We start from the raw sequence: 92,554 nt of genomic DNA, 5'->3' as shown, positions 1-92,554 counted from the left end.
GTTCAATGAATTTGATTTTGATTTTGATTTTGAATTTGATTTTGAAAAAAAGGATGAAGATAGCCTCCTTTTCACACTTAAAAAAAATGTCGTTAATTGTATCAAACAATCAACCTGTAGCCTTAAATTGTTGAGTGAGCTTAATGATATAGTAGAAGAATATCGGCATGTCGCATGCCAAGTCATTTTTCAAGTAATGGCTGATTTACATTTAAATCGTGATGAAGCTATGACCTGTTGGCAAGAAGTCAAACTACATGCCTTATGGCTAAACAAGCAAGTTGGCCGGCCATTACCTTTAATTGCCATTATCTGTGACTATTTATCTACGCACATGAGCCAATTAATCCGCAATCCAAAACTTACCAGCCATGAACACTTTGATAGTCTAGTCAATCACTCTACCATTGATAGCCTGACAGGCTTGTTTAACCGAAACTGCTTTAATGACACCCTCACACATTTGCTTGCGTTAACGCAAAGGGAAGATTCTGAGTTGTCTTTAGTTTTTTTAGATTTGGATGACTTTAAATTTATTAATGACACCTACGGACATCAAGTGGGCGATTTGGTCTTGCATAAGTTCGGAAAATTATTATCGAATTCAATACGACAAAGCGATATTGCACTGCGCTATGGTGGCGAAGAATTTGTTATTCTTATGCCAAACACTGGCTATAAAGATGCGTTGATGCTGAGTAATCGAATTCGCTCGAAAGTTAGGGAAAAGGTCTTTCTAGAAAATGGTTCCAAACTTCACATTTCCATCAGTGGCGGACTAGCCGTTTATCCCACACATGCAAAAACGTCCGACGAACTTATTTATTCTGCCGATAGTGCTTTATATCGAGCCAAAGGTGCGGGTAAAAATAATATTAAAGTGTTTAAAAATGAAAATCGCCATTATTTACGGGTGCCATTAGTGAAAAAAATAAAGGTGAAAGAAATAAACTTTGATGGTGCTACCATTCAAGAGGCAACGTCTCAGAATATTTCTTTTGGTGGGGTGTCATTTGAAACGTCACAACATTATTGTGTGAATAATTCGATTCAAATAGCGATTAAATTTAATGGCGAAAATCCTACCTTAATGTTTGGTACGGTGGTGAGGGTTGATGAAATATCTGAAAAGAGTTTTACCATTGCTGTCTCGTTTTCATTTGGCGATATAGAAAAAATGGCTAAAAGAAAAATTGCTAAAATAATAGCACAACACGAAAAGAGTAATCGTTCGAGATAATACCTAAATCATTTCAAATGACCCCTTACATTCAATTCAAATACCCCCTCTATAACGACACAAATAATAGAAGCAACTTGGGCTAGGTTGCTTTTGGTTAATCGTTACAAATTCCATTCCAATTAATAACATAAATTAACAATTCTAACCTTGTCTGACAATTATCAGTTCGGATATTTATCTCGTCAAATATACTAATAATTCATACGAGTGTCAGGTGAAGTTAGCTTATTTATTATGCTCACAGATAACTTATTTACTCGTAAGCTTTTAGCGTTAAGGAGTTATTATGCAACATATTTTAGTTTGCCTCGATTTTTCTGAATTATCTAAACAGGTAATACCATTCGCGGTGACTTTAGCACGCGGTTTTGGTGCTAGAATTACCATTTTGCATGTGCTTGAAAAATCTGATTTAGACTCCAACTCACCTATGGATTGCTTTGAGTGGGAAATGCAAAAGCATGAAGCTACACGTTACCTTAATACCATTCAATCTGAGATCAGAAATTGGGATATTTTAGTGTCTGCAGAGATGATAGAAGGCCAACCTGCAGAACAGATACACCATTGGATAAATACACACAATGTTGACCTTACGGTACTTTGCAGTCATGGAACTAACGGACAAACACAGTGGCCGTTAGCAAGTACCGCTCAAAAATTAATTTCAGGAACCTCCAGCGCTATATTGCTCATACCGGCCAAATCACTGGCGACACACAAAAGGTATGACAATAATTCGACGCTTTGTTTTCGTAAATTATTAGTGCCTTTAGATGGTTCGAGTTGGGCTGAGAGTGCACTCGCCTATGCTGTTAATATCGCTAATTATCAGCACTGTGAAATGGTCCTTGCGCACGTGATTCCAGAATCGGGCATTACGCAAATGGAGCCGCTAAATTCAGAGGGCTTAGCTCTTGCTGAAAATATAAGAGAGTACAACTGGAACGTTGCCTCCCATTATCTCGATAAAATAGAATCACGTTTAAAATCAACGACAGACATTCCTGTTAAAACATCATTAATTAATAATCATGGTGTTGCAGATGAATTAATTAATATTGTTGATGCTCAAGCAATTGATATGGTGATTATGTCAGCCCATGGAAGTTCCAACCACCAAGGCCAATATTGTGGCAAAACAGCCCTCGATTTTCTAGAAAATTGCCACGTGCCCGTTATGCTTTTACGTGGAAATATATCGCAGAGAAAAGCAGTTGATAAACTCGATTATTCGCTACTAGAATCGTCGTCTCGCTTGCCCTTACAGGCGGCTTTATGACTTATGAATTCGGAAAGTTAAATACGGGTTTTGTTGAAATAAAAGCGCAAGAGTTGGCATTAAGTCACGTACTGTCTTCGAAAAAACCGAAGCCAATTCCATTGCTTATTGCATTGCCTAAAATACCTAACTGGATAGAAAATGCTAAAAAGTCGTTTAATACTGCTGATATAAATACGGCAAAAGTAGCGGAATGGATATTTGATAATAGTTATGTGTTAGAGCGATCCCTCCAAAAAATAAAAATTGATATGCCTGAGGATTACTACAAGCTTTTACCCAGCACACAAAGTAGTAAAGGTCATGACCATTTACCGAGGGCTTATCATATAGCCAGTGGTTTACTCGCCGCTGGCGGTATACAAATAGCTATGCCGATATTGGTTAATTTTATTCAGGCATATCAAAAAGAATCACCTCTTGATATCGCTGAATTATGGGCATTACCTACGTTATTGCGCTTAGCGTGTATTGAGCTGGTTATGGCCAGTGTAGTGCGTATTGTCCCCGAACTTAACTTACCTTATAAACCCAGTAAGGCAGGGCAATCAACAGCCACTGCTATTGATGATATTGATTGTTTAGGGCGCGCATTACATTGTTTATCAGTAATTGAAACGATTCCATGGCGTACTTTTTTTGAACAAGTGAGTGTCGTCGAAAAGGAGTTGCGTAATGATCCCGCTGGTGTTTATGCTCACTTAGATTTTGAAAGTCGAGATAGATATTGTAAAAAAATTGAAAAATTAGCGCGTGCTACGTCTTACAGTGAAGAAGATATAGCGCGTTGTACACTCGAACTGGCAGACGAAACTGAACCAAATAATGAACGAGAGAGCCATGTAGGTTTCTGGTTGGTAGATGATGGACAAGCTGTTTTAGAAGAAAAAGTCAATTATCACCTTTCATTGAAGCAACGCGGTAAACGGTTACTACAAAAACACGCTATTGGTTTGTACTTATCGCTATTAGTATCATTTATCGGCGTAACTGAATTTTTTGCCTGCTATTATTTATACATTAACTACGCCAATATAGCGCAGTTAGTGATTGGCTCGTTGTTAGCACTTATTCCTGCCTCTATGTTGGCAGTGTCTACATTACATTGGACTTTAACCAGTTTAATACCACCACGCATTCTTAATAAACTCGATTTTGATAAAAAAATCAATCCAGATTTTCCTACGGCGATTGTCATACCGACCTTGCTAGGCAGTATTGAGGAAATTGACTCACTGCTTATACGCATTGAACGACATTATTTATCAAATACCGATCCCGCGCTACATTTTGTGTTGCTTACCGATTACTTAGATGCCGCCCAAGAAACTGAACCAACTGATAACCAATTTTTAGGACATGTTCGTCAAGGTATAATAGGGCTTAATGACAAGTACCGTGCTGATGGAAAAGCTCCTTTTCACCTGTTACACAGAGAGAGAAAATATAACGCGAGTGAACGTTGTTGGATGGGATGGGAACGCAAGCGGGGAAAACTTGACGAATTTAATCACTTCTTACGTGATAAAAAATCTTCCGCGTTTAGTCTTAGTGAAGGTGATAGTTCAGCCCTGGGGGCCATTCGCTTTGTTATTACCCTTGATAGCGATACGCAGTTAAGCCGAGGTATGGCGGCGCGTTTAATTGGTACGCTAGCTCACCCGTTAAATCGTGCTGTTTTTGATGATAAAACTGACAAGATAATTGCTGGATATAGCATCATTCAGCCGCGTATTGAAATAGCACCGTCGCGTGCAGAGAGTACATGGTTTTCACGATTAGCATCGGGTGACCGTGTTATAGATATATACAGCCAAGCGGTGTCTAATGTTTATCAAGACCTCTTTGGCTGTGGTATTTTTGTTGGCAAAGGTATTTATGATGTATCCGCATTTACACGGTGTTTACAGGGGTGTGTGCCAGAAAATACGGTGTTAAGTCATGACTTATTTGAAGGCATTAAAAGTCGTGTCGCGCTAGCCTCAGATATTGTACTTTATGAGGACTTTCCTAATCACTATTTAGCCTTTACACGTCGCTTACATCGTTGGATACGCGGTGATTGGCAGCTTCTTCCTTGGTTGAAACGGCGGGTTAGGCTAAGTGATAATAGTTATTGCCGAAATGACATTGATTTAATTGAGCGCTGGAAAATTTTTGATAATTTACGACGAAGTGTATTAGCCCCAGCTTTGCTTTTGTGGCTAATGGTAGGTTGGATTTGGTTACCAGGTAACCCTTTAGTGTGGACGGCGTTAGCGCTTATTGCGCCTGTGGGTCACCAAATAGGTCATTTCATTATCGGCATTACTCGACATTTTCATTGGAATGACTTTGAAAATTTAGGCCCAAAAATATTATCAAATACAGGTCGTTGGCTTATGTTGATTGTTTTTCTGCCACACGAAGCCATTGTTGCCCTTGATGCGGTAATTAGAACACTCTTTAGAATAACAATCTCTCAACAAAATTTACTGCAATGGCTAAGTGCAGCGCATACAGATAAACATTTAAAAAATAAAGATTCTTCATGGTATTACTGGCGAGAAATGGCTCCGGGAATTTTATTAACTTTCTTGTTCGCGATTATTATTTTTTACACAAATGTAGCCGCATTACCTATTGCGGCTCCTTTTTTAATACTTTGGTTGCTATCACCAGAAATTGCCCGGTTAATCAGCCAGCCAATACCTAAAACAGTCGAGCAATTAGATGAGCATGATGTTGTTTTTCTAAGGCGTCTATCTCGACGTACTTGGTTATTCTTTGAAACATTTGTTGGGCCTGCAGACCATTGGTTACCGCCTGATAACTACCAAGAAGACCCCCATGGTATTATTTCTCACCGAACCTCACCCACCAATATTGGCATGATGTTTCTATCAAATCTCACGGCTTGGGACTTTGGTTATATTGGGCCAACTGAACTTGTTTCACGCGTACTTGCGAGTCTTGATTCACTATCAAAATTGGAGCACTACCGAGGGCATATTTTTAACTGGTACGATACCCAGACCCTAGAAGTACTGTTACCACGTTATGTATCAACGGTTGATAGTGGCAATTTGGCTGCGGCATTATTAACGCTTAATGAGGGATGTAAAACTATACAAAACAGCCCGATATTTTCTCCTACACGTTGGGATGGTTTAATGGACACCATCGCACTTATTGAAGAAGCAGTAGCTAAACTCGATTGTGATAACAAAGAAGAATTTACAACACTGTGTGAGCATGCGGCCCAGATTCGTAATAAAGCGGCAACTGCGCGCGATAATAACGAGATTTGGTGGTTAACCATACAAGAGTTCTGTGAATATGACTTTATTGAATTTGATCGCCATTTGGTAAATATCTTGGCGAAAAAATCATCTGCCCATGGGGTCACTGTTTTACGAAATATTCGTGTATGGGTAGGACGAGCACATGCACATTTACGTGATATGCAACGAGATTTGGATAGATTATTTCCATGGTTAACCATGTTAACTTGTCCTAGCACCTCAGAGCATGAAGCCGATGCGCTGAAGTATCATGATGGCCTAATGATGTTACGCCGTATATTACGGCCAACACTGCCACTGGCCGAAATATCACCCGCGTGTGTCATGGCTAAAAAAATCATCCTAAATTTACGTGAAGAAAAACCGCATTTATGGAACGAAAATCCAGACAATGCCATTTCTGTATGGTTGACGACCCTCGATAATTCTCTCAATACTTCGATGCAAAATGCCTCAAAACTGCAAAAAAATCTGCGCACTATATCAAAAAAATGTCTTGCTGAAGTTGCCGGAATGGATTTTCGTTTGTTGTATGATGAATATACACAACTCTTTCATATAGGTTTCAATGACAGTGCTGGCGTGATGGATCCCCATCACTATGATTTATTGGCGTCAGAAGCTAGGCTAGCCAGTATTGTTGCTATGGGTAAGGGCGATATACCCACCAAACATTGGTTCGCATTGGGTCGTTCGATTACCAAAGTCTCGGGTCAAAATGTATTGATATCTTGGGGGGGGACGATGTTTGAGTACCTAATGCCTCGCTTATTAATATGTAGTGCAGAAGGAACCTTACTTGCCCAAAGTGAACAGGTTGCCGTAGATGAACAAATTAGAAGTGGTGAAAAACGTTCAACACCTTGGGGAATATCTGAATCAGGTTATTCGACGGTAGATATTCAACATAACTATCAATATCGTGCGTTTGGTGTACCGAGTTTAGGGTTCAAGCGTGGCCTAGAACTCGATACCGTTATCGCGCCTTATGCTACTGCGTTAGCACTGGCTATTTATCCTCAGCGAGCTACTGATAATCTAAAACGACTTAGCGAACTGGGCATGTTAAATCTTTATGGTATGTATGAAGCAATAGATTATACCCCAAATCGTCTACCTCTAAATCGTGAATTTACTATTGTTCGTTCACATATGGCGCATCACCAAGGCATGATATTTGTTGCGTTAGCTAATGTGTTGTTTAAAGAGCCACATGTAACGCGTTTTCAACGCAGTACTATTGTGCAAACGGTTGATCTGTTGTTGCATGAACAACTGGCGTTAGATAGTTCACTTGAATTTCCAACAGATGCTATCACCAAAGCGGAAGAAGCAATTGATTCTGAGGTACATAATCTACCTCATCTACCCACGTGGAAACCGGCATTGTGTGGTGCTTTTCCCGAAGTTCACGTACTGGGTAATGGTCGCCTCAATACGTTGATCACCGACTCTGGCGCGGGTGGACTTAACTGGCGACATAATGCGTTAACCCGTTGGTTGCCAGACACTACCCTTGAAAGCCAGGGCGTTTGGATATATCTGCGTGATGAAGACAGTGGTGAAATGTGGTCTGTTGGTCGGCTACCGATGAATAAAACCAATAAAAAGTACGATGTGGTTTTTCACTCACATATGGTTGAATTTCATCGACAAGATCATGGTATATCATTACGTATGGACTTAACCTTGTCGGCGAATGATGATGTTGAAATTCGCCGTATAACGTTAATTAATGATACCCAAGAGGTACGTCGTCTTACCATAACAACGTATGCTGAAGTTGTGCTTACAGCACCCAGCGCTGATCAACGCCATCCGGCGTTTAGTAAGTTGTTTATTCATAGTGAACTCGCTAAAAGCATGAATGCGCTTGTATTTGAACGTCGTTCACGCGAGCCGAATGAAAAGCCTCCTGCGCTTATGCATCGCTTTTTGTGTGATAGCGATGCCGTAAAATTAACCAGTTTTGAAACAGACCGTGCGCACTTTATGGGTCGTAACGGCAGTTCACAAAATCCTCAAGGACTTCGTGATGGCTTGTCAGAATCTCTGGGTTGGACCTTAGACCCGATTATGTCTTTGCAAGCAACTGTAGAGCTGTCTGCATTTGCCACAGAAAAACTCGCTTTTGTTACTATTGCGAGTAGCTCGCGTCGGTCTTTGTTTGAGATAGCCCACTGTTATGAAGTGTTATCCTCTATTGATTTAGTGTTTCACGATGCGCTGTTCAAAGCCAGTTTAGGCATGAAAAACTGTGAATATGCGGTACCTTACTTACCCCAACTGCAAAACCTTTTATCCGTACTCATGCAATCAAATGCAGCGCTTCGGGTAGAAAAAAGTGTCATCAAAAAAAATAAACTGAATCAGTCTGCACTGTGGGCTTTTGGCATTTCAGGTGATTTTCCTATTTTACTGTTCCGTTTACATGATGAAACTAACGTTGCTTTGCTTCGGGTGCTCATGTGTGCTCATCAGCAATGGCACATAAAGGGCCTAGAAATTGATTTTGTTATTATTCATGAGGGAAGTAGCGGCTATATTGACGAAATTAGCGACAAAGTTCAGGGGCTATTACAGGACATTGGCGCACAAACTCTACTTGGGCAACGCGGCGGGGTACATTTGCTTCACCTAGGTCAAATGTCGCTTGAACAAGGAGATTTACTCAGAGCGACCGCTCATGCCATTTTAAGTGACCATGATTCCTTAGATAAACAAATAATATCACGAGATAGCAAAGAAAATTGCTTGCCAACGTTCGTCGCCACAGCAGCACAAATAGGCTCAACAGTAAGTCTGCCAGTTGAACGTCGTACTGATCTCGTTTGTTTTAATGGTACCGGCGGCTTTAGCCCTAAAGGTGATGAATATGTTATTTATTTAGCGCCAGATCAAACCACGCCAGCACCATGGTCTAACGTACTCGCCAATGAAAATTTTGGTTGTTTAGTGTCTGAATCTGGTGGTGGTTACACTTGGGCTATTAATAGCGGTGAAAATAGACTCACCCATTGGGCAAACGACCCTGTTAAAGACCGCCCGAGCGAAGTGGTGTATATACGTGATGAAGAAACAGGCCAAGTTTGGACGGTTACGCCTGATCCCATTGGTACGGGTAACCTTTGCGAAATAACACACGGCGCAGGTTATAGTCAATGGCGCAGTAATTCACACCACTTAGAACAAGCGCTAACCGTAATGGTTGCCCATGAAGATCCCGTTAAAATAACGCGCTTAGCATTGAAAAATACCCAAGGTAAAGCGCGTCGTTTAACGGTTACCTATTATGCAGAATTAGTATTAGGTGCAGCGCGCTCGAGCAGTGCGCCTCATATTGTTACGGAATTTGATCCCAAAACAAATGCACTACTCGCGAGAAATGTATGGAATGCGGCTTTCTCTGAACGAATGACCTTTCTGTGTTCAGATAGACAAGTTCATGGTTTCACTGGTGACAGATCTGAGTTTTTGGGGAGAGAAGGTGGTTTTAGCACACCCGAAGCTTTAGAACGTTGGGGGCTTAGCGGCTCCGTGGGCGCTAAATTTGATCCCTGTGCCGCGTTACAAATACATGTTGATGTGCCTGCTAATGGGGCTGCAGAGGTATTGTTTTTATTTGGTCAAGGTGATGACCCAAAACATGCACAAGCGCTCATCGAAAAATGGCAGCAACCACAAACTCTCCCTGACAATTGGAAAAAAGTGCGCACACGCTGGTCACGTTTATTCCACTCACTGCAGGTTAAAACCCCAGAGCCTTCATTTAATTTAATGATGAATCAATGGTTACTCTATCAAACGTTAGTCTGTCGAATTTTTGCTCGCTGTGGATTGTATCAATCAAGTGGCGCTTATGGTTTTCGAGATCAACTACAAGATGTTATGGCATTGGTTTATGCAGAGCCAGCAATAGCGCGTAAACATATCATAGAAAGTGCCGCGCACCAGTTTGATTTAGGCGACGTGCTGCATTGGTGGCACCCGCCAATGGGCAGAGGTGTGCGAACCCATTTTTCAGATGATTTGCTATGGCTGCCTTATGTCACCGCTTATTATGTCGACGTTACCGGAGATAAAACTATTTTTGATGAACAAATACCTTTTTTAACGGGGGAGCCTTTGGGCCACCGAGAAGAAAATCGATACACCTTGTATGAGCCAACGTCAAAGGGCTATAGCTTATTTGAGCATTGTAAGCGTGCATTAAATCGCGGTATTAACTCGTCAGGTAAACATGGTTTGTTGTTGATGGGCGCTGGTGATTGGAATGACGGCATGGACCGTATCGGCGCGCGCGGACGAGGTGAGAGCATATGGTTATCTTGGTTTGCCATTGCGGTGATCGAATCCTTTACCGATATACATGAAATGTGGCCTGAAAAGCTGTCGGTGAATGTGTGGCGTGATCGCGCAAAAGAATTAGCGCAGGCCATTGAAAAATCAGGTTGGGATGGTAAATGGTATCGACGCGCTTATGACGATGAAGGTCAGCCGTGGGGCTCAGCAGGCTGTCAAGAATGCCGTATTGATTCCATCGCACAATCATGGGCTACCTTAAGCGGAGCAGGGGATCCAGAACGTGCTGCCCAGGCATTACAATCAGCACAAGATGAGCTCGTCGATGAAAAGAATAAGGTTGTGCTCTTATTAACGCCTCCCTTTGATGCGACCATGAGAGATCCGGGTTATATCAAAGCTTATCCTCCAGGCATAAGAGAAAATGGCGGACAATACACACATGCTGCTATATGGCTAGCGTGGGCGCTAACGCGTCAAGGTGACGGTGACGGTGCTATGCGTATTTTTCGGATGCTTAATCCGATTGAGCATTCGTTAAATCAAGAGGACATGAACACCTATAAAATAGAGCCTTACGTTATAGCGGCTGACATTGGTAGTGTCTCGCCACATGCCGGACGCGGTGGTTGGAGTTGGTATACGGGTTCATCGTCTTGGGCATATCGTTTAGGCGTTGAAGCTATTCTCGGTATTAACTTTAAAGCACAATACCTTGTTATGAATCCCTGTATTCCAAAATCATGGCTTGGCTATAACGCAACGTTAACGCGTGATAATGGTGTAATAGAATTATGTGTTGAAGATAATCAAGGAGTAGGGCACGGCGTGGCTGAAATCACCGTAAATGGTGAAAAAATTACTGGCAATAAAATACCATTACCGGTTAATGATGAAGTGCTTAATGTTGTCGTTAGATTAGGTATTACCCTTAATCGATAGCGTTATAGCTATCGCTTAAGGACTTAGAGATTGAGGTATAAGACTTTAAGGGTTTATTATTTGGATAAATTCTTAATCGTCTGATTTCAAAAGACAATATTCATTTAATAACTTGGTTTTATCGCCAAAATATCACAATTTACTTGGTCTAATATATTCTCCGCCGTTGTGCCGACAAAACCCGAATGTAGTCGTACCCCCATAATCAACAGATCAATATCTTTGTCTTTCGAAATATCAATAAGATGAGCAGAAGCTATTCCATGGACCAAATAGGTGTTTTTCTCATCTAAGCCATAATGCTCTATTAAATGGGAAAATTCACTTTCGTGATATTCTTGTTGCTGATCTTGATATAATTGATAATCTTCTGTAGAAAGATGAAAACCGAAAAGACCACTTCCCATTGATGGTCCTATTTCTTGACCAATCGGATCATAAGCATGGGTAACGTGAGCAACCGCGTTAAAAAATTCTGACATCATCGCGTTAGTATCAAGAATATCCTTATCTAAATTTGTGCGCTCGTCTTCAACTTTTTTTAAATCTACCGCAGCCATTACATTTTTATAGGCAGTAGTTGAGGGGGATTTTGTTAGTAACAAAGGTACGGGACAAGCTTTTAATAATTGCCAGTCGTTAGGTGTAAAAAGTAATCGCTCAAGCACAGGATGTGGATGAGTCGATTTAATGACTATATCAGCATGGCACTCTGTCACTTTCTTTAGAATTTCAGCATAAAGCGGTTTATGCCATCTAACTTCAGAGCTTACTGATATATTTTCTTGAGTAACTTGGGAAAGATAAGTATCAAGCCAGCGTTGTTTTGTTTTCAAATAATGGTGAATAATTTCTTCTTGCGGATGCTCTTTATTAAACCATTTAGGGGCAAGGCCACTCTGATGTACCACCAAAAATAGCTCTATGCTTGCATCAAATTTTTTTGCAAATTGAATAGCTCTACTCAAGGCAGGTTGTTCGTCAATGGTAGGATCCATAATGACAAGAATATGTTGTATTTTCATCGTAACGCCTCTTTCATTAATTAATTTTCCCCATTGTCGTCCATTGTCACCAATGTTCGTTTGGGTGCTCTTGCTTTGTGTATTAATAATAACATCGAGGGTAATTAAATTATTGAATATTGGGCTAATACTACTGTGTATTAGGGGTTTTCCTGACTTATGTCAGTTGTTGAAAAGTTTATTACGGTACTTCATTAAAATATACAACGAATCGTTGTACCCTTATTTGGGGATGACTCAATGAATAAACTGGCATTGATGCTGGACGCACGATACTGCATGATATTTAAGCCAATACCTAAGTCCGTTTTATTTCCATCTAGGTCAATACCGATACCATTATCGTAAATCACCAGCATCATTTGCTTTAAATGTGTTTTCAGTTTTAACGTGATCTCAGACGCTTTTGAGTGTTTTATTGCATTATTAATCGCTTCTTGTGCTATACGGTAAACTTGAGTAGCAGTGGTATTATCTGAAACTTTCAATATGTCTGAGAATTCAACTCGGCTTTTTATGTTGGCTTTATCAACCATTTTCATTAATTGAATTAATGCTTCTTGCAGCTTTTGTGGTGGGAATAAAACGGGTGATAAGCCATGGCTTACATGACGAGTTTCCCCTATGGCTAAGCTTAATTGCTCTATTATCTGCTCTAATGTTTTACGACTTTTATCATCGGTATTTTTTATATTTCGCTTTAAGTCACTGGCCAATAAGTTAATGCCTGTTAACCGTTGCCCCAAGTTGTCGTGCACGTCATGACCTATTTTTTCTTGTTCTAGGGTACTGATATCAACAATGGCTTTCTTTAACAAGGTTAATTCGCTTAAATCAGTAATAATACTAATAAATACTTCATCATTGGCCGTTGCCGTGGTTGTTAATCGAATAGGGAATTGACTACCATTTTTTCTAATCGCCTTTAATTTTTTTGGGGCTAGTGTTACTATTTTACGATCAATATTAAGGTCAGTATTTCGTCTCTCTTTTGTATTTTCAACAAATGCAATGGGCACTAATTTATCAATTTTTTTTCCTAAAATTTCAACTGCCTGATAACCAAACATATATTCTGCTGCTTGATTAAAATCTGTTATTACGCTCTTATCATCCATAACGACAATGGCTTCCGAGGCATATTTCATTATGCTAGTCAGCCGTATTTCACGGTCATGAAGTGCTTTAGTGCGTTCTTGCACGCATTGCTCTAGATGCATTTTTTTGTGGTAACTTTCTGTGACTTCAACAAAGGTGATAACAATGCCATTAATATGGTCATCGACTGTACGATAGGGTACTATTCGTCTTAAATAACAACGGCTTTTTTGTGCATCACCGAGTGACCAAACGTCTTTTTCAATCGGAGTCAGTTTATCGAGCACTTGGCGAGCATCAGTCAGAAGATCGTTATTAGTCACCTTAGCCGAAAAATCACTAATCGACCGGCCTATATCACTTTCGCGTAAGTTCAGTAATTCACCTATTGCGGGGTTAAATAACCTGATTTGTAATTTTCTATCAAGAAAAATCGTTGCAATATCAGTGCTAGATAATAAATTTTGGGTATCGTCACAACTTTTTTCTAACTCTTCTACTTTAAATTGTAATTCACTATTGACGGTGTTGAGCTCTTCGTTCATTGATTGCAATTCTTCTTTTGAGGTTTCAAGTTCCTCATTGGCTGATTGCAATTCTTCATTCATCGACATGACTTCTTCGTTAGATGCTTTAAGTTCTTCGTTAGAACTTTCAAGCTCTTCAACCGTACTGTGTAAGTCTTCGCGTGTTGCGTTTAGCTCATATTCTAGTTGTTCAATAATGCTTGAATCATTGCTCGATAAATTTAATGTTGTTGAAGGTATGACTTTATTACTAGCAGAGCCTTGCTTTTCTTCAAAGGTAATTAGCAGTAAATCACTGGGGAATTTAGGATCAAATACCGGCCGCACGGTTATTGTACAAGGTACATAATGGCCATTACGTTTAACTTTAGCGTCAAGGTCGACAATGGGTTGATTTTCTTTAAGTACATAATCGACAGCGGTTCGAATACGAGCACGCAAGCCTTCACGCAGTAATGTTATTATATCGTATGTTGGCGTGCCTTTAGGAAACTCTAAAAAGTTAACAGTCGGTCCTTGAAAATGTAATATTTCATAAACACGATTAATGAGCACCGCTGCGGGTGCATATTCTTCTAAGAGATCTCTGTTAACAAGTTCGGCAAATCGAGCTGGCGGTGTGGCATGATAATTCATTGTTTTATAATTATGTTTCGTTGTGAAATTTTGATGTGTATTACGCTCAATAGGAAAATTAATCGACACTTTATTGGTCGCTTTGACTGACTTAAATAACCGCCATTTTTTAGAGAGTGTTTCAAATTTATTTTTATTATTGCCTAATGACTCTGAAGGGCCAAGCATTAAAATCCCGTCGGGTTTCAATGCAAAGTGAAAGGTATTCAGTACATTGCTTTGTAATTCCGGTTGAAAATAAATGAAGAGGTTGCGACAACTAATGAAATCAAGACGTGAGAAAGGTGTATCACTGATCAGGTTTTGTGTCGCAAAAATAATCGTTTCACGCACAACCTTTTTAACTTGATATTCGTCTTTAGCCGTTAGTTCAAAAAAACGGGCTAAACGATCAGAGCCAATATCTTCAACATTACTTTTAGCGTAGCGACCTTCTCTTGCAACTTTTAATGATTGCTCATCAATATCACTGGCAAATATTTGAGCCGACACCGGTTTGTGAGCTTGCCCAAACGCTTCAAACACCAACATAGCGATGGTGTATACTTCTTCACCGGTAGCACAAGCTGGCACCCAGATACGTACAGGATGTTCTTCAGAGCATTGTAAAATAAGTTGAGGTAAAACCTCATCAGCAATAACTTGAAATGCCTCTTTGTCTCGAAAAAAAGCGGTTACTCCAATTAATAAATCTCTATTTAATGCGGCAGGTTCTTCAGGACTAGCCTTTAAAAAATCGTAATATTCTTCAAGAGTATTTGACTGATTAACGCACATACGTCGTTGAATACGTCGCAGTAGCATGTTTTTTCGGTAACCACTAAAATCATACTTAATGCGTGTACGTAAATAGGCCAAGATGCGGTACATACTTTTCAGTATATCTTCTGTAATGGTATCAGTTGTTGTTTCTAAATAAGGATGCGATGCATATTCAATCAACATCGCTGGCATATCCTCAGGTGAGACGATCATATCAACTAAACCGGTATCAATTGCATTTTGCGGCATTTGAGCGTGATGAGTGGTTAATGGGTCTTGCGCGATAATCATACCGCCGGCAATTTTTATATCCCTAAAGCTTAACGTACCATGACAACCAGTGCCTGATAATATTATCGCAACACTACGTTCACCTTGGTCTTTGGCTAGACTGGTTAAAAAGCGTTCAATAACAGTCCAGTCTTGGCGAGCAGATAAGATATCATTAAGCTGTAAATGTAGGTCTGAAATAGTGACTTCTTTACCTGGGGGTAAAATATAAACGTGATCCGCTTTGACCCGCATATTATCTTCAACTTCGAGTACTGGCATGTTGATTTTACTCGCCAGCAGGGGAGCCATTAAACTTTGATGATTGGGATCTAAATGAGGAAGCAATACAAAGGCCATGCCGGTATTTTTAGGCATTTTGGAAAAAAAAGCTCTAAAGGCATCAAGACCACCTGCGGATGCCCCTATGCCTATAATAAGCTTAGGTTTATTTTTATTATTATTTATACTATTTATTGACATTTAATACTCAATAGCTTTTTCTAAATCACCTTCGATAGTGGGATAAGTATAACCAGTTATTAATATTATTAATATAACAAGATATTGATGTATAAGTGTTATTTATTTTTTTCTAACGCCCACATTATGGCGGCTCTAACCAATTGTGTGCCAGAGGTTAATGACAATTTGTCTTTTATATGACGCCGATGTGTTTCAATTGTTTTAACACTCAGTTTTAAGTTATTGGCAATGTCTTTGGTTTTCATTCCTTTACTTATCGACTCAAAGACTTGTAATTCTCGGTCGGTAAGTTTTGTCAGGATATTATTCTTTTCATCGAGTAGATGATGTGACTGTAAATTTTTAGCAATTTCGGGCTTAACAAATATTTGATTTTTGATGACTTCTCTGATGCCAAGTAATAATTTTTGTGCTGAGTCTTGTTTGTTAATATAGCCTGAAGCGCCATTATTTATAGCACGTTCTGCATACAGTTCGTCATCATGCATTGATAAAGCAATTATCTGCATTTGTGGTTTCCAATAATGCAATTTTTTGATTAAATCAAGGCCATTACCGTCGGGCAATGAAATATCAACAATGGCGACATCGGGGTTTATTAAGGATCGCATTTTAAGTGCTTCGTCAACGTTGCTTGCTTCGCCGCATAATTTTAGGTCAACCTCGCCATCAATTAGCTGTCGTAAGCCTTGGCGAACCAATTCATGGTCATCAACAATAAATACTTTGCTGATACTAGGTTTGCTCATTAGCTACCTCCTTAACCTTAATGAAAATATTAATATCAATAAAGGTCATTACCAAACTCACCCAATGGTATTTTGACATGCTTTATTACTAAGCGTAATTGTACATACTACCAAAATAATAAAGTGGATAACCTGATACAGGTCAATAAACTGATAAATGTCAGTGAGCCTTTTAATGCTCCCGCCTAAAATAAATGATACGCCTACCCGTAAATAATTAAATAAGACGTTAGTAGTAAAGTGATATTTTTAATTAAACATTTTTAACTTTAAATTCAAGATGTTATGGAAGTGTCGTTCAAATTAATTAGATGTTGAAAGTCATTTGACAGGCAAAGGGTCATCGAAAGATAAAAGTACCTAGTTACCTTTCAAGCTTTGCACGAAAAAAAAAAGGAGTCACTATGTCAGACATAAAAGTTGATAACCATAACGGCAATGAACCTATCAATGTTACTCAACCCGATAAAGACTGGTTGTCTATTCCCAGTGAATTACCGGTATTGCCGATACGTAATACCGTACTTTTTCCTTATAACGTCATTTCTATTTCGGTTGGACAAAAAAGATCAATTAAACTTTTAGAAGATGTTTTTTCAAGTAACAAGTTATTAGCTATTGTTGCTTATAAGGATCCTAATACTGAAGAACCTGGCCCTGACGAACTTTATTCTATCGGGTGTATTGCTCAAGTTATTAGAACCACGCAAGGCGAAAACGGTCATATTAATGTTTTATTGCAAGGCTTGGAAAAGTGCTCTGTTGATCATTGGTCAAAAGACCAGCCCTATTTAAAAGCTGAAATAAATAAGCTGGAAGACATTGAACCGGAAGAAGGGGATTTTGAGGCTGAGGCTGTACGCATTAATTTACTGAAATCATTCACTCAGTTAATAACTATTCTTTCATACTTACCCGACAAGTTAGTTCATACACTGACACAAACTTCAAATTACCGCCAGCTAACCTATTTGATTAGTTCGAGTATGCGATTAAAAGTAAAAGATGCGCAAGAAATTCTCGAAGAGTCTGACGTGTTAGCCAACATGTTAAAATTGATTGATTTGGTTCAGCATGAAATGAACATTCTGGAGTTAGGTCAAAAAATACAAACAGAAGCCCATGGTGAGATGGACAAAGCACAAAGAGACTATGTGTTACGACATCAAATTAAAGCAATTCAACGAGAATTGGGTGAAGAAAATGGCCAAAGTATAAAAATAGAAGAATATAGAAAAAAAATTGAAGAGAGCGGTATGTCAACTGAAGCGAATAAACAAGCGTTACAAGAGTTGTCTCGTTTAGAGCGTATTCCCGAAACGTCTTCAGAGTCAGGAATAACAATGACCTATCTTGATTGGTTGGCCGCTTTGCCGTGGAATAAAATGACTGAAGATGTATTAGATATAGAAAAGGCAAAAAAAACGCTTGATCAAGACCATTATGGTTTAGATAAAATAAAAGTTAGAATTTTGGAATATTTGGCTGTGCGTCAACTTCGTCATCAACGAAGACCCGAACAAGACGACAACTTTGATGGTAGTGTTGATAAATCAGTAAAAATACGACAAGACCGAGAAGGTGTGATCTTATGTTTTGTTGGACCTCCAGGGATTGGAAAAACATCATTAGGTCATTCAATTGCTCATGCTCTGGGTCGTAAATTGATCACCATAAGTTTGGGGGGCATACGAGATGAGGCCGAAATTCGCGGTCACCGACGAACTTACATTGGCGCTATGCCGGGTAGATTCATCAAGGCATTACGTGATGTAGGCACTAAAAACCCCGTTATTTTATTAGATGAAGTAGACAAAGTTGGCGGGGATTCACGCGGAGATCCGTCAGCGGCATTATTAGAAGTATTGGATCCAGAGCAAAATAAGGCATTTCGTGATCACTATTTAGAAGTGCCCTTTGATTTTAGTCAACTGATGTTCATTGCCACGGCTAATCAACTTGATTCAATTCCTGGGCCTTTGCGTGACCGCTTGGAAGTGATCACTTTATCGGGTTATACCGATGATGAAAAATTTAATATTGCTCAGCGTTATTTACTACCAAGACAATTACGAGAAAACAGTTTGCGACCCGAAGAGTTAAAGATAAGCAAAAATGCTATGTTGCGAATTATTCGTGAATATACGCGAGAAGCAGGGGTAAGAAGCCTTGATCGTCGCTTAGGATCAATTTGCCGTAAGCTAGTAATAAAATTAGCAAAAAATGAGTCTGAATCACTGCATGTTAATTGTACTATGCTAGAAAAATTAATTGGTAAGCCAGCTTTCTCTTATGATATTGCACAACGTACAGAACGTTATGGTGTGGCAACGGGGCTTGCTGTAACGTCGGTGGGTGGAGAAATTTTGTTCATTGAAGCGAGTGCAATGCCGGGTAAAAAAGGCTTGAGTATCACCGGACAGCTTGGTGATGTAATGCGTGAATCAGCCGAAGCCGCATTAAGTTATGTGCGTTCACATGCCACGGCATTAGGTATAGAAAATAAGGTATTCGAAACAACCGATATTCATGTACACATTCCTGCGGGTGCGATTCCAAAAGATGGTCCTTCTGCGGGGGTTGCTTTAGTGACGGTGCTCGTTTCATTGTTAACGAAACGTCCTGTATGCAATGAAGTGGGGATGACCGGAGAAATTACCTTACGTGGTTTAGTTTTACCGGTTGGCGGTATTAAAGACAAAATATTAGCAGCACACCGTGCAGGCTTAACCACGGTGATTTTACCTAAATATAATGAAAAAGATTTAAGTGATTTACCGCAGTCTATACAGAATAAAATGACTTTTATTTTAGCTGAACATGTTGATACTGTGTTGAAAAATGCATTTGTAAGCCATTAATCATTCTGAATGTGTGACTAGGTTCAATGTATGAGGTTGGCACGAGTCACCCTAGTTATCGAGTAATATATGTTGAATAATAACGCTCAAAGAGATGAAAACGTTCAGCGAGTTATATTGATTGAAGGCTCTGTTAACTTTGTCGTTCTGCTAGCAAAGTTACTCGTAGGTTTGTCTACGGGGTCACTTGCGATTGTTGGCGATTCCATTCACTCTTTAACCGATGTCATCAATAATGTGGTCGCGTGGGTTATTTGTAGAGTATCAAGCTCACCTCCAGATCGTGAACATCCATACGGACACCGTAAGTTCGAAACTTTAGCTGTTTTCTGCCTTGCTTCTTTATTAGTTGTACTTTCATTTGAGCTCGGTATTCACGCGATCAATAAAGATGAAACAGAAATAGAAAATTCAACGTGGGGTTTAGGGATTATGTTTGCCGTATTAATCATAAATGTAGTATTGGCAACTTGGCAGCATAAATGTGCTAGAAAATTAAAATCGGATATATTACTTGCAGATGCAACACATACTTTTTCCGATGTATTAACAACTATTGTCGTTATCGCTGGATGGCAATTTTCTGCCATGGGTTATCTTTGGCTAGATAGCGTTTGCGCGCTAGGCGTTTCATTTTTAGTGCTTTATCTAGCCTTTGGTTTATTTAAAAGGGCTTTGCCAACGCTCGTGGATCAGTTTGCTTTAGATCCTGAACTATTATCCAACTCCGTTAAAGAGGTTCAGGGTGTGTGCAAAGTTAATCGAGTACGTTCTCGCTGGATCGGAAGAGAAAAGTCAGTTGATTTAGTCATTTCAGTTAATCCAGAGTTATCAACAATAGACTCGCACAATATAGCAACAAATGTGGAAACGCATATTGAGCAAAAATATGGTGTATATGATATTTCAATTCATGTTGAGCCGATGCTTAAAAACACATAATAAAGGTAGAAACATCATGTCAATAGCACCATTGGTTTACGCATTACACTGTTGTCATTTAAGGTGGTTACTGTAGGCGTAAAGACTGTTTTTATCTAACGTTAATCGACCATAACAACGGTGATGCCGAGATGTCCCTTATAGCCCTAGATAAATTATTGATGGAAATCGAAATAAAAGATTGCTGTTGTTACAAGGCTATTGACGTGGTTTTGCAAATTAACATGACGATGATTTTTTAGCGAGAGCCTCTGAAAATGTTAACGTATAATATTGAGTGACCGTACATTGGCGAGTTAGATGGGCTACTGCCAAAAAGATATCCGCTAAAGAGAGTGTTACTTTAGCGGATACTTTAGCCGATCTAAAAATCATCTTTTTTTGCTTAATCGACTTTTATTTCTATTTTCTTTTGAGCGGCTGCACCAATCTTAGGCACAATAACTTCCAATACCCCTTTATTGCAATGAGCTTCGATTTTTTTAGACTCACTAGAGGCATCAGGTAGGTTAATGCAACGATAAAAACTACCAAAGCTACGTTCAACACGACGATAATTTTGTTTGTTTTCTTCTATTTTTGATTCCCGTTTACCTTCAATGATCAAGTTTCCATTTTCCATGGTTACTTTAATATCTTTTGGGTCAACGCCTGGAATGTCAGCTTTAACGATATATCGGTTGTCTCGTTGTTCTATATCAGTGGCAGGGTGCCAATCTGTTGAAAGAAGGTCTGACTGTCGACTAAACATAGGTAAGTCACGGCCGAAAAATTGATTCATCTCGTCTGATAACTGAGAGAACATAGGAAGTTGTGGCATGGTGGATAATGGTTGATGTTTAAATAATGACATAATAATCTCCAAATTAATGTTAATTACGCAGTTATGGCTTATATCAAGAACTACGTAGAAAATAAATAACATAGAACCAATTACTTGGTTTAAATAGTCGTTTTTACCCTATGTTAAGCGCCGTTCAACGAAAATGTAAACACCGCTACTATCGAAATTGAGATTATCATTTAGGTTTATAATCTCCCTGATAAATGTCACTTGTTTGTTTTAAAATAACGCTATTACCAAGGGTGCGGTTGAGTTCAATGGTGGTGCAGATGCCCTTTGAACAAGGATAATACTTCATTGATATTGCTGCCGACTATCTAATTAAATTATCAGTGACTTGGAATTGCCAAACGTCCGTTATACCAAAGAGGTAGGTGTACTTAAACATAGTAAAAACAACATTTTGTATCAGTCTTCTTGAAGGGAAGGTTACTTACAATGTAGAGGATAAGTCCCCTCCCAACCGCACGACTAAATTATACATACAGAGACTGAAAGGCTGATTCGTGATGAATCAGCCTTTTTTTGTTTGGTTACTATTCATGGGTATCTATTGCTTGCTCGTTATTCCTGAGCAGGTCAGCTATTTAGGAATATGCTTTATAAGATTGAGCGATATCTTTATCTGGGTCATTGAATAAATACTATATTATGCTCATATTAACTAAATAGGATAAGTTATTGCTTCTGAACTTGTTTAAGGTCAATTCATCATCTAATAAATAAGAAAGCTGAGATGAAATTGCCTACAATGCTTATCTGTCTAGTGCTGAAATCAAAATTATACCCTTTATTGCAGAGATTTTTAGTCTGAAGCATGATCAGATTAATCGCTATAGGCAGTCTGTATAAAAATTGTATTCGTTTCATCTTGTTTTATCGAGTTGATTTAGTGGATTTATAACGAGGCTTAAATGCGCATAATCTATAGTGTTGTCATTGTCGCGGTTTGTGCGGCTTTATTGGTCGGCATCCCAAAATGGCTCGGGCCAGTTTTGCCTGCGTTAACAATTAAACCGATGCCACTTGAGTTGCGTATTGTCGCCAGTGGAGAGGTGCGTTATCAATCATTAGCACGCATTGGTAGCGAAATTACAGGTACGGTAAAAGATCGCTATGTACGAGAAGGTGATCAAGTTAATAAAGGTGATTTGCTCATAGAGCTCAACCCGGAAGGGTTACCATCGCGCTTGGCCCAACAGCAAACTTTACTGCAACAATTATACATAATCAGTAGGCCACAAGCTCAAGCTGCTTTAGTTGAGGCGAATCATAATTTACGTCAAGCCAGTCGTGAAGCAAGGCGCCGCGATGCACTAGCCCAGAAAAACCTGTTGTCTACCGAACAGGTTGAGCAAGCACAGCGCACGGAACTCAATGCAAAAACATCTTTAACTTATGCACAGCTAACGGCTGATTCCTTAGCAGCGAACAGCACTGAAGAACAGTTACTCCAGCAACGTGTTAATAGTGCAAAGGCTGATCTTGCTAAAACCCTTATTTATGCACCTTTTGCTGGGCGTATACAAACTCGTAATGTTGAGCCAGGAGATCTCGTACAACCGGGTAAGGTTCTGTTAGAAATTGCTCGTAGTGATGGTCAAAATCGTGAGGGTATTGCGAACGATGGTCTCGAGGTTGTTATCGCACTCGACGAGAAAAATTTTGCTCCCCTGCGATTAGGCCAACCGGTTCAGCTCATTGCTGATGCTTGGCCAGAGGTTTCGGTGGCAGGTATTGTCAGCTTTATCGCTCCAGCAGTTGATAGTGGACGTGGTACTATTGATGTACATATTAAAGTACTAGCTGCCCCCTCGAATAAGCAACATATTTTTCTTCAAGGCATGACCATTTCTGCGAATATTATCGCGGCAGAAAGAGAGCAAACTATAGTGTTACCTAATGATTACCTCTATAGTTCGAGTGGTAAGACACATGTTTTTCGCTGGACAAACGGCGCTGTTAACGAAGCTGAGGTGGTGCTGGGTTTACGTAATACAACTCACAGTGAAATCGTTTCAGGCTTGGCAGAAGGTGATGTTGTCGTTCAATCAGATAATCTGATTAATGGTCAGCGCGCTCGTGTAGATTTTGAACAGGTAAAACATGTCATTCGTTAACCGCATTTCCAGTTTACGTGATTCACTCTGGATTGAATGGCGCATTGCATTACGTTTTCTTGCTGATAACCCGCTTCAAACATTATTAATTAGTGTCGCAATTTCGGTAGGCGCAGCCGTTATAGTGTTTATCACGGCATTGATTATGGGGCTGCAAAGTAACATCATCGAAAAAACTTTAGGGACACAAGCGCATATTCGTATTGAAGCCACACAACAACATAATAATTTATCAGTAATCCCTGAGGGAAAGTATATATGGGTCTTAGAAAGTCCTCGGGCACAGCGCTTACAAACCATTAATAACTGGCAAGAAGTGCGCGATACACTCGACCAGTATGCTGTGTTTAACACTGTCTCTCCACTCATTTCAGGGCCAGCATTTGCGCAAAAAGGAACAGCGCGCTCCTCTGTAGCCTTAATGGGTATAGATCCCGAGCGCTATACCGGTATTATAAAACTCAAAGACTATCTTATCGAAGGGGACTTTAGTGTTGCAGCCAGTGATGTATTGATTGGTAGCCAATTGGCAGATGATTTAGGTCTGCGAACGGGTGATAAATTACGGTTAGATACCGGTGATAATCGCCAGTCAGTTATGGAGGTAGCCGGTGTTTTTGAATTGGGTGTGCGTGAACTCGACAGCCGATATGTTTATACCAGCCTAAAGCAAGCGCAAACTTTACTGAATTTACCCGGTGGTATTACGATTTTAGAGTTAAAAACTTCTGATGTATTCAGCGCTGAATATTGGGCGCAGCGCACTAAAAGGTTAACAGGTTTAAATGTTCAAAGCTGGATGGAAAGTAATGCACAGCTGCTTAATGCGCTGAAATCTCAAAGCATGACCACGCAGATGATCCGTGTCTTTGTTGCTTTATCAGTGATTTTTGGCATTGCCAGTGTGCTAGCCGTGAGTGTAGCGCAGCGTACACGTGAAATTGGTATTTTACGTGCTATGGGGAGTTCGCAGAAACAAATACTGAGGATCTTTCTATGGCAGGGCGGGGTTCTTGGTTTAGCGGGATCACTATTAGGAGTATTGGTTGGCTATACCTTGGTGCAAGTATTTAACTCTCTTGACGATCGCTTATTTGTAATTCGGTTAGAGCCTTCAATGTCATTATCAGCAATTTTTATTGCGACTGCTGCAGGGGTGATTGCTGCTATGGTACCGGCTAGGCGCGCTGCGAAATATGATCCTGCGGTGGCGATTCGTTATGTCTAAGTTGAACTCGTTTAAAAGCATAGCAGACCAACAAATTGTGTTGCAGTTACGCAACCTAAATAAGATTTTTAATACGGATACGCCGTTAGAAAATCATGTTTTACATGATATTTCGTTGCAAATCAGTCCTGGTGAACTAGTCGCTTTAGTGGGTACTTCTGGTTCTGGTAAAAGTACGCTACTCAATATAATGGGATTGCTCGATGTATCTTCATCGGGCGAACTCTGTATTCAAGGAAATTCAATCCAAGGTCTGTGTGAACAAAAGCGCACACAGTTACGCAGTGAATCGATTGGTTTTGTGTTTCAGTTTCACCATTTGATCAGTGCCTTCAGTGTGCTAGATAATGTGCTGATGCCTTTGATGTTACGTTATGGCAAGCCTTCTGCAGAACAGATTTCCTATGCAGAGTATTTATTAAACGAAGTTGGATTAGCTAACTTTAAGCATCAGAAAACTAACCGTTTATCGGGCGGACAACAGCAGCGTGTCGCTATTGCACGTGCTTTGGTCACACGTCCTGCGTTGATTTTGGCTGATGAACCAACGGGTAACCTAGATACTCAAACAGCGGATGAAGTTTTTAGTCTCTTTGAACGTTTTAATGTCGAGCATCAATGTGCGATTATCATTGTTACCCATGATCCACGTTTAAGTTCTCGATGTCCGCGGACGGTTTGTTTAACTGATGGACGCATTGTTTATGATGGTGTTTCAGTAGATTTTAAAATACCTTAACTCATAGAATAATTTTTAAAGGACAAATAACCGTTGATCATTTACTCCTTATTCGCTAATTTCACTCAATATTTTGTCTACTTAAGTTACTGTTAAAACGCTTGTTACCTACTGAGAAATTGATGTACCAAAAAGTATTACCATTATTTTTAGTTTTGTTTTCATTAAATATTGCTTACGCGAAAAGTGATGCTGGCATTGAAACTCAAATAAAAAATATTATCGATAATGAAAATCTTGTAGGATTATCTTGGGCAACCATTTCAAAGGATCATGTTGAGGTTGGTAGTACGGGCTATGCAAATATTTCAAAGCTAGAACTGATGAAGCCAGAACAAAAAATGCATGTTGGCTCTGTTACCAAATCGGTTTTGGCAATGGGTGTTCTTCATTTAATATTTGAAGGGAAGCTATCATTAGAAAGTAATGTAGAATCACTTTTGTCAACGTTGAATTTCGACAACGATTGGCATCTTCGTTCACCGATCAAGGTCAAAAATCTGCTCGATCATACTGCGGGATTAGACAACATCAGAATATGGCAGTTATTAAGTGTTAAGCCTTCACCAAATATACCATTAAAAGAAGCTTTTCCATCAGATAGCCATCATTTATTAAAGGTTAGGACGGAACCAGGAACGCAATATTCATATTCTAATATGGGGTATACCTTACTTGCGATGGTCATAGAAGCTGTCACCAATCAGCGATATGAAGCCTTTTTAGATAATAATTTCTTAGCCCCTCTAGGAATGCACGATAGTAGCTTTGCGTTCATCAGCCAAGAAGGTCAGTTTGCAGATCCTTTATTAGCGATGGGGTATCATGAAAATAATATTGCTCAAATCGCTGTGCCCGGTTATTTAAGACCCGCAGGACAATTCACCACAACCGCAGCTGACATGGCTAATTTCATTAAGTTCTTGCTGTATGAGGGCAAGGTGGACGGTAAAAGCTTTATAAACCCTGAACATATGAAACGGCTAACGACGCCTTTAAATACTAAAGCACACTTAGCCGGCCTGAGTATAGGGCATGGGTTAGCGTTTGCGAATAGAGATAGGCATAACGTGCTGGGGATGTGCCATCCAGGGACAACATTTGGATTTAGAGCTTATATTTGTCTTTTCCCTGATGAGAAAAAAGGATTTTTTTACGCGATTAACACGGATAACGAAACGGCTGACTATGAGAAATTTAATAAATTATTTATCAACACATTAAGCATAAGCACAGCGCCGATTCTAGAGCCTACTGGAAAAAAATCCGCGTTATCAAGCCTAAAAGGCATTTATCTGCTATCGCCAAATAATATGGCTGAATTTGAATTTATTGATATGCTTTTCAATTTTATTTGGTTAGAGCAATCAAATGAGCAGCTTCTAATGAAGTCATTACAAAGTGCTGATAAGCGGTTGATTCAAATTAACGAAAATTTATTTCGAGATGTTAACCGCAGGCAAGCTTCTCATGTTGTTTATGCTAATGATGAAAGTAGACTATTTATTAGTGATGGGCTTAAAACGTTTGAAAAAGTGTCGGGTATAACATTATTGCTGTATTGGGCAAGTTTACTCTTTGGTTTTATTGGGCTATTTTATCTCTTTATTGTAGGATTAATTAGAATTGTAAAACGCGATAAAGATGGCTTAGGACGCATTAAATGGGTGTTTATAAATCTGTTACTCTTTAGCTTACCCATATACCTCTATATTAATCAATCCTTTCTAAAATTTGGTGATATTACAGCAGCAAGTATTTGTTTGGCTTTTTTATCAGGATGTCTGCCAATAGCACTTTTATTATCTTTATGGATTTCTTTAAGAAGAAAAATGCAAAGTAAGTTAATAAAGGCAGATATTGCATTGCTCATAATGTCTTTACAATTTTGTTTGGTTTTATTTGCTTGGGGCTACATTCCCACTATGTTTTGGCAATAGATTGTAGCGTTTTAATTAGAAAATCAATGTGAATATGTAAATTAGGCTTTGTTTCGCTTTACAATTTAGCCAACTATTATGTAGACCTGAGTGTTGTCTTATCTTGCTGATGAACGTTGACGTTTTAATTCAATTAGTAGCTATCATTCTTACTTTTGTCTTACGGATTGTTTAAGACTCTACTGTTGAACTATCTAACCTTAAATGTTTGATCAGCGACTTTAACGCTAAAAGATTAAGTAAAGTGCCAAATGCCTTTGAATCGAAAAGCCCTTTTATATCTAGAGACTTCAGTCGATATAGTGTTTAATTGGTTTTAAATACATGGCGATACAACAAACCACTTAAAAAGGAATATTTATGGTTAAGGTCATAACACCGCTTATCTTGCTAATATTATTAGCTTTCAATGCCAATGCTAGCGATATTAAGATAGGTGAGAAAAAAACATTACAATCTAATACGTTAAAGGAAAAAAGAGCGTATTGGGTTTCACTTCCAACATCATATAATAATAATGACTATACAAAATATCCGGTACTTTATTTACTCGATGGCGATATGCATAGTTTTTTCCAAATATTTTCTGGCATGGTCAATCAAATGAGCGTGGACGCTAGCCCAACGATACCCGAAATGATTGTTGTAGGTATTGTGAGCTCAAATAGAGTGAGAGACAGCTCGCCAACGAATTCATTGACACAATACGGTGGTAAAAAAAATCAAAGCCTAGAGGTTACTGGAGGTGCAGATAAGTTTATTCATTTTATTAAAGAAGAGCTTATTCCAACGATTGATCTTCATTACAGAACATCAGATTACAGGGTGCTTACGGGATATTCATTTACGGGGCTACCAGTCATTCAAAGTTTGTTTACTTCACCAGATACTTTTAATGCTTATATCGCAATAGATCCTAGTCTGTGGTGGGATAATCAGTTTATGCTTAAGCAGTTAACCGCGTTTTATCAAAGCCCTGCGGTAGATAAACGTCGATTGTTTGTTGCTACCACAAACAGAGTTACAGAGGTTTACCCTAAAGAGAACTATGTAAAAGCATTCATTGAAACGTTAAATAAAAGGCCAAAACAGGGGCTTGATTTTGATTCAGTTACCTTTGGTGCAGATGAAAATCACCATACAATGCCAATTTTAAGTTTTTATAAGGGCTTACGTTCTATTTTTGACGGTTATATGATTGATGATCACACAAGGTTTCGGCCTGCATCTGAGCTTAAATTGCACTTTGAAAAAATATCGAAGAAGTTAGGGGCTAACTTTTTACTTTATGAGAGCATTATTAATTGGTTTGGTTACGACCGACTTTATAATACTCAATTTGGTATTGATGTTGATAGAGCCATCGAGTTTTTTCTATTGAATACGCAATATTATCCATTATCAGCCAATGCATGGGATAGCTTAGGAGAGGCATATTTAGTCAAGGGTGAAAAAGAGCGGGCATTGAGCTCATATAAAAAATCACTTGAGTTAAATCCAAACAATAACAATGCTAACGAAAAAATTAAATTATTAAATAGTGATTAATAAGAATAATAAATAGTGGGCTAGCCGTTGTTGCAGGTACTTTAGTTCATTATTAACATCCTTTTAGTGGTTCGTTATGTTTAAAAAAGTACATTTAATGACTTCAATTGTTATTTATTGGATCTAAGGTATTAAGGGCGTTCTATGAAATCCTAAATTTTAGTCGTAACAGTTACGCTCTATCACTCATATTAATACATAAGGCTTACAGCGCTGTAGGCTTTCTTTATGATCCATAAGACATCATTGGAGATAAACCATGATTGAAATGCCTTTTGACAATTATATGTCCTACACCATAGGAATACTGGTGTTTTTTGTTGGTGTGTATTTAACCAAGAAAATTAAATTTCTAAGAGAATTTAATATTCCAGAACCCGTAACAGGTGGTTTGCTTGCTGCTTTGCTAATTTATGCGGTGTTTTTTTTCACAGGGAGTGAAATTGCTTTTGATTTATCAACGAGAGACAGACTCTTAGTTTACTTTTTCACGGCCATTGGGCTCAATGCAAGGTTTACTGATCTAGTTCAGGGCGGGAAGCCGTTATTCATTTTGCTATTTTTAACCCTGTCTTTCATTGTTATCCAAAACATAATTGGTATCTCAAGTGCCATTTTTCTTAATTTACCATCATCTATTGGAGTGCTAGCGGGCTCGGTATCCTTAATAGGTGGGCATGGCACTGCCATTGCTTGGGCACCAGACGTTGTTGAACGAGGTATATCAAATTCGCTTGAAATAGGGGTTGCAGCAGCGACTCTGGGTCTTGTTATTGCCAGTTTAGTTGGTGGTCCAATTGCTAAATATTTATTAGCAAAATACCAACTTTCCGGTGAATTAATTACACAACCTTCAGTGGGTATTGAATACGAAAAAACGGATACAGAATCTTTTAGTCATCTAAGTTTTATGTCAGTTTTGTTGGTGATTCATATTTGTATTATTATTGGTTTTTTTGCCAACAATGTTATCGCTGAGATGGGCTTAAAATTACCACTATTTGTGACTTGTTTACTAACAGGTATTCTACTGTCTAATACTGTTCCTTATGCATTGCCTAAATTACATTGGCCAGCCAGAACTCGTTCACTAGCCATCGTATCTGACTTTTCTTTGAGCCTGTTTTTAACGATGTCACTGATGAGTATGCAGCTTTGGACCATTGCTGATTTAGCCGGTCCACTCTTTATTATTTTAGGTCTACAAACACTAGGCGCTGTGTTATTTATTATTTATATTTTATTCCCTTTAATGGGGAAGAATTATCAAGCGGCAGTTTTAAGTGCTGGCTTTGGCGGCTTTGCTCTGGGAGCAACGCCAACCGCTATTGCAAATATGACTGCGGTAACTAAATCAAATGGCCCTGCGCCAACGGCATTTATTATATTGCCTTTGGTTGGCGCTTTTTTTGTAGATATTTCTAATGCATTTATCATCAAGATAGCATTAAGTTTTTAAGTAGCATTGGCGGTAAGCTAGCGAACTGAAAGTGTTATGTGGCCTCAGTTTTCGCTATTACAAAGGTATGAATATGGAATTTACGTTAATTTTTATTAAGTTATTTATGTTGTCACTTTATTTAGTTGGCCCTTTACTGATGTTTTTGACTTTATGGATAATTATTCTGGGACAAATTGTAACGAGAATAGAAAAGTGGAATAAATTTAATGGTCTATACTGGTCTCTAATCACTGCTACAACAGTCGGTTATGGTGACATAAATCCAACAAAAAAATTATCTAAAGTTATTTCAATTATAATTGCCTTTATTGGTTTGGTATTAACTGGGATCATTATTGCTGTCGCGCTTAAAGCGGCTTCATTATCGCTGGAACGTCATGCTGATCAACAAGTTATTGAGCGAATTAAAGCGGTATCTAACCGTTAAATTATAATATCACTGTTGAAAATTTCTCTATTGTTAGCCTTATTTAAAGGAAGACCAGAATGCAAAGAACGATACTATTGGCATTAATGTTGCCACTTGCAACAGCCTCCTTAATCGCTAAAGCAGATAAAGCATTGTGTGTCATGAACTTTTTTGCAACAGGCAACGCGGGTATGACACTGGCCGAGATCAGAGCCGCTTGTTTGGGTGATGTTGTTAAGCAACAAAAAGATATTGAACAAACTGAGTTACAGACGAGAACAGGCAGTATCACCGATAGAATAAAACGTGAAAAAACAACTGAGTTTGAGCCATATGTGCTTACCCCTCATAAAATGAATTATGTGCTGCCAGCCATTACAACCAACCGAGTAAATAAAGAAGCCTATAGAATATTTGAAGGCTATGAAGAAAATTTGGAAAATGTTGAGTCTAAATTTCAGCTTAGTCTAAAAGTGCCTTTAAATCATGAACGTATTTTTATAGAAGGTGATGGACTTTACGCCGCTTTTACCCTTAAGGCTTGGTGGCAAATTTATGCAAGTGGAATATCTAAGCCCTTTAGAGAAACCAATTATCAACCTGAAATTTTTTATCTTGCGCCACTCAATTGGCATCCTTTTGGTGGCAACACCGGTTTCATCGTTGGCGTAGAGCACCAATCTAATGGTCGTGCTCAAGGTCTATCACGTAGCTGGAATCGTGCTTATACTCATTTTCTTTTTGAAAAAGAAAGTTTTGCATTATCATTAAAACCTTGGATAAGATTATCTGAAGAGAAAAAAGGCTTTGACGGTGATCCTGATGGAGATGATAATCCTGACATTGCAGACTATATGGGTAATGTTGAGTTAGGGATGGTTTATAAATGGAATGGTCTAGAATTCAACTTTAAAGGGCGACAAAATTTCAGTACGCATTATGGCGCTGCTGAATTTGGTTTTACTTTCCCGTTGTGGGGTAAACTAAAAGGGTATGCCACTGTATTCAATGGTTATGGTGAAAGTCTTATCGATTATAACTATAGTCAAACAAGGGTTGGTATTGGAATTTCATTAAGCGATATCTTGTAACGAGCTGTCTTTTAACGTGTTTAAGATAACCTTTATTCACTTTGTATAGAAATAAGTAAACACGCGTTTGCTAATAGCAAACGCGTGTTTTTAATGATTGATGTGCACTCTTAAATAACAGAAAGTTCCACAGCAATATTGCCGCGCGTAGCATTTGAGTACGGACATACTTTATGCGCTTTATCTACCATTGTTTGTGCTTGTGCTTTATCCATATCACCTAATGATATCGCTAACTTAACCGCGATACCAAAACCGCCTTCAATAGCACCAATAGATACTTCTGAATTTATATAAGTCTCGCTAGGTAAGCTGCGTTTTTCTTCACCAGCAACAAATTTAAGTGCGCCAATGAAGCAAGCCGCATAGCCTGCCGCAAATAGTTGCTCAGGATTTGTGCCTTGACCGTCATCACCACCTAAACCTTTAGGGGTCGAGAGTGTAAGGTCTAAACGGCCATCGTCAGATTTTGCTTTACCTTCACGACCACCGGTTGCAGTTGCTTTTGCTGTGTAAGCAATGTTTTGTAATTCGTTCATCATTAACTCCAAGTAATAATCATTTAGTTTGTGTGCAAAATAATAGACTAAACAAATACTGATTGCAAATGCTTTGTATGCAAATTAATATATAACATTAAGGAGTAACTTATGCCATTTGAACAATTAAAACTCAAAAACCAGCTGTGTCATCGTTTATATATGGCATCCAATAGTCTTATTCGTGCCTATCGTGAGCCACTAAAGGCGCTAAATATTACTTATCCACAATATGTCGTTATGATGGCATTGTGGGAAGAAGATAAAATAACGATTTCTGCGCTTTTAGAGAGAACGATGATTGACGGCGGGGCAATGACACAAATTTTAAAGAAAATGACGGATAAATGCTTACTAAACATTATTAAAGATGACGACGATAAACGAAAGCGCCTGGTTGAGTTAACAACACAAGGGCAAGTATTAAAAGCAAAGGCGGCAAATATTCCTCATAGTATTCGTTGTGAGTTTAATAGTATCGATAGCATACAAGCCAATCAGCTTATGCAATTACTCGACTTAGTTGTAAATGATCTAACCGATAAAACATAAAACCTTAGGGATACTTACGGTAGTGTGTGGTAGGTAGAATTGGCTCTTCGTATTAAAAAATAAAGACCTTTTTGTGCTTAAGTTTATTTTCCTAGCGCTGAATGACACTTTTAAATCATTAAAATTATTAGTTAATTTAAAAACTCAACTATAATTTATTTTCATAAGTTGTCATTAGAATTTCGCTATATAACTATAAAAGGTCTTTAAGATGCCATTTTGTCGAAGTGAGCTAATGAAATATAGTAGCCTATGCCTTTTTTTATTAATTTCACCACCATTATTCGCCCTTGAAAAAGTTTCATTACAGCTGAAATGGATGCATCAATTTCAATTTGCAGGTTACTACATAGCGAAAGAAAAAGGTTTTTATGCGGATGAAGGATTTGATGTTGAAATAAGAGAACGAGACCTTAAATCATCTCCCTTTGACGATGTTGACAGTGGTAAAGCTGACTATGGTATTGCTGACTCTAGTGTTGTTCTATACAGACTTAAAGGTAAACCTGTTGTTATTGCGTCAACCGTTTTTCAAGAAAGCCCATTAGTTTTTATGTCGTTAAAAAGTAAAAATATTACCAGTATTTATGATTTAGCCGACAAACGTATCATGTTTAGACGAAGTCTTGATGATGCTGGCTTAATGGCAATGATGACACTTATTGGAATCAACAGTGATGACTATATTCATATTCCTCACAATTTTGACGATATGGCGCTGATTAAAGATGATGTTGATGTAATGTCAGCTTATAAAACAAATCAAGTCCTAAATTATAAAGATATGGGGATTGCGACTAATATTCTTGATCCGAGTAGTTATGGTATAGATTTTTATGGTGATTTAATTTTTACCCATGAGTCAACGGTTAAAAATAAACCAGAAAGAGTCAAAGCTTTTGTAAGGGCAAGTTTAAAAGGGTGGGAGTATGCATTAGACCACCCCGAGGAGTCTGTTGATTTAATTATTGAAAAATATAATAAAAAAGCAGTTAGAAAGTATCTTTTACTCGAAGCAGAAGCGACCAAAAACGTGATTAAATTGAATTACGTCCCCTTAGGCACTATGCACGAGCAACGCTTTAAACGCATTGCTGATATTTATAAGAACTTAGCGTTAGTGTCAAACTCCAGCTCACTCGATGGCTTAACATTAAACAGTTATGAAAATTCAGGCCGCCGTTTCACGACTCAAACGCTTTTTGTTATGTTGGGCAGCGTTATAATATTAATATTCATTCTTATTGTTGTGATCGTTTTTAATTATAAGCTCAATAAATTAGTCAAAGATAAAACAAAAACACTTTTATCAAATAATATTGAATTGGCCAATAATATTGAGCAAATTAATGAAAAAAATAGCCAATTAGAAGTCGCTAAATTAGAAGCTGATAACGCTAATAAAGTGAAGTCATTATTTTTAGCCAATATGAGTCATGAAATTAGAACTCCAATGAATGGTATATATGGCAGCTTACAACTCTTAAATAAAAAAACAGAAGAGGAAGAGGATAAAGTGCTTATTGACCAAGCGCTATTTTCTACAAAATGCCTACTGACTATTATTAACGATATTCTTGATATTTCTAAAATGGAAGAAGGAAAATTAGAATTTGATGTGATCCCATTTGATTTAATTGAGTTAACTAAGTGTGTTATTACTGATTTGTCACAAAACAGTGAATTACAAGCAACAACAATTAGTTTGAACACGGGTAATACCTCTCAAAATTGGTTTGGTGATCCTATACGTATACGACAGATTTTACTGAATATTTTGTCTAATTCCGTAAAGTTTACTAAAAATGGCACGATAGATGTTCTTATTGAAAACAGGGAAGATAACTTGCTCTCTATTGAGGTTAAAGACTCTGGTATCGGTATGAATAAATCACAGCTCAGTAAATTATTTCAACGTTTTGAACAAGCAGATAAATCTACCACCCGTAAATATGGTGGCACCGGTTTAGGTATGGCTATAACTCATGCACTTATTGACTTGATGAAAGGTACGATTAATGTGTCAAGTGTTGAAGGAGAGGGAACCTGTTTTAGGTTTTGTTTACCGCTAGTTAAAGCTCAGACCAAAGATTTTACTCAGATTCATGAGACAACGTCACGGCAATTAACCCCCGACCTTGCTGACTATACGATAATGATTGTTGAAGATAATAAAATCAATCAAATGATTATAAAAAAAATGCTGAGTGATACTAACGCTAATCTGCTGGTCGTAGAAAATGGTTTGATGGCGGTTAATACCTTTAAAGAAACAAAAATTGATTTAATTTTAATGGATGTTCAAATGCCGGTGATGGATGGAGTAACGGCTTGTAAAATAATTAAACAGCTTGCTAAGTGCCCACCTATTATAGCGTTAACGGCGAATGTTATGGCACAAGACATCACCTATTATTTACACGCCGGCTTTGATGCTCATTTAGGGAAACCATTAGAGCTAGCTCATTTATATCAAACGTTAAGCCAACAATTGCTGACCAAATCGTAACACTGGTTGAGGTTGCGAGATTGCCACAAGGTTATTTTATTCATCGATAACAAATAACACCTACATTAACTAACACCATAATGATAAAGGGGGATCCATCGTGATCGCCTTTATAATATCAGTACGTGAAATAATACCGACTACTTTGCCGTTAGACTCTAAGATCGGAGTTGTATGTAAACGATTATTTATTTGCAGTAACGCAATACGCCTGATGTCGGTTACAGGTTCTGCGGTATAAATTTTTGATTGCTCATTTAGGAATAAATTAGCGACACTTTTTGTTTTAAGACTTTTGCCTATAGCTGACCCATGCTTTAAAAGATATTCATAAAGCTGTTGCCTAGACAAACTGCCAACCAGTTGCTGTTGAGTATTAACAATTGGAAATTCTTGATACGCTAGCCGTGTAAACTTATTGATCACCTCTGTTAGTAAATCATTGGCTGATATGACTTCAACAGGTGAAGTCATAATTTGATAAGCATGACAAATTAATGCTTTTTCATCAGGTTTACCAATTGTGTCATTATAAGCCTCAATCGCTTTAGGTGGGGGAGAATATCCTTTTTTATGTAAATACGAAAACTCATCAAGTTCTTGAAAGCTTCTTGTTTGTTCTGAACTTTTTGATTTTTTAACATGATAAAGCTCTTCAAGAGGGCCCGAAAAGCTTCTTCCATTAGGTGTGTATATTGCAAACATTATTATCTCCCTTTTAAGAATAAATAGATAAATAAAGTTAAATATAAACGCCGATAGATATTATTGACTGACTGTCATGATAGAAGATGAACATGACGGTTGAAAATAAAATTTAACAACGTTTGTTTATTGAAGATAATATAAATAATATCAATTCACCATTAATTCTATTCGCTCTAACTCAACACGGGTAGACAATTCAATGTCATTTTTTGGTGACCAAGATGGATAGTTTTTTTGTTGACGCTTAACTTTTTTCAAAAAACTCAACCTTGCTCTTGATAAGGCGATATTGACCGCCGACATAACGGAGCTTTGACTATCGCTAACAACAATATCAGGCATACCTTTACTATAAATAACAACTCGGCAGTGTTTATCCTTTCCTCCTTTGGGTCCGTTAATATCATCAATGGTGACTTTTATCACTTGTACACGGTCATCAAACTTATTGAACATTCGCCGTGTTTTTTGTTTTATCTGTAACAAATTTTCTGTTGAAAGCTCTATTTTTAGATCCGTAATTGTTAATTCCATATTTACCTCGTTTAATTAAGAATAATAATTTGTATTAATATTGATGACCTTCTTAATTTATAACTAACTATCTAACCCAATAAAAGTCGATTGTAATTACTTTGTTATCAATTTAAAGTTGACAAGTATTTTGAGGTGCGTATAGATCATATGTCTGATAATAAAATTTAAGAGGCATTATGGCTAAACTCAATTATCATCATTTACAATATTTTTATGCAATAGCTACACATGGCAGTATCGCTAAGGCAGCAATAGTTATGCATATAACGCCACAAACCCTTAGTGCGCAGTTAAGTTTATTAGAAGCACAATTAGGTTATAACTTGTTTGATCGCAAAGGTAAGCGTTTAGTGCTCAATGACATGGGGCATATTACGTTTAGCTACGCACAAGAAATATTTAGTTTAGGAGATGAATTAGTACATTCTTTGAAAAATCATTCTACTGACTTTTCTTTTCGTTTCTCAATTGGCGTTACTGATGTTATTCCAAAGGTGTTTTCATTTAATTTATTAAAAACAGTCTACGCGATGGACAATTCGATAAAATTAGTCTGTAAAGAAACAAGTTTAGACGTGTTGTTAGGTGAACTTGCAGTGAATAAATTAGATGCAGTTTTAAGTGATACTTCATTACCCACTGGTTCATCATTAAAAGCCTACAGCCACTTAGTGGGTAAATGTGGTATGAGTTTTTTTGCGCATAAAGACTTGGCTCAAGTATTGGCTATTAATTTTCCTCAATCGCTTAATAATCAACCTTTCTTTACGGCAGGTGAAGGCTCTAATCAGCACCTTAGTGTGCTTTCTTGGTTTAATGAACTCAATATATCACCTAAAATAATAGGTGAGTTTGATGATTCGGTGTTAACTAAATATTTTGGTCAAGCAGGTTATGGTGTTTTTTGCGCACCTACGATGATTGAAAATCATGTGATAGCGCAGTTTGATGTTGAAATCATTGGTAGAACCACTGAAATTACGGAACATTATTATTTAATATCACCTGAGCGAAAAGTAAAACATCCCGCGGTTCAACATTTGCTTACACAAGGGAAAAAGCTGTTTAATAAGGCAATAGCTTAGCCTTTGATGAATAACATAAAAACCATTGTGGTTTAATTTAGCTGTATAAAATATCATTTTTGATCATTTCTTTTTGCAGCAATGAGCGGCCATTGGTTTCAATGTGATTGAGAAACTCAGTGGCAATTAAGGTTTGGCGTTTTGATTTAGACCAAACAAAAAACCAATGAGCATTAATGGGTAATTCTTTTATCGGTAAACGCACCAAGCCACTTTGTCCACCATACATTAAGGTGTGTGCTGATAATATCGATATACCTAGCTTTGACATAACCAAATGTTTAATCGCTTCATTACTTTCAATGGTCATTTTAACGTTCAGTTTTACGTTATGTTGTTTTAAAAAGGCTTCAATGGCATAACGCGTACCCGAGCCTTGCTCTCGCATTAAAAAAGGCTCCTTACATAAATCCTCTAAGGTTAAGTTTTTCTTTTTAGCAATAGGGTGATCTTCATGTGCTATTGCCACTAGCGGGTTTACCAGAAATTCAATAGATTGTGTTTCGATATCGGATGGTGGATGACTAAACACATAGAAGTCGTCAACACCTTGCTTCAATCGTTCAATGGTTTGCGCTCTATTGCCAATATTTAGCTGTATATCAATATCAGGGTATCTTTCTAAAAAAGGACCTAATAAATGCGGAATAAAATATTTAGAGGTGGTAACAACAGCCAATCGTAATGTGCCCGACTTAAAATCTTTAATATTTCCTATCGCCATATCAAGGCGCGCAAAACTATCAAGCACTTCTACCGCTGTTTTAATCAACTCTAATCCAATATCGGTAAATAATATCTTTCTGTTTGAATAATTATACAGCGGTGAACCCATTGCTTGTGCTAGCTTTTTCATTTGTATTGATACGGTGGGTTGCGTTAAAAAAAGTGCTTTCGCCGCTGCTTTAATACTGCCTTTATCGTGAACAGCCAATAATATTTCAAGTTGTCTGATGGTGCCAATATGTGCATGAAGTCTGGATCTCATCTTCTTACCTTAAAAATAGATGTTTATCTATTTATGATATAGGTAATATCAATTTTTATCTATCTATGTTTTTTGTCATAATAAGTCATTAAACCATTAAGAGCTGTTTACAGTTAATTTAATACCGTACTCACACAATAAATAATAAGGTAATTTACAATGAATAAGATGAAAGTCGCGATTATTATGGGTTCTCAGTCTGATTGGCCAGTCATGAAAAATGCGGTTACCGTGCTTGAAGCCTTAGGTATTGAATATAAAGCCATGGTTGTTTCAGCACATCGTACACCAGAGCGTTTGTATGAATTTGCTGAAAATGCAGAAAAAGACTACAGCGTGATTATTGCTGGTGCCGGTGGTGCAGCGCATTTGCCGGGGATGGCGGCAGCGTTAACTTGGTTACCTGTTATTGGTGTGCCGGTAATGAGCAAAGCACTCAAAGGTATGGACAGTTTATTATCTATTGTACAAATGCCTAAAGGTGTTGCGGTTGCTACACAGGGCATTGGAGAGGCAGGGGCTTTTAATGCGGGGTTAATGGCCTCACAGATCCTTGCAACGAGTAATGTTGAGCTGCAAGGCAAGTTAAAAGCATGGCGAGCAAAACAAAGTGAAAGCGTTTCGTGGGAGGTTGAATAATGCGCATAGCCATTGTTGGTTGTGGTCAACTTTCTCGTATGTTGGCACTCGCTGGCCTTCCTTTAGGTATAAAGTTCAGCTTTATTAATGATACTGGCGAGCAAACAACTGACTGTGTTGACGGTTTAGGTCGCGTTGTTTTCTTACCTGAAAATTGGCAGAAAGAGCAAAATATTCATAAGCTCTATAATCTCTTGGGAAAGCCTGATTGCATTACGGTTGAAAAAGAGCAGGTTGATGTAAAGCTATTAGAAGCCTTGCAACCATATTGTGATATTTTACCTAACCCAAAAGCGATTATTGCCTGCCAGCATAGATATCGTGAAAAACAATTGTTAGAAAAATTAGCTATTCCTACTGCTGCTTTTGTATATTCGGTTTCCGCTAAAGTAGCATTGAATACCTTACAACTGCCTGTGGTGGTTAAATCTTGCAGTGATGGTTACGATGGTAAAAATCAGTGGGTTTTAAAAACCTTAGCTGACGTTGAACACTTTGATCGTTTACACATTCAAGACTATATTATTGAAGCATGGATGACGTTTGAACGAGAAGTTTCATTGGTCTCAGTTCGGGCCAAAAATGGCGATATTAAACATTATTCTTTAACCGATAATATTAATGAAAACGGCATTTTGAAACAATCAATCGCGCCAGCTATAGATCCAGACAATGCCTTAACAGTTAAAGCGCAAGGCTATATGGAAAGCTTACTTAACGAAGTCGACTATGTTGGTGTGATGGCGATGGAATGTTTTGTTATCAACGGCGACTTAGTGATCAATGAATTAGCCCCTCGAGTTCACAACAGTGGACATTGGACACAAACAGGAAGTGTTACTTGCCAGTTTGAAAATCATGTTAGAGCAATTGCTGGCCTAGCACTAGGCAGCACAGAGTTGCTGGGCACTTCGGGTATGATTAACCTTATTGGTAATAAACAACCGCCATTTGAGGCACTTTCAGCGTTCTCAACATTACATTGGTACAATAAATCTATTAAACCCGAACGCAAACTCGGTCATGTTAACTTTTTTGAAAAAGACCGAGCAAGTCTCGTTACAAAAATGGATGATTTCAAGCAAGCAGTGAATGATCAGTAATGGTCGTAGCAATATAAGGGCTTTCTGGGTTTGTTCGTAATATGAAACATTCATTGGCGTGCACTATTTTTTAGGAAGAATTTTAATGTTGTTTGGACATCGTTTTAAAGATATGAACCTCAAAGGCGATCTGTTTGGTGGGGTAACCACCGCAGTTATCTCTTTACCCTTAGCGCTTGCTTTTGGTGTGGCATCAGGTGCTGGCGCTGAAGCGGGGCTGTGGGGCGCAATAATGGTTGGCTTTTTTGCCGCTTTATTTGGCGGTTCTTCTAGCCTTATCTCAGAGCCTACCGGTCCGATGACCGTTATTATGACGGCCGTATTAACCAGCATGATGGCTAAGTATCCAGAAACGGGCTTGGCTATTTCATTTACTATTGTGATGATGGCTGGCGCTTTTCAAATCTTGCTGGGTACACTCAAGCTAGGTAAATACATTACGTTAATGCCCTACAGCGTTATTTCTGGCTTTATGTCGGGCATTGGTGTGATTTTAATTATCATGCAGTTGTCCCCGCTGCTTGGACAAGCAAGTCCTGCGGGTGGCGTAACGGGCACTTTATTGTCATTACCTACTCTTTTATCTAACATTAAATTTAGTGAGTTATTTTTAGCTTTACTCACCTTGGGCATTTTGTTTTTCTTACCTAAAACGTACCGCAAGTATGTGCCGGCGCAACTTGTTGCCTTGGTGGCAGTAACCCTTATCTCGATGTTGTTATTTAACAACGAAGATATTCGCCGAATTGGTGAAATACCGGCAGGTTTACCGTCTTTAGTTATTCCGCATTTTAATACTGAAATTTTTACGACCATGGTGATTGATGCCTTGGTGTTGGGCACACTCGGCTGTATTGATACTTTACTGACGGCTGTGATTGGTGATTCATTAACACGTAAAGAGCACGACCCCGACAAAGAATTGCGTGGTCAAGGTATCGCTAATATGATTTCAGGCTTGTTTGGCGCTTTACCGGGTGCTGGCGCAACGATGGGTACGGTGACTAATATTCAAGTAGGAGCTCGCTCACCCTTGTCGGGTATTATTCGTGCTTTGGTACTTGCACTTGTCGTATTAGTGGCCGCAGGCTTAACAGAACCCATCCCCATGGCTGTGTTGGCCGGTATCGCAGTTTATGTAGGTTTTAACATTCTCGATTGGAGTTTTATTCAACGCGCTCATAAAGTCAGTATTCAAGGTATGGCGATAATGTATGGAGTTATGTTACTCACTGTTTTTGTTGACTTAATTGTTGCTGTTGGTCTAGGTGTATTTATCTCTAACATTATTGTTATTGAACGATTGAGTCGAGAGCAAGCACGCCAAGTTAAAGCGATAAGCGATAGTGATGGCGACGACGTGCCTCTGAACAGTCGTGAACGAAAACTCCTTGAAAAAGCCAATGGCAAAGTGTTGTTTTTCTATCTGTCTGGGCCGATGATATTTAGTGTATCCAAAGCAATATCTCGCCAGCATACGCGGGTTGCTGAATACGATGTCATGATCCTTGATTTAACCGATGTGCCAATGATTGATGAAACGGTTGGTCTTGCACTTGAAAACGCGGTAAAAGATGCGCTTGACGCACAGTGTGAAGTGTTTTTATTGTGCCCCAATGAGCAAACACGCCAACAGCTCGAAAAATGTAATGTTTTAGATTTAGTGTCTAATAACAATATTTACTCCTTTCGTGACGAAGCATTGCAAGCGGCGTTAACTCGCGTAGAAAGTCATCAATCTCAATAACTGATCTTCATCGCTGATACGGGAATGCGCATTTCTAGCATGTTGATGGCGCTTGAAGTCATTACAAAAAACGTAAATATCAGCTAACAGGTACAATTAATGTGTTAGCAAAACGGATGTAAGATAAATTTAACAAAAATAATGCAGGAGATAGAGTTTCCTGAATAAAATAAACATATACTGACCACCAGGTCATAAATAAACAATAAATTTTTAGGGATCAACAACATGTACATGATAGTTAAGCACGCCCATCTCACCATAATTATGCTTACGTTTATCTTTTTCATTATTAACTTTGTGTTGATGATGAAAGGGTCTGAGAAGGTTAATAATAAACTGCTAAAGATTGGGCCACATATTTTATACACGCTATTTGTTGTCACTTTTATTTACATGATTAGCGTAAATCCACTCAACTTATATCCATTTGTTAATGGTTGGGCATCGTCTAAATTAGCAGGCTTTGTTATCTATATACTTTCTATTACTTTGGCGCTTAAGTGGGCAAAATCAACATTGTGGCGTATTGTTGGCTTAATCAGTGCTGTGTTTTGGCTCGCGATGAGCGCAAGACTTGGTTTTGCAGATCACCTGAAATCAAAAGGTGCTAGCGAAGATATTAATGCTTATATTGATTTTGGGCAGGCTATGTTGACGACCCTCTGCTAATTTTGTCCATGTCGATTGTAGACGTTTAATTTGATAGACCAACATTGGCATTAAAAGCTAAGTGTTGGTTTTATTGATGTAATGAACTTACCTTGCTTACGCTGTACAACAATAAAATTAATAACAGGAAAAATAATGAAACACGAGGAACTACCAGAAAATCACGCAGACCCGCTGCTAAAGTTATTGCATCGTTCTATTCGATTTGCAATAAGAATACTGGCCTTATTGATGGTATTAGTGATCTATTGGAGTATTGCTGATGTTGTTTATGTTTTATATTTAAAATTGTCTACACCGCCATACTTTCTCTTAAATATTGAAGACATTCTTCAAACGTTTGGCGCTTTTATGGTGGTATTGATCGCGGTTGAAATTTTTATCAATATTCGGTTATATCTTGGTTCTAATGTTATCCCTGTTGAATTAGTGGTTGCTACGGCACTGATGGCAGTTGCTCGTAAAATTATTGTATTAGATCTCAAGTTTGTTTCTGCTGAGCAGATAGTAGGTCTTGCGTTGGTTACTATTGCTCTTGGAGTAACATATTGGTTAATAAAGAAGAAAAATAAAGATCCTGAAGAAATAATCAAAATAGAAAGATAAAACCAGCTCTTTTTTATGGGACTAATTAAACCAACACGTTTTGAACGTGTTGGTTTTTTTATTCGTAAAATACGAATTAAATACCATAAATATTCGAGTTTAATAATGATAACAAGCGTGATAAAAATCGAATACTACCCACGTAGACACATAGATAAATAAGATTTAAATCACGCTACTCAAATATCAACAGGTTTATTCTTTTATATCGGCCACTTTGTCTTGAGTTTTGAATTCAAAATCACTTGCATCATGGCGTTCATGTAATTGCTGATCTAACTCTCCCCAAGTACGATTGACCATTAATCCACGTTTAACGGCTGCTCGTTCGCCAATTTCTTCTGTCCACCTTACTAGGTTTACATAAGATTGAGTTTGTAAAAACTCAGCAGCCTCATAGACTTTATTTTGTACTAATGCCCCGTACCATGGCCATATAGCGATATCAGCAATGGTATATTGATCACCACAGATATATTTATTATTGGCTAAATGGCGGTCTAATACGTCGAGTTGTCGTTTGACTTCCATAGTAAATCGTTCTATCGGATATTCAAATTTCTCTGGTGCGTATGCGTAAAAGTGTCCAAAGCCACCGCCCAAATAAGGGCCACTTCCTACCTGCCAAAATAGCCACGATAAACATTGAGATTTGAGGAAAGGTTCTTTAGGTAAAAAAGCATCAAATTTCTCTGCTAGATAGAGCAGTATCGCGCCAGACTCGAAAATAGGGAGTTTATTATCGCCACTGTTATCAACTAAAGCAGGTATCTTAGAGTTTGGATTTATCGCGACAAATCCTGAACTAAATTGATCTCCTTCCATAATATCGATTAAATGAGCGTCGTATTCAGCTTCTTTTATCTGTAATGCTAATAATTCTTCCAATAAAATAGTTATTTTAACGCCATTAGGTGTGGCCAATGAATATAATTGTAAAGGGTGCTTACCGACAGGCAGCTTTGCTTGATGAGTTTCCCCTGCGACAGGGCGATTAATGCTGGCGAACTTACCACCACTGTCTTTATTCCATTCCCATATTTTTGGCGGCACGTAGGTATATTTAGACATTTTATCTCCGTAATTATTATTTAGGCTCTAAGGTTATCATTAATTTATATTGATATTAGCAATAAATATAAAGTAAGCATTGCCGCTTAGTCTTTGTGAGTAGCGAGTAAGTTTAGTCATTAAAATATAAAAACAATCCTCTCACCGCATCTTAAAGATATATCGTTATCATCAATAATAATGATTTGAATTTCTAGCAGGCGTTTATCTTAAAATATTCTATAGTTATATACCTAACTATAGAATATCGTTTACAAAAGAGTTAACAATCATGGAGGTGTCTTTAACTTATTAACAGAATGAACTTCATCCATTTATTTTTATATATAAAATTGGTTAAGCCAAGTCAATGGCAATATTATATAAAAATTAAAAGTGTCCTTGCCTCTAAAAATAATAATGGATTATACAATCATGTCACGATACGCAAACTTATATAAATCTCCTCTATATCTTATTTCTATTATTGTGTTGTTATTTTTAATGGGCTCAACAATCATAGGTTGGAATAGCCATAATAAAGTTGAAAAAACGCTAAAAGCTCAAGCAATAGCTACGTTAAAAATAAGCGTACAAGCCAGCCATCACTTATTAAAAAACGTCTGGATAAAGTCTACTTTCGCCACAATAAAGTCTTGGTCAACGTTAACTACTATTACAAAGCAAATAAAACAGGTAGTTATTGAACAATCGACTGGAGATTTAATTTCGTTAGATAAAGCCACTCGTCAATTAACGTCGCTCTTAGACCGTTACCTTTTTACTAAAGGTAACGAGGGCTATTATATAATTTCACCCGAGTATAAAAATATTACCGCTAAATTAACTCATTTAGTTGGACAGAGGAATGTTATCGCTGATGAATACTCCTCAAAAATTGCTAAAGCTTTTAATGGTCAAATCGTTTTTATTCCTCCTGTTTTATCCGCAATACCTTTGCCCAATTCTGATGGTAAATTACAGGAAAAATATCTAACCGCTTTTATTGTGGCTCCAATATTTGATAAAAAAGAACAAGTTATTGCCGTTATTGCTATTCGTGTAAATCCATTTGGCAGTTTTTCTAATATCGCTCAGCAAGGTCAACAGTGGCAGTCAGGCAAAACCTATTTTTTTGATGCTAAAGCTCGTTTATTAACGGCAAGTCATTTTGAATCAGAACTTAAGCCGACGGGTTCGCTTACGAAAGGACAAGCTAGGGTATTGGCTAGATCTTTAACTCAGTCAGTTAAGTCAGAAAATAACGCAATATCTCAAACACCATTATATACCCAACCGATACAATCAGCATTGCAAGGAGAAGATGCTTACAGTGTGCATACGTATCTAGATTATCGGGGAGAGTCTGTCGTTGGTGTTTGGCTATGGGACAGTGTGTTAGGCGTGGGGATTGGCGCAGAGGTTGATGAGGCTGACGTACTTCAATCGCAACAAGAGATAGTCTCTGGCTTATTCTGGCAGTTATTACAGACAGCTTTAATGAGTATCTTTATATTAGTCATTGGGTTTTATTGGCAAAAGCGCAATGCGGCCGTTATCTTTGATTCAGAACAATATCTTTACTCGATGCTGAACAATGCCCCTGATGCAATAATATCTTTTAACTCAAAAGGAGAAGTTATACGATTTAATAAAGTGGCGGGTTTGTTGTTTTCTGTTGATAAAAAGTGGGCTGGCTCGATGTTTTTTGACGATTTTTTTATGTCACATGAAAAAAAATATCTACAAAAATGGATCCAACAAATAGCAAGTGATAGCACTACCTATGACAGTTTCAGAATTATGCAAGCTAGAGCTAAAGATGCACGAGAGTTTTCAGCCCGCGTGGCGATAAGTAGCCATAAAACGCAGCAAGAGAATATTTTTACAGCCATTGTTTCTGATTTAAGTACGATAAAACAATTGGAAGGTCGACTGTTGGTACTTGAAAGTGCGGTTGAGCAAAGTCACTCTGCTATCTTGATAACTGACCTCTTGGGGAAGATTGTTTACGTTAACAAAGCCTTTACTGAAACAACGGGTTATTCAAAAACCGAAGTTTTAGGCAGAAATGCAAAGATTTTAGATTCAGGGCATAAACCCGTCGAAAAATATCAGCAACTCTGGCAAAAAATTATCGATGGCAAGCATTGGAGTGGTCAGTTATACAACAAGAAAAAAGACGGGAGTTGCTATTGGGGTACCACTGATATTTCACCCATACGAGACCGGAATGGAAAAACAGACCACTTCTTAACGATAAACCAAGATATTAGTATACAAAAAAGTAATGAAGATAAGCTGTTGAAGCAACAATTATTTCTAAAAGAAGCGGAACATATTGCTCATTTAGGTTGTTGGGAAAAAGTGTTAAAAAACGATGCCATTCAGTGGTCTGATGGCATGTTTACATTGATGGGTATTGAGCGAACAACGCTACTGACATCAGAGCTTATTGTTAGCTTAATTCATCCAGATGACCGTTATCAATTTAGAATACATCAACTTAAAGCGTTAAATAAATTTGAGGTATATAGCTTTGAATGTCGAGTTATATTGGAAAACAAGCAATTAAGATACATCAAGACATCTACTGAAGTTACGCGTGATATTAATGGGGAACCCATTAGCTTGCTGGGTATAGTCAGAGATATAACCAGTATTAAGCAAAATGAAATAGAACGCGAAATACTCGATGCAGAGAAAGAACAGTCTCGCCAAGCGACTTTAAATGTACTGCTTGATGTCAAATATCAGCGTAATAGAACAGAAAAAACATTAGCTGACTTAAAAGAGTCTCAACATGAATTAGAACAGGCACGTTTAACGGCTGAAGCGGCAAGCGATTCTAAGTCACAGTTTTTAGCGACAATGAGTCATGAAATTAGAACACCGATGAATGGTGTAGTAGGAATGCTAGAGCTCCTTCAACAATCAGAACTTGATGAAGACCAATACCATTTAGCGAATGTTGCTAAAGACTCAGCATGGGCGTTATTACAAATCATTAATGATGTGTTAGATTTTTCAAAAATAGAAGCGGGAAAAATGACCTTAGAGTCGATACCGTTTACTTGGACAGAAATTATAGAAGGTGCAGCAGAGCTGCTTTCATCACAATTACAGAACAAAAAATTATTGCTGGTTTGCTCCTCTAACCACCATATGATCGATCCTATGTTGGGTGATCCCATCAGGTTAAGGCAAATTGTGCTTAATTTGTTAGGTAATGCGATTAAATTTACGCCTAGCAATAATGAACGTCAAAGCCTTATTGAGGTAAAACTTGATTACTTAGATAAAAGCCAAGACAAAAAATTGTTTCGTTTAACGGTCAAAGACAACGGCATCGGTATTAGTGAGGACCAACAAAAGCAATTATTTGATGCTTTTACTCAAGCTGATAATAGCATTCATCGTGAATTTGGTGGTACGGGACTAGGTTTATCTATTTGTTCAAAACTAGCCACTATGATGGGAGGAAAAATTAGCTGCCAGAGCACTATTGGTCTTGGAACAGAGTTTTATGTTGACTTACCCTTAATACCAGCTCAAAAAAGCCAAGCATCAATGTTAAGCGTTAAACTCTATAATTTGAATATATTGCTCGTTGCTCATGATGAATTAACCGATGATATCTTACAAAAAGGCCTAACAGCACTGGGTGCTCAATGTTATTTAGCCGCGAGCTCTTCAACAAAAATAGCGCAACTCATTGCCCATGAAAATTATGATCTTATCATTATTTCTGCAGAACAAGTTATTAGCCTTTGGCCAGCAGTTAAAGAGCAGTTACTGCCAAAAAGTGACGACGCTATCAACATGCTAGTACTTGAGCGTTGGCATAATTTTGATTTGCTACTTCCCCATGAAAATCTCACCATAATTGCGAGTAATCCATTTTTACCACAAAAAATTTACTGGTCTATTTCCCGTATTATGGGTAATAAAAACCCACTTATAAATGATCGAAAACTTGAGGTTAAAAACTTAACGATACCAAGTATTACAGAGGCACAAACCGATAATAAACTAATTTTAATTGTTGAAGATAATCTCTACAACCAACAGGTATTGGAACGCCAGCTAAATTTATTCGGCTATGCGGTTATTATTGCCAACCATGGGCAAGAAGCGCTTGATAAAATGAAAAAATATAATTTTTCGCTGATCATGACTGATTGTCAAATGCCGATAATGGACGGTTTTGAGTTTGCTAGAAAAGTACGAGAAAGCGAGTCAGAGGGGCTATTTCAGATCCCAATCATTGCAATTACCGCTAACGCTATGCGAGATGAAGCTGAGCACTGTATAAAATTGGGTATGAATGATTACGTAACTAAGCCATTAAAATTAAGCGATTTAAAGGCATTACTTGATAAATGGTTAACTGAGGTCGAATTAGATGATGAATTTGAAATAGATTCACCAGCCGAAATAACCGATCATGAAGCGAGTGAACTGGCAAATCAACCTGCTATTAATATAGCGGAATTAACAGCATGTGTTGGCGACGATAAGTCAGCACAGCAAAGTTTTTTAAAATTTTATCAAGAGCACAGTAAACCATTAATAGCTGAATTAGCAGAGAATATAGCGAATGAAGACTGGAAAAGTGTTGCTGACCTTGCGCACAAACTTAAGTCTTCTACTCGTGGTGCAGGAGCCATATTATTAGCCCATTATTGTGAAAAGTTAGAGCTACTTGCCATAGAAGGAAATACCCAAGAAATTTTAAAGATAAGTAATAAATTATATTCTGAATTTAATCGTGTATATGATGACATAGAATTAAATTTTTAGCTGACTAATTACTGATACGAACATCAAGTACTTGCTTAAAGAGAAAGTGGTCAAACTTGTTTATTATTTATTGTTATAAATAATAAACAAGAGAAGGAGTTGGTTGCTTGTTAAGCGTACTATTCACAAAAAAGCTTAAGTTTTAATTATTTTTTTTCAATTAAAGGAATATTATTATCCTTAAACAGCTTAAATATAACGTTTTGGGTTAAAGGTTTAATTAAATAGCCTTTAGCGCCTAATTCAATCGCTTTTTTGACTATTTGTTTATTCTTATTGCCCGTCAACATGATCAAAGGTGTATCAACATTTTTTCCATTGGTTTGTTTCATCTGTCCCAAAAGATACAAGCCATTAGTATCTGGTAGGCTAACATCGAGCAAAACAATATCGAAACGTATATTGTTAAGAGAAAGCAAAGCGGTTCTTCCTGTACTCGCGGTTTTGACCTCTAGTTTATATTTATGCAGTAAAGTATTCGTTAAATGTATGCTAATGGGATCATCTTCGACTAATAACACTTTAATAATAGTTGAGTTTTTATTTTCTTGTATCTTCTCTATCTCTTTCTCGGCATTCTCACTACTTGCATTGTAAAGTTTGTTAAAAGACGTTGGCGGGTTAACTGCTGAGCTTTCCTCTGTCTGGCTAACATCATTACTATTTTGAGCGTTATTTTCCACCGCACGGATTAATCCACTTAACAAATCTAATGCTTTATTTTGTAATTCTACCAATCTCGGTCGAATTTCGTCAGAACGTATTGACGCTAAAATATTTTTAACAACGTCAAGGTTAAGATCAACATTGTGATGGAGTTTAATTTGTTCTGTGGCTTTGTTAATAGAATTTTCAACGTCGGTAATACTCTCTTCAAAAGACAGCCTAAGTTTTTCTTTTAGCTCTAGGCCATGCAGTACCGTTTCTCTAATTTCTTTTGCGTAAGACTCTTTTTGATAAATATATTCTAATGCCGCACTCTTTTTCAGACCTACGCCGAGCTTAGCCAGTAAATTTGAACATACAACAATCACACGTTGTTTCTCATAAAGTGGGTTTGTAATTATATAATCATCAATAATGTCATTGTCATAAGCTTCATATGCTTCATTTTCTTCCCTGGCCGAAACAACAGAGACAATAAAGTGCTCACAAGTTTGCTTCACTAGTACAGATTTAAGGGAACTGTAATAGATCATTAAAGACCGTTGAAAAGTGGTTGTATCTATTAGAATTATTTTAGGTGTTTCATCTCGAAGCTGATTTTCGAGTTCAGATAAAGCGGTAACCACAAGTACTTTATCAAAGTGATCAATTAAGACTTTAATTAATAGCTCGCTATCGCTACGGTCAGCGGTATATAAAATAATGTTATGATGCTGCACTTGCACTACTCCTTAAGCTCACTAAACTCGACATTTTGCTTAGCAATTTTTAGTTACTTATTTTTATCGTATATAAGTTAGCATTTATAACTTCCCTGCTAAGATAAGTATAATCTAACATTGTTATCAATACTTTGGATATCTTTCATATGATGGAGTCGCTGAATATATGAAGATTAAATGTTTAATAATGGGGCAGAAAGGCTATAACGAAAATTTTTTTTCAGGGATAATGACAGCGGTTTGCGCCATTCATAGTGCTTAAGGATATCGTGGATTAGGCTTTGAACACATCATAAAAATGCTTACACTGTCATGGATTTGTGGGCAGAAATACCTACGATACTGCTTAGGTTATCGCTAACATCATAGTATCAATTAGCTGTTTGGCAATCGTCGCTCAGTATGCTCTCAACTTCAGTCGCTCTTTGCTCTAAGGCGGCATTGCCTAATTGAGTGATGGAATAAGGACTACTTTTAGCTTTACTCATTAATTAATCTGTAGTTGTAATCGTCACTTCAATATTTTTACTGTCGCCAGCAAACCACTTTTGCACATAAATAGACCCTAAAATAGGAGGCATGCCGTTTTCTGGTACTTCTTTATATCGAACACTGTTTTTATTATGTTTTTCAAATTCGAATTTTATGACTTTTTCTGACATCACTAGCCCAACCTTTATTTAATATTTTCCCTGTATTGTATAAGCGTCAGTCAATAAATCCTAGTATTGTGTTTTGCTTTTATTGCCGTTACTTTTCATAAATACTTTGTTTTGTACTGCACCAAGCTTATTATAGGAGTGCTAGCCATATTTCAGCAGATTGATGAAATAAACCTTACCTTTTTAAATTTCTTTAATAAGGCTCGACTTGGCGGTAACCTTACAGACATTAAATTATAAACAGTCATTGCTGGTGAGAAAAATACACTTGAATACCGAGCTGAAAATTGATTTTATTAATGATATTGAGAAGATAAATGCGGGTGATTGGCAGCATTTAAACGATTCATCTTGTCCCTTTCTTTCTTATGAGTTCTTTAAGGCGCTTGAAAAAAGCCAATCGGTAAGTACTGAACAAGGTTGGCAAGCCCACCACTTAGTCGTAACCACTGAAAATGAAGTAACGGCGATTATGCCGATGTACTTGAAAAGCCATTCGTGGGGGGAGTATGTTTTTGACTGGGACTGGGCAGATGCTTATAAACGAAATAATATTCATTATTACCCTAAATTAGTGGCTACCATTCCTTTTACACCGGTGAGTAGCGATAAATTACTCTCTTCACAGGTTGAAATAAAGGCATTATTTCAACCATTAATGGATCATTGTCAGCGAGAAAATATTAATAGCTGGCATATTTTGTACTCTAACGAAATAAAGGCGACTCTGCCTAAAGATGTTTACCAGCGTAATACCGTGCAATTTCATTGGTCTAATTACGGTTATAAAACATTTGATGATTTTCTGAATACCTTTACTTCGCGTAAAAGAAAGAACACTCGTAAAGAAAGGTTATCAATTCTCGACCAAGGTATTAAAATACGTCAGTTGAAAAATCATGAAATTACAGAAAAAGATCTCGACTTTTTTTATTTAACATACCAACTAACCTATTTAAAAAGAGGCCATCAACCTCACTTGAGCTCTTCGTTTTTTAAGCAAATATTGCTTAACATGCCGGATAATATTTTATTGGTTATTGCCAGTCATAACCAAGAAGATATCGCTTGTGCACTATTTTTTTATGATGATACGCATTTATATGGGCGTTATTGGGGCTGCACTCGACACTATAATAATTTACATTTTGAGCTTTGTTATTATCGGGGTATCGAATTTTGTATTCAGCATAACTTGAAGGTTTTTAATCCCGGAACACAAGGTGAACACAAAATTCAAAGAGGCTTTGAACCCATTTTAACGTACTCTTACCACTGGATAAAACATCCAGCTTTTAAAGAAGCGATTAAAGCATTTTGTCAACAAGAGCAAAAGCATATGCTAATGTATCAACAACAATGTCAGCAATTATTACCTTTTAAACAGGTGTTAAAAAAACATAATGAATAAGCCGTTTTCTCAAGCATGTGACAATAATAAATCACCCATTTTAAATATTTTAAAAAAAGTATTTTTAAACAATAAACATGTGCTAGAAATTGGTTCGGGCACTGGGCAACATGCTGTTTATTTTGGTCAGTATTTACCCCACTTAATATGGCAAACCAGTGATTTATTGATAAACCATCAAGGTATTAATACGTGGCTAGATGAAACACCCGCTACTAATGTACAAAGGCCTATTGTTGTTGACTTAAATCACGATTGGCCTGTGCCTAATAAAAATAAGCGCTTTGATAGCCTATATACCGCTAACACACTACATATAATCAGTTGGCCCTTAGTGATTAAATTTTTTGAGGGCCTTGCACAAAACCTAACGGCTAAAGCAAATGTCTGTATCTACGGGCCCTTTAACTATCAAGGCAGATTTTCTAGCGAAAGCAATGCTAATTTTGATCTTTGGCTTAAGGAAAGAGATATGAATAGTGGTATTCGCGATATAGAAGCCATTTTATTATTAGCAACTTCAGCGGGCCTTCATTTAGTTGACGACCATGTAATGCCAGCGAATAATCGTTTATTAGTTTTTTCAAAAAAATAAGATACGCGTCAAAAACTGATGTTGTCATATAAACAGCTAAACTTTGCATACGAGGTCTAATAGAAGAACCATGGACTTATTCCCCACCTTATTAGAACAACCGATTAACCTTTTACCTTACGATGGCGAGGTCAATTATTTTGGCGAAGTTATGCCATGGGTCGACTGTGATTATTATTTCAGCTGCTTGCTTAACCATATCGATTGGCAGTGTGACAAAGCGATAGTCTTTGGTAAACTTATCGAAACTAAAAGAAAGGTTGCTTGGTATGCTGAAAAAAGTTTTAGTTATACCTACTCAAACATCATGAGAACCGCTTTACCTTTTTCACCCGTGTTACTTTCCTTGAAAGCTCTTGTTGAACAACATACCGGTGAAACCTATAATTCTTGCCTGCTTAACCTTTATCACAACGGGGAAGAGGGTATGGCATGGCATAGTGATGGGGAAAAGAATTTAAAAGACTTAGGTGCCATTGCTTCGTTGAGTTTTGGTGTCGAAAGAAAATTCGCTTTTAAGCATAAACAATCAAAAAAAGTGATTGCATTACCCTTGAAAACAGGCAGTTTATTAGTGATGAAAGGGGTTACCCAACAGCATTGGTTGCATCGTTTACCACCGAGTAAGTTGATAAAAGACGCAAGAATAAATCTAACGTTCAGAACTATTGTTGATGATTAATGTCGTGTTTACACTTCAATTTTCGATAATAAGCTAAGTTATAGCAATATAGAGTAAGGTTGTTGATAAGGCGATAAAGTAGATTAGACGCTCCGTTTGATACAACTGATTATACAGCCTTAATGCAAGTTAATATTATGTCAGTGCTATGTTGATGTTAAGTGCTCTGAACGTTAATTCCCCTCACACCTTGCACTATGGATGTGAGGGTAAATTTATGTACTTGTTGTTATGTTAGCGATGTTAGTTATTTTCCAAGTGTAATATCGTTTTTATAATTTCATCAGGATGCTGAAATACCGCCATATGATCACTATTTGTTAGTGGAACATATTGACCTCCCGATGCTTTGCTGATGAATTGACTCCACTGTGACCCTTCTTGCTGCCATAACAATAAAGTATCAAGATACTCTGGTTCTGCATTTTTTATATCATGAGATTCAAAGTCAGTGTCAATTACCGTGATTGGAATTGATGTTGAAATTTTACTGCCTAATACCGAGGCTAAGTCGTCATGATAGTTCATGATTTCTTTCGCTCGAATAAGTTGTTTATCAATATCTGCTCTGCCTTGGCTGATTAAATCAAAATATGACCAATCCATCATATCCTTATAGTCTAAAGGGATGAGTTCGTTGATTGTTGAACGCTCATCGCTGAGTTTATCTAACGTTTTTTGTGTCCAATTACCTTGTTGAATATGTTCGATTAACGCATCCCCAGCTTTTCGATACCAAGAGACAGGCCAGTCTTGGTAAAGGGCGATAGAATGTGGTAATAAAATGTCGGGGTCAATCCAAACCATGCCTTTAAGATGGTCTGTGACTTGTAAGGTTTGAGAGTTCTGCCATACATGAGCTAATATATTTGCGCTGGCGAAACTAACCATAATGAACTCGTCTTCATTAAGTATGGCAAGTGTTTTATCTAATGCCGGTGCAAACGATGCATAAGAAGGTTGTTCAACTAAACTACTAAAGCCATTACCGTAACGTTCTATAACATGCACACGATTGGTTCTGGCAATTAAAGGCTGTAATAGCGAATACCATGCACTGTCACTATGATAATTTTTATTAAATCCTGACAGGAGAATAATAGCGGGTCCAGAATGTTCAAGCCCCATGCTTCGCACATTTACATCTTTGCTATGCTCTTTTTCTATCCGGTATAAACTAGTGTGTTTATCGAACTTTTTTTTACTCACTGAATCAAAAAAGTTAATCACTTGTTTGGTCGTATCAAAATGAGTAAATTCCCAACTATGGCCACCATCTTCAATAGCGACTAGTTGATTAATATGGGACTCATTTTTAAAGGTATACGTTGAAATATCGTTACTTTTTTCAAATGCTACATCAGCATCAATGTTGTTTTCTTTGGCGATTAAATGAATGGCCGATTCACTTGAAATCAGTCCAAAATTTGAATGTATTAATCCTTCAAATGGTAACGTGGTATCCTTTTTACCATGGACCATCAAGTAATTAGTGCTATGTTCAATTTGACATTGCAGAGAAAGATTATCTGACATAGGTGAAGCAACAGAGGCTATCGAATTAAAATTTAGTTTACTGTTACACATCAAGTTTTGTGTGAAAAGCCCGCCTTGAGAGAAACCTACTGCGTAAAGTTCATCGTCAATAATATTGAACTTCGTTTTTACATCAGCCACTACATCTTCAACAAAACGAAGGTCGTCAATGCCTAAACGGTGCGGTTTATTACAATGACAACCTTCATTCCACTCTTCTACTTTTGACTGCGGGTAAACGACAATATAATTGTCTGAAGCAAATTCAAATTTAGTCAAACTTCGCATGTTTTTTGCGCCCTGCATAGAGCCGTGAAACGCAAGTAACAGTTTATAAGATTTTTGTGGATCAAAGTTTTTATTGGGTGTGGCGATATAATAACTTCTATCGCTTAACGTTATTTTTGTTTTATCATTTAATTGCGAAGTTGTAATACTCGCAGTCGAATTTTTTTCGTTACTATTACAGCCTAAAAGTAGCCACATAATGACGACTGTTTTTAATGAAATATATAAATATAAACGCATTGTCTTTACTCTTTTTAGATAGGGGCTCTAGCAAATCATCTATTTATTTCAGCATAAACAGATCGAGCTTATGTTTTTAATATGTTTATGTTATCTTTTAAAATATAAAGTTATTTCAATATCATAGAGATTTTTATGGCTGTTCATATCGCCAATGTTATATTCGATGTAAAGCAGAGAATACTAAAAAATGGTACTCAAAGTCGAAATCTTGAACCAAAAGTTTTCAACTTATTAACAACGTTGTTAGCTGCTGACGGTCAAATTGTCACGCGTGATCAACTGATAGTAAAAGTATGGAACAATCGTATTGTTGGTGAAGGAGCTATTAATAGAACGGTGTCTCTATTACGTGGACACTTTTCGGCATTAACCGATGAAGCTGTTGTTGAAACAGTGCAAACTCAAGGTTATCGATTAATAGCCAAAGTGCTTGAAACTGAGCAAGAAACAACTGAAGTTGAAACAAAATCAGCCAAAAATGCCCCGGTAATAAAAGCAATGTTTAGCTTGAAATCGATCAGTTTTATGGTAATTGCCTTACTGGTGATAATTGCCTTACTGGTGAACATGGTATTTTTGAACGATTCATTTAAGCTGAACAGTTTTACTCATCAAAGTAACCTTTCGTTAGTCAGTGGGCCATTAATTGGTTTGAAAGGATGGGAGTATCAGCTTTCAACAACCGAATCTGGTGATAAAATATTATTTCATCATTTAGATGAAAACAACAAACAATCGGTGTATTTATACGACTCTAAAACACATACTAAACAGCTTGTGTTAATGAATGCCTTTGCGGCAATTAATGGCAATGGAAAAAATATTGTTTTTTCAACAACCATTGATAATCAGTGTTCAATGGCGGTTTATGATGTATTAACAAAGGAAAAGCACACATTATTTACCTGCGATGAGCCACCAACCTCATTAATTTGGGGACAAAATGATACCTTTTATTTTAATAAGCGTTTCAGTAAATCTCATCCATACCAAGTATTTAGTTATAATATAAAGACTAGCCGATTAAGACAAATAACAAATCCAAGCAGTAAAGATAATACCAAGGGTGATTTTCACTTCTCTTATAATAGTCAAAATAATCACTTAGCTATTATTCGTTATATTAATGAAAATAAATCCAAAATCATTATTAACGAAGCAGAATTTCAAGTGGCAGAATATACGGTAGATCTGCGGGTGAGTAACCTTGTTTGGCATCCAAATAAAAGTGCATTAATTATTGCAGATAATAATAATCTTTATGTTTTAAACGCTGACAGCCAATACCAGCCATTAAAACAACTAGCATTCAAAATTAACTCATTAGCGGTTATTCCAAGTATGAAAGCGCCTTCATTATTAGTGAGTAGTTCCAGTATTGTTAGTGAAATTGTGAAATATGACATTCACAATAATCGTGATGTCGTTTGGCAACAAAGTGCACGAGCAGAGCTACTGCCGCGCATGCAAGCTAATACAAAATTAGTGTTGTCAACGCGTTACAAGAGTCATCATTGGTGGAAAATAGAAGGCAGCGAAGCAACATTAATTGATGTGAAATTACCCTTTGATTTGCAGTTCGTTCGCTATGAACTGTCTGACGACGGGAAACGTGTATTATTTACTAAACATGGTGTCGTTTTTGAGTTAGATCTAGAAAAAGGTGTTTCTGAAACGGTATTTTCTGAGCCAAAAAGTAGTTATGTTGCCAACTATGATAAGCGTAATAAAGAAGACATTATCTATAGTAGCAACCATTCTGGACATTGGCAGTTATGGTTATACCAACGCGCTACGAATAAGCATAGTCAACTGACTTATTCTGGTGGATACAGTGGCAGAATTATTGGGCAGTATCTTTATTATTCTAAGTTTACTGTAGACGGTTTGTGGCGTAAAAAACTAACAGAGCCAACAGAATCGCTTGTAATTGAAGATTTTAATCGCATCAATTGGCTTAATTGGCAGGTTATTAATAACCAACTGTATTTTTACCGAAAAGCTACGGGGATTTGGCAGCATGATATTGAAACGGGTGAAGAACAATTATTGATGACAAAACCTCATGATTTTGTTCATCAATATGTAGTGTCGCCTGACCAATTAAATATTTTCTGGGTACGGCTAAAACCGATTGAAGGGGATATTTATCAATATGAATTTTAGATTTTTAGTGCGGTTATTACATACCTTTCATTGCTGTTGATAGATGTATTTGTAAAAGGGTAGCAAGTGATTAAAATTAACTGTGAGTCATTGGCTAAAATTGGTAGATAGCCTGCTGAATCGTCAATAATATCAATCGTTTCAACGTGATAACGCTGGTTTTGACCACTTTCGTCAGTCAATGAAATTATATCGTTGATAAATACCTCGTCGAGAAATGAAAAGTGACTATCTCGATGTCCGGCAACCACAAGAGGTTGCTTACTCATGGTTTGATTAAAAGGGGCAATGGCACCGGCTGAAAAAGCTAATGTGGTGGCATCTCCGCCGTTAAGCACGACAACACGTTTGTTTAAACGTTGAAATAAAAGTTCTGCAATTGGGTAAGTGTCAGCCCAAGGCCAAGGTTTAATTTTTTGCTTTAAATCAATGCTTTGATGCCAACTGTAACTAATTAATTGTTGAGATAGCCATCCTTTGGCGGGTAACCAACTGGCATGGAGACAAAGTAAGCTACCGATAACAAGCAGTGAGGTTTTAATGATGCTTTGCACGGCGAAACCTCCATTTGAAGCGTTTACTTGCGAGCCAGGTAAAGTCATAGAGGATGACCAATAATAATATCGAGAAGCCGAGCATAAATTGCAACTGCCAACCTATAGCTGTTTGCGGCATAGCAACCCGCAAACTCTCGTGGGCTTGGATCACACTGTATTTAGCTTTTTCAATAGCTGATAAGCTTTTTTTAGCGAGTAACAACGTAGTTTCGGGTTGTTTTTCTACGGCGATAAAACTGGTGTATGGAGAAATTATTTGATGATCTAGCGATGTATTGATAACGGCTGATTTTACCTTTTGGCTATTAGCTCCACTGACTAGACTATCGAGCAAACTCTCTATTTTTCTTCGAGCCCAAAGCGTTGAAGTACCTTTGAATGATTGCTGGCTATTAATAATTAATTGTTGGTACCAAGGCGCCGATGCTGTATTTCCCGATAATTGGATACTCGTAATAGGAAACTGGGATTTAAGTGCAACTTGCAATGGCTCACCGAAATACAAGTCAGGGATCTTCTTAGGATAAACTTCAACGTATTGATGAACTTGATTATCAAGTATTAATTCAATGTTCGTGATTGCTGGTCGACTTATTTTTTTCATGAACGCGCTCATTTTTACTTCAATTTCTTTGTTATTTTGTATAAATACATAACTCCCTCTACCAAACTGAGCCGCTTTCTTCATAAAATAGCCATTAGGTGCGCCACCAATGCCTACGGTATATAAACGAAAATTTCCTTGAGCGTTGCTCAGTAGCTGCATAAGCTCAAATTCGTTAGCGACAGCACCATCAGTCATAAAGACTATCTGGCGAATAGCTTTTGCTGATTGCATTGCATTTTTTTTCATTATTAAGGCGTTACTCAGTGGTCGATACATTTCAGTGCCGCCATCGGCCGTCAATTCGCTAATAAATTGCTGTGCGGTTGTGATGTTTTTTTCTGTAGCCATGGTAGTGAAGGGAAACAATAATTGAGTTTCGTCATCGAAAGCGATGATATTAAAGCTGTCTTTTTCGTTAAGTTGTAATATCGCTAGCTTTAAACTTGCTTTCGCTTGTTCAATCGAGGGACCTTGCATTGAACCTGAAGTATCAATGATAAAAATAATATCTCGTGCAATGACTTGTGCTTGGTCTAATTTTGGCGGAAATAATGTGAGTAAAGTATAATGTTCTCCTGAAATTTCTTGCGAAAAGCTGCTGACTTGAGCTTGAACGCTTGGCAATAACTGCCAGCTTAAAGTAAAGCTTTTATTAGACACCACGGGCGCTTTTTTTAACGTAATATAAAAACCATTTTGATCACTATTTAACGGGCGCATTGTTATTTGATGACTCGCACTGAAGATAGAGGTAATAGCAACGCCAGCAGTTAACTTAATAGTTATTGATGATTGACTGCGAGCTATTGGCGGATAATGTAGTGTTGAACTTGTCGTTGGGTTTTTCTTGGGACCATCAGTTATTTGATGGTATGAAAGTGGTTGATACCTTTTTGTTATAGCAAGAGGCAGGCGAAAATTGAATTTATTTTGATGATAAGATACGGGCATAATGAAAGTTAAAGTCACAACAACAGTTGATTGTGCAGGGATGTTTGCTATTTTATTCATAAATAAATTAGGACGATGTTGTTCAACTAAACTTGCTTTTTTACCTTTTGTTTTCGCTTTTTTATAGACAGCTCTTGCTGTTTCTTTTTCCATTATTTTACCCACTATCTCTTTATCACCAACGCTTATTAGTAATTTTTTTACCGCGGCACCTTCCGGTAAGGGAAATTGATAGGCCCCCTCTAAGGTAATCGCATGAGGGTTAATGAATGTTTGTTGCATTGTTACATGAGCCACCAAACCATTAATTTCAACGTCGGCCTTAATATCAACAGGAAACGTTGCGCGCATTGTTGGGTTAGGGTGTTCAAAATGCAGTTGAGGCCCCTCAATGAGCGAATTATCATTCGCTATCATTTTGTCCATATCCATATTATTACTTTGTGCGAATGGTATGAAAAATAGGGCGAAAAATCCGATAAGTAATAATATAAGTGATAATTTCAACCATTTATTACGACGCTTTTTACGCTGTTGTCGGTAATAATAGGAGTCTTGATAATCTACAAATTTTAGGCTTTTTTTAGAAGAGAACATGCTTTGCTCTTGTTTTTATGTGGTGTGGGTATTTAAACAAAGCATTGAGTGTTAGTGCGGGCAGTATAAGGGCGAAGTACTGACAAAATATGTTTAAAATATGGCATATAAGGTTTTTGTTGCACGTGAGCAACACCAAGCGTATAAATTGGCTAAGTACGGGGCGAAATTTAAGCGCTAATGATTACCTATCAATAAATATTGATAAAAAATTACAGAATTCTTACAATTTACTCACAATTTTTATATTGCCTAATTGACTGTTTAGTATTAATTTTACCGCTTAGCTAATGAAGAGTAGGAGTGGTTAATTAAGTGTTATCATATCCTCAACAATTTAGGGTTACTTGAAAGACTTTATGCTTAAAAATTTATCAATAAAAATTTGTCTTATGTTTTCAGTAGCAATGCTTGTTGGCTGCACATCTATAGGAATTAGTGACTTATTTTTTGGTTACAGTCAGCAAATGCAACCTTCTCGTTTAGCCCAGTTAAAAGGTGAGTTTGTTACAGCAGAAACATCGATTGTATCTGTTAATAAGAATCATAATAATTATGGCTTGAGTCAATTAGAGAAAGCACGCTTGCAGTTCCTTGCTAATAATTGGGTAGCGAGTCAAAAGAGTTTTGAAATAGCCTACCAGCAGGTTCAGGCACAAGAGCAAGCGGCAAAAATACAAATAAGTAATGGGCTTCAAAAGGTCAGTGCAGTGGTGACTAATGATAATGCTATTGGGTATGAAATTCCTTCATACGAACAAGGTATGCTGCATTCTTATCAAGCTTTGAATTATTTATATCAAGGGCGGTTAGAAGGCGCTTTAGTCGAAGTTCGGCGTGCTAATTTAGTTCAAGAAAGTGCGCTAAAAACAAACCAAGCCGAACTTTACAAAGCTCAAGAAGCTATGGCTGATAAAGGTCTTAACGCAAATGAATTAAACAAAAATTATCCATCAATGGCTGGCTTAATTGGAGAGGTTAAAAATAGTTTTCAAAATGCTTTTACTTTTTATCTCTCAGGTTTGCTGTACGAAGCAGGTAAACAGTCTAATGATGCGTATATTGATTACAAACGGGCAATAGAAATATATCCAAATAATACTTATTTGCAACAAGATGTACTGCGCTTGGCAAAAAAATTAGGCATGCATGAAGATTATACGCGCTTTGAACAGAAATTCGGACCGTACCAAGCGGTAAATCAAGAAAACTCAGGTCAAATAGTCGTTATTTTTGAACAAGGTATTGTCAGCGCAAAGCAGGAAGCCAGTTTGAATTTACCTGTTTTTAATACTCGCGCCGATTTTAAATTTTTTACTTTTGCTTTACCCGTATATCGGGGCAGTTTATCAACATTAATGCCACTGAATATTCGTCTTGATGAGAAAAGTTATTTATCACAAGAAATTGTTAGACTTCAGTCCTTAGCGAGTAAAGATTTGCAAGAAAAATTACCAGGATTAGTGACAAGACAAGCGATCCGTTTAGTTGCCAAAGAACAAATACGTCATAATTTGAGTAAGTCTGGAGGGGATGTAGGTAATATTTTAGCAAGCCTTTATAATATAGCATCGGAAAAAGCAGACACGCGAAGTTGGTCTAGCTTACCTGACAATGTACAAATAATGAGAATAAATAATATTGAGGCAGGGCATAAGACATTAGTAATTTCGTTTGCAGGTAAAAAAGAAGTGATTAATGTTGAGGTTACGAAGAATAAAACCACTTTAATTAATTTTACCGCAATAGGCGATTACACCGGTTATCAAACTATAAATATGTAAGGAAAAAAGTATGAAAAATTTCATTAGTCTTTCAGCGGTTATTATTATCAGTTCGCTTATTTTATTTGGCTGTGCAATGCCTATAACATCAGGGACAGGCACCAGTGAGATGACACAAGGTGATGACTTTTCAAAGCATTTAGAAGTACATAATCCTAAATTGGGGCAACAACTAACAATTTCCGATGTTAAGTCTAGAAAGACTAACGGCTTACTAGAGGTTAATGTAGAACTTAAAAGTACTTATAAAAAGTCACTGAAATTGCAATATCATTTTAATTGGTTTGATGTGCAAGGTTTTGTTGTAGAATCACGAAAAACACCGTGGAAGCCAGTTGAATTACATGGTTTTCAGTCGACAAGCCTAAAAGGACTCGCACCAAATGATCAAGTTGCTTCATTTACTGTCTATGTGAGAGAGGTTCCTGAAAAGGCATACCGATACTAAAAATTCAAAATTATTACGTTATTTATTAAGGAAGTAAAATGAAAAAATTAATTATTGCTACGACTGTTGGCTTAGCTATTACGATGGTTGCTGGTTGTGCACAAAAATCGGTTGTTCGCTATGGTGATGCTACGGCTGTTGAAACAACAGACATTAACTTTGGCTCTACCGATTTACAAAAAGTAGCAGGAGATATGACAGACTCTCTATTACTATCGCCTGTTGTTGGTACGTTAACGCAAAATAAACGACCAATAATGTTTGTTGAGCGTATTAAAAATAAAACGAGCGAGCACATCGATACAGAGTCAATAACTGATTCTATTTCAACTAAATTGTTACGTTCAGGGAAATTTCGTTTTGTTGATATGGGTCGGGTAGAAGCCGCTCGTGAACAAATCAAATTTCAACAAGACAGTGGTATGGTTGACACGAGCAAAGCCGTGCAGTTTGGTAAGCAAATAGGTGCTGAATATATGCTCTATGGCAATTTATCGAGCATTGTTAAATCTAACAAAGACAAATCTGATGTTTATTATAAATTCACTCTACGTTTAATGGATTTAGAGAGCGGACTTGTTGAATGGGCTGATGAAACTGAAATACGTAAAACTAAAGCGAAAGAATCGGTAGGTTGGTAACACCACCGTTAATCATTTAAGGAGGATATTATGAAAACAATTCTATTATCTTGTTTATGTCTATTGACTGTTTTATTAAGTTTACCAGCGAATGCTGATTATGACAGGAACAAAGCGGTTCCTGTTGAAAAAGTCTTGTTTGGGACCGTTCAATCAGTAAGAAATATTACTGAAGAAGAGCTCATAGAAGATAAAAATAAGGGGTGGAAAGTTTTTGGTGGCGCACTTGTTGGTGGCGCGATTGGAAATCAATTCGGTAGCGGCAGTGGACGAGACGTTGCAACAGTTCTTGGTGCCTTGTTAGGGGGGTCTATTAGTCATAATAAAAATCCTCAATATCAACGCAAGACCCTTCATTTAGTCGAATTAATGATAAAAACAGAGGAAGGTAAGTTGTTTATGGTTGTGCAATACTTAGACTCAAAAATGATTTTCCAACGTAACGATGCTATTCGACTTATCTATCTGGAAAACGGTTCGGTAAGACTTGATAAGCAAATGTAGAGAGTTTACAGACGAGTAGGGATTAACTTAATGCCTACTCGTTTGCTCTTTTAAATAATGACGACTTCGATATCTCGATCAATATATTGTTCAATATACAATTGTGCAATATCGGTATTGCCGAACAGCTCCCTGATTTTTCTATAAGCACAAAACTTTTGTTTTGCGAGTCGTGGATCTTTGCTTTTAATAAGAAATATCCATGTTTTGACCAGTGAAGGAGGGATTCTTCTCATATTATTACTCCATCAATAACATTTGACTAAGTATAGATAATAGAGGTAAAAAGGCTAAATTTTATTTTGTTATAATCAGAATATAAAATATTTATCGATTACTTTTAACGTGAAGATAAATTGTGCTTTAAGCTGAATTTAGTTATCAAACCGCTAGATATTATTATGTAGCGGCTATTTGGGCTTTAAGACTGTCCGTTAGTTTTAGTGCTGAATTCCTCGTTTATTATCTCGCCAGCTTTGTTGTAAACCGAAGGTTTTCATTGCTTGTTCAATATTAAATTTTTCAACCATTTCTACCACCTGCTCTGCGGTTTGGCGTTGCCATTGAATTTCGTCAAGGTTAGCAATACCTAAAATAGTTGCGCCCATAATGGCTGAGTTTATTTTCAACTGCTGCTGGTCTACTTTGTCAAAGGTGTCTGATTGTGCATGATAGTTTGAAGCATAATTAGCATTGGCTTGGTTAGCGACTAAATTTGCAATACCTTGCATCATAAAATCATAATTATCAGTACCAACAACTGGATCGATAACTTGGCTGAATGGACCTAATTCAGCAACTGGATGTAAGACACTGTCAACAGATGCTTTGATTTCTTCCCGACCATTAATAAAAAAGCCTGAAATAGCCCCCGTACCAATATCTATGGTGGCAGCTAAAACATGATTATCTAACTCATCTATGTGTGTTTGCGTATACCCCCACGAACCGTACATACCTTGTTCTTCACCATTAAAGAGTACAAAGCGAATGGTGCGTTTAGGTACAATACCCAGTTTTTTGATTTGACGTGCAAGGTCAATGACTAAACTCACATTTGCGCCATTATCTAATGCGCCGGTCCCTAAATCAAAAGAATCTATATGCGCTCCTATCAAGACTATTTGTTCTGGGAAGGTGTCACCTGTTATTTCAGCGACAACATTATTAGCTTGATAAGATTTTTCACCTAATATATTTATCTGCGCCGTTAACTTAAGTGATTCGCCTGAATTGATTAAACGCTGAGTACGTTGAGCACTTTCTCTTTCCATCACAACAATAGGTAACTTGTTATCAACCCCAGAGCTTGGTAAGTGTCTATATAATAGGTTTTTTGGCCGTGAAGACATATAAATAATACCTGTGGCCTCTACAGCTAACGCTCTTTCTTCAATCGTTACGGCATTGGTATACTCTTGAAAAAGGCCATTAATGCCAATTTTATCATCCAAGATGTCGGTTTCAATAAGGAGCCATTTGTCTTTGAGATAAAGGTCGGTATTTACTTTTTCAAAATCAGACTCTGTGCCTTTATTTAGGTTAACAATTATTGCCGTAAGGCCTCGATAATGTGTCTTTTTAGTGAACGGCATAGCAACTATGCGTGGTGAAAAATTTATTTGGCGATTAAAAACTTTAGCACTAATCGTTTTCTCTGACCAAGCTCTCGGCATTGTGAAGGGCTCTTTTTTTGCTGTTACACCGGCTTCATGAAATTTTTTCAACGCCCAGTTAACCGATTTTTTATTTGCCTGTGTGCCTGTTAAGCGGCCACCAATTTCATCAGTGAGTTGTTTTAAGTCACTAATAATCGGTGTAGGTGCTTTCAATGTGGTAATTAAGTTTTCAATGTCACTATTAAAAATCGACGTTGCGTAAGCCGCATTAATCAACAATGTAGGAATAAGCAGTAAAGGAATAATTTTTTTCATAGGATTTTCTTATAATTTTTACCTATACATAACGCTTGATGAATAATCAGTCAAGTTTGTTTTAGGTTTTACACGTATTTTCATATAAAGATTCAACTAATATGTCAGGAATTTGTTAGGTAGTACATGCATTTTTATCATTGACGTGACCACTTTTTTAGAGGGGGATTTATAGTAATAGTGACTTTAATCTATTGTTATATTGTGACTTTATTTGATAAGGCAGTTTTACATAATATGTACAGACTAAAACTAATAAAAGCGCTCGAAAGCGCTTTTATTAGTTTTTTGTTAAATGTTCATATTTTATGAAATCACTTGATGCCCAGCATTGAACATCTTTACGTTCGTTTAGCTGTGCTTTCATTATCATAACGATAACTTTCATTGGCTTGGTGTCTTCATCATCAGTTTGTCGAACTAATGACGTTGTAATTAATCTGTTTTACTTAAGACACCATGATATTTTTACTTAAATACCTAAATACCTAAATACCTAAATACCTAAATCTTATTGAGGAAACCTTTCTTAAAAAGTTATTTTATTGCATCGAAGTCGCACCTATCATGTTAGCGTATACCCGTATTAATCCCTTGGTTATAACTGCCTGTTAGGTTCAAACCAGAAAATGCAGCGTAACCATTGATCATTATATAATAAGTGCCACTACCATTACTGAGGCTACATGATTCGTTATTACCGCTAATATAGGGGCGACAATCATAGCTTGATGAAGTTGGTTTACTGGCATACTTTACAAACAGGTCTGCGTCACCACTGCCACCATTAATCGTAAATTTAATATTAGTAGCACCTGCAGGTACTTCCATGGTGTATTCCAAATTTTCATACCTTGCACCACTTAAATTTGTTTTGGGGATATTATTTTGTAACACATTAGTATTATCTGGTGGGATTGTTGATGTATCGTAACTTGGTAGTAGACTGACGTTACTGATTTGATTCCATGCTAATACCATTACGTGATAAGTGCCCGTTTCTATAGCTGTTATATCGCAGGTTTCATTACTCGTTGAACTCGTGCCCTTGCAATCGTAAATCGATGAAGTGGGCTCAGCGCCAAATCTAATATACAAATCAGCATCGCCACTGCCCCCAGTTGTCTGAAAATTTAATGACGAAGCGTCAGCAGGTACTTCAAAGGTGAACCTAGTTTGCTCTTTTGATGCGGCGTTAACCTTAACCGCAATGTTGTTCTCTAATGCTGAGTCATTTGGTGGTATAACAACGTCGCCGCTTTTAGCCAGTTCGCCAACAAAAGTAGCAGAAAGGCGTGCAAACTTTAATGCATGGGCTGAGTTAAAGCTACTGTCATTAGCGGTATGTATACTGCTGTTAATATCTGACATAGTAGATTCAAATGGCATCGAGGCAGGGTAGCCTTGGTTGTGCCACGAAGCATGATCTGAACAACCATAGCCACATTGGTCGAAGCCATAACTAATATCAGACAAATAGGTATCGATGAGCTGAGTCATAAAGGTATTTTGGGCACCATTTGTGTAATCGGTCATAAAAACAATGTCTTTATTAGCGGTACCTTTGTAGCCCACCATGTCAAATTGTGCGACACCGACAATATTCAATCCTTGGTTTTTATAGTCTTGAGCAATAGCTTTTGACCCTCTCAAACCGACTTCTTCAGCAGCATAACCGATAAACTTGATTGTGCGTTTTGGTTTAAAACCACTCGCTATAATTGCGCGTAAGGTCTCGGTAACCACAGCAATACCTGAGGCATTATCATCGGCTCCCGGTGCACGACTCGTACTTGGGTTAGACAAGTTTATCGAGTCTAAATGTCCACCTATGATGACGATTTCGTTGCTATTTGACGTGCCAGTGATTGTTGCAATAACAGAAGGTTGCTGAAAAGTATGATTGTACAACTCAACAGAAATATCACTACGTTGACTACTTATTGAAGCCCAATGGCTTTTTAACCAATTAGCCGACTGTACACCTGTTGAACTCGTATAATAACGATTATTGTAGTTGCTGAGGGTATTAACGGTAGCTGTTAAGTTTGATGAAGATAATTGATCTAATAAGGAATTTACGCCCGTCGGATTATCAATAGTGTAACTAGTCACTACTTGCGGAGCTAATGCGATGTTTGTTGTGTATTGTTGAGCGGCTTCTAGTGATTCATGAAATATATATCCGCCACAGCGTTTAAAGTTATCATGCATGAATTCGCTTAAGTTATTTAATTGAGCTTCATCAATACTGACAATATTAATAGCATGGTTATGTGTAAGTGTTGTTGGTGTTTCTGAAATATTAAGCACTGACTGTTTAGGTTGAATATTTGTCAGATTGAATTGTTTACTGTAACTCTTATTAATCATAGTTACCGCATCGTTGCCAATGGAAATCCAAACTTTTTTATCATTATCTAGCGGATTTATATTAAGATCTATATTGTTATTTTCAAGTGTCGAAGCGGTACTCATTCCACTGAGTAAACTAAGCACAAGTAGGTTATTAGCTATCTTGTTCATGCATTTCTCTTTTAATTGTTTATTATTTTTTTGAAAAATACCTTTTAGTACTCCATCTTGATTACCGTTACTTTTAGCGATTATCATAAAGCAGCAAAGCTGAATTTTAACGAAATAAAACTGTCGCGGTAAAAAAGGGAGTGGGCAAACATTGCTGAGTAAGCCTCTATAAGAAAAGGTATAGTTTGTTGGAAATAAAAAGAGGGGCTTCGCCCCTCAATATTTTTATATAAGCATTAATTCGCTTTGATATTTAATGTTATATTTGACGAGGCGTTGTATCCTCTAACATCAAAATACCATGCACCTGCAGCAGGGCTGGTAAAATTACATACTTCTTCATTACCATTTTTGTATGGACGACAATCGTAATTCGAGGTCGTTGACTGAGCACCTTCTCTTACGTAAAGATCTGCATCTCCTGTTCCACCAGAAATAGTGACTGTCAAGTTAGAATATCCACTGGCTAAGTTTTCAGTAAATCTTTCCCAAGCACCCGAATTAATTGCATTAATATTGTAAGTAATATCAATTGGGTCGCCTGGGTTAGTACCACCATCTTCAACAAAGCTACCAGTTAAAGAAGTACCACTGATCGCATTCCAAGCTTCAACCATGACATGATAGGTGCCAGTTTGTGCTGATGAAATATCACAGGTTTCATTACTTGACGAACTGGTACTTTTACAGTCATAAGTTGATAATGTAGGTTTAGAACCAAATTTAACATACAGGTCAGCATCACCGTTCGAGCCACTCGTAACAAAGTTCAAATCGGTTGCTCCAGCAGGTACTACTAAGGTATAAAAAAGTTGATCTTTTGCACTACCAGACAGCCCCGTTTCTGCAACACCATTGGTTAAAACACCATCAGTTGGTGGTACGCCACAGTTACTTGAACTTGCATCAGAATTAACGCCAACTGACGCTAACGCAGATTTTACATCCGCCGTGCTGTAGCCTAAATCACAAGCTGCATCGATTGCGCCGTCACCGGCAGAATCCCAATTAGTATTCGATGTCCAATAAAATTTGTTAGCATTAGTCATCACCTCAAATGCCTTGCGAGTATTCCATCCCGTTTTATTTGCTAACAAATAGAATGCTTTGTTAAAAACACCTGAGCTATGATGAACATCCATTCCTGACGAATAATCTGACTGATTACCTATAGATCGGCCATCGAGGGTTGGATCATCCATGTATCGCAAAGCACCGTTACCTTTAAATATCTGTTCACCTACTTTCCAATCATTCGTTCCTGTCATAAAGTATTCTGCTGCTTCACCTGCCATATCTGAAAAGGCTTCATTTAAGCCTCCAGATTTGCCCGAATAAACAAGCCCGGAATTTTGCTCGGTATAGCCATGAGACACCTCATGCGCAGAAACATCTAAGCTAACCAATGGATAAAAGGTATTTTGACCATCACCAAAAGTCATTGCTGTACCATCCCAAAAAGCATTTTCGTAATTATTTGAATAATGCACTCGCATCTGCAGTTGAAAAGTTAAGGGAGGCTCGCCAAACCAATCATTGTACATATTATAAATAACGTTACCGAAGTAATGAGCATCATTAAGCGGTGAATAAGCGCCGTTAATTTCTTTGGTGGTATTTTCTGGGCAAGTATAACTAAAGGCATTTGAACCACTAGTGCCATTATTCAAATTAATCGTTTTTACATTGCTATTAATCATCGTACAGGTAGAACCTGACTGGCTTACATCTAAGTAACCAAAGTCTGTACCGTATTGATACTTACCTGTTTTAGCATTACCGCCAGGGCCAGTGCCATCGGCAGTTTGTAAATTATCTAAATGCAGTAGTACCTCACCAGTATGGGCATCGATAATATAATAAGGTCGAGCAGGCGTTTCTCCATATTGAACAAAACTCACTTCATATACGAGTTTAGCGGTGTCGTTCTCGTCTTGCCAAATAGATAATGAAGAAGTTTCATTCAATGTCGTTACTGGGCTTGCTGAGAGAAAACCCCCAAAACTTATTCCTTTAGTGCGCAGTAAAGCCTCTTTAGCGGTAAAGGTCGGAGTTACATCCTTAATATCAGCATCTATATTGTTCAGTACAGAGCCATGTGCATGTTTAAAGCTACTATCACTTTTTTGAGAGATAACAGCGTCATCATTAATTACGGGTATTCCCTGGTAAAACTGTTGATAGCGGGTTGTACTATCACCATTATCTAAAGTGAAATTACCTTTAACTTGTAGTGTATTACTGTCAGATAACCCCAGAAGTTGCGCAGGAGCGTTATTTAAAAGACTTGATGTATTTTGAGATAATGCTGAAATAGTTGCATTATCTCCGTTTAATAGCTTTCTTTCAGCCGCGTCTACACTGAACGTGCTTATTAAAGTAATAGACAATGCACTTAAAATAAACGTTTTATTATTTTTCATTTTTATACCTTTTATTATTTTGTTTAACTGCATACAAGGGTATGCACCGTTAGAGGTAGATGTCTGTAGACCCTTAATAAACCAAGAGATGGCCGTCCAGTAGCCACATTCTTTTGGTATACAAACAACGTATTAATCGTAAAACCGCCTTCTATTATTCTCATTCTATAAAAGCATTGAATCAGTTCGATTCGTTTCTTTATTTTACGAAACACAATGTAACAAAATACAAGTAATTGTTACAATCGTGTTGCATAATTGTTAAAGTTAGGCGTTATTTTTGAGAATGCAAGTTTTATAAAAAGTATTAATTTTAGAATGAAGAAATAGACAGAGATGGTAATAATTAGTGAGGGTAGATATACAGTTCGACGTTTATTTGTAAAATCAATGATGAAAAACGCTTTCTTTAAGGAGAAAAAAGTGTTGTTAAAAGTTTACAAATACCTCAAAGGTAACAATTTTTTTTAACATCTTTAATACTAATTTTAAACATTTAGCCCTAGTGTAAGTTTGTTCAGTTTAACTTAAGTTACTTGTAGTTGAGGATATTACGACGTTGTACTTAGGTGATGAGTTTAAGGAATGAGCTGAATAATTATAAAAATAATATAATTAATTAAAGGATAATATAATGATAAAAACATCTCCAATAGCAAGAGCTATCCAATATGCATTACTTGCTGGTGTCTCTAGTTCCATGCTCTCAATGCCTGTTTATGCTGAGGAAGTCGGTGCAGAAAAAGAAGTTGAGCGAATTTCTGTTACGGGCTCTCGTCTTAAAAAAGCAGAGTTCTCAAACGCTTCACCTATTCATGTGATCACTGCTGAAGACGCAATGAAGGCGGGCGTTAGAACCGTTGCCGATTTATTACAAAATACTTCGATGGCAAATGGCCAACAATTCGATGGTTCATATAACTCTAATTCTGGTGGGTCTAATGCCTCAGAGGCTCCTCCAAGTGGAGGTGTGGGTTCCTCTAATGTTGGTTTACGTGGTTTAGGCCCCGAGCGTACCCTTATTCTTATTAATGGCAGACGGTTAGGTTCTTCAGGTGTCCGTGGCGCACCATCGCAACCAGATTTAAGTCTAATACCGGTAAATATGGTGCAGAGAATTGAAGTGATCACAGAAGGTGCTTCGTCTATTTACGGTGCTGATGCTGTTGCGGGTGTTATTAATATTATTCTTAAAGAAAGTTATGATGGCTTTGAAGTCTCTGCGAACATTTCTGACACGGAACATGGTGGTGGTGCGACAAAAGATTTCTCATTTATTACGGGTTTTGAAGGTGACAAATCAAAATTCACCCTTTCTGCGTCTTATTATGAGCGCGACCGTATCGCAGTAAAAGACCGAACGAGTTGTATCCGTAAAATATTTGAAGACGATACAGGAAAGAGAACTTCGGTTTGTTCAAGCCGCTTTTGGGATAATTCTATTTTAGATATCACCGGTTATAATGCTGATGATCCAAACGCGCCACCAATGACATATCCTCATCCATCTGGGATTGGTTTCTTTACCACACCTGGCTCTTCAGATATTGGTATTCCAGGTTTTAGTTCAGCTTTTGGCCTACCTATTCCTAATGATCCTAACGTTGATATTACGAGTTCAGATCAATTTAATCGTCGGATTTATTCTCCTGCTCACTCTGATGCCGTCGATCGTATGGAAGCTGATTTAATACAGCCTGTTACCCGTTTTACAGTTGCAGCCAACGGTAGTTATTCGCCTAACTTTTTTGGCGGAGATGAAGAAATATTTTATGAAGCTTATTATTTTCATCGTAACTTGACGAGCTTAGCCTCTACTGAACAAATTTATCCAACGATTGCTGCTAACATTCCACATGAAGATGCCAATGGTAATTTAGTGACCAATCCCGATGGCTCTTTAAATTTAGTTGATAACCCGTTAAATCCATTTCCAGACTATGATGTTTCTCACATCATGACTTTAGAAGATTTACCTCAAAAACGTGAAGTAGAATTAAATCACTTTCGCTTCGTCACCGGTTTTCGTGGTGACTTCACCAGTGATTGGCTAGCGAATAAAGGTTGGACATATGAAGTGTTTGCTTCATACGATCGTGGTGTTGGTGACCAAACACAACCGGTAATGAATGAAACTAATTTAGCACTTACTTTAGGAACCTTACGTTTAGATAATACCGGTAATCCTATTTGTGGCATCAGTGCTCCTGCAGGTATTGGTTTTATTACTGCGAATGAATGTGTACCCGTAGATTTTTTTGCTGAATCTATTTTTAATGGCGGTAGCTATGGTGGCGGTACTTTTGCGACTCAAGCTGAAAAAGATTTTTTAATTGGTACTCGTATTAACACCACAACGGTTGAACAATCGATGTTCTCGGGGTTTGTAACGGGTGACTTATTTGAATTTGAACGTGGTGGCGCTGCAACTGTTGCAATGGGCCTCGAATTTAGAAAAGATAGCATTGATTCAGCAGGCGATATGTTAGGTTCAACAGGATTAGTTGCTGCGGAAAATCCATTAACAGAAGGGGCAACCATAGGTTCTCGTGATGTGAGTGATGTGTTTGCAGAAATTTCATTACCTATTGCTGTTGATCAAAGCTGGGCAAATTTATTTGAAGTTGAAGCAGCACTTCGCTATACCGATGAATCCAACTTTGGTAGTGAATTAACGCAACGAGCGCGTGTAACTTATAAACCTTCTGAAGCGTTATTATTTAGTACCTCATATGGCACATCATTTCGTGCACCAAACTTACGAGAACAATTTCTTGCTAACCAGTTTGGTGGTGTAAGTGGTAGTGCTGATCCTTGTATGGTCTCAGAATCATTAACCACCAATAGCCAATATGATCCAGCTAAAGAAAACCGTTCACAAACTATTTTAGATAACTGTGATGCACAAGGAGCCGATTACACACAAATAGGCTTGAGCGGTGTACCTAGTATTCCAACCTCTTCAAGCGGTAATGCTCAAGACTTAAAGCCTGAAACATCAGAAAATATTACGGCAACATTTAAATGGACACCGGTATTTGAAGGTGATTATGAGTTTAATTTTGGTGTCACCTATTTTAGTTTAGTTGTTGAAGATACTATCCGTACGATTAGTGCGGCGACTATTTTAAAACGTTGTTTTGACTCTCCTAATATGGCAAGCCCGTTTTGTTCTCGTATTTCGCGCAACAGTGGCAATGCAGCAGTCATTAACTTCCCAAATTTAATTGATACTTCTTTTATTAACATTGGCGAGGAGACGTCAAAAGGTGTTGATGTTAACACCCGTTTTGTGACTAATTTTGGCCAGGTTAGAATGACATGGGACAACCAGTATACGTTACAAACAGAACGTGAAGTGACCATATTCAAAGGCGAATCATCAGAAGACTTGTTAGAAGACTTTGGTACGCCAGAGCATCGCTTGGTTTCATCTTTGAACTTTTCAATGGACGAATGGAACTGGATGATTATGGCAAACTACATGTCTGGCACGCATTCAGCTGATGATGTGAGTGATACGGCTAAATGTGATGAGTATATTAAAAATGAAGATTTGGCGGGTAAGCCACAAACCGTTCCGGTTTGTTCAGCAGATAGTGCTGTTTATATCAACACATCATTGACCTATAAAGGTGAAGACTTTTTAGTAACCGCAGGTATAAAAAACGTATTTGATAAAGCACCTGAATTAGTTGACTTAACTGCTGGGTCGAATCGTGGCAACATGGTTACTTCATCAGGATATGACTTATACGGACGTGGCTTTTTCTTAAATGCCTCATATCGTTTTTAGTGATTAATGTGTTAATCAAATAGCAGCAAGGGCAATACAAATGTGTTGCCCTTTTTATTAAGACAATATTTACTCTAGTGGCAGAGACCGATAGAGTATTTAATTCACCAGTGTCTATATTTATTATCACTGTGAGCATGGTTAACCAGACTATTTGAGACAAGATGAACTTGCTGACTTTGTATTAAAATTCTAAATTTTTATAATGAGTTAAGGTACACTACCCTTCATGATAATGTGATAGAAAGGTTAGCTGCTTGCAAAAAATTATTATTTTTGGCAATTCCGGATCAGGTAAGTCTACGCTTGCTAATAAATTAGCTATAGATAAGGGGTTAGCACACTTAGATCTTGATACATTAGCTTGGTTAGCAACATCACCGCCTAAAAGAAAAAGTCTTCTAGATTCAACTCTTGAGATTGATGCATTTACACAACAGCATGAAAGTTGGGTAATTGAAGGTTGTTACAGTGACTTACTTGAGCAGCTTACTATTAATCGAGAAGGTGGATTATTAAAGGATAAAAAGAAAGCATTAGCTAATGAAATTATATTCTTAGATTTACCGATAGAAACATGCATTATCCATGCTAAAAATCGCCCCTGGGAACCTCATAAATATCCGTCTAAGCAAGATCAAGACAATAATTTACCCATGCTCATTGATTGGATTAAGGCTTATGAGACCCGAACAGATACTTTTTCAAAGCTCGCTCATCAAAAGTTGTACAATCGTTTTATGGGCAAGAAAACGATTATCCATAAACCTGACTAATTATTCACTCATCAGTTTTACAAAACGTTAAGATAAATTTATGAAATTTCGCATTCTCCACACCTCAGATTGGCATTTAGGTCAAAATTTTTACGGTAAAAGTCGGGCAAATGAACACCAAAAATTCTTGAACTGGCTACTAGAACAAGTCAGCGAGCATGCTATTGATGCGGTGATTGTTGCTGGCGATATTTTTGATACCGGTACACCACCAAGTTATGCCCGAGAAATGTATTTTGATTTTATTGTTAATATGCACAAAAAAAAATGTCAGTTAATCATCCTTGCTGGCAATCACGATTCAGTCGCTATGCTTGGTGAATCTAAACAATTGTTATCGCATTTATCTTGTCAGGTTATTACCAGTGCTAGCGATATCCTTGATAAGCAAATTATTACGCTAAATAATAAAAAAGGTCAGGCTGGGGCAGTGCTGTGCGCCATTCCATTTATTCGCCCCCGCGACATAATGACCAGTAGTGCAGGACAATCAGTAAAGGAAAAGCAACAATCGTTGCAGCAAGCTATCAGTGAACATTACCAAAATTTATACCAGCAAGCGCAAGATCTTGCGCAGTTAAGTCATGACGTTAAATTACCTATTATTGCGACCGGACATCTTACGACCGTTGGTGTAACAAGTAGTGAGTCTGTTCGCGATATTTATATCGGCACACTTGAAGCTTTTCCCGCTAATGCTTTCCCTAACGCGGACTACATTGCACTTGGCCACATTCATCGTAACCAACGCGTAGCTAAATCAGAGCATATTCGCTACAGCGGCTCGCCCATAGCATTGAGCTTTGATGAAGCAACTCAAACTAAAAAAGTGTTAATTGCAGAGTTTGAACAAGGAAAACTTAGTCAGGTTATTGAGCAAGATATTCCCTGTTTTCAACCCTTGTTAATGGTAAAAAGTAAATTAGAGCACCTTACCCAAGATATCAATGAGTTAGTTGATACGCTAAATAATTCAGAAAAATTGTTAGAAAAAGATCAAAAGATTTGGCTTGATATTGAAATTAACAGTGCAGAATATTTACAAGACTTAACACCTCGTATTGAGGCACTGGTTAAAGAATTACCTGTTGAAGTCTTACTGGTGCGGCGCAGTAAAAAGTCGAGGCAATCAATGCCAGAGAGCCAAAAAAAAATCACCTTGAACGAATTGTCTTTAAGTGAGGTCTTTACCACGCGATTACTTCAAGAAAATTGGCAAACTGACCTCGAAGTAAATCAAAAGATTCGACTTGAAAAAATGTTTGCACAAACGTTAGAGCAAGTTCAAGAACAAAATACAGCCAGTGAAAATCACGTTGAAAAAACGCAAATTGCAGGTGAAACTAAGTGAGAATATTAAGTTTAAGATTTGAAAACATAAACTCACTCAAAGGAGCCTGGAAAATTGATTTTAGCCAAGCCCCTTTTGATAATAGCGGCTTATTTGCTATTACTGGGCCAACAGGTGCAGGGAAAACCACGATATTAGATGCTATTTGTTTAGCACTTTATCATCAAACGCCACGCTTAAATATTTCAGACAAACAAAATCAATTAATGACCCGTCATACGGCTAATTGCTTAGCTGAAGTTGAATTTGAAGTAAAAGGCAAAGCCTACCGAGCCTTTTGGAGTCAAAGACGCGCTAAAAATAGTGTTGAAGGAAATCTGCAAAAGCCAATTGCTGAACTTGCAGAAATATCTACATCCTTAGAAGGTGACGATCAAATATTAGCGACTAAAGTGTCACAAGTACGCTTAGAAATAGCGCGTTTAACAGGCTTAGATTTTTCGCGTTTTACTAAGTCGATGATGTTATCGCAAGGTGAGTTTGCTGCTTTTTTGAATGCGCCCAGTAATGAACGAGCAGAGTTATTAGAAGAATTAACGGGTACTGAGATATACGGACAAGTTTCACAGCAAGTTTATCAGAACCATAAAAATGCCAGTAACGATTTAAAAATATTGCAAGCGCAAAGCCAAGGAACGGTCGTTTTATCAGCAGAAGAAATAACGTCGCTTACGCTTGAACTTGAACATCTTACCCAGAATGAAAAACACTTAGCTTTAACCTGTGAACTGTGGCAAAAAGCGCAAAGTTGGCAACAAAAATCCCTTGAGAACCAAGAAAAAATTAACGCTATTCAAAGTAAACTGCAGCACGAAGCGCAAAAAGAAGTTGACGCGAAAGATGATTTAACAAAATTAGCGTTATCAAAACCTGCTGAAAAATTAAGGCCTATTTTTGAGCAACAAGAAAATAAAAAACAGAGACAAAAACAATTAATTATTAGCAATAATGAACTGCTTACTACCTGTAAAAATGTTGAAAAGGACACCATTATAGCGCAACAAGCTTTCGAAGCATTAACGACAGAACAGGGGGCTAAACAATTAGCTGATCAAGCACTTGAAAACTTGATTATTGATAAAGTGATCCCTCTTGATAACCAAATAGACTATCTATCTAAGCAAGAAAAAGAATTAGCTAATAAACTCATCGTGTTAATAGATGTTCAGCACTTATCAAAAAATAATTGCGAAAATCTTGTTAAAAATCAAGAACAACAGCAAAGGAAATTTACTGAAAACGAACAATTTATCAGTAATAATCAGCTGTTAAAAACCTTACCAGAAAAATTACCTTTATGGCAAAGCCAATATCAGCAATTAGCGCTTACAGAACATGAACTACAACAGCTTTTTGCTGACCAAGAAGGCTTACATTCACAACAGCAAGCACTTGAACATCAACAAGAGAGTCAGCAAAAATTATTGCACAATCATCAGCAACGTAATGATGAACTGCTTATACAAGTTGAGTACCATCAACAAGAAAAAATCAAAATTTTAGCGAATACGTCACTGATTAATGAACAAGTATTACATGACAGATTACAAGAACTTCAAGGACAAATAGCACCACAAATTACGGTAGTTGAAAATGCCCGTCGTTTTGCCCTTTTGGCTAATGAAGTGGTAAATATTCAAGCTGTTATCGCTGAGCAAAGCTTAAAATACAAGGACGTTTCAGAGCAGATCATTGCCTTGCGCTCACAATACCGAGATGTGCAGTTAACACGTGATGACGTGGTAAAAATTTTAGCGCAACAAAAAACTATTATGTCGTTAAGTCAGCATCGAAGTAACCTACAGCACGAGCAAGCGTGCCCATTGTGTGGTTCAGTTGAACATCCGGCTATTGATGAATATATAAAGTTAGACCGTGAAGAGTCTTCAGAGCACCAACAAAGGTTTGAGCAATTAACAGGACAATTACAACAACTCGAACACCAAGGCAAGGCGCAAGCAGAGACACAAGCACAGTTAAGGGCTGAGCTTGATGTCGCTCATAAAGTGCAACAGGAAAAAACAAAAGAGCAGCAAGGCTTATTAAGCCAATGGCCCTCAAAAGCACAGCCGCTTGGTTTAGATTGTTCGTTAGCTGATTTATCCTTTATCGAGGTTTTTATTGCAGAACGAGAGCAGTTGCTCGATAACCTGAACAAAACCAATGTAGCACTAAAACAAGCTGAGCAACGTTTTCAGCAATACCAGCAACAGCTAGCACACGTTGAAAAAGAGCAGTCAACGATACAAAATCAAGTTGTGCTCTTAGCGAATAATCTAGAAAACATTCAAAAAAGTTTACAACAATTAGCCACTCTTTTAGCAAAAAAAGAACAAAGTAAAGCTGAAACCTTTGCAGATTTTAAAGCAAGTATTACCTTGGTAGAGCAGCAAATCAACATTGAAAATACAAAGATTTCAGCGACGCCGCTCTTCAGTGATAACAATGGATCTTTGCCGAGTCAGGATGTTTTTTCTAGCTGGTTTATTGAAAAAAACAAACAAGTGAAACACTACCAGTTTACGGTTCAACAACAAGAGCAACATTTTCAGGGGTTAACTGACTTAAAACAGCAATGGGTGGTTGCGCAAATACACGATAAGCAACTCAATGAAGACTATGGCGATGTTAGTCAGGCGCAACAGCAATTTATTATTGAACTCAAGCAAGCGCAACAGCAACGCTTGAGTCTTTTTGAAAATAAAAGTACTAGTCAAGTGAGAGCCGACATCGCTTTAAAGCGAAAAGCCACCGAGGATAAACTTAAAGACTTACAACAAACTTTTCAGCAAAGCATGGAAACACATCAACATCAGCAAGGACTTTTAAAGAGTGCTGAGCAACAGTTAAACCATATTAATGAAGAAGTTGATTCACTGAGTTTAGCGTGGAAAAACGCGTTAACACAGAGTGATTTTGCTTTAGAGAGTGATTTTATCAACGCTTTACTGCCGGTTGAAAAGCAACAGAAAATTCAACTATTTTTAGATACTATCACGAAAGAAAAACAATATTTACAAACATTACTTGAACAATATCAGCAACAACTGGGTACGTTGGCACTTGAACAAGCATCGATAGAAGAAGCTGGCATTACTGAGGTGAATGCGCAGGCAATTGCAGAGCAACTGTCAGCATGTAAAGAACAGCTAAAACAAGAACAGATAAAAATTGGCCAGCTAGGTCAAACATTAAAACATGACGAAATTCAGCGTGAGCAGCAACGAGGCTTATTTGAAAAAATAATTGAGCTACAAAAAGAGGTTGATGATTTAGCCCACTTAAATGGGTTGATTGGCTCAGCCGATGGCGCTAAATTTAGAAAGTTTGCTCAAGGGTTAACACTGGCACATTTGGTGTATTTAGCGAATCAACAGCTTGAACGCTTACATGCTCGTTATCAGCTAAAGTGTCAGCAATCAGAAGCACTAACGCTTGAAGTACTTGATACATGGCAAGCAGACAGCATACGCGATACTAAAACACTCTCGGGAGGTGAAAGCTTCTTGGTGAGCTTGGCATTGGCGTTAGCATTGTCTGATCTAGTGAGTGCGAAAACCAGTATTGATTCTCTTTTCCTTGATGAAGGCTTTGGTACACTTGATAACGATACGCTTGAAGTCGCACTTGATGCCTTAGACAGCTTAAACGCCAGTGGCAAAATGATCGGTGTTATTAGCCATGTTGATACACTAAAAGAACGTATACCCGTGCAAATAAAAGTCAAAAAACGAAGTGGTCTAGGAGTAAGCGAGTTAGAGAGTCAGTTTACATTTTCTACAGAAAAAGCATAATGAATAGCGTAGGTTGTCAATTCACCTACGCTATTGTTGTTTAACGTCTTAAGAGCCGCCACCTAGAGGTGGGGCTGTTTTAGCGGGGATGCTTTTAACGGATTGAGATAACGTTCTTTCTAAGTTTTTTACTTGCAGCAATAATTGCTTATTTTGTTCACTCAGTTGGGTCACTCTGCTTGCCAGCGATATTTGTTGTTTATCTCGACGTTGCGAATTTGACTCTATTGCTGATAATTCTAAAGATAACGTTTTAATTTGCTCTGTCAATTTTTCTGAATTCTTTAATTGTTCTTTTACCGCGTCAATCGAATATTCTGTCGCTACTTGTTTGTCATTTATTTCTTCAATAGTGGCTAACGTTGAGGTAACTTGTTTCCGCTGAGCTAACGATATATCGGTGAGTGACTTACTGTCTCTTTGTAATGCTTTTATTTGAGACTGGTTCTTTCGCCATGCAGAAGCCCAAAGTTTATCCATTTCATCCCATAGCTTATCACTTGTCTTGCCCAGTGTTTCTAACCTGACTTTCATCTCTATTGTAGATTCGCCCATTTCTTCACCCGTAGCTGAGAGTTGGCGCTCTAAGCCCATAATACGTTGCTCAGCTGAAGCGATAATGGCATGAGTTTTAATATCTTGTTGATAAATCCAATAGGCAGCAACACCTAATAATAAGTAGATCAAAAATGTGGAAAATTTCGAGAACGTTGATAATGATGTTGATACATTTTTCTGAGGCTTTTCTACTTTAGGTTTAGCCAAAGTGTTATCTACAGAACTTGGAGGCACTGCAGAATAAGTTCGGGTATTTTTAAACGCTTCAACCTGATCTTTATCAGGGGTAATACTTGGCATGTTGTGATCAATTTGCTTAGTCAAAATATTTTCCTGTTTGTACAATTTTTATCATTATTATTTTATCGGTTATTCTACACAATTATTTTTTGATGTATTCAAATTAATATGATTATTTTGAGTTGATTTAGGAATCTTTGCCATCCATGGCACCATGACATATCGTTCATCCTGAACATAAAAAACCGATAAGTAGGCTTATCGGTTTTATCTTTATTTAACTATAACCGTTAGTAACTTTCGTTATGAACACTCAATACTGCACGGCCTGATGGGTCAGCATTATTTTGAAAGCTTTCGTCCCAAGCTAATGCTTCTTGTGTACTACAAGCGACTGATTTACCGCCAATAACACAATCGGCTGCCGAAGAAAGTGGAAACTTATCTTCAAAAATAGCACGGTAGAAATAAGCTTCTTTGCTATCTGGTGTATTCACTGGGAATTTAAAACTAGCTGTTTCAAGCTGTTGATCAGTAACTTGAGACTCTACATGCGCTTTTAAACCGTCAATCCATGAATAACCAACGCCATCAGAAAACTGCTCTTTTTGACGCCACAAAATCTCTTTCGGTAAATAACCTTCAAAAGACTCACGTAAGATAGCTTTTTCCATTTTACCATTGCCACACATTTTGTCTTCAGGGTTGATGCGCATAGCAACATCCATAAAGTTTTTGTCTAAAAATGGTACACGGGCCTCAATGCCCCAAGCTGACATTGATTTATTGGCACGTAAACAATCAAACTTGTGCAATCTGTCGAGCTTACGGTTAAGCTCTTCATGAAATTCTTGGGCGTTTGGTGCTTTATGGAAATATAAATAACCACCAAAAAGTTCATCAGCACCTTCACCAGACAGCACCATTTTTATACCCATAGCTTTAATTTTTCGCGCCATTAAATACATAGGCGTCGACGCTCGAATAGTGGTTACATCATAGGTTTCTAAGTGGTATATAACTTCTTGAAGGGCATCAATGCCTTCTTGTTCAGTGAAAACAACACTGTGATGAATAGTACCAATACTATCTGCTACTGTTTTCGCAGCAATTAAGTCAGGAGAGCCTTCAAGACCACAGGCAAATGAATGAACTTTTGGCCACCAAGCTTCAGCTAAATCGTTATCTTCAATACGACGAGCAGCAAATTTTTGTGTGATCGCTGAAATTAACGACGAATCTAAACCACCTGACAATAAAACACCGTAGGGCACATCTGTCATTAAGTGACTCTTAACCGACTCTTCTAATGCTTCACGAATTTTTGTTTTGCTGGTGGTATTATCTTTAATCGCAGAATATTTTTGCCAGTTACGTTTATAGTATTGTTGTAACTCACCAACACGGCTGTCTAAAATATGCCCGGGAGGAAACTCACTGACTGTTTTACAAATAGGCATTAACGCTTTCATTTCAGAGGCAACATAAAAGTTACCGACTTCATCGTAACCGGTGTAAAGCGGGATGATACCCATATGGTCGCGGGCAATTAAGTAAGAGTTGTCGGTTTCATTGTATAAACAAAAAGCAAACATCCCTTGTAATTTGTCAACAAAATCAACGCCAAACTCTTCATAGAGTGGCAAAATAACTTCACAATCCGAGCCCGTTTGAAATTGGTAATCAATGGTTAGATTTGATGCGAGGGTTTTATGGTTATAAATTTCACCGTTTACGGCGAGAATGTTTTTCTTATTTTCGTTATATAAGGGTTGAGCACCATGCTCAGTATCAACAATGGACAAGCGTTCATGCACTAAAATAGCATGTTCACTGCTATAGATGCCTGACCAATCAGGACCACGGTGACGTAATAAACGAGAAAATTCTAAAGCTTTTGGACGAAGTGCATCTGCACCTGTTTTTATATCTAATATACCAAAGATCGAACACATTGAAGCGCTACTCCTTTAAATTATTAACAAATTGTGGGGTGACCTATAAACTAAATAGCTCATAGACGAGAGCCACTGTGCCAGTTATAAAAAATTTATCAAGTGCTATTTGTTCTTAACTACTTATAAAAGGTTATATGTCTAATTTTTGAGCATAAAAAAACGCTAGTGAGTAAACTCAATAGCGTTTGGTATATATTGGGCTATCGGTTAAATATTATTGGTCACATCAACCGAAAGCTTTATCATTTGGCCAGGTTGTAAATACTTTTTACGGTTTAAGCTGTTCCAGCGTTCAATGTCACGAATCGAGACATTGAACTTATCAGCAATACGTGCAAAAGAATCGCCACGTCTTACCTTATATCTGATGTTACGCATAATCGCCTGATCTGCAGGTCGATACGATTTCTCGTTTGCGAGGTTCGACTTAGTTACCTTAGCTTTTTGCCATATAACAAGTTTTTGTCCCAGCTTTAAAACATCTCGTGGTGCCATGCCGTTCCATTTTGCAATACTGCGACTGCTCACATTATATGCTTGTCCAATATCCCACAAGGTATCACCAGATTTAACAATATGCGTTGTTTTCTCTCCACTACGTTGACGATTTTTGGTCGTTGCTAATCGTTGCTTTTGCGAAAATACATAACTATCAAGTGACTGTGTTGCAACAGGAATTAATAAGTGCTTACCGGCACGAATTTGTGTCCCTTTGATATTATTAATTTGTTTAATTAATTTGATATCGGTATTAAATTTATGAGCAATTTCTCCTAAATTATCACCATTTTTAATTTTATAGCGCTGCCATGCTAAGCGATCTTTTTTCGGTAGTTCGGCGAGTTTTTTCTCAAAATTAGCCACTTTATGATTGGGGATTAATAAACGATGTGGACCATCTGGATCAGTAGCCCAACGATTAAAACCAGGGTTTAATCGTTGTAACTCAGCCAATGACAAATCGGCTAATTTAGCCGCTTTTGCTAAATCAAGCTGTGACTCTATATTAATGTTAGTGATTTGACTCTTATTTTCAATTTCATAAAGCTTGATATTAAAGTCGTCTGGGCGACTTATAACGTCAGCTAGGGCAAGTAACTTTGGAACGTAGGCTCTGGTTTCTCGCGGTAAATCTAAAGACCAAAAGTCGGTGGGTAAATTTTTACGCGCATTTTTTTTCATCGCACGCTTTACTCGGCCTTCACCAGAATTATAAGCGGCAAGGGCTAACAACCAGTCGCCATCAAAAAATTTATTTAAATATTTTAAGTATTTAATCGCTCCTTGGGTTGATGCAATAACATCGCGGCGTCCGTCATACCACCAGTTTTGCTTCATATCAAAACGTTTGCCGGTGCCTGGGACAAACTGCCACATACCTGAAGCACGACCATGAGAGTAAGCAAAGGGGTCAAAAGCACTTTCAACAATAGGTAAAAGTGCTATTTCTAATGGAATGTCATTTTTTTCAAGCTCTTGAACAATATAAAAAATAAAAGGCTCTGAACGCTTAGCAACACGGTCAAGATATTCAGGATGCTTTACAAACCAGTTGCGCTGAGATATTACCCGTTTGTCTTCTGGAATATCGAAGGTAAACTTAGTGCGAATACGTTGCCAAATATCATCAGAAACGTAAATGTCATCGACTATTTCAGGATCGGTTAATGTGAATTCAACATCAGCGACAGGATGAATAATATCAATAGTTTCATCTGTTAATATTGCTTGATTAATTTCAGCCGTACTGGCTATTTGCTGTTCTTGTATATTTGTTGCATTGACTCCGTTATTACTTTGTAGGGAGGTCGCTTGACAACCCACTAATATAATCGCGGCTGAAATAGAGAGTGAAAGCGGTAAAGCTTTTGAAAAACAATGCTTTTTAGAAAGTAATTCTTTTGATTTTTTTAAAAAATAGTTCATGTATTTACTGGATTATTATACTTGAGGTTAGTTTCACTTATTTAGCTGCCTTATTCAAGGGTGACATCAATGAAAGGCTTGAAAATAATGCGTTAAAATTCATTTTTCCACTGCCTAATAATGGTGAAAGTTTCTAATGTATCTGTTGGTTTTTTGCCACTGAAGTCAAAGGCACTATTGATAATTTCTTGGTGGTGACAACGTAAAAAAGGATTGACTTTTTTCTCAAGTAAAATAGAGGTAGGTATGGTTGAAATATTATTTTCTCTGCGTGTTACCACTTGGTTATAGTAGTGAACCAGTTCGGCATTTTGAGGTTCTACAGTAAGGGCGAATGTTAAATTGGCTAAGGTGTATTCATGAGCGCAATAAACATGTGTTCTATCAGGTAAGTCGGTTAAGCGTGTTAAAGCACTCAACATTTGTTGTGGTGACCCTTCAAATATTCGCCCACAGCCTCCAGAAAATAAGGTGTCGCCACAAAAAACAACATCACTTGTATAGTAACCAATATGATCTAGCGTATGTCCCGCAAGATCAATTATCTCAAACGACAATTCAAGGGCGGTAATCTCAATAACTTGTTTGCCTTTTACCCGTATATCAACATGTGCTATTTTTTTATTTTCAGGCGCATAAACGGTTAATGGCCAACCTTTATTTAGGCAATAATCTTTTAGTTCAGCGACACCACCGGTATGATCAGCATGATGATGGGTAATTAAAATAGCGCAAAGCTGTAAATTATTCTCTTCTAAAAAAGTAATACAGGGTTTAGCATCGCCGGGATCAACCAGTGCAACGGGCTTTAGCATGTTTTCATTGACAGGCTTTACATCGGGTGAAGTTATTGCCCAAAAATAATTGTCAGTAAAAGCGGGAATGGCTGTAACCAAAATTGGCTTTAGTGTTTGACTTTGCACGTTAAATCGTCCTCAATAAAGGTAAAGTAAATAGTATACCTGTAAATGAACCGAAAAGGCGTATGTAAAACTTATGAAACCAGCTTTGGGTTATCGCCAACCTCATTATCCTAAATCTTGGCAAGCTTTACCTAACGGTGAGGTCATTGTTAAAGCAATAGATCAGGTATTGGCGCCATGGTGGCCAAAATTTTTTGGTTATCATTTATTAAAAATTGGTGCGCTTAGTGGATATATTGACAGTTCAGGCTGTAGTATCAAGCATCAAATGAATTTGGTAGAACGAAAACGAGCGGGGGATATTATTGCTGATGTCGATGACTTACCGTTTTTAGAACACAGCATCGATGTATGCTTGTTAAGCCATGCATTAGAGTTTTCACTTGACCCCCATCATGTTGTGAGAGAAGCAAACCGTGTTTTAATCCCTAATGGCTATCTTGTGATCACCGGTTTTAATCCGTTTAGTTTAGCTGGTCTAAATAAATTTATCCCCTATCGTAAGCATAACACCCCGTGGAATGAACGTTTTTTTTCTGCTATGCGCGTAAAAGATTGGCTGCATTTAATGGGCTATGAAATATTAGTTGATGAAAAAGTAATACATTCTTCTTTATCGGGTAAGTTAAGCCAAGGTAAAATTATTCAAGTTTGGCAAAAGCTTGCCAGTGAATTTTTACCCAATTTGGGTTCTGTTTACGTGTTAGTGGCTAAAAAGCGGGTTCATCCATTAACACCTATCAAGCCTAAATGGGCAATAAGACCAAAGTTCAAACAGGTAGAAGTACCGAGTATGAACTCTTCACATAAAATTAAATAACAGTTAAGCCCTTAAAAAGAGAGTGCGGAAATGATCCATCGTAATGATTTAGAAAGGCATCTTAATGCCTTGCTAAAACCTGAACAAATTAAAGACTTTTGTCCTAATGGTTTGCAAATTCAAGGCAGTGATGAAATCCATAAAATAGTAACAGGTGTAACGGCAACACAAGCGTTAATAGAGCAAGCCATTGAAGAGAAAGCGGATGCTCTAGTCGTACATCATGGATTTTTTTGGAAAAATGAATCCTATGTTATTCGTGGGATGAAGTATCAACGGATAAAAGCATTAATCGCTAATAATATTAGCTTGTTCGCTTATCATTTACCGTTAGATATTCATCCTGAGTTAGGCAATAACGCGCAACTTGCCCAATTATTTGAAATAAATAATGTGCAGCCGTTAGAACAGGGCAATCCGTTAAGTGTCGCTGTGCGTGGTGAGTTTTCTCATCACATTTCTGGTGATGAACTTAGTACGCGTATTTCTGAGCAACTCGCGAGAAACTGTCTACATATTGCGCCGCCATCAGATAAAAAAATAAAGACAGTTGCTTGGTGTAGTGGTGGTGGTCAAAACTATATTGAACTTGCCGCAGAGCAAGGTATAGACGCTTTTATTAGTGGCGAAGTTTCAGAGCAAACAACACATGTTGCGAGAGAAATGGATATTCATTTCTTTGCTGCAGGTCATCATGCTACTGAGCGTTACGGCGCAAAAGCATTGGCCAAACATCTTGAAAAAGAATTATCAATTTCCACTGTTTTTATAGATATTGATAACCCTGCTTAATCAATATGGTCAGTTATGTGAGTGACAAAGAGACACATAACTGACCATGATTATTAGCACCTTGGTCGTTATCTCAAATACATTCCTCGTTATACTGAACTTATTTCAAGATCTCGCACTAATAATGCAAAGACCGGATATTGAAATGAGTTTATTATAACGGCAATAGCATCAATTATTCGCTCTTTAACCATTGAACCGCGCGACCCAAGCTTTCATACCAAGCATGAGTTGTTTGTTCTAGGTGCATAGGTTTTGGTAAATAATCTGGCCAATATTTTTCATCATCCATACCTTTTGTCCATTTTCCTGCTGGTGCGGCGATTGGATAGATACCTTGTTGTTGAAAGTATTTTATAGCGCGCGGCATATGGTCAGAATTAGTCACTAAGACAACATTCTTTCCACTGACCCTAGGGGCCATTAATTGTGCTTCTTCCTCGGTATCTTGTGGAAAACCTTCGACAATTATTTTTTTCTCTGCCACCCCTAATAGCATTGCTGCTTGTTTAACCTTTTCAGCATTACTCGTCTCGTCATAAGCGGCATAGCCAGAAGTAATTAATTGAGCTTCAGGGTGAATACGCGAAATACGTATAGCCTCTACAAGGCGTTGTAATGAACAAATGCCTAATTCACTGGTCGCTGGTAATTGAGCATCTGTGGTGTGCGCACACCCTAATATAATAATGTAATCTACTGGCACGCTTGAACGGGTAAAAGCACGGTGGTTTTCTTCAATGGGGGCCATTAATAAATTAGCAAACGGACGAAATGATCCCAAGGTTAACAAAAGCGTTGCGAATATTAGGCAGTAAAAACTGAGTTTCTTTTTATAATGATAAAAAATAATTGCCAGCAAGAGTAATATAATGACCATACTTAATGGCATGATTAACGCGCTGACAATCTTTTTGAGTAAAAATATATCCATAGTTATTATTCTTAGTTCATTGTATATTTTCAAGGTTGTTCAAGATTATAATCATCATTAATATTACTTAAAACATAAAGTTGAATTTAAATGCCACATTGCCATGAATTTGCAGTATTTTCAGTGATTAAAGCAAATCAAAAGCGAGTTATTGAACTTAGTCAACGACTGTTCGAAGAAATGAATAGCGAGAGAAATATTCTGGTATCACATAATATTTTTGTTAAAACGGATAATGATGAAGAAATATCTTGGCAGTTGGTTTGGCTAAATGAAGAAGCGGTTACAGAAAACGCGCAAAAATGGCCTACATTTCCTAGTAGTAGTGAATTAGAGTCATTGGTGGGAAAGAAACTTTACTATGGGTATTTTTTGGCTATTTAATTTATCGCTTAACGGTGCTCGATTAAAGGTAATTATTTAAAGGGGCGTGAGGCGAAGCAACCTATGCTCCACCTCATTTTTTTTTATAGTAAACTTGTTAACATATCAGCATTGTATTCAACTAAATTTTTATTTTCTCGGACTCTAGCGACATAGTCAGGGTTCGCAATAAAAGGGCGCCCAATAGCAATAAGGTCAAATTTGTTCGCAGCAATTGCGCTACTTGCAGATTCAGGCGAATAACTTCCTACGCCGACTAATGTCTTACTGTAGTGAGCGCGAATATAACTTGACGCTTGACCATCTAAATAATCAAACTTCATTGAATCATCAAAGATACCCAAATGTAAAAAAGCAAGGTTACGCTGCTCAAGTTCCTTGAGGAAATAATCAAAGACTTGGCGGTCTCTTGCATCTTCAGACATGAAAAAATAGGCACCTGGACTTATTCTTAACGCGGTTCTATCTTCGCCGATACTGGCAATAACGGCGTCAACAACTGCTAGTGGAAAACGTGACATGTTTTCAGGTGTCATGCCATATTCATCAGTGCGTCGGTTGCTGTCATAATGAAGGAATTGGTCAATTAAATAGCCATTTGCACCATGAATTTCGACACCGTCAAAACCGGCTTCAATGGCATTTTTTGCGGCTTGAGTGTAATCAGCGATTAATTGCTCGATATCTTGATGAGTAACCGCTTTGGGTACTTGGTAGTTCAAGTCACGCATTCTCGGTACCGTACCTTCAACACCGACCGCCGAAGGAGCTAAAACATCACTAGATCCATTGTTGTTGTCTTTGAAAAAATGAGGATGGGCAACACGGCCCGTATGCCAAAGTTGGGCAAATATTTTACCGCCTTTATCATGAACCGTCTTGGTGACAAATTTCCACGCATTAATTTGCTCTTGCGTAAACAATCCCGGTGTATTTGGGTTACCTTGACCATCAGGGCGAATGATTGTTGCCTCAGAAATTATCAAACCAGCTTCCGCTCTACGACCATAATATTCAGCCATTGCTACCGTGGGTACTAGGTTGTCATCAGCCATACAACGGGTTAATGGCGCCATTAAAATACGGTTATTTAAAGTGATTGTGTTATTTAATGAATAAGGTTGAAATAAATTACTGGTCATTGGTTTCTCTTTTTAATGTGTTTTTTCTTTCTTGAATATGCGTTCAAGATAGCGCTATTTGAACGATCATTCAAGTATTATTTTGAATGATTGTTCAAAATTAAGTATCATGTCGATATGTTAAATAAAGATGTTAAATTTTAATCATGAGAAACGCTGAGTTTGACCGAGAAAAAGTACTGAGATCTTCGATGAGCTTATTCATGGAAAAAGGTTATAGCAGAACCAGTATGCCCGACTTGAAAAAAGTGACAGGTTTACACCCAGGCTCAATTTATTGTGCATTTGAAAATAAACGCGGCTTACTTTTAGCGGCGATCGCGCAATATAAAGCCGATCGTAATGTGGAGTTCTCACATTTTTTCTTAACCGATGATACGATTCTGTCACAGTTAAAAAAATACTTAGACCATATGGTCAGTGAGTGTGTGAGCGGAGATCCAGCTAAAGGCTGTTTATTTATCAAAACACTTTACGATTCAACAGAAGAAGATAAAGAAGTACAAGCGGTCATTGCTGAAAATGTATCTCAATGGCAACAAGCGTTGGCAGATAAATTCAAGCAAGCACAATCAGCTAAAGAATTATCGATAGATAAAAATAGCGAACATTTAGCCCGTTTTTTAGTCATGGGCATATATGGACTACGTACTTTTGCTCAGTCCAATCCTGATCAAGACACTTTGCAAGCCTTAGCAGAACAATTATTTAACAGCATTCGTTATTAACCTGTCGTTAACTGTAAAGCCGTTATAATGTAAATATTATTGAAAATTTTTCATGGAGTCTCGTATGCGTTTATTTTTATTAGCTTTTTCTGTTATCACTGTACTTTCAGGTTGTGATAAAGAAGAACAACCTTTCAAAGAAGTTATTCGTCCTATTGCTTGGCAAGAAGTTCAGCAGTCTTCTTTTGACCAAGTACGCCGTTTATCTGGGACTATTTACCCGGTAGAAGAAGCTAATCTAAGTTTTGAAGTGGGTGGCAAAATTCAATGGATAAAAGTAAAACTTGGCGATGAAGTCAAACGCGGCGATGCACTTGCTCGCCTAGACCAGCGAAACTTTAATCTGAGTCGTCAATCTGCAGAGGCGAACTTACAAAAAAGTTATGCCGCATTGTCTGAAGCTGAAAATGAATATAAACGCTATGCTGAATTATCATCGAAAGGTTTAGTGTCAAAGTCAGGTTTTGATAATGCCAAAGCGGCTTTTGAATCAGCGACCAGCGCGGTAAATATTAGTAAGACACAGCTTGATATTGCTAAAAAAGACTTAAGCGATTCAATATTAACGGCACCTTACAACGGTAAAATAACGAAACGTCTCAGCGAGCCATCAATGCAAATTTCTCCTGGCCAAGCTATCTTTCAAATTGAAGGTGATGATGGTTTAGAAGTGCAAGTAATGGTGCCTGAAACTTTGATTAGAGATTTATCTAAAGGTAATGAAATTGATATCCATTATCCCGCTTTCCCTACCTTAAATAGTAAGGGCACTATCGCTGAAATTAGTTCTCGCGCAGCAACAGCGAATGCTTTTCCGGTGACGATCCTCATTAATACTGAACTTAAAAATTTACGAGCAGGTATGACGGCAGAAGTTGATTTTACCTTTCAAGGTATTGGTCGTACCGGTTATCAGGGTAAAGCTTTCCGTCTACCTATATCAGCGCTAGCAGCAGATGAAGGGCAAAAATCGTATGTTTTTGTTTATAACGTTGAACAGCAAAAATTGCATAAACGTATGGTACAAACCGAAAGTATTTTAAATAATGAAGTATTGGTTTCTGCAGGTTTAGCTTCAGGAGAAATTATTGCTATTGCCGGTGTTTCTTTTCTGCGTGATGGTCAATCAGTTCAGTTGCTTGATAAACATGTAAAGCGTTT

The 92,554-nt window shown here is 37.6% G+C and carries 64 protein-coding genes (1 of these 64 running past the window's edge); 39 read left to right on the top strand and 25 right to left on the bottom strand.

The features are described 5' to 3' along the window. From H4J39_RS08530 to H4J39_RS08520, 3 genes are all read left to right on the top strand, one after another. On the top strand, nucleotides 1–1,240 hold a 1,240-nt coding region (locus tag H4J39_RS08530; RefSeq protein WP_182227384.1), incomplete at its 5' end, for a diguanylate cyclase. Between the two features lie 289 nt (nucleotides 1,241–1,529). Beyond that, complete coding sequence (locus tag H4J39_RS08525; RefSeq protein ID WP_182227382.1) at nucleotides 1,530–2,525, top strand: universal stress protein; 996 nt, start codon at nucleotides 1,530–1,532, stop codon at nucleotides 2,523–2,525. Beyond that, on the top strand, nucleotides 2,522–11,053 hold the full coding sequence (locus tag H4J39_RS08520; RefSeq protein WP_182227380.1) for a GH36-type glycosyl hydrolase domain-containing protein: 8,532 nt from the start codon (nucleotides 2,522–2,524) through the stop codon (nucleotides 11,051–11,053). The genes H4J39_RS08525 and H4J39_RS08520 overlap by 4 nt, the downstream gene beginning before the upstream one ends. A 104-nt stretch (nucleotides 11,054–11,157) precedes the next feature. Here the strand turns inward: H4J39_RS08520 and H4J39_RS08515 are convergent, their stop codons facing one another. The 3 genes from H4J39_RS08515 to H4J39_RS08505 form a co-directional block, all read right to left on the bottom strand. Beyond that, nucleotides 11,158–12,078, bottom strand: a complete 921-nt coding sequence (locus tag H4J39_RS08515) for a universal stress protein (RefSeq protein ID WP_182227378.1) — start codon at nucleotides 12,076–12,078, stop codon at nucleotides 11,158–11,160. A 194-nt stretch (nucleotides 12,079–12,272) separates the two neighbouring features. Further along, entirely contained in the window at nucleotides 12,273–15,854 is a 3,582-nt protein-coding gene (locus H4J39_RS08510) for a CheR family methyltransferase (protein WP_182227376.1), read from the bottom strand. Nucleotides 15,855–15,952: 98 nt separating this feature from the next. Beyond that, nucleotides 15,953–16,606, bottom strand: coding sequence for a response regulator transcription factor (locus tag H4J39_RS08505; RefSeq protein WP_182227374.1), 654 nt, complete (start codon nucleotides 16,604–16,606; stop codon nucleotides 15,953–15,955). Between the two features lie 404 nt (nucleotides 16,607–17,010). Between H4J39_RS08505 and lon the strand changes: the two genes are divergently transcribed. Continuing rightward, nucleotides 17,011–19,467 (top strand): endopeptidase La, encoded by a 2,457-nt coding sequence (lon, locus tag H4J39_RS08500; RefSeq protein ID WP_182227372.1) that lies wholly within the window; start codon nucleotides 17,011–17,013, stop codon nucleotides 19,465–19,467. Between the two features lie 69 nt (nucleotides 19,468–19,536). Further along, entirely contained in the window at nucleotides 19,537–20,409 is an 873-nt protein-coding gene (locus H4J39_RS08495; RefSeq protein ID WP_182227370.1) for a cation diffusion facilitator family transporter, read from the top strand. Nucleotides 20,410–20,628: 219 nt separating this feature from the next. Here the strand turns inward: H4J39_RS08495 and H4J39_RS08490 are convergent, their stop codons facing one another. Both H4J39_RS08490 and H4J39_RS08485 read right to left on the bottom strand, forming a co-directional pair. After that, nucleotides 20,629–20,784, bottom strand: coding sequence for a hypothetical protein (locus H4J39_RS08490; RefSeq protein ID WP_182227368.1), 156 nt, complete (start codon nucleotides 20,782–20,784; stop codon nucleotides 20,629–20,631). Between the two features lie 10 nt (nucleotides 20,785–20,794). Beyond that, complete coding sequence (locus H4J39_RS08485) at nucleotides 20,795–21,262, bottom strand: Hsp20/alpha crystallin family protein (protein WP_182227366.1); 468 nt, start codon at nucleotides 21,260–21,262, stop codon at nucleotides 20,795–20,797. A gap of 905 nt (nucleotides 21,263–22,167) precedes the next feature. Between H4J39_RS08485 and H4J39_RS08480 the strand changes: the two genes are divergently transcribed. The 8 genes from H4J39_RS08480 to H4J39_RS08445 all read left to right on the top strand — a co-directional run bounded on the left by H4J39_RS08480 (nucleotide 22,168) and on the right by H4J39_RS08445 (nucleotide 31,790). Next, nucleotides 22,168–23,373: an efflux RND transporter periplasmic adaptor subunit gene (locus H4J39_RS08480; protein ID WP_182227364.1), complete on the top strand. Its 1,206-nt coding sequence runs from the start codon at nucleotides 22,168–22,170 to the stop codon at nucleotides 23,371–23,373. After that, complete coding sequence (locus tag H4J39_RS08475) at nucleotides 23,360–24,601, top strand: ABC transporter permease (protein WP_182227362.1); 1,242 nt, start codon at nucleotides 23,360–23,362, stop codon at nucleotides 24,599–24,601. Before H4J39_RS08480 ends, H4J39_RS08475 begins: the two co-directional genes overlap by 14 nt. Beyond that, entirely contained in the window at nucleotides 24,594–25,340 is a 747-nt protein-coding gene (locus H4J39_RS08470) for an ABC transporter ATP-binding protein (protein WP_182227360.1), read from the top strand. The genes H4J39_RS08475 and H4J39_RS08470 overlap by 8 nt, the downstream gene beginning before the upstream one ends. A 122-nt stretch (nucleotides 25,341–25,462) precedes the next feature. Continuing rightward, on the top strand, nucleotides 25,463–27,280 hold the full coding sequence (locus H4J39_RS08465; protein ID WP_182227359.1) for a serine hydrolase: 1,818 nt from the start codon (nucleotides 25,463–25,465) through the stop codon (nucleotides 27,278–27,280). Nucleotides 27,281–27,640: 360 nt separating this feature from the next. Continuing rightward, a complete protein-coding gene (locus H4J39_RS08460) occupies nucleotides 27,641–28,828 on the top strand; it encodes an alpha/beta hydrolase-fold protein (RefSeq protein ID WP_182227357.1) in 1,188 nt (395 codons plus the stop codon). A gap of 259 nt (nucleotides 28,829–29,087) precedes the next feature. Next, nucleotides 29,088–30,287, top strand: coding sequence for a sodium/glutamate symporter (gene gltS / locus H4J39_RS08455; RefSeq protein ID WP_182227355.1), 1,200 nt, complete (start codon nucleotides 29,088–29,090; stop codon nucleotides 30,285–30,287). Between the two features lie 73 nt (nucleotides 30,288–30,360). Next, the gene (locus H4J39_RS08450; RefSeq protein WP_182227353.1) at nucleotides 30,361–30,717 is read left to right on the top strand and encodes a potassium channel family protein; all 357 of its coding nucleotides are present in this window, start codon (nucleotides 30,361–30,363) and stop codon (nucleotides 30,715–30,717) included. Nucleotides 30,718–30,776: 59 nt separating this feature from the next. Next, nucleotides 30,777–31,790 carry a phospholipase A gene (locus H4J39_RS08445; protein ID WP_259368795.1) on the top strand — a complete coding sequence of 338 codons (1,014 nt, stop codon included), beginning with the start codon at nucleotides 30,777–30,779 and terminating at the stop codon, nucleotides 31,788–31,790. A 110-nt stretch (nucleotides 31,791–31,900) separates the two neighbouring features. Here H4J39_RS08445 and H4J39_RS08440 read toward each other — a convergent pair whose 3' ends face one another. Further along, nucleotides 31,901–32,329 (bottom strand): organic hydroperoxide resistance protein, encoded by a 429-nt coding sequence (locus tag H4J39_RS08440; protein ID WP_182227351.1) that lies wholly within the window; start codon nucleotides 32,327–32,329, stop codon nucleotides 31,901–31,903. A 111-nt stretch (nucleotides 32,330–32,440) separates the two neighbouring features. Between H4J39_RS08440 and H4J39_RS08435 the strand changes: the two genes are divergently transcribed. Together H4J39_RS08435 and H4J39_RS08430 are read left to right on the top strand one after the other, a co-directional pair. After that, on the top strand, nucleotides 32,441–32,881 hold the full coding sequence (locus tag H4J39_RS08435; protein ID WP_182227349.1) for a MarR family winged helix-turn-helix transcriptional regulator: 441 nt from the start codon (nucleotides 32,441–32,443) through the stop codon (nucleotides 32,879–32,881). Nucleotides 32,882–33,116: 235 nt separating this feature from the next. Next, nucleotides 33,117–35,390 (top strand): ABC transporter substrate-binding protein, encoded by a 2,274-nt coding sequence (locus H4J39_RS08430; protein ID WP_182227347.1) that lies wholly within the window; start codon nucleotides 33,117–33,119, stop codon nucleotides 35,388–35,390. A 69-nt stretch (nucleotides 35,391–35,459) separates the two neighbouring features. On the opposite strand, the gene H4J39_RS08425 is transcribed toward H4J39_RS08430, so the two are convergent. Beyond that, on the bottom strand, nucleotides 35,460–36,095 hold the full coding sequence (locus tag H4J39_RS08425) for an HPP family protein (RefSeq protein ID WP_182227345.1): 636 nt from the start codon (nucleotides 36,093–36,095) through the stop codon (nucleotides 35,460–35,462). Nucleotides 36,096–36,245: 150 nt separating this feature from the next. Continuing rightward, the gene (locus H4J39_RS08420) at nucleotides 36,246–36,632 is read right to left on the bottom strand and encodes a hypothetical protein (RefSeq protein ID WP_182227344.1); all 387 of its coding nucleotides are present in this window, start codon (nucleotides 36,630–36,632) and stop codon (nucleotides 36,246–36,248) included. A gap of 179 nt (nucleotides 36,633–36,811) precedes the next feature. Between H4J39_RS08420 and nhaR the strand changes: the two genes are divergently transcribed. Beyond that, the gene (gene nhaR / locus H4J39_RS08415; RefSeq protein WP_182227342.1) at nucleotides 36,812–37,720 is read left to right on the top strand and encodes a transcriptional activator NhaR; all 909 of its coding nucleotides are present in this window, start codon (nucleotides 36,812–36,814) and stop codon (nucleotides 37,718–37,720) included. 37 nt (nucleotides 37,721–37,757) lie between these two features. On the opposite strand, the gene H4J39_RS08410 is transcribed toward nhaR, so the two are convergent. Next, nucleotides 37,758–38,708 carry a LysR family transcriptional regulator gene (locus tag H4J39_RS08410; RefSeq protein WP_182227340.1) on the bottom strand — a complete coding sequence of 317 codons (951 nt, stop codon included), beginning with the start codon at nucleotides 38,706–38,708 and terminating at the stop codon, nucleotides 37,758–37,760. A gap of 159 nt (nucleotides 38,709–38,867) precedes the next feature. Between H4J39_RS08410 and purE the strand changes: the two genes are divergently transcribed. The 5 genes from purE to H4J39_RS08385 all read left to right on the top strand — a co-directional run bounded on the left by purE (nucleotide 38,868) and on the right by H4J39_RS08385 (nucleotide 43,475). Next, nucleotides 38,868–39,347 (top strand): 5-(carboxyamino)imidazole ribonucleotide mutase, encoded by a 480-nt coding sequence (purE, locus tag H4J39_RS08405; protein WP_182181261.1) that lies wholly within the window; start codon nucleotides 38,868–38,870, stop codon nucleotides 39,345–39,347. Then, on the top strand, nucleotides 39,347–40,450 hold the full coding sequence (locus H4J39_RS08400) for a 5-(carboxyamino)imidazole ribonucleotide synthase (protein WP_182227338.1): 1,104 nt from the start codon (nucleotides 39,347–39,349) through the stop codon (nucleotides 40,448–40,450). The genes purE and H4J39_RS08400 overlap by 1 nt, the downstream gene beginning before the upstream one ends. A gap of 85 nt (nucleotides 40,451–40,535) precedes the next feature. After that, entirely contained in the window at nucleotides 40,536–42,197 is a 1,662-nt protein-coding gene (locus H4J39_RS08395; protein ID WP_220462162.1) for a SulP family inorganic anion transporter, read from the top strand. Nucleotides 42,198–42,425: 228 nt separating this feature from the next. Next, on the top strand, nucleotides 42,426–42,869 hold the full coding sequence (locus H4J39_RS08390; protein WP_182227336.1) for a SirB2 family protein: 444 nt from the start codon (nucleotides 42,426–42,428) through the stop codon (nucleotides 42,867–42,869). 132 nt (nucleotides 42,870–43,001) lie between these two features. Further along, nucleotides 43,002–43,475 carry a phosphate-starvation-inducible PsiE family protein gene (locus H4J39_RS08385; protein WP_310649732.1) on the top strand — a complete coding sequence of 158 codons (474 nt, stop codon included), beginning with the start codon at nucleotides 43,002–43,004 and terminating at the stop codon, nucleotides 43,473–43,475. A 195-nt stretch (nucleotides 43,476–43,670) separates the two neighbouring features. Here the strand turns inward: H4J39_RS08385 and yghU are convergent, their stop codons facing one another. Then, complete coding sequence (yghU, locus tag H4J39_RS08380; RefSeq protein WP_182227332.1) at nucleotides 43,671–44,546, bottom strand: glutathione-dependent disulfide-bond oxidoreductase; 876 nt, start codon at nucleotides 44,544–44,546, stop codon at nucleotides 43,671–43,673. Between the two features lie 414 nt (nucleotides 44,547–44,960). Here yghU and H4J39_RS08375 point away from each other — a divergent pair, with 414 nt between their 5' ends. Further along, complete coding sequence (locus H4J39_RS08375; protein WP_182227330.1) at nucleotides 44,961–49,328, top strand: PAS domain S-box protein; 4,368 nt, start codon at nucleotides 44,961–44,963, stop codon at nucleotides 49,326–49,328. A 146-nt stretch (nucleotides 49,329–49,474) separates the two neighbouring features. Here the strand turns inward: H4J39_RS08375 and H4J39_RS08370 are convergent, their stop codons facing one another. Both H4J39_RS08370 and H4J39_RS08365 read right to left on the bottom strand, forming a co-directional pair. Continuing rightward, complete coding sequence (locus H4J39_RS08370; protein WP_182227328.1) at nucleotides 49,475–50,713, bottom strand: response regulator; 1,239 nt, start codon at nucleotides 50,711–50,713, stop codon at nucleotides 49,475–49,477. A gap of 494 nt (nucleotides 50,714–51,207) precedes the next feature. Continuing rightward, nucleotides 51,208–51,378, bottom strand: a complete 171-nt coding sequence (locus H4J39_RS08365) for a hypothetical protein (RefSeq protein ID WP_182227326.1) — start codon at nucleotides 51,376–51,378, stop codon at nucleotides 51,208–51,210. Nucleotides 51,379–51,586: 208 nt separating this feature from the next. Here H4J39_RS08365 and H4J39_RS08360 point away from each other — a divergent pair, with 208 nt between their 5' ends. From H4J39_RS08360 to H4J39_RS08350, 3 genes are all read left to right on the top strand, one after another. After that, nucleotides 51,587–52,789 carry a GNAT family N-acetyltransferase gene (locus tag H4J39_RS08360; RefSeq protein WP_259368794.1) on the top strand — a complete coding sequence of 401 codons (1,203 nt, stop codon included), beginning with the start codon at nucleotides 51,587–51,589 and terminating at the stop codon, nucleotides 52,787–52,789. Next, on the top strand, nucleotides 52,782–53,384 hold the full coding sequence (locus tag H4J39_RS08355) for a DUF938 domain-containing protein (protein WP_182227324.1): 603 nt from the start codon (nucleotides 52,782–52,784) through the stop codon (nucleotides 53,382–53,384). Before H4J39_RS08360 ends, H4J39_RS08355 begins: the two co-directional genes overlap by 8 nt. A 70-nt stretch (nucleotides 53,385–53,454) precedes the next feature. Further along, on the top strand, nucleotides 53,455–54,066 hold the full coding sequence (locus H4J39_RS08350; protein ID WP_182227322.1) for an alpha-ketoglutarate-dependent dioxygenase AlkB: 612 nt from the start codon (nucleotides 53,455–53,457) through the stop codon (nucleotides 54,064–54,066). 243 nt (nucleotides 54,067–54,309) lie between these two features. Here H4J39_RS08350 and H4J39_RS08345 read toward each other — a convergent pair whose 3' ends face one another. Continuing rightward, entirely contained in the window at nucleotides 54,310–56,130 is a 1,821-nt protein-coding gene (locus tag H4J39_RS08345; protein ID WP_182227320.1) for an alpha/beta hydrolase, read from the bottom strand. 135 nt (nucleotides 56,131–56,265) lie between these two features. On the opposite strand from H4J39_RS08345, the gene H4J39_RS08340 reads away from it, so the two are divergent. Then, complete coding sequence (locus H4J39_RS08340) at nucleotides 56,266–58,299, top strand: winged helix-turn-helix domain-containing protein (protein ID WP_182227319.1); 2,034 nt, start codon at nucleotides 56,266–56,268, stop codon at nucleotides 58,297–58,299. Here the strand turns inward: H4J39_RS08340 and H4J39_RS08335 are convergent. Together H4J39_RS08335 and H4J39_RS08330 are read right to left on the bottom strand one after the other, a co-directional pair. Then, nucleotides 58,296–58,853, bottom strand: coding sequence for a class GN sortase (locus H4J39_RS08335; protein WP_182227317.1), 558 nt, complete (start codon nucleotides 58,851–58,853; stop codon nucleotides 58,296–58,298). The two genes, H4J39_RS08340 and H4J39_RS08335, sit on opposite strands and share 4 nt — an antisense overlap. Beyond that, complete coding sequence (locus H4J39_RS08330) at nucleotides 58,837–61,011, bottom strand: marine proteobacterial sortase target protein (RefSeq protein WP_182227315.1); 2,175 nt, start codon at nucleotides 61,009–61,011, stop codon at nucleotides 58,837–58,839. The genes H4J39_RS08335 and H4J39_RS08330 overlap by 17 nt, the downstream gene beginning before the upstream one ends. Nucleotides 61,012–61,370: 359 nt before the next feature. On the opposite strand from H4J39_RS08330, the gene H4J39_RS08325 reads away from it, so the two are divergent. Genes H4J39_RS08325 through H4J39_RS08310 form a run of 4 tightly spaced genes read left to right on the top strand, consistent with a single transcriptional unit; the run spans nucleotide 61,371 to nucleotide 64,388 of the window. Beyond that, the gene (locus H4J39_RS08325; protein ID WP_259368792.1) at nucleotides 61,371–62,795 is read left to right on the top strand and encodes a COG3014 family protein; all 1,425 of its coding nucleotides are present in this window, start codon (nucleotides 61,371–61,373) and stop codon (nucleotides 62,793–62,795) included. Between the two features lie 10 nt (nucleotides 62,796–62,805). Then, nucleotides 62,806–63,243, top strand: coding sequence for a YcfL family protein (locus tag H4J39_RS08320; RefSeq protein ID WP_182227313.1), 438 nt, complete (start codon nucleotides 62,806–62,808; stop codon nucleotides 63,241–63,243). Between the two features lie 38 nt (nucleotides 63,244–63,281). Further along, a complete protein-coding gene (gene lpoB / locus H4J39_RS08315) occupies nucleotides 63,282–63,884 on the top strand; it encodes a penicillin-binding protein activator LpoB (RefSeq protein WP_182227311.1) in 603 nt (200 codons plus the stop codon). 30 nt (nucleotides 63,885–63,914) lie between these two features. After that, the gene (locus H4J39_RS08310) at nucleotides 63,915–64,388 is read left to right on the top strand and encodes a glycine zipper 2TM domain-containing protein (protein ID WP_182227309.1); all 474 of its coding nucleotides are present in this window, start codon (nucleotides 63,915–63,917) and stop codon (nucleotides 64,386–64,388) included. A gap of 50 nt (nucleotides 64,389–64,438) precedes the next feature. On the opposite strand, the gene H4J39_RS08305 is transcribed toward H4J39_RS08310, so the two are convergent. From H4J39_RS08305 to H4J39_RS08290, 4 genes are all read right to left on the bottom strand, one after another. Then, on the bottom strand, nucleotides 64,439–64,624 hold the full coding sequence (locus tag H4J39_RS08305; protein WP_182227307.1) for a hypothetical protein: 186 nt from the start codon (nucleotides 64,622–64,624) through the stop codon (nucleotides 64,439–64,441). Between the two features lie 204 nt (nucleotides 64,625–64,828). Next, on the bottom strand, nucleotides 64,829–66,322 hold the full coding sequence (locus H4J39_RS08300; protein WP_182227305.1) for a M28 family peptidase: 1,494 nt from the start codon (nucleotides 66,320–66,322) through the stop codon (nucleotides 64,829–64,831). A 570-nt stretch (nucleotides 66,323–66,892) separates the two neighbouring features. Continuing rightward, nucleotides 66,893–68,848, bottom strand: a complete 1,956-nt coding sequence (locus H4J39_RS08295) for a M28 family metallopeptidase (protein WP_182227303.1) — start codon at nucleotides 68,846–68,848, stop codon at nucleotides 66,893–66,895. A gap of 236 nt (nucleotides 68,849–69,084) precedes the next feature. Next, nucleotides 69,085–71,271: a M4 family metallopeptidase gene (locus tag H4J39_RS08290; protein ID WP_182227301.1), complete on the bottom strand. Its 2,187-nt coding sequence runs from the start codon at nucleotides 71,269–71,271 to the stop codon at nucleotides 69,085–69,087. Between the two features lie 634 nt (nucleotides 71,272–71,905). Here H4J39_RS08290 and H4J39_RS08285 point away from each other — a divergent pair. From H4J39_RS08285 to H4J39_RS19295, 4 genes are all read left to right on the top strand, one after another. After that, nucleotides 71,906–75,067, top strand: coding sequence for a TonB-dependent receptor domain-containing protein (locus tag H4J39_RS08285; protein WP_182227300.1), 3,162 nt, complete (start codon nucleotides 71,906–71,908; stop codon nucleotides 75,065–75,067). 257 nt (nucleotides 75,068–75,324) lie between these two features. Next, the gene (locus tag H4J39_RS08280) at nucleotides 75,325–75,843 is read left to right on the top strand and encodes a shikimate kinase (RefSeq protein ID WP_182227298.1); all 519 of its coding nucleotides are present in this window, start codon (nucleotides 75,325–75,327) and stop codon (nucleotides 75,841–75,843) included. 40 nt (nucleotides 75,844–75,883) lie between these two features. After that, on the top strand, nucleotides 75,884–77,194 hold the full coding sequence (gene sbcD, locus H4J39_RS08275; protein ID WP_182227296.1) for an exonuclease subunit SbcD: 1,311 nt from the start codon (nucleotides 75,884–75,886) through the stop codon (nucleotides 77,192–77,194). Next, nucleotides 77,191–80,988: an SbcC/MukB-like Walker B domain-containing protein gene (locus H4J39_RS19295; protein ID WP_182227294.1), complete on the top strand. Its 3,798-nt coding sequence runs from the start codon at nucleotides 77,191–77,193 to the stop codon at nucleotides 80,986–80,988. Before sbcD ends, H4J39_RS19295 begins: the two co-directional genes overlap by 4 nt. 48 nt (nucleotides 80,989–81,036) lie before the next feature. Here the strand turns inward: H4J39_RS19295 and H4J39_RS08265 are convergent, their stop codons facing one another. The 4 genes from H4J39_RS08265 to gloB all read right to left on the bottom strand — a co-directional run bounded on the left by H4J39_RS08265 (nucleotide 81,037) and on the right by gloB (nucleotide 86,593). After that, nucleotides 81,037–81,870: a hypothetical protein gene (locus H4J39_RS08265; RefSeq protein ID WP_182227292.1), complete on the bottom strand. Its 834-nt coding sequence runs from the start codon at nucleotides 81,868–81,870 to the stop codon at nucleotides 81,037–81,039. A 206-nt stretch (nucleotides 81,871–82,076) separates the two neighbouring features. After that, nucleotides 82,077–83,741 carry an asparagine synthase B gene (asnB, locus tag H4J39_RS08260; RefSeq protein ID WP_182227290.1) on the bottom strand — a complete coding sequence of 555 codons (1,665 nt, stop codon included), beginning with the start codon at nucleotides 83,739–83,741 and terminating at the stop codon, nucleotides 82,077–82,079. Nucleotides 83,742–83,951: 210 nt separating this feature from the next. After that, nucleotides 83,952–85,670: a LysM peptidoglycan-binding domain-containing protein gene (locus H4J39_RS08255; RefSeq protein ID WP_182227288.1), complete on the bottom strand. Its 1,719-nt coding sequence runs from the start codon at nucleotides 85,668–85,670 to the stop codon at nucleotides 83,952–83,954. A gap of 92 nt (nucleotides 85,671–85,762) precedes the next feature. Continuing rightward, on the bottom strand, nucleotides 85,763–86,593 hold the full coding sequence (gloB, locus tag H4J39_RS08250; RefSeq protein WP_182227286.1) for a hydroxyacylglutathione hydrolase: 831 nt from the start codon (nucleotides 86,591–86,593) through the stop codon (nucleotides 85,763–85,765). A gap of 73 nt (nucleotides 86,594–86,666) precedes the next feature. Between gloB and H4J39_RS08245 the strand changes: the two genes are divergently transcribed. Both H4J39_RS08245 and H4J39_RS08240 read left to right on the top strand, forming a co-directional pair. Next, entirely contained in the window at nucleotides 86,667–87,413 is a 747-nt protein-coding gene (locus H4J39_RS08245) for a class I SAM-dependent methyltransferase (protein ID WP_182227284.1), read from the top strand. A 30-nt stretch (nucleotides 87,414–87,443) separates the two neighbouring features. Next, nucleotides 87,444–88,205: a Nif3-like dinuclear metal center hexameric protein gene (locus H4J39_RS08240; protein ID WP_220462161.1), complete on the top strand. Its 762-nt coding sequence runs from the start codon at nucleotides 87,444–87,446 to the stop codon at nucleotides 88,203–88,205. Nucleotides 88,206–88,380: 175 nt separating this feature from the next. Here the strand turns inward: H4J39_RS08240 and H4J39_RS08235 are convergent, their stop codons facing one another. Further along, a complete protein-coding gene (locus H4J39_RS08235; RefSeq protein ID WP_182227282.1) occupies nucleotides 88,381–89,139 on the bottom strand; it encodes an ElyC/SanA/YdcF family protein in 759 nt (252 codons plus the stop codon). Between the two features lie 90 nt (nucleotides 89,140–89,229). On the opposite strand from H4J39_RS08235, the gene H4J39_RS08230 reads away from it, so the two are divergent. Next, nucleotides 89,230–89,523 (top strand): hypothetical protein, encoded by a 294-nt coding sequence (locus H4J39_RS08230; protein WP_182227280.1) that lies wholly within the window; start codon nucleotides 89,230–89,232, stop codon nucleotides 89,521–89,523. Between the two features lie 83 nt (nucleotides 89,524–89,606). Here the strand turns inward: H4J39_RS08230 and H4J39_RS08225 are convergent, their stop codons facing one another. Beyond that, entirely contained in the window at nucleotides 89,607–90,665 is a 1,059-nt protein-coding gene (locus tag H4J39_RS08225) for an alkene reductase (protein ID WP_182227278.1), read from the bottom strand. A gap of 146 nt (nucleotides 90,666–90,811) precedes the next feature. Between H4J39_RS08225 and H4J39_RS08220 the strand changes: the two genes are divergently transcribed. After that, entirely contained in the window at nucleotides 90,812–91,393 is a 582-nt protein-coding gene (locus H4J39_RS08220) for a TetR/AcrR family transcriptional regulator (protein WP_182227276.1), read from the top strand. 64 nt (nucleotides 91,394–91,457) lie between these two features. Further along, nucleotides 91,458–92,554 carry the 5' portion of an efflux RND transporter periplasmic adaptor subunit gene (locus tag H4J39_RS08215; RefSeq protein WP_182227274.1) on the top strand. 7 nt of this gene lie beyond the right edge of the window, so the window shows 1,097 of its 1,104 coding nt (coding positions 1–1,097); it begins with the start codon at nucleotides 91,458–91,460; its stop codon lies off the right edge, out of view.

Source organism: Colwellia sp. Bg11-12 (assembly GCF_014076955.1).
Lineage (GTDB): Bacteria > Pseudomonadota > Gammaproteobacteria > Enterobacterales > Alteromonadaceae > Colwellia_A.
Note: the sequence above shows the minus strand (reverse complement) of the source record. Positions and strands in the feature narration are given on the sequence as shown.

Bases quoted from the DNA above. Each gene is read 5' to 3' on its own strand.
- H4J39_RS08525 (WP_182227382.1), top strand. From the start codon at position 1,530: ATGCAACATATTTTAGTTTGCCTCGATTTTTCTGAATTATCTAAACAG.
- H4J39_RS08520 (WP_182227380.1), top strand. From the start codon at position 2,522: ATGACTTATGAATTCGGAAAGTTAAATACGGGTTTTGTTGAAATAAAA.
- H4J39_RS08515 (WP_182227378.1), bottom strand. From the start codon at position 12,078: ATGAAAATACAACATATTCTTGTCATTATGGATCCTACCATTGACGAA.
- H4J39_RS08510 (WP_182227376.1), bottom strand. From the start codon at position 15,854: ATGTCAATAAATAGTATAAATAATAATAAAAATAAACCTAAGCTTATT.
- H4J39_RS08505 (WP_182227374.1), bottom strand. From the start codon at position 16,606: ATGAGCAAACCTAGTATCAGCAAAGTATTTATTGTTGATGACCATGAA.
- lon (WP_182227372.1), top strand. From the start codon at position 17,011: ATGTCAGACATAAAAGTTGATAACCATAACGGCAATGAACCTATCAAT.
- H4J39_RS08495 (WP_182227370.1), top strand. From the start codon at position 19,537: ATGTTGAATAATAACGCTCAAAGAGATGAAAACGTTCAGCGAGTTATA.
- H4J39_RS08490 (WP_182227368.1), bottom strand. From the start codon at position 20,784: ATGATTTTTAGATCGGCTAAAGTATCCGCTAAAGTAACACTCTCTTTA.
- H4J39_RS08485 (WP_182227366.1), bottom strand. From the start codon at position 21,262: ATGTCATTATTTAAACATCAACCATTATCCACCATGCCACAACTTCCT.
- H4J39_RS08480 (WP_182227364.1), top strand. From the start codon at position 22,168: ATGCGCATAATCTATAGTGTTGTCATTGTCGCGGTTTGTGCGGCTTTA.
- H4J39_RS08475 (WP_182227362.1), top strand. From the start codon at position 23,360: ATGTCATTCGTTAACCGCATTTCCAGTTTACGTGATTCACTCTGGATT.
- H4J39_RS08470 (WP_182227360.1), top strand. From the start codon at position 24,594: ATGTCTAAGTTGAACTCGTTTAAAAGCATAGCAGACCAACAAATTGTG.
- H4J39_RS08465 (WP_182227359.1), top strand. From the start codon at position 25,463: ATGTACCAAAAAGTATTACCATTATTTTTAGTTTTGTTTTCATTAAAT.
- H4J39_RS08460 (WP_182227357.1), top strand. From the start codon at position 27,641: ATGGTTAAGGTCATAACACCGCTTATCTTGCTAATATTATTAGCTTTC.
- gltS (WP_182227355.1), top strand. From the start codon at position 29,088: ATGATTGAAATGCCTTTTGACAATTATATGTCCTACACCATAGGAATA.
- H4J39_RS08450 (WP_182227353.1), top strand. From the start codon at position 30,361: ATGGAATTTACGTTAATTTTTATTAAGTTATTTATGTTGTCACTTTAT.
- H4J39_RS08445 (WP_259368795.1), top strand. From the start codon at position 30,777: ATGCAAAGAACGATACTATTGGCATTAATGTTGCCACTTGCAACAGCC.
- H4J39_RS08440 (WP_182227351.1), bottom strand. From the start codon at position 32,329: ATGAACGAATTACAAAACATTGCTTACACAGCAAAAGCAACTGCAACC.
- H4J39_RS08435 (WP_182227349.1), top strand. From the start codon at position 32,441: ATGCCATTTGAACAATTAAAACTCAAAAACCAGCTGTGTCATCGTTTA.
- H4J39_RS08430 (WP_182227347.1), top strand. From the start codon at position 33,117: ATGAAATATAGTAGCCTATGCCTTTTTTTATTAATTTCACCACCATTA.
- H4J39_RS08425 (WP_182227345.1), bottom strand. From the start codon at position 36,095: ATGTTTGCAATATACACACCTAATGGAAGAAGCTTTTCGGGCCCTCTT.
- H4J39_RS08420 (WP_182227344.1), bottom strand. From the start codon at position 36,632: ATGGAATTAACAATTACGGATCTAAAAATAGAGCTTTCAACAGAAAAT.
- nhaR (WP_182227342.1), top strand. From the start codon at position 36,812: ATGGCTAAACTCAATTATCATCATTTACAATATTTTTATGCAATAGCT.
- H4J39_RS08410 (WP_182227340.1), bottom strand. From the start codon at position 38,708: ATGAGATCCAGACTTCATGCACATATTGGCACCATCAGACAACTTGAA.
- purE (WP_182181261.1), top strand. From the start codon at position 38,868: ATGAATAAGATGAAAGTCGCGATTATTATGGGTTCTCAGTCTGATTGG.
- H4J39_RS08400 (WP_182227338.1), top strand. From the start codon at position 39,347: ATGCGCATAGCCATTGTTGGTTGTGGTCAACTTTCTCGTATGTTGGCA.
- H4J39_RS08395 (WP_220462162.1), top strand. From the start codon at position 40,536: ATGTTGTTTGGACATCGTTTTAAAGATATGAACCTCAAAGGCGATCTG.
- H4J39_RS08390 (WP_182227336.1), top strand. From the start codon at position 42,426: ATGTACATGATAGTTAAGCACGCCCATCTCACCATAATTATGCTTACG.
- yghU (WP_182227332.1), bottom strand. From the start codon at position 44,546: ATGTCTAAATATACCTACGTGCCGCCAAAAATATGGGAATGGAATAAA.
- H4J39_RS08375 (WP_182227330.1), top strand. From the start codon at position 44,961: ATGTCACGATACGCAAACTTATATAAATCTCCTCTATATCTTATTTCT.
- H4J39_RS08365 (WP_182227326.1), bottom strand. From the start codon at position 51,378: ATGTCAGAAAAAGTCATAAAATTCGAATTTGAAAAACATAATAAAAAC.
- H4J39_RS08355 (WP_182227324.1), top strand. From the start codon at position 52,782: ATGAATAAGCCGTTTTCTCAAGCATGTGACAATAATAAATCACCCATT.
- H4J39_RS08350 (WP_182227322.1), top strand. From the start codon at position 53,455: ATGGACTTATTCCCCACCTTATTAGAACAACCGATTAACCTTTTACCT.
- H4J39_RS08345 (WP_182227320.1), bottom strand. From the start codon at position 56,130: ATGCGTTTATATTTATATATTTCATTAAAAACAGTCGTCATTATGTGG.
- H4J39_RS08340 (WP_182227319.1), top strand. From the start codon at position 56,266: ATGGCTGTTCATATCGCCAATGTTATATTCGATGTAAAGCAGAGAATA.
- H4J39_RS08330 (WP_182227315.1), bottom strand. From the start codon at position 61,011: ATGTTCTCTTCTAAAAAAAGCCTAAAATTTGTAGATTATCAAGACTCC.
- H4J39_RS08325 (WP_259368792.1), top strand. From the start codon at position 61,371: ATGCTTAAAAATTTATCAATAAAAATTTGTCTTATGTTTTCAGTAGCA.
- H4J39_RS08320 (WP_182227313.1), top strand. From the start codon at position 62,806: ATGAAAAATTTCATTAGTCTTTCAGCGGTTATTATTATCAGTTCGCTT.
- lpoB (WP_182227311.1), top strand. From the start codon at position 63,282: ATGAAAAAATTAATTATTGCTACGACTGTTGGCTTAGCTATTACGATG.
- H4J39_RS08310 (WP_182227309.1), top strand. From the start codon at position 63,915: ATGAAAACAATTCTATTATCTTGTTTATGTCTATTGACTGTTTTATTA.
- H4J39_RS08305 (WP_182227307.1), bottom strand. From the start codon at position 64,624: ATGAGAAGAATCCCTCCTTCACTGGTCAAAACATGGATATTTCTTATT.
- H4J39_RS08300 (WP_182227305.1), bottom strand. From the start codon at position 66,322: ATGAAAAAAATTATTCCTTTACTGCTTATTCCTACATTGTTGATTAAT.
- H4J39_RS08295 (WP_182227303.1), bottom strand. From the start codon at position 68,848: ATGAACAAGATAGCTAATAACCTACTTGTGCTTAGTTTACTCAGTGGA.
- H4J39_RS08290 (WP_182227301.1), bottom strand. From the start codon at position 71,271: ATGAAAAATAATAAAACGTTTATTTTAAGTGCATTGTCTATTACTTTA.
- H4J39_RS08285 (WP_182227300.1), top strand. From the start codon at position 71,906: ATGATAAAAACATCTCCAATAGCAAGAGCTATCCAATATGCATTACTT.
- sbcD (WP_182227296.1), top strand. From the start codon at position 75,884: ATGAAATTTCGCATTCTCCACACCTCAGATTGGCATTTAGGTCAAAAT.
- asnB (WP_182227290.1), bottom strand. From the start codon at position 83,741: ATGTGTTCGATCTTTGGTATATTAGATATAAAAACAGGTGCAGATGCA.
- H4J39_RS08255 (WP_182227288.1), bottom strand. From the start codon at position 85,670: ATGAACTATTTTTTAAAAAAATCAAAAGAATTACTTTCTAAAAAGCAT.
- H4J39_RS08245 (WP_182227284.1), top strand. From the start codon at position 86,667: ATGAAACCAGCTTTGGGTTATCGCCAACCTCATTATCCTAAATCTTGG.
- H4J39_RS08240 (WP_220462161.1), top strand. From the start codon at position 87,444: ATGATCCATCGTAATGATTTAGAAAGGCATCTTAATGCCTTGCTAAAA.
- H4J39_RS08235 (WP_182227282.1), bottom strand. From the start codon at position 89,139: ATGGATATATTTTTACTCAAAAAGATTGTCAGCGCGTTAATCATGCCA.
- H4J39_RS08230 (WP_182227280.1), top strand. From the start codon at position 89,230: ATGCCACATTGCCATGAATTTGCAGTATTTTCAGTGATTAAAGCAAAT.
- H4J39_RS08225 (WP_182227278.1), bottom strand. From the start codon at position 90,665: ATGACCAGTAATTTATTTCAACCTTATTCATTAAATAACACAATCACT.
- H4J39_RS08220 (WP_182227276.1), top strand. From the start codon at position 90,812: ATGAGAAACGCTGAGTTTGACCGAGAAAAAGTACTGAGATCTTCGATG.